The organism is Saccharopolyspora phatthalungensis, from assembly GCF_014203395.1.
GTDB classification, from domain to species: Bacteria; Actinomycetota; Actinomycetes; order Mycobacteriales; family Pseudonocardiaceae; genus Saccharopolyspora; species Saccharopolyspora phatthalungensis.
Genome location: NZ_JACHIW010000001.1, coordinates 173,015 through 287,465, shown reverse-complemented (window position 1 = coordinate 287,465; position 114,451 = coordinate 173,015). Strand labels below are relative to the sequence as shown.

107 protein-coding genes and 1 pseudogene (1 of these 108 only partly in view) are annotated in these 114,451 nt (G+C 69.2%); 72 read left to right on the top strand and 36 right to left on the bottom strand.

Annotation, left to right across the window (positions count from 1 at the left end; translation table 11 throughout):
• The 13 genes from uvrC to BJ970_RS01080 form a co-directional block, all read left to right on the top strand.
• On the top strand, positions 1-959 hold the 3' end of the coding sequence (gene uvrC / locus BJ970_RS01140) for an excinuclease ABC subunit UvrC (RefSeq protein ID WP_184722463.1). Its footprint begins 1,105 nt before the window's first position; the window shows 959 of its 2,064 coding nt (coding positions 1,106-2,064); the start codon falls outside the window, past its left edge; its stop codon occupies positions 957-959.
• A complete protein-coding gene (gene rapZ / locus BJ970_RS01135) occupies positions 952-1,830 on the top strand; it encodes an RNase adapter RapZ (protein WP_184722460.1) in 879 nt (292 codons plus the stop codon). The genes uvrC and rapZ overlap by 8 nt, the downstream gene beginning before the upstream one ends.
• 8 nt (positions 1,831-1,838) lie before the next feature.
• The gene (locus tag BJ970_RS01130) at positions 1,839-2,795 is read left to right on the top strand and encodes a gluconeogenesis factor YvcK family protein (RefSeq protein ID WP_184728803.1); all 957 of its coding nucleotides are present in this window, start codon (positions 1,839-1,841) and stop codon (positions 2,793-2,795) included.
• A complete protein-coding gene (gene whiA, locus BJ970_RS01125) occupies positions 2,786-3,772 on the top strand; it encodes a DNA-binding protein WhiA (protein WP_184722457.1) in 987 nt (328 codons plus the stop codon). Before BJ970_RS01130 ends, whiA begins: the two co-directional genes overlap by 10 nt.
• Positions 3,773-3,987: 215 nt before the next feature.
• Positions 3,988-4,998 carry a type I glyceraldehyde-3-phosphate dehydrogenase gene (gene gap, locus BJ970_RS01120; protein ID WP_184722455.1) on the top strand — a complete coding sequence of 337 codons (1,011 nt, stop codon included), beginning with the start codon at positions 3,988-3,990 and terminating at the stop codon, positions 4,996-4,998.
• A 350-nt stretch (positions 4,999-5,348) separates the two neighbouring features.
• Positions 5,349-6,551, top strand: coding sequence for a phosphoglycerate kinase (locus BJ970_RS01115; protein WP_184722452.1), 1,203 nt, complete (start codon positions 5,349-5,351; stop codon positions 6,549-6,551).
• Positions 6,552-7,337, top strand: a complete 786-nt coding sequence (tpiA, locus tag BJ970_RS01110) for a triose-phosphate isomerase (RefSeq protein WP_184722449.1) — start codon at positions 6,552-6,554, stop codon at positions 7,335-7,337.
• Positions 7,338-7,561: 224 nt separating this feature from the next.
• Entirely contained in the window at positions 7,562-7,795 is a 234-nt protein-coding gene (gene secG / locus BJ970_RS01105) for a preprotein translocase subunit SecG (protein ID WP_184722446.1), read from the top strand.
• A 55-nt stretch (positions 7,796-7,850) separates the two neighbouring features.
• Positions 7,851-8,195: an RNA polymerase-binding protein RbpA gene (locus tag BJ970_RS01100; RefSeq protein WP_184722443.1), complete on the top strand. Its 345-nt coding sequence runs from the start codon at positions 7,851-7,853 to the stop codon at positions 8,193-8,195.
• 204 nt (positions 8,196-8,399) lie between these two features.
• The gene (locus BJ970_RS01095) at positions 8,400-8,822 is read left to right on the top strand and encodes a YciI family protein (RefSeq protein ID WP_184722442.1); all 423 of its coding nucleotides are present in this window, start codon (positions 8,400-8,402) and stop codon (positions 8,820-8,822) included.
• A gap of 41 nt (positions 8,823-8,863) precedes the next feature.
• A complete protein-coding gene (locus BJ970_RS01090; protein ID WP_184722439.1) occupies positions 8,864-10,132 on the top strand; it encodes an RNA polymerase sigma factor in 1,269 nt (422 codons plus the stop codon).
• Positions 10,133-10,233: 101 nt separating this feature from the next.
• Complete coding sequence (rraA, locus tag BJ970_RS01085) at positions 10,234-10,707, top strand: ribonuclease E activity regulator RraA (protein WP_184722437.1); 474 nt, start codon at positions 10,234-10,236, stop codon at positions 10,705-10,707.
• Between the two features lie 89 nt (positions 10,708-10,796).
• On the top strand, positions 10,797-12,170 hold the full coding sequence (locus tag BJ970_RS01080; RefSeq protein WP_184722434.1) for an acyl-CoA dehydrogenase family protein: 1,374 nt from the start codon (positions 10,797-10,799) through the stop codon (positions 12,168-12,170).
• Between the two features lie 56 nt (positions 12,171-12,226).
• Here BJ970_RS01080 and BJ970_RS01075 read toward each other — a convergent pair whose 3' ends face one another.
• From BJ970_RS01075 to tkt, 7 genes are all read right to left on the bottom strand, one after another.
• Complete coding sequence (locus tag BJ970_RS01075; RefSeq protein ID WP_184722432.1) at positions 12,227-13,441, bottom strand: glycoside hydrolase family 10-like protein; 1,215 nt, start codon at positions 13,439-13,441, stop codon at positions 12,227-12,229.
• Positions 13,442-13,655: 214 nt separating this feature from the next.
• On the bottom strand, positions 13,656-14,420 hold the full coding sequence (gene pgl / locus BJ970_RS01070) for a 6-phosphogluconolactonase (protein WP_184722428.1): 765 nt from the start codon (positions 14,418-14,420) through the stop codon (positions 13,656-13,658).
• A complete protein-coding gene (gene opcA / locus BJ970_RS01065) occupies positions 14,417-15,373 on the bottom strand; it encodes a glucose-6-phosphate dehydrogenase assembly protein OpcA (protein ID WP_184722425.1) in 957 nt (318 codons plus the stop codon). The genes pgl and opcA overlap by 4 nt, the downstream gene beginning before the upstream one ends.
• Complete coding sequence (gene zwf, locus BJ970_RS01060; RefSeq protein ID WP_184722397.1) at positions 15,370-16,905, bottom strand: glucose-6-phosphate dehydrogenase; 1,536 nt, start codon at positions 16,903-16,905, stop codon at positions 15,370-15,372. The genes opcA and zwf overlap by 4 nt, the downstream gene beginning before the upstream one ends.
• Positions 16,902-18,536, bottom strand: a complete 1,635-nt coding sequence (locus BJ970_RS01055; RefSeq protein WP_184722393.1) for a phosphoglucose isomerase-related protein — start codon at positions 18,534-18,536, stop codon at positions 16,902-16,904. Before BJ970_RS01055 ends, zwf begins: the two co-directional genes overlap by 4 nt.
• 165 nt (positions 18,537-18,701) lie before the next feature.
• Positions 18,702-19,808: a transaldolase gene (tal, locus tag BJ970_RS01050; protein WP_184722390.1), complete on the bottom strand. Its 1,107-nt coding sequence runs from the start codon at positions 19,806-19,808 to the stop codon at positions 18,702-18,704.
• Positions 19,809-19,822: 14 nt separating this feature from the next.
• On the bottom strand, positions 19,823-21,919 hold the full coding sequence (gene tkt, locus BJ970_RS01045; protein WP_312864053.1) for a transketolase: 2,097 nt from the start codon (positions 21,917-21,919) through the stop codon (positions 19,823-19,825).
• Between the two features lie 514 nt (positions 21,920-22,433).
• Between tkt and BJ970_RS01040 the strand changes: the two genes are divergently transcribed.
• Positions 22,434-23,366, top strand: a complete 933-nt coding sequence (locus BJ970_RS01040) for a heme o synthase (protein WP_184722386.1) — start codon at positions 22,434-22,436, stop codon at positions 23,364-23,366.
• 269 nt (positions 23,367-23,635) lie between these two features.
• On the opposite strand, the gene BJ970_RS01035 is transcribed toward BJ970_RS01040, so the two are convergent.
• Complete coding sequence (locus BJ970_RS01035) at positions 23,636-24,604, bottom strand: quinone oxidoreductase family protein (protein WP_184722383.1); 969 nt, start codon at positions 24,602-24,604, stop codon at positions 23,636-23,638.
• Positions 24,605-24,791: 187 nt separating this feature from the next.
• On the opposite strand from BJ970_RS01035, the gene BJ970_RS01030 reads away from it, so the two are divergent.
• Positions 24,792-25,112: a hypothetical protein gene (locus tag BJ970_RS01030; RefSeq protein WP_184722380.1), complete on the top strand. Its 321-nt coding sequence runs from the start codon at positions 24,792-24,794 to the stop codon at positions 25,110-25,112.
• Positions 25,113-25,283: 171 nt separating this feature from the next.
• Complete coding sequence (locus BJ970_RS01025) at positions 25,284-25,778, top strand: GbsR/MarR family transcriptional regulator (protein WP_184722377.1); 495 nt, start codon at positions 25,284-25,286, stop codon at positions 25,776-25,778.
• Between the two features lie 43 nt (positions 25,779-25,821).
• Here BJ970_RS01025 and BJ970_RS01020 read toward each other — a convergent pair whose 3' ends face one another.
• From BJ970_RS01020 to mptB, 5 genes are all read right to left on the bottom strand, one after another.
• Positions 25,822-26,775, bottom strand: coding sequence for a COX15/CtaA family protein (locus tag BJ970_RS01020; RefSeq protein ID WP_184722374.1), 954 nt, complete (start codon positions 26,773-26,775; stop codon positions 25,822-25,824).
• A gap of 74 nt (positions 26,776-26,849) precedes the next feature.
• Positions 26,850-27,695 (bottom strand): SCO6745 family protein, encoded by an 846-nt coding sequence (locus BJ970_RS01015; RefSeq protein ID WP_184722371.1) that lies wholly within the window; start codon positions 27,693-27,695, stop codon positions 26,850-26,852.
• Between the two features lie 79 nt (positions 27,696-27,774).
• Positions 27,775-28,491, bottom strand: a complete 717-nt coding sequence (locus BJ970_RS01010) for an ABC transporter permease (RefSeq protein WP_221467356.1) — start codon at positions 28,489-28,491, stop codon at positions 27,775-27,777.
• Between the two features lie 89 nt (positions 28,492-28,580).
• Positions 28,581-29,516, bottom strand: a complete 936-nt coding sequence (locus tag BJ970_RS01005; protein WP_184722365.1) for an ABC transporter ATP-binding protein — start codon at positions 29,514-29,516, stop codon at positions 28,581-28,583.
• A gap of 11 nt (positions 29,517-29,527) precedes the next feature.
• Positions 29,528-31,096 (bottom strand): polyprenol phosphomannose-dependent alpha 1,6 mannosyltransferase MptB, encoded by a 1,569-nt coding sequence (gene mptB / locus BJ970_RS01000; protein WP_184722360.1) that lies wholly within the window; start codon positions 31,094-31,096, stop codon positions 29,528-29,530.
• Positions 31,097-31,181: 85 nt separating this feature from the next.
• Here mptB and BJ970_RS00995 point away from each other — a divergent pair, with 85 nt between their 5' ends.
• From BJ970_RS00995 to BJ970_RS00965, 7 genes are read left to right on the top strand one after another with little or no spacing between them, the layout of a single operon-like run.
• Positions 31,182-32,006, top strand: a complete 825-nt coding sequence (locus BJ970_RS00995) for a helix-turn-helix transcriptional regulator (protein ID WP_184722356.1) — start codon at positions 31,182-31,184, stop codon at positions 32,004-32,006.
• Complete coding sequence (sufB, locus tag BJ970_RS00990; RefSeq protein WP_184722353.1) at positions 32,003-33,466, top strand: Fe-S cluster assembly protein SufB; 1,464 nt, start codon at positions 32,003-32,005, stop codon at positions 33,464-33,466. The genes BJ970_RS00995 and sufB overlap by 4 nt, the downstream gene beginning before the upstream one ends.
• A gap of 1 nt (position 33,467) precedes the next feature.
• A complete protein-coding gene (sufD, locus tag BJ970_RS00985) occupies positions 33,468-34,652 on the top strand; it encodes a Fe-S cluster assembly protein SufD (RefSeq protein ID WP_221467000.1) in 1,185 nt (394 codons plus the stop codon).
• A gap of 39 nt (positions 34,653-34,691) precedes the next feature.
• A complete protein-coding gene (gene sufC, locus BJ970_RS00980) occupies positions 34,692-35,465 on the top strand; it encodes a Fe-S cluster assembly ATPase SufC (RefSeq protein WP_184722350.1) in 774 nt (257 codons plus the stop codon).
• Entirely contained in the window at positions 35,462-36,784 is a 1,323-nt protein-coding gene (locus tag BJ970_RS00975) for a cysteine desulfurase (RefSeq protein WP_184722346.1), read from the top strand. Before sufC ends, BJ970_RS00975 begins: the two co-directional genes overlap by 4 nt.
• A 24-nt stretch (positions 36,785-36,808) precedes the next feature.
• Entirely contained in the window at positions 36,809-37,270 is a 462-nt protein-coding gene (sufU, locus tag BJ970_RS00970) for a Fe-S cluster assembly sulfur transfer protein SufU (RefSeq protein WP_184722343.1), read from the top strand.
• Positions 37,267-37,674: a metal-sulfur cluster assembly factor gene (locus BJ970_RS00965; protein ID WP_184722340.1), complete on the top strand. Its 408-nt coding sequence runs from the start codon at positions 37,267-37,269 to the stop codon at positions 37,672-37,674. The genes sufU and BJ970_RS00965 overlap by 4 nt, the downstream gene beginning before the upstream one ends.
• A 57-nt stretch (positions 37,675-37,731) precedes the next feature.
• On the opposite strand, the gene BJ970_RS00960 is transcribed toward BJ970_RS00965, so the two are convergent.
• On the bottom strand, positions 37,732-39,498 hold the full coding sequence (locus tag BJ970_RS00960) for a GGDEF domain-containing protein (protein ID WP_184722337.1): 1,767 nt from the start codon (positions 39,496-39,498) through the stop codon (positions 37,732-37,734).
• A 285-nt stretch (positions 39,499-39,783) separates the two neighbouring features.
• Positions 39,784-40,983, bottom strand: a complete 1,200-nt coding sequence (locus tag BJ970_RS00955) for a lycopene cyclase family protein (RefSeq protein WP_184722333.1) — start codon at positions 40,981-40,983, stop codon at positions 39,784-39,786.
• A gap of 58 nt (positions 40,984-41,041) precedes the next feature.
• Between BJ970_RS00955 and BJ970_RS00950 the strand changes: the two genes are divergently transcribed.
• From BJ970_RS00950 to BJ970_RS00930, 5 genes are all read left to right on the top strand, one after another.
• On the top strand, positions 41,042-42,613 hold the full coding sequence (locus tag BJ970_RS00950; protein ID WP_184722330.1) for a deoxyguanosinetriphosphate triphosphohydrolase family protein: 1,572 nt from the start codon (positions 41,042-41,044) through the stop codon (positions 42,611-42,613).
• A complete protein-coding gene (locus BJ970_RS00945; RefSeq protein ID WP_184722328.1) occupies positions 42,610-43,326 on the top strand; it encodes an acVLRF1 family peptidyl-tRNA hydrolase in 717 nt (238 codons plus the stop codon). The genes BJ970_RS00950 and BJ970_RS00945 overlap by 4 nt, the downstream gene beginning before the upstream one ends.
• 223 nt (positions 43,327-43,549) lie before the next feature.
• Positions 43,550-45,178 carry an ABC-F family ATP-binding cassette domain-containing protein gene (locus BJ970_RS00940; protein ID WP_184722325.1) on the top strand — a complete coding sequence of 543 codons (1,629 nt, stop codon included), beginning with the start codon at positions 43,550-43,552 and terminating at the stop codon, positions 45,176-45,178.
• A 189-nt stretch (positions 45,179-45,367) separates the two neighbouring features.
• Positions 45,368-45,577 carry a helix-turn-helix domain-containing protein gene (locus BJ970_RS00935; protein ID WP_010310662.1) on the top strand — a complete coding sequence of 70 codons (210 nt, stop codon included), beginning with the start codon at positions 45,368-45,370 and terminating at the stop codon, positions 45,575-45,577.
• A gap of 64 nt (positions 45,578-45,641) precedes the next feature.
• Positions 45,642-46,463 carry an enoyl-CoA hydratase/isomerase family protein gene (locus tag BJ970_RS00930; protein WP_184722322.1) on the top strand — a complete coding sequence of 274 codons (822 nt, stop codon included), beginning with the start codon at positions 45,642-45,644 and terminating at the stop codon, positions 46,461-46,463.
• A gap of 205 nt (positions 46,464-46,668) precedes the next feature.
• On the opposite strand, the gene BJ970_RS00925 is transcribed toward BJ970_RS00930, so the two are convergent.
• Positions 46,669-47,403, bottom strand: a complete 735-nt coding sequence (locus BJ970_RS00925) for a sugar isomerase domain-containing protein (protein ID WP_184722319.1) — start codon at positions 47,401-47,403, stop codon at positions 46,669-46,671.
• A 153-nt stretch (positions 47,404-47,556) separates the two neighbouring features.
• On the opposite strand from BJ970_RS00925, the gene BJ970_RS00920 reads away from it, so the two are divergent.
• A complete protein-coding gene (locus tag BJ970_RS00920; protein ID WP_184722316.1) occupies positions 47,557-48,183 on the top strand; it encodes a TetR/AcrR family transcriptional regulator in 627 nt (208 codons plus the stop codon).
• A gap of 123 nt (positions 48,184-48,306) precedes the next feature.
• On the top strand, positions 48,307-49,020 hold the full coding sequence (locus tag BJ970_RS00915) for an Imm1 family immunity protein (RefSeq protein ID WP_184722313.1): 714 nt from the start codon (positions 48,307-48,309) through the stop codon (positions 49,018-49,020).
• On the opposite strand, the gene BJ970_RS00910 is transcribed toward BJ970_RS00915, so the two are convergent.
• Entirely contained in the window at positions 49,021-49,848 is an 828-nt protein-coding gene (locus BJ970_RS00910; RefSeq protein WP_184722310.1) for a M55 family metallopeptidase, read from the bottom strand. It abuts the gene before it with no gap.
• A gap of 168 nt (positions 49,849-50,016) precedes the next feature.
• Here BJ970_RS00910 and BJ970_RS00905 point away from each other — a divergent pair, with 168 nt between their 5' ends.
• Genes BJ970_RS00905 through BJ970_RS00890 form a run of 4 tightly spaced genes read left to right on the top strand, consistent with a single transcriptional unit; the run spans position 50,017 to position 55,325 of the window.
• The gene (locus BJ970_RS00905; RefSeq protein WP_184722307.1) at positions 50,017-51,810 is read left to right on the top strand and encodes an ABC transporter substrate-binding protein; all 1,794 of its coding nucleotides are present in this window, start codon (positions 50,017-50,019) and stop codon (positions 51,808-51,810) included.
• A gap of 4 nt (positions 51,811-51,814) precedes the next feature.
• The gene (locus BJ970_RS00900) at positions 51,815-52,852 is read left to right on the top strand and encodes an ABC transporter permease (protein ID WP_184722302.1); all 1,038 of its coding nucleotides are present in this window, start codon (positions 51,815-51,817) and stop codon (positions 52,850-52,852) included.
• A complete protein-coding gene (locus BJ970_RS00895) occupies positions 52,849-53,745 on the top strand; it encodes an ABC transporter permease (RefSeq protein ID WP_184722299.1) in 897 nt (298 codons plus the stop codon). The genes BJ970_RS00900 and BJ970_RS00895 overlap by 4 nt, the downstream gene beginning before the upstream one ends.
• Positions 53,742-55,325 carry an ABC transporter ATP-binding protein gene (locus BJ970_RS00890; RefSeq protein ID WP_184722297.1) on the top strand — a complete coding sequence of 528 codons (1,584 nt, stop codon included), beginning with the start codon at positions 53,742-53,744 and terminating at the stop codon, positions 55,323-55,325. Before BJ970_RS00895 ends, BJ970_RS00890 begins: the two co-directional genes overlap by 4 nt.
• A gap of 236 nt (positions 55,326-55,561) precedes the next feature.
• Here the strand turns inward: BJ970_RS00890 and BJ970_RS00885 are convergent, their stop codons facing one another.
• Together BJ970_RS00885 and BJ970_RS00880 are read right to left on the bottom strand one after the other, a co-directional pair.
• Positions 55,562-56,191 carry a nucleoside/nucleotide kinase family protein gene (locus tag BJ970_RS00885; RefSeq protein WP_184722294.1) on the bottom strand — a complete coding sequence of 210 codons (630 nt, stop codon included), beginning with the start codon at positions 56,189-56,191 and terminating at the stop codon, positions 55,562-55,564.
• A 284-nt stretch (positions 56,192-56,475) separates the two neighbouring features.
• On the bottom strand, positions 56,476-57,408 hold the full coding sequence (locus BJ970_RS00880) for a S66 peptidase family protein (protein ID WP_246470626.1): 933 nt from the start codon (positions 57,406-57,408) through the stop codon (positions 56,476-56,478).
• A 243-nt stretch (positions 57,409-57,651) separates the two neighbouring features.
• Between BJ970_RS00880 and BJ970_RS00875 the strand changes: the two genes are divergently transcribed.
• From BJ970_RS00875 to BJ970_RS00865, 3 genes are read left to right on the top strand one after another with little or no spacing between them, the layout of a single operon-like run.
• Positions 57,652-58,218 carry an Rv2134c family protein gene (locus BJ970_RS00875; protein WP_184722289.1) on the top strand — a complete coding sequence of 189 codons (567 nt, stop codon included), beginning with the start codon at positions 57,652-57,654 and terminating at the stop codon, positions 58,216-58,218.
• Positions 58,219-58,224: 6 nt separating this feature from the next.
• The gene (locus BJ970_RS00870; RefSeq protein WP_184722285.1) at positions 58,225-59,019 is read left to right on the top strand and encodes an Rv2133c family protein; all 795 of its coding nucleotides are present in this window, start codon (positions 58,225-58,227) and stop codon (positions 59,017-59,019) included.
• A 43-nt stretch (positions 59,020-59,062) separates the two neighbouring features.
• Positions 59,063-60,010 carry an MBL fold metallo-hydrolase gene (locus BJ970_RS00865; protein ID WP_312864051.1) on the top strand — a complete coding sequence of 316 codons (948 nt, stop codon included), beginning with the start codon at positions 59,063-59,065 and terminating at the stop codon, positions 60,008-60,010.
• A 213-nt stretch (positions 60,011-60,223) separates the two neighbouring features.
• Here BJ970_RS00865 and BJ970_RS00860 read toward each other — a convergent pair whose 3' ends face one another.
• Positions 60,224-61,462 (bottom strand): serine hydrolase domain-containing protein, encoded by a 1,239-nt coding sequence (locus BJ970_RS00860; protein ID WP_184722282.1) that lies wholly within the window; start codon positions 61,460-61,462, stop codon positions 60,224-60,226.
• A 119-nt stretch (positions 61,463-61,581) separates the two neighbouring features.
• On the opposite strand from BJ970_RS00860, the gene BJ970_RS00855 reads away from it, so the two are divergent.
• Together BJ970_RS00855 and BJ970_RS00850 are read left to right on the top strand one after the other, a co-directional pair.
• Positions 61,582-62,982 (top strand): ATP-binding protein, encoded by a 1,401-nt coding sequence (locus tag BJ970_RS00855; RefSeq protein WP_184722279.1) that lies wholly within the window; start codon positions 61,582-61,584, stop codon positions 62,980-62,982.
• On the top strand, positions 62,982-64,934 hold the full coding sequence (locus tag BJ970_RS00850; protein ID WP_184722276.1) for a vWA domain-containing protein: 1,953 nt from the start codon (positions 62,982-62,984) through the stop codon (positions 64,932-64,934). The genes BJ970_RS00855 and BJ970_RS00850 overlap by 1 nt, the downstream gene beginning before the upstream one ends.
• A 970-nt stretch (positions 64,935-65,904) precedes the next feature.
• On the opposite strand, the gene BJ970_RS00845 is transcribed toward BJ970_RS00850, so the two are convergent.
• The 3 genes from BJ970_RS00845 to BJ970_RS00835 all read right to left on the bottom strand — a co-directional run bounded on the left by BJ970_RS00845 (position 65,905) and on the right by BJ970_RS00835 (position 67,558).
• On the bottom strand, positions 65,905-66,585 hold the full coding sequence (locus tag BJ970_RS00845) for a hypothetical protein (RefSeq protein WP_184722273.1): 681 nt from the start codon (positions 66,583-66,585) through the stop codon (positions 65,905-65,907).
• Positions 66,586-66,612: 27 nt separating this feature from the next.
• A complete protein-coding gene (locus BJ970_RS37515) occupies positions 66,613-67,098 on the bottom strand; it encodes a glycine betaine ABC transporter substrate-binding protein (protein WP_246470624.1) in 486 nt (161 codons plus the stop codon).
• 178 nt (positions 67,099-67,276) lie between these two features.
• Positions 67,277-67,558, bottom strand: coding sequence for a hypothetical protein (locus tag BJ970_RS00835; RefSeq protein ID WP_184722270.1), 282 nt, complete (start codon positions 67,556-67,558; stop codon positions 67,277-67,279).
• Between the two features lie 148 nt (positions 67,559-67,706).
• On the opposite strand from BJ970_RS00835, the gene BJ970_RS00830 reads away from it, so the two are divergent.
• From BJ970_RS00830 to BJ970_RS00820, 4 genes and pseudogenes are all read left to right on the top strand, one after another.
• Positions 67,707-68,555 (top strand): helix-turn-helix domain-containing protein, encoded by an 849-nt coding sequence (locus tag BJ970_RS00830; protein ID WP_184722267.1) that lies wholly within the window; start codon positions 67,707-67,709, stop codon positions 68,553-68,555.
• Positions 68,556-68,568: 13 nt separating this feature from the next.
• Entirely contained in the window at positions 68,569-68,853 is a 285-nt protein-coding gene (locus BJ970_RS00825) for a DUF397 domain-containing protein (protein WP_312864050.1), read from the top strand.
• Positions 68,854-69,007: 154 nt separating this feature from the next.
• Positions 69,008-69,157, top strand: a pseudogene (locus BJ970_RS36905) (Scr1 family TA system antitoxin-like transcriptional regulator); the annotation flags it as partial.
• 13 nt (positions 69,158-69,170) lie between these two features.
• The gene (locus tag BJ970_RS00820) at positions 69,171-69,362 is read left to right on the top strand and encodes a DUF397 domain-containing protein (RefSeq protein ID WP_184722262.1); all 192 of its coding nucleotides are present in this window, start codon (positions 69,171-69,173) and stop codon (positions 69,360-69,362) included.
• 186 nt (positions 69,363-69,548) lie between these two features.
• On the opposite strand, the gene BJ970_RS00815 is transcribed toward BJ970_RS00820, so the two are convergent.
• The 3 genes from BJ970_RS00815 to BJ970_RS00805 are packed head-to-tail and all read right to left on the bottom strand — an operon-like array spanning position 69,549 to position 72,610.
• A complete protein-coding gene (locus tag BJ970_RS00815) occupies positions 69,549-70,448 on the bottom strand; it encodes a glycine betaine ABC transporter substrate-binding protein (protein WP_184722259.1) in 900 nt (299 codons plus the stop codon).
• 46 nt (positions 70,449-70,494) lie between these two features.
• Positions 70,495-71,388: an ABC transporter permease gene (locus tag BJ970_RS00810; RefSeq protein ID WP_184722255.1), complete on the bottom strand. Its 894-nt coding sequence runs from the start codon at positions 71,386-71,388 to the stop codon at positions 70,495-70,497.
• A complete protein-coding gene (locus BJ970_RS00805) occupies positions 71,381-72,610 on the bottom strand; it encodes a quaternary amine ABC transporter ATP-binding protein (RefSeq protein ID WP_376775092.1) in 1,230 nt (409 codons plus the stop codon). Before BJ970_RS00805 ends, BJ970_RS00810 begins: the two co-directional genes overlap by 8 nt.
• A gap of 553 nt (positions 72,611-73,163) precedes the next feature.
• On the opposite strand from BJ970_RS00805, the gene mshC reads away from it, so the two are divergent.
• Positions 73,164-74,399, top strand: coding sequence for a cysteine--1-D-myo-inosityl 2-amino-2-deoxy-alpha-D-glucopyranoside ligase (gene mshC, locus BJ970_RS00800; RefSeq protein WP_184722252.1), 1,236 nt, complete (start codon positions 73,164-73,166; stop codon positions 74,397-74,399).
• Positions 74,400-74,453: 54 nt separating this feature from the next.
• Here mshC and BJ970_RS00795 read toward each other — a convergent pair whose 3' ends face one another.
• The gene (locus tag BJ970_RS00795; RefSeq protein ID WP_184722249.1) at positions 74,454-75,359 is read right to left on the bottom strand and encodes a PAC2 family protein; all 906 of its coding nucleotides are present in this window, start codon (positions 75,357-75,359) and stop codon (positions 74,454-74,456) included.
• A 165-nt stretch (positions 75,360-75,524) separates the two neighbouring features.
• Between BJ970_RS00795 and BJ970_RS38730 the strand changes: the two genes are divergently transcribed.
• The 6 genes from BJ970_RS38730 (at position 75,525) to BJ970_RS00765 (ending at position 82,359) form a co-directional block, all read left to right on the top strand.
• Positions 75,525-77,894, top strand: a complete 2,370-nt coding sequence (locus tag BJ970_RS38730; protein WP_184722246.1) for a lysylphosphatidylglycerol synthase transmembrane domain-containing protein — start codon at positions 75,525-75,527, stop codon at positions 77,892-77,894.
• 466 nt (positions 77,895-78,360) lie between these two features.
• Positions 78,361-79,050, top strand: a complete 690-nt coding sequence (locus tag BJ970_RS00785; RefSeq protein WP_312864048.1) for an HAD family hydrolase — start codon at positions 78,361-78,363, stop codon at positions 79,048-79,050.
• Complete coding sequence (locus tag BJ970_RS00780) at positions 79,050-80,024, top strand: homoserine dehydrogenase (protein WP_184722243.1); 975 nt, start codon at positions 79,050-79,052, stop codon at positions 80,022-80,024. The genes BJ970_RS00785 and BJ970_RS00780 overlap by 1 nt, the downstream gene beginning before the upstream one ends.
• 90 nt (positions 80,025-80,114) lie before the next feature.
• A complete protein-coding gene (locus tag BJ970_RS00775) occupies positions 80,115-80,378 on the top strand; it encodes a phosphoribosyl-ATP diphosphatase (RefSeq protein WP_184722240.1) in 264 nt (87 codons plus the stop codon).
• A gap of 35 nt (positions 80,379-80,413) precedes the next feature.
• Positions 80,414-81,262 (top strand): ATP phosphoribosyltransferase, encoded by an 849-nt coding sequence (gene hisG / locus BJ970_RS00770; RefSeq protein WP_184722237.1) that lies wholly within the window; start codon positions 80,414-80,416, stop codon positions 81,260-81,262.
• A gap of 251 nt (positions 81,263-81,513) precedes the next feature.
• A complete protein-coding gene (locus BJ970_RS00765) occupies positions 81,514-82,359 on the top strand; it encodes a VOC family protein (protein WP_184722234.1) in 846 nt (281 codons plus the stop codon).
• A gap of 14 nt (positions 82,360-82,373) precedes the next feature.
• Here the strand turns inward: BJ970_RS00765 and BJ970_RS00760 are convergent, their stop codons facing one another.
• A complete protein-coding gene (locus BJ970_RS00760; RefSeq protein ID WP_184722231.1) occupies positions 82,374-83,264 on the bottom strand; it encodes a RecB family exonuclease in 891 nt (296 codons plus the stop codon).
• A gap of 88 nt (positions 83,265-83,352) precedes the next feature.
• On the opposite strand from BJ970_RS00760, the gene BJ970_RS00755 reads away from it, so the two are divergent.
• On the top strand, positions 83,353-84,492 hold the full coding sequence (locus tag BJ970_RS00755) for a site-2 protease family protein (RefSeq protein WP_184722228.1): 1,140 nt from the start codon (positions 83,353-83,355) through the stop codon (positions 84,490-84,492).
• 69 nt (positions 84,493-84,561) lie between these two features.
• Entirely contained in the window at positions 84,562-85,395 is an 834-nt protein-coding gene (locus BJ970_RS00750) for a tRNA (adenine-N1)-methyltransferase (protein ID WP_246470622.1), read from the top strand.
• A 56-nt stretch (positions 85,396-85,451) separates the two neighbouring features.
• Here BJ970_RS00750 and BJ970_RS00745 read toward each other — a convergent pair whose 3' ends face one another.
• Both BJ970_RS00745 and BJ970_RS00740 read right to left on the bottom strand, forming a co-directional pair.
• The gene (locus BJ970_RS00745) at positions 85,452-86,240 is read right to left on the bottom strand and encodes an Rv0361 family membrane protein (protein ID WP_184722221.1); all 789 of its coding nucleotides are present in this window, start codon (positions 86,238-86,240) and stop codon (positions 85,452-85,454) included.
• Positions 86,241-86,293: 53 nt separating this feature from the next.
• On the bottom strand, positions 86,294-86,962 hold the full coding sequence (locus tag BJ970_RS00740; RefSeq protein WP_184722218.1) for an Rv0361 family membrane protein: 669 nt from the start codon (positions 86,960-86,962) through the stop codon (positions 86,294-86,296).
• A gap of 532 nt (positions 86,963-87,494) precedes the next feature.
• Here BJ970_RS00740 and arc point away from each other — a divergent pair.
• Both arc and BJ970_RS00730 read left to right on the top strand, forming a co-directional pair.
• Positions 87,495-89,285, top strand: coding sequence for a proteasome ATPase (gene arc / locus BJ970_RS00735; RefSeq protein ID WP_184728798.1), 1,791 nt, complete (start codon positions 87,495-87,497; stop codon positions 89,283-89,285).
• 99 nt (positions 89,286-89,384) lie between these two features.
• Positions 89,385-90,335, top strand: a complete 951-nt coding sequence (locus tag BJ970_RS00730; protein WP_184722213.1) for an aldo/keto reductase — start codon at positions 89,385-89,387, stop codon at positions 90,333-90,335.
• Positions 90,336-90,394: 59 nt separating this feature from the next.
• On the opposite strand, the gene BJ970_RS00725 is transcribed toward BJ970_RS00730, so the two are convergent.
• A complete protein-coding gene (locus BJ970_RS00725) occupies positions 90,395-90,904 on the bottom strand; it encodes an NUDIX hydrolase (protein WP_184722210.1) in 510 nt (169 codons plus the stop codon).
• Between the two features lie 129 nt (positions 90,905-91,033).
• Between BJ970_RS00725 and dop the strand changes: the two genes are divergently transcribed.
• The 5 genes from dop (at position 91,034) to pafA (ending at position 96,447) form a co-directional block, all read left to right on the top strand.
• On the top strand, positions 91,034-92,533 hold the full coding sequence (gene dop, locus BJ970_RS00720; protein ID WP_184722208.1) for a depupylase/deamidase Dop: 1,500 nt from the start codon (positions 91,034-91,036) through the stop codon (positions 92,531-92,533).
• Positions 92,534-92,770: 237 nt separating this feature from the next.
• The gene (locus BJ970_RS00715) at positions 92,771-92,962 is read left to right on the top strand and encodes a ubiquitin-like protein Pup (protein WP_010310552.1); all 192 of its coding nucleotides are present in this window, start codon (positions 92,771-92,773) and stop codon (positions 92,960-92,962) included.
• A gap of 147 nt (positions 92,963-93,109) precedes the next feature.
• Positions 93,110-93,955, top strand: coding sequence for a proteasome subunit beta (prcB, locus tag BJ970_RS00710; protein WP_184728797.1), 846 nt, complete (start codon positions 93,110-93,112; stop codon positions 93,953-93,955).
• A gap of 72 nt (positions 93,956-94,027) precedes the next feature.
• The gene (gene prcA, locus BJ970_RS00705; protein ID WP_184722205.1) at positions 94,028-94,792 is read left to right on the top strand and encodes a proteasome subunit alpha; all 765 of its coding nucleotides are present in this window, start codon (positions 94,028-94,030) and stop codon (positions 94,790-94,792) included.
• A gap of 296 nt (positions 94,793-95,088) precedes the next feature.
• Positions 95,089-96,447, top strand: coding sequence for a Pup--protein ligase (pafA, locus tag BJ970_RS00700; protein ID WP_184722202.1), 1,359 nt, complete (start codon positions 95,089-95,091; stop codon positions 96,445-96,447).
• Between the two features lie 66 nt (positions 96,448-96,513).
• Here pafA and BJ970_RS00695 read toward each other — a convergent pair whose 3' ends face one another.
• A complete protein-coding gene (locus BJ970_RS00695; protein WP_184722199.1) occupies positions 96,514-97,215 on the bottom strand; it encodes an SDR family oxidoreductase in 702 nt (233 codons plus the stop codon).
• Positions 97,216-97,437: 222 nt separating this feature from the next.
• On the opposite strand from BJ970_RS00695, the gene BJ970_RS00690 reads away from it, so the two are divergent.
• The 8 genes from BJ970_RS00690 to BJ970_RS00655 all read left to right on the top strand — a co-directional run bounded on the left by BJ970_RS00690 (position 97,438) and on the right by BJ970_RS00655 (position 104,776).
• The gene (locus tag BJ970_RS00690; protein ID WP_184722196.1) at positions 97,438-98,439 is read left to right on the top strand and encodes a helix-turn-helix transcriptional regulator; all 1,002 of its coding nucleotides are present in this window, start codon (positions 97,438-97,440) and stop codon (positions 98,437-98,439) included.
• Positions 98,436-99,407 carry a helix-turn-helix transcriptional regulator gene (locus BJ970_RS00685; RefSeq protein ID WP_184722192.1) on the top strand — a complete coding sequence of 324 codons (972 nt, stop codon included), beginning with the start codon at positions 98,436-98,438 and terminating at the stop codon, positions 99,405-99,407. The genes BJ970_RS00690 and BJ970_RS00685 overlap by 4 nt, the downstream gene beginning before the upstream one ends.
• 27 nt (positions 99,408-99,434) lie before the next feature.
• Positions 99,435-99,626 carry a bacteriophage holin gene (locus BJ970_RS00680; RefSeq protein WP_221467340.1) on the top strand — a complete coding sequence of 64 codons (192 nt, stop codon included), beginning with the start codon at positions 99,435-99,437 and terminating at the stop codon, positions 99,624-99,626.
• A gap of 77 nt (positions 99,627-99,703) precedes the next feature.
• The gene (tatA, locus tag BJ970_RS00675) at positions 99,704-99,976 is read left to right on the top strand and encodes a Sec-independent protein translocase subunit TatA (RefSeq protein WP_184722186.1); all 273 of its coding nucleotides are present in this window, start codon (positions 99,704-99,706) and stop codon (positions 99,974-99,976) included.
• 28 nt (positions 99,977-100,004) lie between these two features.
• Positions 100,005-100,946, top strand: a complete 942-nt coding sequence (tatC, locus tag BJ970_RS00670) for a twin-arginine translocase subunit TatC (RefSeq protein ID WP_221467339.1) — start codon at positions 100,005-100,007, stop codon at positions 100,944-100,946.
• 194 nt (positions 100,947-101,140) lie between these two features.
• Positions 101,141-103,918, top strand: coding sequence for a DEAD/DEAH box helicase (locus BJ970_RS00665; protein ID WP_184722181.1), 2,778 nt, complete (start codon positions 101,141-101,143; stop codon positions 103,916-103,918).
• Positions 103,919-104,216: 298 nt separating this feature from the next.
• Positions 104,217-104,447 carry a hypothetical protein gene (locus BJ970_RS00660; protein ID WP_184722178.1) on the top strand — a complete coding sequence of 77 codons (231 nt, stop codon included), beginning with the start codon at positions 104,217-104,219 and terminating at the stop codon, positions 104,445-104,447.
• 35 nt (positions 104,448-104,482) lie between these two features.
• A complete protein-coding gene (locus BJ970_RS00655) occupies positions 104,483-104,776 on the top strand; it encodes a hypothetical protein (RefSeq protein ID WP_184722175.1) in 294 nt (97 codons plus the stop codon).
• Between the two features lie 64 nt (positions 104,777-104,840).
• On the opposite strand, the gene BJ970_RS00650 is transcribed toward BJ970_RS00655, so the two are convergent.
• Positions 104,841-105,041, bottom strand: a complete 201-nt coding sequence (locus BJ970_RS00650; RefSeq protein WP_184722172.1) for a DUF397 domain-containing protein — start codon at positions 105,039-105,041, stop codon at positions 104,841-104,843.
• An 11-nt stretch (positions 105,042-105,052) separates the two neighbouring features.
• Complete coding sequence (locus BJ970_RS00645; RefSeq protein WP_184722169.1) at positions 105,053-105,895, bottom strand: helix-turn-helix domain-containing protein; 843 nt, start codon at positions 105,893-105,895, stop codon at positions 105,053-105,055.
• 1,447 nt (positions 105,896-107,342) lie between these two features.
• Here BJ970_RS00645 and BJ970_RS00640 point away from each other — a divergent pair.
• Complete coding sequence (locus tag BJ970_RS00640) at positions 107,343-107,852, top strand: DUF4333 domain-containing protein (RefSeq protein WP_246470620.1); 510 nt, start codon at positions 107,343-107,345, stop codon at positions 107,850-107,852.
• A 160-nt stretch (positions 107,853-108,012) separates the two neighbouring features.
• Here the strand turns inward: BJ970_RS00640 and BJ970_RS00635 are convergent, their stop codons facing one another.
• Positions 108,013-108,930 carry a 5'-3' exonuclease gene (locus BJ970_RS00635; RefSeq protein ID WP_184728795.1) on the bottom strand — a complete coding sequence of 306 codons (918 nt, stop codon included), beginning with the start codon at positions 108,928-108,930 and terminating at the stop codon, positions 108,013-108,015.
• A 190-nt stretch (positions 108,931-109,120) separates the two neighbouring features.
• Here BJ970_RS00635 and BJ970_RS00630 point away from each other — a divergent pair, with 190 nt between their 5' ends.
• Both BJ970_RS00630 and BJ970_RS00625 read left to right on the top strand, forming a co-directional pair.
• A complete protein-coding gene (locus BJ970_RS00630; RefSeq protein WP_184722166.1) occupies positions 109,121-110,263 on the top strand; it encodes a M24 family metallopeptidase in 1,143 nt (380 codons plus the stop codon).
• The gene (locus BJ970_RS00625) at positions 110,260-110,730 is read left to right on the top strand and encodes an Lrp/AsnC family transcriptional regulator (protein WP_184722163.1); all 471 of its coding nucleotides are present in this window, start codon (positions 110,260-110,262) and stop codon (positions 110,728-110,730) included. The genes BJ970_RS00630 and BJ970_RS00625 overlap by 4 nt, the downstream gene beginning before the upstream one ends.
• A 76-nt stretch (positions 110,731-110,806) precedes the next feature.
• Here the strand turns inward: BJ970_RS00625 and BJ970_RS00620 are convergent, their stop codons facing one another.
• Positions 110,807-111,886: a GDSL-type esterase/lipase family protein gene (locus BJ970_RS00620; RefSeq protein WP_184722161.1), complete on the bottom strand. Its 1,080-nt coding sequence runs from the start codon at positions 111,884-111,886 to the stop codon at positions 110,807-110,809.
• A 121-nt stretch (positions 111,887-112,007) separates the two neighbouring features.
• Here BJ970_RS00620 and BJ970_RS00615 point away from each other — a divergent pair, with 121 nt between their 5' ends.
• Positions 112,008-112,562 (top strand): FxsA family protein, encoded by a 555-nt coding sequence (locus tag BJ970_RS00615; RefSeq protein WP_184722158.1) that lies wholly within the window; start codon positions 112,008-112,010, stop codon positions 112,560-112,562.
• Between the two features lie 170 nt (positions 112,563-112,732).
• Entirely contained in the window at positions 112,733-114,352 is a 1,620-nt protein-coding gene (locus BJ970_RS00610) for an amidohydrolase (RefSeq protein WP_184722155.1), read from the top strand.
• Positions 114,353-114,451: the final 99 nt, after the last annotated feature.

The window sequence follows — 114,451 nt, the reverse complement described above, 5'->3', positions numbered from 1 at the left end:
AGACCGTCGAGCGCAACGCTAAGGAATCCTTCCAGCAGTACAAGCTGCGGCGCGCCGGTGACCTGACCGCGCGTTCGGCGGCGCTGCAGGAGCTCCAGGAAGCGCTGTCGCTGGACACCGCGCCGCTGCGGATCGAGTGCATCGACGTCAGCCACGTGCAGGGCAGCGATGTGGTCGCGTCGCTGGTGGTGTTCGAGGACGGCGTGCCGCGCAAGTCCGAGTACCGCCGCTTCGAGGTCCGGGAGGGCGCCGCGGGCGGCGACGTCGGCTCCATCGACGAGGTGGTCCGCCGCCGTTTCCACCGCTACCTCAGCGAGACCGGCAAGGTCGGCGCCCAGCCGGCGCAGTCGGGCTCCGGGCCGGTCGACCCCCGGGTGGACCAGGCCGGTTCGGGTCCGGTCGGCGCGGCGATCGATCCGGAGACCGGCCGCCCGCGCAAGTTCGCCTACCCGCCCAACCTGCTGGTGATCGACGGTGGCGCGCCGCAGGCCAACGCCGCCGCCGACGCGCTGACCGAGCTCGGCATCACCGACGTCGCGGTGATCGGGCTGGCCAAGCGGCTGGAGGAGGTCTGGCTGCCCGCCGACCCCGACCCGGTGATCCTGGCGCGCACCAGCGAGGCGCTCTACCTGCTGCAACGGGTCCGCGACGAGGCGCACCGGTTCGCCATCAGCTACCACCGCGCGAAGCGCGCCAAGCGCATGACAAGCTCCACATTGGACGCGATTCCGGGACTGGGCGAAACTCGCCGTGCGGCGTTGCTCAAGCACTTCGGTTCGGTGCGCAAGGTGCGCCAGGCAGGGGTGGACGAGATCGCCGCGGTGCCCGGGATCGGCCGCCGCACCGCCGAGACCGTGCACTCGGCGCTGGCGGCCGACGGGGGAGCCGGGCCACGCCCGGTGCCGGACGACCGGGCCGAGCCCGGCGCCGACAACGCTGAAGGGGAGAGCAGTGACTGAGGAGCAGTCGGGCATCGAGGTCGCCGTGGTCAGCGGCCTGTCCGGGGCGGGGCGCAGCACCGCGGCCAAATGCCTGGAAGACCTGGGCTGGTTCGTGGTGGACAACCTGCCGCCGGAGCTGATCGCCACGATGGTGGAGCTGGGCGCGCGTTCCAGCGGCGCGGTCACCCGTGTCGCGGTGGTGATGGACGTGCGCAGCCGCGCGTTCACCGAGGACCTTGGCGCGGTCATCAAGGACCTCGACGCCCGCGGCTACAAGCCGAAGGTGCTGTTCCTGGAGGCCACCGACGAGGTGCTGATCCGCCGCTTCGAGCAGGTGCGGCGCGGGCACCCGTTGCAGGGCGAGGGGCGGCTGGCCGACGGGATCGCCGCGGAGCGGTCGCTGCTGTCCAGGCTGCGGTCCGAGGCCGACCTGGTCCTGGACACCACCAGCCTTTCGGTGCACCAGCTGCGCGCCAAGATCGAGGACACCTTCGGCACCGAGGCGAGCACCCGCACGCGGGTCGCCGTGCTGTCCTTCGGATACAAGTACGGTCTGCCGATGGACGCCGACCTGGTGATGGACTGCCGGTTCCTGCCGAACCCGTTCTGGATCCCGGAACTGCGCGAGTTCAACGGACTCGATGACGAGGTCCGCAACTACGTCCTCGGTCAGGAGGGTGCGGAGGAGTTCCTGCAGAGCTACCAGCAGCTGTTGCGGTTGGTCGGGGCGGGCTACCACCGCGAGGGCAAGCGCTACCTGACACTGGCGCTGGGGTGCACCGGCGGCAAGCACCGCAGTGTGGCATTGGCCGAGGAGCTGGCCCGCCGCCTGGCCGGGGACGACGGGATGATGGTCAAGACGGTGCACCGGGACCTGGGGCGCGAGTGAGTGCCCCGCTGCGCGCGGTCGCGCTCGGGGGCGGACACGGCCTACAGGCGACGCTGTCGGCGCTTCGCCGGATCACCTCCGAGGTGACGGCGGTGGTGACGGTGGCCGACGACGGCGGGTCGTCCGGCCGGCTGCGCCGCGAACTGGGCATGCTGCCGCCCGGCGACCTGCGCAAGGCGCTCGCCGCGCTCGCCGACACCGACACCGACGGTCAGCTGTGGTCGACGGTGTTCCAGCACCGCTTCGGCGGCAGCGGCGCCCTCGCCGGACATGCCGTGGGCAACCTCGTGCTGGCCGGGCTGCTCGAAGTGCTGGGCGATCCGGTCGAGGTGCTGGACCGGGCGTGCCGGCTGCTCGGCGTGCAGGGCCGGGTGCTGCCGATGTCGACGGTGCCGTTGGACATGGCCGCCGACGTCGTCGGGCTGGACTCCGATCCCGACGCGATCCGCACGATCCGGGGGCAGGTGGCCATCGCGAGTACGCCCGGACGTGTGAAACAGATCCGTTTGCACGCGAACGGTGGAGAGCGACCCACGGCCTGCCCGCAGGCCGTCCGGGCGGTGTCGGACGCCGATCTGGTGTTGCTCGGCCCCGGTTCGTGGTTCACCAGCGTGCTGCCGCACGTGCTGGTCCCGGAGCTGCACGAGGCGCTGGTGACCACCGCCGCACGCCGCGTCGTGGTGCTCAACCTCGTCCCGCAACCGGGGGAGACAGCGGGCTTCTCCCCCGAACAACATCTCGACGTACTCTCGCAACACGCACCCCGGCTGCGGGTCGACGCGGTATTGGCCGACGCCGACTCGGTGCCCACCCCGGACCGGCTTCGCGCTGCGGCCACCGCGCTGGGTGCGCAGACTCTGCTGGACAAGATCGCCGCGCCGGCCGTGCCGGGACGGCACGACCCGCGGGCGCTTGCGGCGAGCCTGCGGGCCGCACTGGAGAGGAGGACGGACCGGTGGCGATGACCGCGGCGGTCAAGGACGAGTTGAGTCGGTTGTCGGTGACGAAGACGTGCTGCCGACGGGCTGAGGTTTCCTCGTTGCTGCGCTTCGCCGGCGGGCTGCACATCGTCGCCGGCCGGGTGGTGATCGAGGCCGAGCTGGATAGCGGCTCAACGGCGCGGCGGCTCCGGAAGGAGATCCACGAGCTGTTCGGGCACCACTCCGATGTGCACGTGATCACCTCCGGCGGACTGCGCAAGGGCACCCGGTACGTGGTGCGGGTGGTCAAGGACGGCGAGGGCCTGGCGCGCCAGACCGGACTGCTCGACCCGCGCGGCCGGCCGGTTCGCGGCCTGCCCGCGCACGTCGTCTCCGGCGGCGCCTGCGATTCCGAAGCGGCCTGGCGTGGCGCTTTCCTGGCGCACGGCTCGCTCACCGAACCGGGCCGGTCCTCGTCGATGGAGGTCACCTGCCCGGGGCCGGAGGCGGCGTTGGCGCTGGTCGGTGCCGCGCGGCGGATCGGTGTGGCGGCGAAGTCGCGCGAGGTGCGCGGCGCGGACCGGGTGGTGGTCCGCGATGGCGACGCCATCGGCGCGCTGCTGACCCGGCTCGGCGCGCATTCCAGCGTGCTGGCGTGGGAGGAACGCCGGATGCGCCGCGAGGTGCGGGCTACCGCCAACCGGCTGGCGAACTTCGACGACGCCAACCTGCGCCGCTCGGCACGTGCCGCGGTCGCCGCGGCGGCGCGGGTGGAGCGGGCGCTGGAGCTGCTGGGCCCGACCGCTCCGGAGCATCTGACGGTGGCGGGCCGGCTGCGCCTGGCGCACCGGCAGGCGTCGCTGGAAGAGCTCGGCCAGCTCGCGGAACCGCCGATGACCAAGGACGCGGTGGCCGGTCGGATCCGGCGGCTGCTGGCGATGGCCGACAAGCGCGCGCGGGAACTCGGCGTCCCGGACACCGAATCCGCGGTGACGGCCGAGATGCTGGAAGCCGACGCCTGACCGGGCGTCGATTTCCATGGAAATCGACGCCCGAAACCCAGGACGCATCGGTTCCCCTGAAATCACCGGCCCCAGAACGACACCCCCGTATCGGGCAACGTGAGCTCCTGCGCCCGCCCGAATGCGATGGCTTCGACGGCAGATAGGGTGAGGCCGGACCCATCCACCTCACCCGCCCGCGTCGTCGGTCGGGTCAGTCACGAGGAGAGATCGGCGTGACCGTTCGCGTAGGTATCAACGGCTTCGGTCGGATTGGGCGGAACTTCTGGCGGGCCGCGACCGCCAGCGAGCACGACATCGAGATCGTGGCCGCCAACGACCTGGGCGATGTCGCGACCATGGCCCATCTGCTCAAGTACGACAGCATCCTCGGTCGCCTCGACCAGGAGGTGAAGGTCACCGGCGAGGGCATCGAGGTGGGCGGCAAGCTCATCAAGATCCTCGCCGAGCGCGACCCGGGCAAGCTGCCGTGGGGCGACCTTGACGTCGACGTCGTCGTGGAGTCCACCGGCTTCTTCACCAACGCCGCGGACGCCCGCAAGCACGTGGACGAGGGTGGCGCGAAGAAGGTCATCATCTCCGCCCCGGCCAAGGGCGAGGACCTGACCGTGGTGCTGGGCGTCAACGACGACAAGTACGACGGCTCGCAGACCATCATCTCGAACGCGTCCTGCACCACCAACTGCCTGGCCCCGATGGTCAAGGTGCTCAACGACACCTTCGGCATCGAGCAGGGCCTGATGACCACGGTGCACGCCTACACGGCGGACCAGAACCTGCAGGACGGCCCGCACAAGGACCTGCGCCGCGCCCGCGCCGCCGCAGTCAACGTGGTGCCGACCAGCACCGGTGCGGCCAAGGCCATCGGCCTGGTGCTGCCGGAGCTCAACGGCAAGCTCGACGGTTACGCGATGCGCGTGCCGGTGCCGACCGGCTCGGTCACCGACCTGACCGCGGCCGTGCAGAAGTCGACCTCGGTCGACGAGGTCAACGAGGCGTTCAAGACCGCCGCCGCCGACGGCAAGCTCAAGGGCATCCTCAAGTACAACGAGGACCCGATCGTCTCCAGCGACATCGTCACCGACCCGCACTCGACGATCTTCGATGCGCCGCTGACCAAGGTCATCGGCAACCAGGTCAAGATCGTCGGCTGGTACGACAACGAGTGGGGCTACTCCAACCGCCTCGCCGACCTGGTCGACCTCGTCGGTAAGAAGCTCTCTTGATCTGAAGACGGTTTTTCCAACCAAGACCCGAGTAGCGGTGCAAGTGGCGGAACCTCAGCGGCTTTCTCGACTCCGGGATCCCCGGCACACGTATGACCAATACGTCGTGGCGGGGCTGTCCTCGCGAGAAATCCGCTGAGACCCGCGGCGGTGCCGGTTGCGAGGGTGGGCCAAGCGGCAAGCCGCTTGCGGCAACTCGGACAGTTGGCGAGTCGGGCGTCGCGGTGGCGGTCTACCGCTGGAAGCGGCTTCGCCGCTTGAAAGCCAGTCTCCTTGAGACCCGCACGAGCTGAGCCGTTGAATCCGCCCCGGCTCGTGCGGGTTTTCCCGTAGCTATGCGAGGAGCAGACGTGAAGAACCTTGACGATCTGCTGTCCGAGGGCGTTCGGGGTCGGCGTGTCCTGGTGCGCGCCGACCTCAACGTGCCGCTGGACGGCGAGAAGATCACCGACGACGGCCGGGTGCGCGCGTCCCTGCCGACGATCCAGAAGTTGACCGAGGCCGGCGCCCAGGTGGTGCTGACCGCGCACCTGGGGCGGCCCAAGGGTGAGCCGGACCCGAAGTTCTCGCTGGCCCCGGTCGCCCGGCGGCTCGGCGAACTGCTCGGCGCCGATGTCGCGCTGGCCGCCGACCTGGTGGGCGACTCGGCGAAGTCGGTGGTCGCCGGGCTGACCGACGGCTCGGTCGCGCTGCTGGAGAACGTCCGCTTCGAAGCCCGCGAGACCAGCAAGGACGATGCCGAGCGCGGCGCGCTGGCCGACGAGCTGGCCGCGCTGGTCGGCCCGGACGCCGCCTTCGTCTCCGACGGTTTCGGCGTGGTGCACCGCAAGCAGGCGTCGGTCTACGACATCGCAAAGCGGCTGCCCGCCTACGCCGGCGGCCTGGTGCTCGCCGAGGTCGAGGTGCTGCGCACGCTCGCCGGCGACCCGAAGCATCCCTACGCGGTGGTGCTCGGCGGCTCGAAGGTCTCCGACAAACTCGGCGTCATCAAGGCGCTGCTGCCGAAGGTCGACAAGCTCCTCATCGGCGGCGGCATGGCGTACACGTTCCTGGCCGCGCAGGGCCACAACGTCGGCAACTCGCTGCTGCAGAAGGACCAGATCGAGTCCACCAAGCAGCTGCTGGCCGAGCACGGCGACAAGCTGGTGCTGCCGGTGGACGTGGTGGCCGCCGACCGCTTCGCCGCGGACGCCGACAAGCAAGTCGTGGCCGCCGACGCGATCCCGGCCGACTGGATGGGGCTGGATATCGGGCCGCGCACCGTCGAGCTGTTCGCCGGTATCCTCCGCGAGGCGCGCACGGTGTTCTGGAACGGCCCGACCGGGGTGTTCGAGTTCCCGGCGTTCGCCGCAGGCACCCGCGGCGTCGCGCAGGCCATCGTGGACTCCGACTCGTTCAGCGTGGTCGGCGGCGGCGACTCGGCCGCCGCGGTGCGGACCCTGGGTCTTGCCGAGGACGGCTTCTCGCATATCTCCACCGGCGGCGGCGCGTCGCTGGAATACCTGGAAGGCAAGGACCTGCCCGGAGTGGCCGTCCTGGAAGGTGAGCGCTGAATGGCCAGGCAGCCACTGATCGCCGGCAACTGGAAGATGAATCTGAACCACCTGGAGGCGATCGCCCTGGTGCAGAAGATCGCCTTCGCGTTGCCGGAGAAGTACTTCGCCAAGGTCGAGGTGGCGGTGCTCCCGCCGTTCACCGACATCCGCAGCGTGCAGACCCTGATCGACGGCGACAAGCTGCTGCTCAAGCATGGCGCGCAGGACATCTCCGAGCACGACTCCGGGGCTTACACCGGTGACGTGTCCGGGCCGATGCTGGCCAAGCTGGGGTGCACCTACGTCGTGGTCGGCCACTCGGAGCGCCGCGAATACCACGCCGAGACCGACGAGCTGGTCGGTAAGAAGGTGCGGGCCACCCTCAAGCACGGGATGTCGCCGATCCTGTGCGTCGGCGAGCAGCTCGGCGTGCGCGAGGCTGGCGGCCACGTCGAGCACTGCACGACCCAGCTGATCAACGCGCTCAAGGGCCTCAAGACCGAGCAGGTGCGCCAGGTCGTGGTGGCCTACGAGCCGGTGTGGGCGATCGGCACCGGCAAGGTCGCCACCGCCGCGGACGCGCAGGAGGTCTGCACCGCGCTGCGCGCGGCGTTGACCGAGAAGTACGGCAAGGAGATCGCCGACGACGTGCGGGTGCTCTACGGCGGCTCGGTTAAGTCGAGCAACATCGGCGATCTGATCGGTCAGCCGGACGTAGACGGCGCCCTGGTCGGCGGCGCGAGCCTCAACGGCGACGAGTTCGCCAAGCTCTCCGCCATGGCCGCGGGCGGCCCGCTGCCGTAGCGGTTTCGCCGCGACCGGACCGTTCGCTTCGGTGGCCGAGGCGAGCGGTCCGGTCGCTCGAACCCACCACCCGACCGGACCGGCACCCCTGCGTGACCTCGGTGGAGCGGTGTGAGAGCTTGTCAATGGCGCGGCGAAGCCGCGGCAAACGGGTGGACAGTGGTCAACTCGCTGTTTGCGGCCCGGTACGCTTGGTTGCGAACCGCTGTGCGAACGAGGACGTGATGACTCTTTTCCTGCAGATCATGCTGATCGTGACGAGTGTGCTGCTGGTGCTGCTGGTGCTGCTGCACCGGGCCAAGGGCGGCGGACTCTCCTCGCTGTTCGGCGGCGGTATGCAGTCCAACCTGGCCGGTTCCAGTGTGGCGGAGAAGAACCTCGACCGAATGACGTTGTTCGTCATCGCGCTGTGGGTCATCTCCATCATCGGCATCGGCCTGTTGATCAAGATCGGTTGATCGACCGGGCACCCAGCCGGTCGACGACCCCGGGCCGCTTTGTGGGTGAGGATGGATGACTGGTGGTAACGCCATTCGCGGCACTCGTGTGGGCTCGGGCCCCGCGGTAGGCGAATCGGAGCGGGGGGAAGCCGCGCCGCGCAAGCGGGTCGACTACTGGTGCGTCAACGGGCACCACAGCCGGCCGTCCTTCGCGATGGACGCCGAAGTGCCGGAGGAATGGGACTGCCCGCGCTGCGGACTGCCGGCGGGCCTGGACCAGGAGAATCCTCCCGAGGCGCGGCGGAATGAGCCGTACAAGAGTCACCTCGCGTATGTGAAGGAGCGGCGCAGCGACGCTGACGGGATGGCCATCCTGGAAGAGGCGCTGACCAAGCTCCGCGAACGCAAGGGCCGCTGAATCGGCGAACGGGGCCGGGCGGGCGAGCGATCGCCCACCCGGCCCCGTTCTTGTTCGCGGATCGTCGTTCCGGATCGTTGCGCGTGAGGGTCCGGCCAATTTGCGAAAGAAAATTCGGGAAAGGTGTCGATTTCTCGGTGGCTCGTTCGATGCGTTGGTGAGCGGCCGGAGAGACCGGGCGCGACGACGAGGGAGTGACCCACGATGCGATTCCTGATGGCGGTCATGGCCAATGCCGACAGCGAAGCCAACGTGATGCCCAGTCAAGAGGTCATCAAGGCGATGAGCGACTACAACGAGGAACTGGTCAAGGCGGGGGTGCTGCTGGCCGCCGAGGGCCTGCACCCGAGCTCCAAGGGGTTCCGGACCGAGATCACGACCGGCGGCGGGCGTGCCGTCGTGGACGGACCGTTCACCGAGACCAAGGAGCTGATCGCCGGGTTCTGGCTGCTCCAGGTCCGCTCTCGGGAGGAAATGCTCGAATGGGCCAAGCGGTGCCCGGCTCCGGTCACCGTGCGGGAGGTGTTCGACGCGGAGGATTTCGCGGCGGAGGTGCTGACTCCTGAAGAAGCCGAGCGCGAGCGGCGCATGCGCGAGGAATCGCGCAAGCAGGGCGGCGTCGGCTGATCCTGCTTGCCGCGACGGGCGTCGCGAGCTGAGATGGCGCGGTGACGGTTTCTGAAACACACCGCGCCATCGAGGCTGTCTGGCGGATCGAAGCTGCCCGGCTGATCGCGGGGCTGGCGCGGATCGTCGGCGACGTCGGCCTGGCCGAAGAGCTCGCGCAGGACGCGCTGGTCATCGCCCTGGAGAAGTGGCCGGAGGCCGGGGTGCCGCCGAATCCGGGAGCCTGGCTGATGTCGACCGCCAAGCACCGCGCGATCGACCGGCTGCGCCGCGACCAGCGGCTGGAACGCAAGCAGGACGAAATCGGCCGCGAACTCGGCCACCGGCAGCACGTCGAGATCGACGTGGAAACCGGCCCCGACTTCGGCGACGATCTGCTGCGCCTGGTCTTCACCGCGTGCCACCCCGTGCTGTCCACCGAGGCCCGGACCGCGCTGGCGCTGAGGGTGCTCTGCGGCCTGACGACCGCGGAGATCGCTCGCGCGTTCCTGGTGCCGGAGGCGACCATCGCCCAGCGCATCGTGCGGGCCAAAAAAACGTTGGCGCGTAAGAAAATCCCGTTCGAGGCGCCGAGCGGCGCCGAGCTCGCCGCCCGCCTGCCGTCGGTGCTGGAGGTCGTCTACCTCGTCTTCAACGAGGGGTACGCGGCGACCGCCGGGGACGACTGGATGCGGACCGGGCTGTGCGAGGACGCGCTGCGGCTCGGGCGCATCGTGGCCGGGCTGGTGCCCAACGAACCCGAGGTGCACGGTCTGGTGGCGCTACTGGAGATCCAGGCATCCCGCACCGCCGCGCGCACCGGTCCGTCGGGCGAGCCGGTGCTGCTGCTGGAGCAGGACCGCGCCCGGTGGGATCAGCTGCTGATCACGCGCGGGCTGGCGGCGTTGGCCCGAGCCGAGGGACTGCTCAACGCGCAGGAAGGAGGTGGCACGCCCGGTCCCTACACGCTGCAGGCCGCGATCGCCGCCTGTCACGCGCGGGCGAGAACGCCGGAGGAGACCGACTGGACGCGGATCGCGGCGCTTTACGAGGTGCTGGGCGAGCTGTCCCGGTCGCCGGTGGTGGAGTTGAACCGGGCGGTGGCGGTGTCGATGGCCTTCGGGCCGGAGCACGGCCTACACCTCGTCGACCAGCTTGTTGCCGAACCGGCGCTGAAGAACTACCACCTGCTCCCCAGCGTTCGCGGCGACCTGCTCGCCAAACTCGGCCGGCATGACGAGGCCCGCGAGGAGTTCGAGCGAGCGGCGTCCCTCACCGCCAACGCCCGTGAGCGCGCCGTTCTCCTGGAACGCGCCCGCGCGAGCGGTTGACGCGCAGCTTTGACGAAACCGGTGTGGTGTTGCTCGCGGTGCGGCGCGGGGCGCGGCAACCCGTGGGTACGCTCGCCGTCCACGCCAGACCGGGAGGAATCATGACTCAGGCGACGGCCGATCTCGCGGACCGGGAAGGCCCGGAGGTGCGCAGCTGCGACGTGCAGTTCCGCAACCTCGGCGGACGGGCGGCCTTCGAAGGCCGGATCCGCACGGTCACCTGCTTCCAGGACAACGCCCTGCTCAAGAAGGTCCTCTCGGAGCCGGGCGACGGCCAGGTGCTGGTCATCGACGGCGGCGGTTCCTTGCACACCGCGCTGATCGGTGACGTGATCGCCGAGATCGGCCGCTCGAACGGCTGGAGCGGCGTCATCGTCAACGGTGCGGTGCGCGACTCGGCGGTGCTCGCCGAGATGGACTTCGGCGTCAAGGCGCTCGGCACGAACCCGCGCAAGAGCACCAAGACCGGTGCGGGCGCGGTGGACGAGGTGGTCGAATTCGGCGGCGTCCGCTTCGTCCCCGGCGAGCACGTGGTGTCCGATCACGACGGCATCGTGGTGGTCACCGAGGGGTAGGCGATTTCAATCGCCGCACGGTGGCGTCGAAGAGGAGACTTGAGCCCGAGAAGTAAGTGCCTTTCGATCATGCGAGGGGATGCATCGTCATGGCCATCGACTTCACGCTCAGCTCCGAACAGCGGGCGCTCCAGGCGTCGGCGCGGGCGTTCGCCCAGGAGGTGCTCGCCCCGGTCGTTCGCGAAGCAGACGCCGAGACCGATCCGCTGGCGGCCTTCCAGCGCACCAAGGAAGCCTACGTGGCGGCCTACCGGGCGGGCATCGCGTTTTGCATGCTGCCCAAGAAGTACGGCGGGGGAGGCCTGAGCAACGTCGAACTGATCCTCGCCGCCGAGGAGATCTGCGCCGTGGACCCGGGATTCGCCTGCACGATCCTGGTGAACGGCTTAGGGCTGCTGCCCGTGTGGTACTGGGGCAGCGAGGAGCAGCAGGAGCGGTTCCTCCGGCCGGCCACCTCCGACCCCAGCGGCGAGTACCTGGTGGGGTATGCGGTCAGCGAGCCCGCCGGCAGCCCGGGCGGCACCGCGAACTTCGACACCCCGGAGCCCGCCCCGGTCGGCATCGGGGTCACCGCCACCCTCGACGGCGACAGCTACGTCCTCAACGGGCGCAAGTACTGGCCGTGCAACGTGGCCGGATGGGACGGCAAGGGCGCCAACGCCAGCATCGTCGTGGTGCGCACCGATCCGTCCAAGGGCGGTACCGAGGGCCTGTCAGCGATCATGATCGAGCGCGGCACGCCCGGGGTCAGCTACCGGCTGATCAGCAAGATGGGTCACCGGCTGACCCCCAACGCGGAGATCGTCTTCGACAACGCTAGGGTGCCGGCGAACAACCTCATCGAGGGCACCCGAGGCAACGGTGACCTGCTGATCAACCGGAACTTCGCGTGGTCCGGTCCGGTGGCCGGGATCGCCGCGGTCGGCGTCGCCCGGTCCGCCTATGAGGCGGCGCTGGACTGGGCGCGGACCTACACCGCCGGAGGCCCCAGCCCGATCATCAACCACCAGTACGTCGGGTATGTGCTCGGCGATGTCGCCGCCCAGATCGAGGCGTGCCGGTACCTGTGCTGGAAGACGGCGCACTTCCTCGACCGGCACGACTACCACGGCGAACTGATCGGCGCGATGTGCAAGATCCACTGCACGGAAGCGCTGTTCGCCTCGGTGTACAAGTGCCTGCAGGTGGTCGGCGTGAACAGCCTCGACACCCGGCACAACTTCGAGAAACTGCTGCGCGAGGCAGCGGTGTTCCCGCTCTACGACGCGGGCAATTTCGGGATGCAGCGCCGCCGCGTCCATGGCGTCATGGCGAGCCCGGACTTCAACCCCAGGGCGCTCATGGACGACGAATTCGTGCCGTTCACCAAACAAATGGAGGAAATCGACACGGTTCCGGGCTACGCGGAAACCCCGCTGCCGACGCAGCGGGCCAAGCCCGCCAGGGCCCCGACGAAGGTGTAGCTCTAGGCGAGACGCAGCGGTGCGAGCCGCGCGCGAGCTCGCACCGCCGGTCTCGCTCAACGGACCGAGTAGTGCTCCTTGACGAGCCGGGCCATCGCTTCGGCCGCGTTCGTGGCCAGCGACTTGGCACTGAAGTAGATGTCGCCCCTGACGCCGGGGTACTTGCTGTTGAGGCTCAGGTGGGCGGAAAGCTCGCCGGGATCGGTCCAGCCCTCCCTGCCGACGCGGTAGGCGGCCTGGCCGATGTAGAGGTCGACACCGGTGCCCGCGACAGTCTTGGACCACCACGGGACCAGGGCCGCGTAGTCGGCGGCCGGGTGGCCGATCTGCCAGTAGACCTGCGGGGCGATGTAGTCGACCCAGCCTTCCTGAACCCACTTGCGGCTGTCGGCGTAGATCGCCGAGTACGACTCCAGGCCGCGGGTCTGCGAGCCCGCCGGGTCGCTGGCCGCGTTGCGCCAGATGCCGAACGGGCTGACGCCGAACTTCGCGCCCGGCTTGGCCCGGTGCACCCGAGTGTCCAGTTCGGACACCAGCTGGTTCACGTTGTGCCGCCGCCAGTCCTCGATGTTGTCGAAACCCTTGCCGTGCTCGGCGAAGGTCCGCTCGTCCGGGATCTTCTGGTCCTTGACCGGGTACGGGTAGAAGTAGTCGTCGAGGTGCGCGCCGTCGACGTCGTAGTTGGCGACCGCGTGCATGATCGCGTCGATCACGAACTCGCGTGCCTGCGGCACGCCCGGGTTGTAGTACAGCTTGCCGCCGTAGGCGAACGTCCACTCCGGGTGCTTGCGCGCGGGATGCTCCGGGACCAGCGCGTTCGGATCGTCCTTCATGCTGATGCGATACGGGTTGAACCAGGCGTGGAACCGAAGGCCGCGTTTGTGTGCCTCGTCGATCAGGAACCGCAGCGGGTCGTAGCCGGGGCCGCGGCCCTGCTGGCCGGTCAACCAGTGCGACCACGGTTCGTACGGCGACGGCCAGAACGCGTCGGCGGTCGGCCGCACCTGGACGAACACCGCGTTCAGCTTGTTCGCGACGGCCTGGTCAAGCAGCTTGCGGTACTCGTCCTGCTGCTGGGCGGCGGGAAGCCCCGGTTTGCTCGGCCAGTCGATGTTGTCGACCGAAGCGATCCACATCCCGCGCAGCTCGGTGGTCGGCGCCTTCGCCGCGGCCCCGGTGGTCCCGAATAGCCCGAGCAGGATCGCCACCAGTCCCAGTGCCAGCCCCACCACGTCCGCCCGGATCCGACGCAACCCTTGAGTGCGGGTCATCCCAGCTCGCCTCCGCCGCTGATCGAAAAGTGCGGGCCACAGCGTACGGCCGACACCCGCCGCGCGCTTGCTCGACGAAAAATCGTTCCCTCGCCCGATAAGGGGGCCTTTCCGGCGAGTATGGTGCTCGCACCGCAGAGCACAGCGAGACGCAGTTCAGACCCCAGGGGCGCCCTTGAGCACTCGCTTCAAAGGCGCCCCTGGGGTCGGGAAATCAGGCCCCGGTGGCGATGGCCGATGCGGCGTCGAGATCGAGGAGCCAGAGGGTTCGGTCTTGGCCGTAAGCTCCCGCAACCGGGATGTCGACCGGTTTCGCCCCGCCCAGCGTCGCCGCCACGGGTTCGGCCTTGGCGGTGCCGGTGGTCACCAGCCAGACCTCCGAGGCCGTTTGGATCGCCGGCAGCGTCAGGGAGATCCGGGTCGGCGGTGGCTTCGGGCAGTCGTGCACGCCCACCACCGTTCGCTCGATTTCCTGCACATACGGCGTGTTCGGGAACAGCGACGCCGTGTGCCCCTCTTCGCCGACGCCGAGCAGCAGCACGTCGAAATAGGGCACCGCGATGTCGGTGGCCAGCGAGGCCGTGGTCGCCAGCACCTCGGCGTAGTGCGCCGCCGCGGCTTCGACGTCAGCGCCGAACTTGCCATCCGGTGGGGCCATCGGATGCACTCTTCCGGGATCGACCGGGACGTGGTCCAACAGGGCGCGGCGGGCCTGGGTTTCGTTGCGGTCCGGGTCGCCGTCCGGCAGGAACCGCTCATCGCCCCAGTACACGTCCACGTATTCCCACTCCACCGCGTCTCGCGCGGGGGAGCGGTTGATGTGTTCGAGCACGCCGATGCCCGCCCGGCCACCGGTGAGCACCAGCGACGCGACGCCCTGCTCGACCTGCGTGTCGATCAACTTGGTGATCAGCCGGGCCGCCGTCGCGGCGACGAGCAGCTCGGCGGTGGGGTGCACGATCACTTCCGGCCGACTCATGAGCCCACCTCGACGGATTCAGCCGGTTCTTCCTCAGCACGCACTATGTTGTCCAGTCCCTTTAAGGTGGCCTCGTAGATCTCGTCCGGGTCGAGGCGGCGCAACTCCTCGCTGAGGCAGTCGCGCACCTCGCGCCGCTGCAACGACACCCGCCGCACCGGCTGGCCCGGCTGGGTCAGCGATCCGACCTTGCCGTCCGGGCGGACGATCTCCACGTTGCCCGACGGGCGTTCCAGCACCGCCGAGACGATGCCCGGCCCGCGCGGGTGTTTCACCCGGCGCACCGGGATGTCCAGGTAGCTGGCCAGCCACGCGGCCAGCAGGTCGGTCGAGGGCGAGTCCGCGGCGCCGGTGACCGTGGCGGCCGTGACGGCGTCGTGCGGCGGCAGGTCCAGCGCCGCGGCCAGCATCGCGCGCCAGGAGGTCAGCCGCGTCCAGGCCAGATCCGTGTCACCATCCACATAGGACCGGACACGTTTCTGCAGCGCGGCGATCGGGTCGGCCTCGGCCGCCGCGTCGGTGATCCGCCGGTGCGAAAGCGCGCCGATCGGGTCCTTCGCGGGGCTTTCCGGGGCGTCCGTGGGCCACCACGCCACCACCGGCGCGTCCGGCAGCAGCAGCGGAACCACCGAGCCCGCACCTTCATCGGCCAGCGGCCCGTACAACCGCAGCACGACGACCTCCGAGGCCCCCGCATCGCCGCCGATGCGGATCTGGGCGTCCAGCCGGGGCGCGGCCTGCCGCGCCCCGCTGGCCACCACGATCACCCGGCACGGGTGCTCCCGGCTGGCGTCATTGGCGGCCTGGATGGCCTTCTCCACCTCGGTGCCGTCCCCGGTGACGATCACCAGGGTCAGCACCCGGCCCAGCGCGACCGCACCACCGGTTTCGCGCAGTTCGACCAGCTTCTTGTTGACCTGCGAAGTGGTTGTCGATGGCAGATCGATGATCACGGTCGCCTCCAGGTGCGTCCGGTTCGGGCCAGCATCGCCTCCGCCGAGGGCGGACCCCACGTTCCGGCCTTGTACGGCTCGGGCTTGGCCTTGGCGGCCCAGTGATCCAGCACCGGGTCGAGGATCTGCCAGGACAACTCGACTTCCTCGTTGACCGGGAACAGCGACGGCTCGCCGAGCAGCACGTCCAGGATCAGCCGCTCGTAGGCCTCCGGCGAAGACTCCGTGAACGCGTGCCCATAACCGAAGTCCATGGTCACGTCGCGGACCTCCATCGAGGTGCCCGGGACCTTCGCGCCGAAGCGCATCGTGATGCCCTCGTCCGGCTGTACCCGGATCACCAGGGCGTTCTGCCCGAGTTCCTCGGTCATGGTGCTGTCGAACGGCAGGTGCGGGGCGCGCTTGAACACCACCGCGATCTCGGTGACCCGGCGGCCCAGCCGCTTGCCGCTGCGCAAGTAGAACGGCACCCCGGCCCACCGTCGGCTCTCCACCTCAAGGGTGATCGCCGCATAGGTCTCGGTGATCGAGTCGGACGCGAAGCCGCCCTCCTCGTGCAGGCCCGGCACCAGCGAACCGCCCTGCCAGCCGCCGGTGTACTGGCCGCGGGCGGTGGTCTGGTCGAACGGGCCGACCGGCTTGGTCGCCGAGAGCACCTTGATCTTCTCCGCGCGCAGGTCCTGCGGGGAGAACGAGACCGGCTCCTCCATCGCGGTGAACGCCAGCAGTTGCAGCAGGTGGTTCTGGATCACGTCGCGCGCGGCGCCGATGCCGTCGTAGTAGCCGGCCCGCCCGCCCAGGCCGATGTCCTCGGCCATGGTGATCTGCACGTGGTCCACGTAGTGCGCGTTCCAGATCGGCTCGAACAGCTGGTTCGCGAAGCGCAGCGCCAGGATGTTCTGCACCGTCTCCTTGCCGAGGTAGTGGTCGATGCGGAACACCGACTCCTCGGGAAACACATCGTTGACGATCTGGTTGAGCTGCCGCGCGCTCTCCAGGTCGTGGCCGAACGGCTTCTCGATGACGACCCGCCGCCAGCTGTCCGGGGCCGGATCGGTCAGCCCGGACCGGGACAGTTGCTTGAGCACCGTCGGGAACGCCGACGGCGGCACCGACAGGTAAAACGCGTGGTTGCCGCCGGTACCTCGGTCGGCGTCGAGTTCCTTGACCGTGTCGGAGAGCCGGTCGAATGCGGCGTCGTCGTCGAACGAGCCCGGCACGAACCGGATGCCTTCCGCCAGCCGGTCCCACACGTTCTGGTGGAACGGGGTCCGCGCATGCTCCCGGACCGCGTCGTAGACGACCTGTCCGAAGTCCTGGTCGGCCCAGTCGCGGCGGGCGAAGCCGGTCAGCGCGAAGCCCGGCGGCAGCAGGCCCCGGTTGGCCAGGTCGTAGATCGCCGGCATCAGTTTCTTGCGGGACAGATCACCGGTCACGCCGAAGATCGTCAGCCCGCACGGGCCGGCGATCCGCGGCAGCCGCTTGTCCCGCGGGTCGCGCAGCGGATTGTGCCACTGGTCGCTTTGAGTCACGCCTGGTCCTCCAAGGGATGCAGGTCTTGCACGGCCTTGACCAGCTCGACGAGCCCGGCCGGCCGGTCGGTGAGGTGCAGCCGCAGCACCGGCCGGTTCCGGTCGGCGAGCACCTGGCCGTCGCCCAACGCCTGGGCGCGCTGCAGTCCGGCAAGAGTGTACGGGCGGTCCGGCACCTCCAGGTCTTCTTCGGGCGCACCCGTGATCTGCAGGAACACGCCGTTCTGGTGGCCGCCCTTGTGGTATTGACCGGTGGAGTGCAGGAACCGCGGCCCCCACCCGAAGGTCGTCTGCAATCCGGTGCGGCGCGCCAGCTCCGGACGCAGCACCGCGGTCGAGGCGTCGTCAAGCCGGTCCAGGTAGGCCTGGATCGCCAAGTAGCCGCCCCGGGGAGCGGCGGCGAGGAACGCGCGCAGCGCCTCGGTCACGTTGCCCACCCCGGCGGACAGCCAGTCGCCGGACGGGTGCACCTCGATCGCGCCCTCGACCAGCGCCGGGGTCGCGGCGGGCCCGCCGGCCGGGCCGTCCAGCAGCGCCCGCGCGGCCTTCTTCGCGGCCTCCACGTCCGGCTGGTCGAACGGGTCGATGCCCAGCAGCCGACCGGCCAACGCGGTAGCGAACTCCCACAGCAGGAACATCGTGCCCAGCGGTCCCGTGGTGCTGATCTGCGCGCCCCTGACGGCCGGGCCGATCGCCACGGTCGTCGCGTCCGCACCGGCGTTGGCGAAGCCCGGCGCGTCGGTGTTCTCCACGACCACCGGCAGCAGCCCGGTCCCGTTCTTGCCGGTGGACTCGGCGATCAGCTGCTCGACCCAGTCGCCGAAGCCCTTGACGCCCGAACCGGTATCGGCGAACACGACCTTCTCGGCGCCCTTGGCGTGCGCCGCGCCCAGCGCCGCCGCCAGTTGCAGGGCCGGGTTGTCCTGGCTGTCTGTCCGCAGCGCCTGGAACGCAGCCGCGGCGTCGTCCAGCAGGGCCGCGACATCGGCACCGGCCAGCCCGGCGGGCACCAGGCCGAAGGCGGTCAGCGCCGAGTAGCGCCCGCCCACGTGCGGATCGGCGGTGAACACCTTGCGGTATCCGGCTTCGCGCGCCGCCGATTCCATCGGCGAACCGGGGTCGGTGACCACGATGATGCGGGTCACAGGATCGATTCCGTTTTCCGAGAACGCCCGCTCGAAGATCCGGCGATGGCTGTCGGTCTCGACGGTGGTACCCGACTTCGAGGAGACCACCAGCACGGTCCGGTCGAGGTCACCCGACAGCGCGTCGGCGACCTGCCCGGGGTCGGTGGTGTCCAGCACGACCAGCGGCACTCCGGCGGTCGCGGTGATCACCTCCGGGGCCAGCGACGAGCCACCCATCCCGGCCAGCACAATGCGGTCCAGGCCCTCGGCGTGAAGTTCGGCGCGCAGCGCGTCGATTTCGGCGAGCAGCGGACGCGAGCTCTCGTGCAGCGTGGTCCAGGACAGCCGGATGGATGCCTCGCTCTCGGCGTCCGGACCCCACAGCGTGGCGTCCTGGGCGGCGAGCTTGCCGGCAACCGCATCGGCGGCCAGTCGCTCGACCAGCGGTCGGGCCTCGGCCGCTAGCGCCACATCGGGAATGTCGACGGAGGTTTCGGTTGCCATGTAATTCCTTCAGCGCTCGATTGAGTTGGGTCGAACCCTAGTTCGATACGCAACCGGGCCGGGTTCGATCTTGGAAGCCAACTTCGTGCGACCACAGTGTCGCCGATCCGGGCCGGTGCAGCAGGTGTGCACCGGCCCGGAATTCGCGGAGACTTCGGCGGTTTTTTACTTCGCCTGCGCCAACTGCTGGCCGACGGTTTCCAGCAGCTCGGTCCACGACTTCTCGAACTTCTCGACGCCCTCGCGCTCCAGCACGGCGAACACGTCGTCGAGGTCGATGCCGATCTCGGCAAGGTCGTCGAAGACCTGCTGCGAGGCGGCAGCCGTGCCGGTGACCGTGTCGCCGCGCACGTCGGCATGGTCGGCGACGGCCTTCAGGGTCGCCTCCGGCATGGTGTTCACCGTGTTCGGGGCGACCAGCTCATCCACGTAGCGCGTGTCGGAGTAGGACGGGTCCTTGACGCCGGTGGACGCCCACAGCGCGCGCTGCGCCTTGCCACCGGCGGCCTCCAGCGTCTTCCAGCGATCGGTCGAGAACACCTCTTGGTAGGCGGCGTAGGCCAGCCGGGCGTTGGCGATCGCGGCCTTGCCGCGCAGCTGCTCGCCGCCGGAGATCTTCTCCAGCCGCTTGTCGATCTCGGTGTCCACGCGGGAAACGAAGAACGACGCCACCGAAGAGATCCGGCTGATGTCGTGCCCGTTGGCCTTGGCCTGCTCCAGGCCGGCCTGGAAGGCATCCATCACGTCGCGGTAGCGCTGCACGGAGAAGATCAGCGTGACGTTGACGCTGACGCCCTCGGCCAGCACGCGGGTGATCGCGGGCAGGCCCTCCACGGTGGCCGGGATCTTGACCATCAGGTTCGGCCGGTCCACGGCCTTCCACAGGTCGACGGCCTCGGCCACGGTGCGCTCGGTGTCGTGCGCCAGCCGCGGGTCGACCTCCAGGGAGACCCGGCCGTCGACGCCACCGGTCGACTCGTAGACGTTGCGGAAGATGTCCGCCGCGTCGCGGACGTCCGCGGTGGTCAGCTCCCGCACCGTGTCGTCCACGCTCGCGCCGCGGGCCGCCAGCTCGCGCACCTTCTCGTTGTAGTCCGCCGCGTTGGACAGCGCGTTGGCGAAGATCGTCGGGTTGCTCGTCACGCCAACGACGGCTCGGCCGGTGATCAGCTCGGCGAGGTTGCCGGAGTTGATGCGCTGGCGGGACAGGTCGTCCAGCCAGATCGAGACCCCGGCTTCGCTGAGCGCCTTGAGGTTCGGGTTGGTGGTCAAAGGAATTCCTCCGCTCACGCCTGGTCGGTGTTGCTCAGGCTGCGCCGGGCCGCCGCGACGACGGCCTCGACGGTGATGCCGAACTCGTGGTAAAGGGTCTTGTAGTCCGCCGAGGCGCCGAAGTGCTCGATGGACACCGACTCGCCGGTGTCCTTGAGGAACCGGTACCAGGGCATCGCGATCCCGGCCTCGACCGAGACGCGGGCCTTGACCGTCTTCGGCAGCACCTTCTCGCGGTAGGCCTCGTCCTGCGCGTCGAACCACTCGACGCACGGCATCGACACCACACGAGTCGCAACGCCGTCGGCCTCCAAGATCTTCCTGGCCTCGACCGCCAGCTGGACCTCGGAACCGGTGCCGATCAGCACCAGCTCGGGCTTGCCGTTGCCGGCCTCGGCCAGCACGTAGCCGCCCTTGGCGACGCCCTCGGGGTCCACGCCTTCCAGCGTCGGCACGCCCTGGCGGGTCAGCGCCAACCCGGCGGGGCCGCTCGGGTCCTCCAGAATCGCCTTCCACGACGCCGCGGTCTCGTTGGCATCCGCCGGGCGGACCAGCGAGAAGCCCGGGATCGCGCGCAGGGCGGCCACGTGCTCGATCGGCTGGTGCGTCGGGCCGTCCTCGCCCAAGCCGATCGAGTCGTGCGTCCACACGAAGATGACCGGGGCCTTCATCAGCGCGGCCAGCCGCACCGCCGGACGCATGTAGTCGCTGAACACCAGGAAGGTGCCGCCGTAGGGGCGGGTGCCGCCGTGCAGCGCGATGCCGTTGAGGATCGCGCCCATCGCGTGCTCGCGGATGCCGAAGTGCAGCGTCCGGCCGTACGGGTTGGCGCTCCAGCTACCGGTGGAGATCGACTCCGGGCCGAACGAGTCGACGCCCTTCATCGTGGTGTTGTTGCTCTCCGCCAGGTCGGCCGAGCCGCCCCACAACTCGGGCAGCACGTCGGACAGCGCGTTGAGCACCTCACCGGAAGCCTTGCGGGTGGCGATGCCCTTGCCGTCGGCCTCCCAGCTCGGCAGCTTCTGCTGCCAGCCGGCGGGCAGCTCGCGGGTGCTCAGCCGGTCCAGCAGCGCTTTGCGCTCCGGGTTGGCCGCCGCCCACTTGTCGAAGGCGAGCTGCCACTGGGCGTGTGCGGCCTTGCCACGGGTGATGACCTCGCGGGCGTGCTCCAGCACGTCGGCGTCCACCTGGAAGGACTGCTCCGGGTCGAAGCCCAGCGCCTCCTTTACCCCGGCGACCTCGTCGGCGCCCAGCGCGGCACCGTGTGCCTTGCCGGTGTTCATCTTGGTCGGCGCCGGGTAGCCGATCACCGTGCGCAGCACGATCAGGGTCGGGCGGCCGGTCTCGGCCTTGGCGGACTCGATCGCCGCGAGCAGGCCCTTGACGTCCTCTCCGCCGTGCACCGTGACGACGTGCCAGCCGTAGGCCTCGTACCGCTTGGCGGTGTCCTCGGACAACGCGATGCGGGTGTCGTCCTCGATGGAGATCTCGTTCGCGTCGTAGATCACCGTGAGGTTGCCCAGCTGCTGGGTACCGGCCAGCGACGACGCCTCGGAGGTGATGCCCTCCTCGATGTCACCGTCGGAGGCGATCACGTAGATGTGGTGGTCGAACGGGCTCTCCCCCGGCGCGGCCTCCGGGTCGTACAGGCCGCGCTCGCGGCGGGCGGCCATCGCCATCCCGACCGCGGTGGCCAGGCCCTGGCCCAGCGGGCCGGTGGTGGTCTCGACCCCGTCGGTGTGCCCGTACTCCGGGTGGCCCGGCGTCTTCGAACCCCACTTGCGCAGCGACTTGAGGTCGTCCAGTTCCAGGCCGTAGCCGGCCAGGAACAGCTGCACGTACAGCGTCAGGCTCGAATGCCCCGCCGACAGCACGAACCGGTCGCGGCCGATCCAGTTCGGGTCGCTGGGGTCGTGCCGCATGACGCGCTGGAACAGCGCGTAAGCGGCGGGTGCCAGGCTCATCGCGGTACCGGGGTGGCCGCTGCCGCAGTTCTCTACCGCGTCGGCGGCCAGGACGCGGGCGGTGTCCACCGCGCGCTGGTCCAGCTCGGTCCAGTCTTCGGGCAGTTGCTTGGTGGTCAAGCGGGCAAGGTCGTCGGTGACGGACACGGACGCAGCTCCAAGTTTCCTTCGGCGGTTCTCGCTATGCAGCGGTGAATGCGGTCGCTGGACCGATTCGAACCGCGGTTATCCCTCGTCCGACGGGCAGCCTAGTCGTGTCCGATCAGTCACGTGCCGACCCGTCTGAATTGATGCCCTTCGCCCATCCGGGGTGGGGTCGTTCGGCGCCCGACACTGCGCCTGGGAGACCACGGTTACGCCGTCCGGGTGACGACGCCGACGACTCGGCTGGTGACTGCCCGTGCCCCGGGGCTTTGCGGCCCTGGGGTTTCGCGCTGAAGGGCGACCCGTTACCGGTCGCGGCAGGAACACGACGAGGATACCGGCCGAGGGGCGTGACCAGGACCACGGGCTTGGTGCGGAGGCCCCCGGAGTAGACCCGAGCGAGGCGGGTTTCAGTAGCGCGCCTACTATTCATGGTCGGTCCAATTCGGCGCGTCCGGGTTGTTCCAGGTCGCCCGAAATGCCTTAGGAGTGCCATGCCGTCGGTGAGCGCAGCGTCGTGACCACCGTCGACGCCCCCCGGACACGGCACGCTCGGCGACCCGCTGAGCTGCTGAAAGCCTATGCCGGGCTGATCAAGCCGCGGGTCATCGAGCTGCTGCTCGTGACCACGATCCCGGCGATGCTGCTGGCCGCGCGCGGCATCCCCTCGCCGTGGCTGGTGCTTGCCACGCTGATCGGCGGCACCATGGCGGCGGGCAGCGCGAACGCGCTGAACTGCGTCGCCGACGCCGATATTGATCAGGTGATGAAGCGCACTCGGGCCCGCCCGCTGGTGCGGCACACGGTGTCGAACCGGCACGCGCTGATCTTCGGCATCGCGCTTGGGGTGGCGTCCTTCGGCTGGCTGTGGGCGACGACCAACCTGCTGGCCGCCTCGCTGGCAGTCGGCACGATCTTGTTCTACGTCTTCGTCTACACGCTGGTGCTCAAGCGGCGCACCGCGCAGAACATCGTCTGGGGCGGCGCCGCCGGCTGCATGCCGGTGGTGATCGGCTGGGCCGGGGTGACCGGCCGGGTGGACTGGCCGGCGCTGGTGATGTTCGGGGTGATCTTCTTCTGGACGCCGCCGCACACCTGGTCGCTGGCGATGAAGTACAAGGACGACTACCAGCGTGCGGGTGTCCCGATGCTGCCGGTGGTGGCGAAGCCGACGTATGTGTCGCGGCAGATCGTGGTGTTCACCTGGCTGATGGTGGCCTGGACGTTGCTGCTTGCCCCGGCAACCGGCTGGCTCTACACGGCGTTCGCGGTCCTCTCGGGCGCGTGGTTCCTGTACCTGGCGCACCGGCTGCACGCCGCGACCAAGCGCGGCGCGAAGACCAAGCCGATGAAGCTGTTCCACATGTCCAACACGTATCTGATGATCGTGTGCGTGGCGCTGGCGGTGGATTCCGCGCTCAGCCTGCCCGTGCTCGGCTGGCCGTTCTAGCTAGCTAGAGATTGTTTCGAAAGTGGTTTGCGTAGCGGCGCGGGTGGCGGCCCCCTGCGGGAGTTACCGTCGCCGCCTGGGCTCCGGGATCCCCGACTTATGTATGCCCAATACACGGCGCTGGGGCTGTCCTCGCCAGGCGACGTCTGAGCCGTTTGGGATCCCTTGGGCAGGCGGTGCAAGCTGAGTCCCACACCGCAAGCGGCTTACGCCGCTTGTCGTCAGGTGCCGTGCGTGCTTCGGGAGGCCCCGAAGCACGCACGGGACGATCACGGGAGCAGCAGGAGTTTGCCGGTGGTGCGGCGGCCTTCCAGGTCTTCGTGCGCGCGGCCGGCGTCTGACAGCGGATAGCTGCCACCGATGCGGATCTTGAGGGTGCCGCTGACGAGCCAGCCGAACAGCTCCTCGGCCCGCCGGTCCAACTCCTCGCGGGTCAGGATGTGGTGGGCCAGGCTGGGGCGGGTCAGGAACACCGAGCCGGCCGCGTTCAGCCGCTGCGGGTCAACCGGCGGCACCGGGCCGCTGGACGCGCCGAACAGCGCGAGCATGCCGCGCGGACGCAGGCTGGCCAGGCTCGCTTCGAAGGTGGTCTTGCCGACGCCGTCGTAGACCACATCCACGCCGCGCCCGTCGGTGAGGTTCGCGACGTCCTGCGCCACGTCTTCCTCGGTGTAACGAATGATCTCGTCGGCGCCCGCCTCCCGCGCCAGCTTCTCCTTCTCGGGGGTGGAGACGGTGCCGATCACGTTCGCGCCGCGCGACTTGATCAGCTGGGTCAGCAGCAGGCCCATGCCTCCGGCAGCCGCGTGCACCAAGGCGGTCTCACCGGTTCGCACCGGGTAGGTCGAGGTGATCAGGTAATGCGCGGTCAGGCCCTGCAGCAGCGCGGCGGCTGCCGTCCGATCGTCCACTCCGTCCGGTACCCGCACCGCCTTGTCGGCCGGCACCACGGCCCGCTCGGCGTAGCTGCCCGGGATCATCACCCAGGCGACCCGGTCGCCGATTCCGAAGCCGGTCACGCCGGGGCCGACCGCGAGGACCGTGCCCGCGCCCTCCGAACCGGGTGTGAACGGCAGCTTCATCGAGTAGATCCCGCTGCGCTGGTAGGTGTCGATGAAGTTCACCCCTGCCGCGGCGACCTCGACCAGCAGCTCGCCGGCCTGCGGGTCGGGCACTTCGGCTTCGGTGTATTCCAGGACTTCCGGTCCGCCGTTGGCCGCCACCCGAATTGCGCGCATGCTTTCTCCTTCGCCTGTGGTGCCTCAAAGGGCTCAACGAGTGCAACTCATCAAGTCGCTCCGGTCTTCCCGGGAAAGCACCCGACATCCGAATCATGCTTCCCGCGGCGCATCGCCGGTTGTCCGCGCGGGTGTTCTGCGCAATGGTTCTTCCCGCTGTGTGGTGGGACGTGTTTAGGATTCGGCCATGACGGCAGCCGAGAAAGACACCGAGCACACCACCGAACCGTCGCCCAAGGCCATCGCCACCGCCAAAGCGTTTGTGGGCGGACATGGCGGGTCCGCGCGCGCGGTGGTGGAGAACCTGGGGCGGGCCGGTGCCCGGATCGTGCTGATCGGCGAGGACGGTCAATTCGGCGACGTGCTGGTGCCCGATGCGGCCACCGGCGAGGCCCTGGTCGAGGCGGTCGACGGCCTGACGCCGCACAAGTGGGACGGCGAGACGACCGCGGCACTGAAGATCGGTGCCGCGCATCGGCGAAGGATGGCCGGGGCACGAGCGCGATAATGCCGCCTGCCGGAACTCGCGGATCCGCCGCTGGGCTTCCGGCCGCGGTTCGCCTCCGCCTTTCGCCCGGCGTTGAAACGGCACAACACGCCAGCGGTCGCTGCTTGGCTCATGCCTTCGCTGTAGTTTATTTTTTTCAGCGGGGACTAAAGTCGATCACTTGGAGTCGTCGTGTCCGATTATGTGCAGCGCACCGACCGGCCCGCCATGTCGGAGTGGATCGAACAGATGGCGGCGCACTTCGAGGCCAGCGAGGGCATGCCGCTGATCGCCGGCCGGATCCTGGCCTTCCTACTGGTCTGTGACCCGCCGGAGCGCACCGCCGCGGAGCTCTCGCACGCGCTGGCCGCGAGCACCGGATCGATCAGCACCAACGTGCGGCTGCTGATGCGGCTCGGGGTGATCTCCAAGACGACCCGGCAGGGCCGCGAGGCGGCGTTGTACCGGGTGGAGGAGGCGCGTTGGCCGGAACTGGTCCGGCACCGAATGCAGCGGGTGACCGGGCTCGAAGAACTCACCGCGCAGGGGCTACGGATGTTCAGCGGCCAGGGCGAACGGGCCCGCCGCCTGCGCACGGTGCACGAGTTCTACCAGTGGTTGTCCGGCGAGATGCCGGAGCTCTGGCGCCGCTGGGAGCGCGAGGGCAAACCCCGGCTCCGCTTCTGACCGCGATTTCAGACGCGCCGGTTTCCCTTGAAATCGCCGAGGATCAGGCGGCGACGGAGTCCTTGGCGGTGGTCTCGGCCGTCGGCTCCAGGAGCGGACCGCGGTAACGGGACTCCCCCCACAGCAGGGCGGTGACGATGATCACCAGCGTCGCCGCCGCCACATGCAGCACGACCATAGCCTCGGGAACGCCGAGGTAATACTGGGCGGAACCGATGCCGGCCTGCACCAGCACCAGCACGCAGGCCATGCCGTAGGTCTTCAGCAGTGCCTTGGTCGGGCGGGCGCTGCGTAGCCACACGCCAAACACCGCGAGCAGCAGCACGTACGCCATCACCAGTAGGCCGTGGACCTGGACCGTCGTCGGAACCGGCAGTCCCAGTCGCGGGGTGTTCGGGTCGCCGGCGTGCGGCCCGGAGGCGGTGACCAGGGTGCCGACGATCAGTACCGCTGCGGTGACCGCCACCAGGACGACCAGCAGTGTGCGCATCGGCGGCGGCACCACGCCGACCGGCTTGCGGTCGCCCTCGGCGGTCGCCTTGACCAGGATCGTGGCCAGCCAGATGAGCACCGCCGAGGCCATGAAGTGCATCGACACGCTCCACCAGGCCAGGTTGACCCGCACCGTCATGCCACCGATGATCGCCTGCGCGATCACGCCCAGCGGCATCACCAGCGCCAGCCGTACCAGGCGCGGCCGGTAGGGCACGCACCGGCGCGCGGCCACGAGGCAGGCCAGCGCGATGAACCCGATCACGCCGGTCAGCAGCCGGTTGCCGAACTCGATCACCTGGTGCAGGGTCGCGACCTCGGGGTGTTGGACCGGCACCATGCTGCCCGGGAAGCACTCCGGCCAGGTCGGGCAACCGAGCCCGGAGCCAGTGACGCGCACGATCACGCCGGTCACCGAGATCAGCGCCTGCGTCACCAGTACGGCGAGGGCCAGGGTGCGCACGACGCGCGCTGACGGGCGGGAGATCCGGGAAGAAAGCGGCACGAAGTCGATGGTAAGCGGCGCCGGAAAACCACCCGCCCGCAGGGCTTGACAGCCCTCGCCGACCGGATCTCGGCCTACCGGCGCAGTCCCTCCGGCATCGCGCCCGCATCCGCCAGCGCCTTGCTGAGCCGGCCGCCGTTGCGGATCAGGACCTCCGTGCGGGCTTCGCCGAGTGCCGACCACGGCGCCATGGACATCGCGTCGGTAGCGGACTCGATCTCCTCCCGCAGCGCGAGACCGGCATCGGTGATCTCATCGCCGGCGTCGACCAGGCCGCGTTCGCGCAGTTGGCGGGAGGCTAGCGCCCACTGCTCGTCGGACCACCCGCGAAGCTTCTTCGCCGCCTCCGGCGTGAACCCACCGCTCGTGGTGCTGTGCAGCGCCAGCGCCTGGACGCCGCTGAGCTCGGCCTGCTGCAGCGCGGCGATGTGCGCGTCGCCGCGGAACTCGCGCAGCAGCGTGATCGCGTGCCACAGCTTCAGATGGGGTTCATCGGGCCAGTCCAGGTCCGCGTGTCCGGCGTAGAGCGGCTTGCCGTCCGGGGTGCAGGCCGTCGTGGCTTCGCGGGCCAGTTCGGCGGTTTCCGCGACGGTCTCCGAGGCGATCACGTCCTCGCCGAGCATCCGGCGTAACGCCTCGTCGGCGGCCTTCAGCCGGGCGGCGAGCACGGCGTCCGGGGTCGCGATCGACCAGGCGCGGGGGATCGACTTCGCGACGGATTCGGGGTTGAAGTTGTAGAAGGTCGCCGCCACCACCCCGGCTCCGACGGGACCCATTGGTGCGGCCCGCCCGGCGTAGTAGGACATCCGGCCGGGTGCCAGGCCGAGTCCGGCGAAGCCGTCGGCCGCTTCGGGGGCGAAGTAGATCATGGCGTGGATGAGTTCCAGGGACTGCTTCGCTCGGCGCGCGATCTTGGTCATGCCCGCATCCTAAAACGGCGTTTCGGGCCGGGGGCATGGCTCCGCTTTGAGCGGTACTCAGACGATCGGCGAAGGCAGGTCAGATCAGCCGGGTCGTGCGGATCGCCACCGCGCCGCACACCGCGCCCCACGCCGCGAGTACGGCGACTGGCTGCACGCCGGGCAGGGCGCCGTTGACCAGCACCGCTTCGAGCGCTTCCGCCAGCGCCCCGGACGGCAGGTAACCCGCGACCACTCCGACCGGGCCGGGCAGCTCGCTCGCGGGCAGTGCCAGGCCGCCGGCGAGCAGCAGCACGAACCAGATCGCATTGGCCAGCGCGAGCACGATCTCGGCCCGCAGGGCACCACCGACCAGCACCCCGGCCGCGCCGAAGGCGAGCGTGCCCAGCACCAGCAGCGCAACCGCGGGCAGCAATCCGGAAAGCGCCGGTGACCAGCCCAGCATCACCGCGGCGATGCTCAGCACGACCGCCTGCAACGCCACGACCAGCAAGGCCGCCAGGACACGGCCGGACACGAGGGTCCAGCGCGGCAGCGCCGTCGCGGAGAGCCGCTTGAGCACGCCGTAACGCCGGTCGAAGCCGAGCGCGATCGCCTGCCCGGTGAACGCCGTGGACATCACCGCCAGCGCCAGGATCCGCGGCATCACGGAGTTCACCCGCGGTTCCGGCAGATTGCCGATGTGCAGGGTGCTCAGGCCGATCAGCAGCGCCAGCGGGATGATCAGCGTCAGCAGCGCCTGCTCGCCGTGCCGGATGATCAGCAGTGCCTCGATCCTGGTCTGCGCGGCCAGCATCCGGCCCGCGCGGCCCCGGCCGGGCGCGGGGGCGAACGTGCCGGGCGGGAACTGGGCGCCGAGTTGGGCTGGAGCGTTGGTCTCGGCGTTCACGATCGCAGCTCCCGTCCGGTCAGTTCCAGGAAGACGTCCTCCAGGCTGCGGCGGCTGACCCGCAGTTCGTGTGCGAGCACGCCGTGCTGCGCGCACCACGCGGTCACCGTCGACACCACCTGCGGGTCGACCACGCCGCGCACTACGTAGTCGCCGGGACGCAGCTCGGTGGCCTGGCAGCCCTCCGGCAGCGCGGCCAGTAGCAGTTCCAGGTCCAACGCGGCCTGGGACCGGAACCTCAGTTCCTGCCTGCCGTCCTCGGGTGCGGTGAGCTCCTCGGCGGTGCCCTCGGCGACCGCGCGACCGTGGTCCACGATCACCACCCGGTCGGCCAGTGTCTCGGCCTCGTCCATCAGGTGCGTTGTCAGTAGCACGCTCACGCCGTCGCGGCGCAGCGCGCCGACCAGGTCCCAGACCAGCCGCCGCGCCTGCGGGTCCAGGCCCGCGGTGGGTTCGTCGAGGAACACCAGCTCGGGGCGGCCGACCAGGGCGCACGCCAGCGAGAGGCGTTGCTGCTGGCCGCCGGAAAGCCGTTTGTAGGGGGTGCGGCGGGCGCTGTCCAGCCCGAGCACGTCCAGCAGCCACGCCGGGTCCAGCGGATCGGCGGCGCAGGTGGCGACCAGGTGCAGCATTTCGTCGGCGCGCACGCCGGGATAGGCGCCGCCGCCCTGTGGCATGACGCCGATGCGCGGCCGCAACGCTTCGGATTGCGTTCGCGGGTCCAGGCCGAGCACGCGGATTTCGCCGTCGTCCGGGCGTTGGAAGCCTTCGCAGATTTCGACCGTGGTGGTCTTGCCCGCGCCGTTGGGGCCGAGCAGTGCCAGGACGGTGCCGCGCGGCAGGCACAGGTCGAGTCCGGCTACGGCGACGGTGTCGCCGAAGCTCTTCTTCAGCCCCCGCAACCGGACGGCCGGGCTGTCGGCATTGCTCACGACATCCAAGCCTATTGCGTGACCGGCCGAACACCGCCGCGGGTCGGTACCAGGCCCGGCACCTTGCCGCGCACCAGCCACAGCGTGATCGCGAAGGCGATCAGCGCGGCGATCACGGCAAGCGGGATCTGGTAGGCCCGCAGCACGAAACCCGCGCCGGTCGGCGGCACTAGCAGCGAGACCGCGGCGCAGATCACCGTCGCGGTGATCCGGAACCGGTTGTTGTTGGTGGACAGCGCCAGTGGGACCACCGACCACAACAGGTACCAGGGCCACAGCACCGGCACCGCCAGCGCGAGGGTCAGGAACGTGACGCCCATCGCGGCCAGCGGTTCGATTCGGCCGCGGAAGGCCAGCCACAGCATCCGCAGGCACACCACCGCGACGATCAGGTAGCCGATGATCTTGGTGATTACCAGCATCGCGTCGGTCTGGTTGCCCAGCCCGAGCAGGGTGCTCAGGCCGCCGCCGGTCATACCGAACGCGGTCAGCGGCGCCATGAAGGTCTTGACCCGGTTGGGCACGTCGAAGGTGTTGATCCAGCCGAGTCCCCAGCCGCTGGACACGGTGATCACCGTCATGGTGGCCAGAAAAACCGCGAGCAGCAGCGCCGCGACCCGCATCAGGTCGCGGAACCGGCCGCCGCGCCGCAGCACCAGGTAGATGCCGAAGAAGCCGAGCGCGATCCAGCCGGGCGGTTTGATCGCCCCCGCGATGGTCAGCAGCATGCCGGCGGCGATCGTGCCCGGCACGGTCTGGTATCGCAGTCCCAGCTCGATGGCGGCGAGCATGATGCCGACCATCAGCGCTTCGTTGTGCATGCCGCTGACCACGTGAAACAGCACGATGGGGTTGGCCGCGCCGAGCCACAGCGCGGCGCTCGGATGCACCCCGCAGCGGCGCGCGAGCCGGGGAATCGCCCAGATCGCCAGCGCCAGCCCGCACAGCATCACCGCGCGCCACACCAGCACCCCGAACACCACGTTGTCGCCCACGATCCGGGAGATCACCTGGCCGAACATCAGGAACAGCGGCCCGTATGGGGAGGGGGTGTCGCGCCAGATGTTGGGCACGTTGGCGGTGAAGGGGTGGTCGACGCCCAGCGCGGCGGCCGATCCCAGCACGTACGGGTTGAAGCCGCGCGCGGCCACCTCGCTCTGCGCCAGGTAGCTGTACATGTCGGTGCTGAACAGCGGCGGGGCCAGCGCCAGCGGCAGCGCCCACATCGCCAGCGTTCGGGCCAGCTGGGTGACCGACAGCATCCGGGCCCGGCCGGGCCAGCACAGCTTGCCCAGCCACAGCCAGGCGATGACGATCATCAGCATGCCCAGCCAGCAGCTGGCCATCGCGACGGTCGGGATCCGGGTGGGCAGGCCGATCAACCGCACCCCGGACAGCGGGTTGTCCACGGGGGCGGCGCCGGCGCCGATGGCGCCGACCGCGAGCACGAGCGATCCGGTGGTGCCGAACCGGCGGACGACGTCGAGCTGACGTCGTTCGGCGCCGTCCAGCGGCGTCGGCGCCGCGGGTTCCGACGCCGGTCCCGCTGGCCCTGTCTCGTTCGAATCGACTGCCGCCACGACGACGAAGGGTAATCGCGTGAGTCAGCTCACGTGCTCGCCCCGCTCTTTGGTGCCGCGGGGCGAAATAGGTAACATTCGTGTTGTGAAAAACGTCGGGATGCCGCCACGCGCCGGGGTGGCCAACGCCGAGCCGGGCCCCGCGGCCCAGCTTGGTGCGGCCGCGCACGGGGACGGGCGTACCCGGCACACGGTTGCGCGGTTGCTGCTGGAACGGGGGCCGATCACCGCTGCGGCGGTGGCCGACGAACTCGGGCTGAGCCCCACCGCGGTGCGCCGGCACCTCGACGTGCTGGTCGCCGAGGGCGAGGCTTACACCCGGGAATCATCCCCGCGAGGCCGTCGCGGTCGGGGCCGACCGGCGAAGCTGTTCCTGCTCACCGAGGTGGGCCGGGCGCGGTTCGGGCACGCCTACGACGACCTGGCGGTTGCGGCGCTTCGGTTCATCGCCGAGCACGAGGGCGAGCAGGCGGTCCGCGAGTTCGCCGACCGGAGGATGGCCGCGTTGGTGGCCAACCACCGGGAGGTGCTGGCGGCCGCGGCCGGCCCGGCCGAGCGCGCGGAGGTCTTGGCCGACGCGCTCACCAGGGAGGGCTACGCTGCATCGACGCGCAGCGTCGGGAGCGGCGAGCAGCTCTGCCAACACCACTGCCCGGTGGCGCACGTCGCTGCGGATTTCCCGCAGCTGTGCGAGGCCGAGACGGCGGCGTTCGCCGAAGTTCTCGGCACCCATGTGCAGCGGTTGGCCACCATCGCGAACGGTGATGCGGCCTGCACCACGCACGTACCGACCGCGCGGTTGGCGGGTCCGGGTGGCAACCCCCCGGACACCGTTGAGACCTCTGCCGGCCCCGTCCCGAAGGACCGGCAGAACACCGCCCCGATTCCTGATGGAGGGGAGTCCGTATGACTGCCGCTGCGGAGCAGCGCACACCCACCACGGCGCCCAACGCCTCTGGCCAGCTCAGCCAGGAAGAAACCATTGCGACGCTGGGTAGCTACGAGTACGGCTGGGCCGACTCGGACGCCGCGGGCGCCAGCGCCCGTCGTGGCCTCGACGAGGACGTCGTCCGCGATATCTCGGGCAAGAAGGACGAGCCCGAGTGGATGCTGGAGACCCGGTTGAAGGCGTTGCGGTTGTTCGACCGCAAGCCGATGCCGAACTGGGGTGCCGATCTCTCCGGGATCGATTTCGACAACATCAAGTACTTCGTCCGCTCCACCGAGCAGCAGGCCCAGACCTGGGACGATCTGCCCGAGGACATCAAGAACACCTACGACAAGCTGGGCATTCCGGAGGCGGAGAAGCAGCGCCTCGTCGCGGGTGTGGCCGCCCAGTACGAGTCGGAGGTCGTCTACCACAAGATCCGCGAGGACCTTGAGGAACAGGGCGTCATCTTCCTGGACACCGACACCGGTCTCCGGGAGCACCCGGAGATCTTCAAGGAGTACTTCGGTTCGGTCATCCCGGCCGGTGACAACAAGTTCTCCGCGCTGAACACTTCGGTGTGGTCGGGCGGCTCGTTCATCTACGTGCCGCCGGGCGTGCACGTGGACATCCCGTTGCAGGCCTACTTCCGGATCAACACCGAGAACATGGGCCAGTTCGAGCGGACCCTGATCATCGTCGACGAGGGTGCCTACGTGCACTACGTCGAGGGCTGCACGGCGCCGATCTACTCCAGCGACTCGCTGCACTCCGCGGTCGTGGAGATCATCGTCAAGAAGGGCGGCCGTTGCCGCTACACGACGATCCAGAACTGGTCGACCAACGTCTACAACCTGGTCACCAAGCGGGCCAAGGCCGAAGAGGGCGCCACCATGGAGTGGGTCGACGGCAACCTCGGCTCCAAGGTGACCATGAAGTACCCGTCGGTGTTCCTGATGGGCGAGCACGCCAAGGGCGAGGTGCTCTCGGTGGCCTTCGCCGGCGAGGGCCAGCACCAGGACGCGGGCGCGAAGATGGAGCACTTGGCGCCGCACACGTCCTCGACGATCGTTTCCAAGTCGATCGCCCGGGGCGGCGGACGCACCTCGTACCGGGGCCTGGTCAAGGTCGCGAAGCGGGCGCACCACTCGTCGTCCAACGTCAAGTGCGACGCGCTGCTGGTGGACACCATCAGCCGCTCCGACACCTACCCGTACGTGGACGTCCGGGTCGACGACGTGTCGATGGGTCACGAAGCGACCGTGTCCAAGGTCAGCGACGACCAGCTGTTCTACCTGATGCAGCGGGGCCTGACCGAGGACGAGGCGATGGCGATGATCGTGCGCGGTTTCGTCGAGCCGATCGCGCGCGAGCTGCCGATGGAATACGCGCTGGAACTGAACCGCCTGATCGAGCTGCAGATGGAAGGGGCCGTCGGCTGAGATGAGCACCACCAAGACCGACGCCCAGCATGGCCTCGCCGAGCACACGCACGGTGGCGGTACGGGCATCCCGCAGTCCTCCCGCGGATCCCGCTTCACGTCCTACGACGTGGCGGCCTTCGAGGTCCCCGGCGGCCGCGAGGAGGACTGGCGGTTCACGCCGATGAAGCGGCTGAAGGGCCTGCACGACGGCACCGCCACCGCCACCGGGAACATCAAGGTCGAGGTCACCGGCGACGGTGCGACCGTGGAGACCGTGGACCGCGACGACGCGCGCATCGGCAACGGCGGCATTCCGTCCGACCGCGTCGCCGCGCAGGCCTGGAGCTCCTTCACCGAGGCCACCGTCGTCACGGTCCCGAAGAACACCAAGCCCGAGGGTCCGATCACCATCACGGTGCACGGGCCCGGCGAGGGCGAGGTCGCCTTCGGCCACCTGCAGGTCCGCGCCGAGCAGTTCGCCGAGGCCGTCGTGGTGATCGACTACCGCGGCTCCGGCACGCTCGGCGACAACATCGAGTTCGTCGCCGGTGACGGCGCTCAGCTGCGCGTCGTGTCGGTCCACGACTGGGCCGACGACGCCACCCAGGTCAGCTCCGAGCACGCCAACCTAGGGCGTGACGCGGTGTTCCGGCATCTCGCCGTCACGCTCGGCGGCAACCTGGTGCGGGTCAACACCACCATCACCTACGGCGACAAGGGCGGCGACGCCGAGCTGCTCGGCCTGTACTTCGCCGACGCCGGCCAGCACCTGGAGCACCGGATGCTGGTGGATCACGCGGTGCCGAACTGCCGCAGCAACGTGCTCTACAAGGGCGCGCTGCAGGGCGATTCGGCGCACTCGGTGTGGATCGGGGACGTGCTGATCCGGGCCGCGGCCGAGGGCACCGACACCTACGAACTCAACCGCAACCTGGTGCTGACCGAGGGTGCGCGGGCCGACTCGGTGCCGAACCTGGAGATCGAGACCGGCGAGATCGTAGGCGCCGGGCACGCCAGCGCCACCGGACGCTTCGACGACGAGCAGCTGTTCTACCTGCAGGCCCGGGGCATCCCGCAGGACCAGGCCCGGCGCCTGGTGGTGCGCGGGTTCTTCGGCGAGCTGTTGCAGAAGATCACCGTGCCCGAGATCCGGCAGCGGCTGGAAGCCGCGATCGAGGACGAACTCGCCGTCGTCGGCGCCTGACCGAAGAGCTTTCGCACACACCAGGAGAACGAAGAAGAAATGGCCACCCTGGAGATCAAGGACCTGCACGGTTCGGTCCTCACCGAGGACGGCGCCAAGCCGATCCTCAACGGCGTCAACCTGACCGTCGGCTCGGGCGAGATCCACGCCATCATGGGCCCGAACGGCTCCGGCAAGTCGACCCTGGCCTACGCCATCGCCGGGCACCCGAAGTACCGGATCGACTCCGGTTCGGTGCTGCTGGACGGCGAGGACGTGCTGGAGATGAGCGTCGACGAGCGGGCTCGCGCCGGCCTGTTCCTCGCCATGCAGTACCCGGTCGAGGTGCCGGGCGTGTCGATGTCGAACTTCCTGCGCACCGCGGCGACCGCGATCCGCGGCGAGGCGCCGCAGATCCGCAAGTGGGTCAAGGAAGTCAAGCAGGCCATGTCGGACCTGGACATCGACCCGTCGTTCGCCGAGCGCAGCGTCAACGAGGGCTTCTCCGGTGGTGAGAAGAAGCGGCACGAGATCCTGCAGCTGGATCTGCTGGGCCCGAAGTTCGCGATTCTCGACGAGACCGACTCCGGCCTGGACGTCGACGCGCTGCGGGTCGTGTCCGAGGGCGTCAACCGCTACACCTCCAAGGGTGACAAGGGTGTCCTGCTGATCACCCACTACACCCGGATCCTCAAGCACATCACCCCCGACTACGTGCACGTCTTCGCCGACGGCAGGGTCGTGGAGTCCGGCGGCGCCGAACTCGCCGACGAGCTGGAGGACAAGGGGTACGTGCGCTTCACCGGCAAGAAGGAGGCAGCCGTCCAGCCATGACCGTTCAGCCTCCTCGCACTTCGGGTGCGAGCACCGCAGGCGCCAAGGACCGGGCTACGCCCCTGGACGTGGCGGCGATTCGCGCTGACTTCCCGATCCTGGGACGCACCATCCGCGACGGGCGACGCTTGGTGTATCTGGATTCCGGGGCGACCTCGCAGCGGCCGCGCCAGGTGCTCGATGCGGAGCGCTCCTTCCTGGAGAACTCCAACGCGGCCGTACACCGCGGCGCGCACCAGCTTGCCGAGGAGGCCACGGACGCCTACGAGGGCGCGCGGGACCGGATCGCCCGCTTCGTCGGGGTCGAGGCCGACGAGGTGGTGTTCACCAAGAACGCCACCGAGGGCGTCAACCTGGTCGCCTATGCCATGAGCAACGCCGCCACGTCCGGGGCGGAGGCCGAACGCTTCCGCCTCGGGCCGGGCGACGAAGTGGTGGTGACCGAAATGGAGCATCACGCGAATCTGGTGCCGTGGCAGCAGTTGTGCGAGCGCACCGGTGCCACGCTGCGCTGGTTCGGGGTGACCGACGATGGCCGCCTCGATCTGTCCGATGTGGACGGTGTGATCACCGATCGGGCGAAGGTGGTTGCCTTCGCCCACCAGTCCAACGTGCTGGGCACGGTGAACCCCGCCGAGCGGATCGTCTCGCGGGCGCACGAGGTCGGCGCGCTGGTGGTCCTGGACGCCTGCCAGTCGGTGCCGCACGCGCCGGTCGACTTCAAGGCGCTGGGCGTCGACTTCGCGGTGTTCTCTGGGCACAAGATGCTTGGGCCCTCCGGGGTCGGCGTGCTCTACGGGCGCCGCGAGCTGCTGGCCGCGATGCCTCCGTTCCTCACAGGCGGCTCGATGATCGAGCTGGTGCACATGGAACGCTCCTCGTTCGCCGCGCCGCCGCAGCGGTTCGAGGCGGGCGTGCCGATGACCTCCCAGGCCGTGGGCCTGGGTGCGGCGGTCGACTACCTGAGGGCGATCGGCATGGACCACGTCGCCGAGCACGAGCGGCAGCTCACCGAGCTCGCACTGCGGGAACTGTCGGTGATCGACGGGGTGCGCATCATCGGGCCGACCAGCACCGAGCACCGCGGCGGCGCGGTATCGTTCGTGATCGACGGGGTGCACCCGCACGACGCCGGTCAGGTGCTGGACGACCAGGGCGTCGAGGTCCGCGTCGGACACCACTGCGCATGGCCGCTGCACCGCCGGATGGGAATTCCGGCGACCGTGCGGGCGTCGTTCTACCTGTACAACGAACTGGACGAGGTCAAGGCGTTGGTGGATGCGGTGCGCGAGGCGCAGCGTTTCTTCGGGGTGGCTTGATCGGGGACTGCCGGGGAATTCTTGATGCAGCTTGAGCAGATGTACCAGGAGATCATCCTGGACCACTACCGCAAACCGCATCGCCACGGCCTGCGGGAGCCGTTCGACGCCGAGTCGTTCCAGGTGAACCCCACCTGCGGCGACGAGGTGACCCTGCGGGTGCGGTTGACCGGCACGGATGCCGACGCGATGATCGACGACGTCTCCTATGCGGTACAGGGCTGCTCGATCAGCCAGGCTTCCGTGTCGGTGCTCACCGACCTGGTGGTCGGCAAGCCGCTGCGCGAGGCGATGACCACCGAGGCGGCGTTCAGCGAGCTGATGCACGGCCGCGGCAAGATCGAGCCGGACGAGGACTTATTGGAGGACGGCATCGCGTTCGCGGGTGTGGCGAAGTACCCCATGCGCGTCAAGTGCGCGTTGTTGGGTTGGATGGCATTCAAAGACGCGGTGTCGCGCGTAGTTGTCGAGGAGGAGGCGTCATGAGCGACGAAGCCCCGGTGCGGGAAACCGACGTGGCCCGCAGCGCCGAGGCGCTGCCCGAGCAGTCCGCGCCGGCCGCCGAGGTGGCTGCGCTGGAAGACGTCGAGGAAGCCCTGCGCGACGTCGTCGACCCGGAGTTGGGAATCAACGTCGTCGACCTCGGCTTGGTCTACGACATTCGTGTCGAGCAGGACAACACCGCGACCGTCGACATGACGTTGACCTCGGCCGCCTGCCCGTTGACCGACGTCATCGAGGACCAGGCGCGCGCCGCGCTGACCACCGGCCCCGGCGGTGGCCTGGTCAACGACTTCCGCATCAACTGGGTGTGGATGCCGCCGTGGGGCCCGGAGAAGATCACCGAAGAGGGCCGCGAGCAGCTCCGGGCGCTGGGCTTCACGGTCTAAGATCATTCGGGCGATTTCACGGAATCGGCACCTCGATTTCCGTTGAAATCGCGGAAATCACCAGGAGTGGCCCGGCATTTCCGGGTCGTGTGTCGGGAAGCCCGGCGGGGTCGGCGGGGGAGCACCCGCTTGCCGACCGCGAAGCACCTCGACGCGGTCCGAACCCGGCCGCGACATGACCCAGCTCGAACCGATCAGCGACTTGGCGTGCTGCTTCAGCGGCGCCAGCTTGCTGGAGACCTCGTCGTAGCTGGTGACCGTGCTGTGCGTGCACACCAGGGTCGCCAGCGACAGGCTCACGTCGACCTCGCCCGCCGAGCGCGACGGGTCGAGCACCATTTCGGCCAGCGCCACCAGGTCGTCGAGGTCGGCCACCAGCAGGAAGTCGTCGCCGCCGACGTGGCCGACCTGCACCGAGCCCAGCGCCGTCGCCGCGTCGGTGAGGCTGCGGCCGATCGCGCGGATCAGGTCGTCGCCGGCCGAGAACCCGGCCGTGTCGTTGACCGCCTTGAAGCCGTCGATGTCCAGCCAGCTCACCGCGAAGATGTCGCCGGCGGCGATCCGGCGGGCGACGTCGCGAGCGATCGCGTCGCTGCCCGGCAGCCGGGTCAGCGGGTTCAGCGCTGCCGCCTCCTCCACCTTCAGCTCCGCCATGCCGCGGATCAAGTCCCCGGCCCGGACCGCGCCCAGGCAGTGACCGGACTCGTCGACCACGATCGCGTCGTCGTACATCCGGTACTGATCCGAGCGGGTCACCAGGCTCAGCGCTTCCAACGCCGTGGTCGCCGTGTTGACCATGCGCGGCTCGTCGGCCAGCCGCGACGCCGGGCGCCTGGCATGCAGCGCGTGCCCGTAGGGTCCGGTCACGGCCAGCAGGAACCGGTTGCGGTCGATGGTCCACCGGGGCCGGTTCTGGTCGTCGACCAGCACCACGCCGCTGATCTCCGGGTGGTCGGCCAGCACGCCGCGCACCTTGTCCGCGGTGGCGTCGATCGGCAGCAGCGTCGCCGGGGAGAGGAATTCCGTCACGCGGGGTCCGGTCGCCAGCGTGCTGATCGCCGGCCCGTGTGGGTCGGTCACCTCCGCCGCCACGCCCGGCACGGTGCTCGCCGTCGGGGGCCGCCGGGCCGCGGGGGCGAGCAGGTTGCCCTGCACCAGGCGGATTCCGTGGCGGCGCAGCGCGGTCAGCTGGCGTTCGTTTTCCACGCCTTCGGCGACCAATTGGCTTTCGGTCGACTCGCAGAGGTGGCGGACGGACTCCACCACCGCGAGCCGGGCGGAGCTGTCCGGCAGGCCCTCGACCACGGCTCGGTCCAGTTTGACGAGGGCGGGCCCGATGTCGGCGATCAAGGTCAGCGGCACGTCGCCTTCGCCCACGCCGTCGAGGGAGATCTGGAATCCGTGGGCGCGCAGCTTCTCCACTCCGGCGAGCAGCTGGTGGGGCTTCAGCCGGGCGAACGGGGGACCGATCTCCAGCGTCACTTCTTGCTCCCGGCGACCGATCTCGCGGAGCTTTTCGCGCACCAGGTCGAGCCGGGGGAGGTCGTGGATGATCGTGCCGCCGAAGATGTTCAGGTGCAGGGGCAGCAGGGATTCGTGCTCCGCCGCCGAGGTCAACGCGGCCGTGGCGAGTTCGACGTCCAGTTCGGTCAGCCGCCGCTGCCGGGCCGCCTCCCGGAAGAGGTCGTGGACGTGCGTGCCCGCCGGCCGGGCCAAAGCCTCGACCGCGACGATGGCACCGGTCTTAATGTTGATCAATGGCTGGAACGCGAAGCGCACTTCGTCAACCAGCGCAAGCACGGAGTCGATGTTGCCCGGGTTCATGCCGCTCCATCGACGGTGTTCACGACCTGTTCACCGACATCTCAGTTCCTCATCCTCAGCGGAGGACCGCCCTCTCCCCGCGACCCAACCTAGCGTGCCTGACCAGCGTGGAACACGGGCCGGGCAGCGATGCTGTGGCCATGGACACAGCGAAACGGAGTGGTTCCGTTGCGGTCTGTAGGGGTTTGTCGGCTCGAATCCGATTGCACTGTGCACAGTGGGTGAGCGCCGCCTGAATAGGGCAATTGCAATTACATCCGGGTAATTCAATGAACAAAGTTCACATCAGCTACCGCCGAGGCCGTGCCGGGCCGCCGGGTGTCCGATCGAAAGGCTGCCGAGCACCAATCGCCGGCGGATCCGCCACGGCGCGTTGCGAAACAGCGCAGACATCGCCGCGGCCGTTTCGGCCGCGCCGCCGTCAGAAGCCAGGAACGCCCGCCGGTGCGGCTCGTCCAGCCGGAAGAACGTTTCGAAGAACTCCGGCACGAGCTCCGGGGGCAGCGACAGCAGGGCTTGCAGTGCCCGGTGCCGCAGCACGTGCGCGGTCACCGCGCGCGTCGGCCACAGGATGGACCAGCCGGCCCGAGCCGCGACCGCCGGGCCGGCGGGAAGCGCGGCGCTGATCGTGGCCGCCAGCCACGGCGCGCTTCGCAGGGACGCCGCCACGCTGAAACCGGTCGCCGGGTGCACGAAGCCCGCCGCCGCGCCGAAGGGAATCACCCGCCCTGGCCTCGGGAGCGGATCGTCCACTGGGAACCGCACCCGCTCCTCGTCGATCCGTTCCCGCTCGCCCAGCCCGGCCGCGGCGAGCCGCCCGGCCAGCCGCCTGCGCAGCAACGCCAGCGGCAGTGCCGGGCGGCGCGCGAGCGAAGTCTCTTCCAGCAGAACCCGGTCCGGGCCGAGGTGGACCGCGTAGAGGAACGTCGGCCAACCGCCGCGCGTCTGCGGAGCCGGACGCCAGTCCATGAACACCCCGGTATCCGGGCCGCAGAACGGTTCCGCCGCCGCGGCGTTGACGACCCAGCCGACCGCCGACTGCTGCGCCGGAGCGTGCGCCGGGCGGCCGCCGCATAGTGCCCGCGCGGCGCCGGTCGCATCGACCACTACAGCCGCCGCGATCCGCCGACCGTCCTTCAGCACCACTGTTGATCCGGTCGGCCCGTGCTCAGCGGCCATCGCACGCCCGGTCACCTCGACGACGTCGGCGCGCCAAAGACGCTTCCACAGAGCGGTGTTGTCCAGCACCGCGTACGGCCGCTGCCATTCGTGCCCGCCGGTGCCGTGCACCGACATCCGCCGCTGGACCGCCGCCAGGGCCGTCGATGGCACCGAGGCGGGCAACTCGTCGTGCCAGGCGCCGTACGTGTGCGGCCAGCCGCGGCGTGGAGCCGGATCGACCAGTGTCACCCGCAGGCCCGTATCGCTGCAGGCAGCCGCCGCCGCACGACCGGCCGGCCCGCCGCCAACGACAACGACATCCACCGCAGCATCAGATCACGGCGGGCGCCGGGTCCGCTGCCAGGGCGGCTAACGTGAGGCCATGCAGGATGACCAGCCAACCCGGACCAGTCGCCGCAGCGGACGCTCCGGCCGCCACAAGGCCCCCGGTGACCTCGCCGCGAGCCCGTTCCGCGCGGACCGCGACCGGGTGGCCAGCTCCGCGTTCTTCGCCCGGCTCGGCGGCGTGACGCAGGTCGTCAGCCCCAGCGGTTCCGGGCTGCTGCTGCACAACCGGCTGACCCACAGCCTGAAGGTCGCGCAGGTCGCGCGGGCGATCGCCGAGCGGCTGATGGCCAACACCGACAACGTGTCGCGGCTGGACCGCCTCGGCGGTTGCGATCTGGATGTGGTGGAGGCCGCCGGGCTCGGCCACGACCTCGGCCACCCGCCGTTCGGTCACCTCGGCGAAAGCGTGCTGGACCGGCTGGCGCGGCACCGGTTCGCGCTGCCCGACGGGTTCGAGGGCAACGCGCAGACCTACCGCGTCGTCACCCGCATCGACGTGCGCGGGAACGAGGGTGACGGCCTGGACCTGACCGCGGCCGTGCGGGCTGCGCTGCTGAAGTACCCGTGGACCCGGTTGTCCCGCCCGCAACCGCACCCCCGGCACCTGCCCGCGCCGCCGCGCGGCGCGTCCGAACCGGACGACCAGCCGGGCACCGGATCGGCCAAGTTTTCCTGCTACAGCACCGAAATTGACGACATGATCGACGCCCGCGCGGCGTTTCGGGGGATGCTCGAAGACTGGCAGCAGACCGTCGAGGCGTCGATCATGGACACCGCCGACGACATCGCCTACGCGATCCACGATCTGGAGGACTTCCACCGCGTCGGGATCCTCCAGCACACCAGCGTCTCGCACGAGCTGGCCGAATGGCTCGGGCACGCCGTCGAGTTCGCTGGGTGCTCCGAGGCCGACCTCGCCGGCGACGGGCTGCGCCCCGGCTGCTCGCTGGAGCGGCTGCGCCGCCGGCTGCACGCCAAGGACGGCTGGATCGCCGATGACGAGGCATTCGTCAGCGCGGTCAAGAAGGTCGTCGCCAACCTGGTCAACAAGCTGCTCGAAGTGCCCTTCGACCGGTCCCAGCTCGCCGAGCAGGCGATCTCGGCGTTCTCCGGGGAGTGGACGCAGCGACTGGTGGAAGGCATCCAGGTCGAGGAACGCCCGAACACGCGATCCGGGCACGTCGCGCTGGCGATCGAGCAGTGGCACGAGGTGCAGGTGCTGAAGTTCGTGCACCGCCGGTTCGTGCTCCAGCGTCCCGACCTGGCGCTGCACCAGCGCGGCCAGGACCGGCTGCTGAGCAAACTCGTCGAGGCGCTGGACAACTGGCTGATCGACCGCAGTGAGGCCGCCAGACTGCCGCACCGGTTGCGGGACCTGTTCGACCGGGCCCGCGCCGAGTTCGCCCAGTTGCGTAGCGACGACCCGGAACTGCTGCTGGGACCGGACGCGTCGGAGCCGGCCGATGCCGAACGCCTGGAGTTGATGGCGCGCGGGCGGGCCGTGATCGACTTCGTCGCCTCGCTCACCGACGACCAGGCCGCCGCGCTGCTGGAGGCCCTGTCGGGCCGGACCACGCAGCTGTGGAACGACACCTTCGTGCTGTGAGCCGGGTTCGTCGGCTCGCGGGCGGCGGGCGCGCGGTCGAAGTGGCCCCGGAACGGGTGGCGGGCTGGTTCGACCGCTTCGCCGCGTCCCACGGCGGCGCGGTGCGCACCGTCCTGGGAGCCCAGCGGGTCGAGGTGCAGGCCGAAGACGGTTCGCTGGCAGCGGTCGACGTGCCGTTCGAACCGCTGCCGCCGCCGCACGGCGAGCAGCCGGGGCTGGCGGTGCGGGCGTTGGTCGAGCACGTGCGCCGACCGCGCAGGATCGGCTTGGTGCTGGTGCGGCTCGGCGCGCACAGCGTGGGCATCGCTTACGGGGGCAAGGTCGAGCAATCCGCCACCGATCGCCACTTGGTGCATGGCCGGAACAAAGCGGGCGGCTGGTCGCAGCAGCGCTTCGCCCGCCGCCGAGAAGGCCAGTCGCGGCGATCGCTGGAGGCCGCCGCCGACGCTGTCGCCCGCGTGCTGCTGCCCCTGCGCGATCAGCTGGATGCCGTGGTACTCGGCGGCGACAAGCACGCGTTGGATTCGCTGCGGGCGGACAACAGGCTGGCCGAGCTGCTGGCTGGTGCCCAACCGCGGGTGCTCGCCGTGCCCGAACCGCGTCGAGCGGTGCTCGACGACGCCGCCCGGCGAGCGGTCGCGGTCGAGATCGAGGTGCACGACCCTGACCCGCCAGTAGGGCCCGGGCCGGGGTGCTGGGCCGACCGGGTGTGACCGGGGGAATGAGGTCTGCGAACAAATCAGTGGACGTCGCCCGTTACACTGGCTCCGTGGTTAACAAGCGTTTCGTGGTTCGCGTGTCCCGAGCCACCCCACCGCTGATCCGCCCGCTCGTCGCTTAGCGACCGAGCCGTTCGGCAGCGCCCGACGCCCACCCCGTTCCCGGCCGGTGGGCGCGCTCATGGAACCGCTTGACCACTAGCTTTCGGAGTTTCCCTTGATTTCTGCCACCGGCCTGGAACTGCGCGCCGGCTCCCGCATCCTGCTCTCCGACGCGACACTGCGTGTCCAGCCCGGCGACCGCATCGGCCTGGTCGGCCGCAACGGCGCGGGCAAGACCACCACGCTGCGCGTGCTTGCTGGCGAAGGTCAGCCCTACGCCGGTGACGTCGCACGCCGCGGCGAGCTCGGCTACCTCCCGCAGGACCCGCGAGAAGGCGACCTCACCGTGTCGGCCAAGGACCGGGTGCTCTCCGCGCGCGGTCTGGACCAGCTGATCCGCGACATGGAGAAGGCCCAGACCGCGATGGCCGAGCTGGCCGACGACCGCGAGCGGGACAAGGCGATCGCCCGCTACGGCCGGCTGGAAGAACGCTTCGCGGCCCGCGGTGGGTACGCCGCCGAGAGCGAGGCCGGGCGCATCTGCAGCAACCTCGGACTGCCCGACCGCGTGCTCAACCAGCCATTGCGCACGCTCTCCGGTGGTCAGCGCCGCCGGGTCGAGCTGGCCCGGATCCTGTTCGCCGCCTCCGAGGCCGGGCCCGGCGGCGGGTCGGCCAGCACGCTGCTGCTCGACGAGCCGACCAACCACCTCGACGCCGACTCGATCAACTGGCTTCGCGACTTCCTGAAGAATCACGACGGCGGCCTGGTGGTCATCAGCCACGACGTCGAGCTGCTGGCCGCCGTGGTCAACAAGGTGTGGTTCCTGGACGCCATCCGCGGCGAAGCCGATGTGTACAACATGGACTGGGACCGCTATCAGGACGCCCGCGCCGCCGACGAGAAGCGCCGCCGCCGCGAGCGCGCCAACGCCGAGAAGAAGGCATCGGCCTTGATGGCGCAGGCCGACAAGATGCGGGCCAAGGCGACCAAGGCGGTCGCCGCGCAGAACATGGCCCGCCGGGCGGAGAAACTGCTGGCCGAGGCGGAAACCGAGCAGGCACAGGAGAGGGTCGCCAAGATCCGCTTCCCGGAACCGGCCGCGTGCGGCCGCACCCCGCTGACCGCCGACGGGCTGTCCAAATCCTACGGTTCACTGGAGATCTTCACCGGCGTGGACCTCGCCATCGACCGCGGCGCCAAGGTCGTCGTGCTCGGCCTCAACGGTGCGGGCAAGACGACCCTGCTGCGGCTGCTGGGCGGCATGGAGCGGCCCGACTCGGGCGAGGTCGTGCCTGGTCACGGGCTGCGCATCGGGTACTTCGCGCAGGAGCACGAAACCCTTGACCACGACGCGACGGTGTGGGCGAACATCCGCCGCGCCGCGCCGGACACCCCTGAGCAGCAGCTGCGCACGCTGCTCGGCGCGTTCCTGTTCCAGGGCGAGCAGCTTCAGCAGCCCGCCGGCACGCTCTCCGGCGGTGAAAAAACCCGGCTCGCGCTGGCCAGCCTGGTCTCCAGCGCGGCGAACGTGCTGCTGCTGGACGAGCCGACCAACAACCTCGACCCGGCCAGCCGGGAGCAGGTGCTCGACGCCCTGCGCAGCTTCGCGGGGGCGGTCGTGCTGGTCACACATGATCCGGGTGCGGTGCAGGCCCTCGAGCCCGAGCGGGTCATCCTGCTGCCCGACGGCACCGAGGACCACTGGTCGGACGACTACTTGGACCTCGTCCAGTTGGCCTAATAGTCGTTGCGCCCGCAAGCGTCAACTACTACGTATGGATTAGTGCATTCCGGTGATCGCCGCGCGGTCATCTCGACCGTTGGCCGATCTTTTTTCCATGATCGCCTGGCGTTCCTGCGTTTCCTGTTCGATCATTGCGCTGACAGGGGTCGCGAGGCCCGACCTGCTCAGAGGGAAGGCGGGGACACCGTGGCTGAGCTGAAGAAGGGTGCGCGCATTACAGGGAGCGCGCGTGACAAGCTTGCCAGTGACCTAAGAAAGAAGTACGAGAAGGGGGCGAGCATCCGCGCTCTGGCCGAGGCAACCGGCCGGTCCTACGGGTTCGTGCACCGCGTTTTGAGCGAATCAGGCGTGCAGTTGCGGGGCCGCGGGGGCGCGACGCGCTCGAAGAAGAAGTGATCACGGCGGCCACGGCCGCCCGAAATCGACATAACATGACTCCAGCGATCTGCTCAGATCTGCAATGGAGGTCCGCTTGGCGGAGTCGATAGTGGACGCCGACCTGTTGGATCGTGGCGGTGTGGGGCTCACGATCCACGGGCGGCGGGCCACGATCACCTTGGACCGCCCGGACAAGCTCAACGCGCAGACACCGCACACCTGGCAGGCACTGCGGGAAATCGGCAGCTGCCTCGGCGCGGAGGTCCAGGTCGTGGTGCTGCGCGGCGCGGGCCGGTCGTTTTCGGCCGGGCTGGATCGTCGGCTGTTCGGATTCGCCGACGTTGAGGGGGCGCCTGGGCTGGGGGCATTGGCCCGGCGCCCCACCGAACAGGCCGACGCCGAGATCGCCGGCTTCCAGCAGGGGTTCAGCTGGCTGCGGGAACCCGACCGGGTCACCATCGCGGCCGTGCAGGGGCACGCCATCGGCGCCGGTTTCCAGCTCGCGCTGGCGTGCGACCTGCGCGTGCTCGCCACCGATGCCCGGCTGCGCATGGCGGAGACCGGGCTAGGTCTCGTGCCGGATCTTGGCGGAACGTTGCCGCTGGTCAGGGCTGTCGGTTACGCCAAAGCGGTGGAGATCTGCCTGACCGGGCGGGAAATTCAGGCGGAGGAGGCGCTGCGGCTCGGCCTGGCGAACTCCGTCGTCGAACCCGGTCGGCTCGACGACGCGGTGGATCAGCTCGCCGACGCGGTCGTTCGAGCACCGGCCGGCGCGGTCCGCGAAACGCTGGCGCTGCTGGCGCAGGCCGACGAGGCGGTCGATCCGGAGCAACAGCTGGCTGCCGAGCGGGCCGCGCAGCTGCGCCGCATCACGGAGATGTCCAACCAGTTCGGCTCGGACTAGGGTCTGTCTTATAAGCGGCGTAAGCCGCTTGCGGTGTGGGACTCAGCTTGCACCGCCGCGGGTTCTCAGACGTCGCCTGGCGAGGACAGCCCCAGCGCCGTGTATTGGGCATACATAAGTCGGGGATCCCGGAGTCCAGGCGGCGTGTGAGGTTCCGCTACCGGCACCGCTATGCAAACCACTTGTGAAACGCTTTCTAGCTAAGTCAGCGGAGGCCGGGCACTCTTTCGCCGTAGTGCTTGATGTTGGCGGCGTTGGCCTCGTCGCCGCCGATCGTGTTCGCGCTGCGCCAGACCGGGAGCTCGATGCCCGCCGCCGTGGCGAGGTCGTGTAACTGGACCAGCAGCATGTTCCACAGGAACGCGTTGGCCAATGAAGACAGTGGCGCGGTCACCGGCGCTGCCGCCGGATAGCTCGCGTCGCCGCCGGGCACGAGGGTGTCCAGCACGATCTCGGCTTGCTCGGCTAGCGTCGAGCCCGCGCGTTTTGGGGCTTCGGCGCTTGCCGCCGGTGAGGTGATCGAGATGACCGTCGATCCCGCCGCGCGGGCTAGCGTGGCCAGCTCCACCGGATACGCGTTCACCCCGGAGTTGGAGAACACCACCAGCGCATCCGTGCCGCCCCGGAATCCGGCCGCGGTGAGAACCTCTTCGGCCAGGCCGCTGCGGCGCTCGGTCATGGTGCTGGCGACCGTGCCGTGCAGGGGCAGCAAGTCCGGGTGGTACAGCGGGCGGACCGCGGCCAGCCCGCCGGCCCGGTAAAAGGACTCCATCACCCCGGCCAGCGAGTGGCCCGCGCCGGCGGTGAACACCAGGCCGTCCGCCCGGACGGCCGCGAAGAGCCGGCCGGCGGCGGCCCGCAGGGATTCGGCGTTGTGCGCACCGATCTTCCGCAGGTGCGTCAGCGTTTGCTCGGCGTGGACCGGGCCGGTTTCCGGCATGTCGCACTCCCTGGCGAGATGGTCGGCGGACATGAGGCTTCTACCGATTTGGGGAATTTTGGTCAAGCCGCCCGGCGTGCCCCTGTCCACCACTGGTGTGGTGTGAGAGCTACGCTGTTGATCAGCCGCCGAGATCGAACCGCCAGGGGATGCATGCCGCAACGAAGCAACCGCCGGGAACTGCTCGCCGACGCCGCCATCGAGGTGCTCGCGCGCGAAGGAGGCCGCGGGCTCACGCACCGCGCCATCGACCGCGAGGCCGAGGTTCCGGAGGGCACCACGAAGAACTACTACCCGACGCGCAGCGCGCTGTTCTTGGCCATCGCGCACTATCTCGCCGCCCAGCACACCGCGGCGCTGGAGGGTCTGCGCAGCCAGATTCCCGCCGATGTCACCGGCGAGGACATCACCGCCTTGTACGCGGCGATGCTGCGGCGGATGTCCACCAGCGCGCGGTCCCAGTTCCTGGCGCTGTTCGAACTGCACCTTGAGGCGGTGCGCAATCCCGAGGTGCGGGCGGCGCTCGCGGACATCACGAAGGCCAATGTGGACACTGCGGTGCAACTGCATGCCGCGGTGGACCGCCGGATGAGTCGCCGCGGTGCGGGGCTGCTGGACGCGGGCATGCTCGGCGTGGCGCTGTCGATGCTCAGCCTGCCCGACGATCTGGTCGAGGAACTCGGATTCGACGACGCCGACGGCCTGGCGCGGGCGTTATTGACCCTCGGCTCGGTCCGGGACGGCTCGGCGATCGGCGTATTGCGGGATTTCGCCAGCTGATTCGCGCGATTCGTTCGGTCTTCGGTGGCGCTGCGGGACCGCCGGATGACGCGCGGTAGCCTCTGGGAGAACGGGATCCGGGCAGGGCGTCCTGGGGTCGCCCATGATCGATGCGGGGAAGGCATGTCGAATCCAGGGCAAGACGAGCCCGGCCCTCTCGAACCGCCGGCGGTGGTGTTCGCCCGCCTCACCGACGTCCCGGTGGATGCCCTGGACAAGCTGATCGAAGCGACTCAAGAGGTCTACGACGACCTCAACAAGGTGCTCGGCCACCCGTACTGGGGCGATCTGGTGTTCCACCAGGGCGCGGCGATCAAGGCGCTGAAGGAGGCGCGGATCTGCCTGGAAGGTCTGCGTTCCGAGGCGGTCGGGGCCCGCAACACCGAACTCGGGATCACCGTCGCGACCGCGGTGGCCGGCGGCGAACGGTACTACGCGCCGACCGACGACGACAAGGCCGCGCTCGTCGATAAGGTGCTGCGACCGCAGCGGCCCGGCGCCAGCCACCTCTACGTCTGGGACCGGCCGCACGAGGACCCCGACGCCGCCGGGCCCTACCAGCAGATCCGGATCGTCACCGACATGGAGGCCGAGGTCGGCGTCCTGAACTTCACCGAAGAGTCCGAAGACGGCGAACTGCAGTCCTGGCACACGCTCAACCCGGAGTCCTCGGCGGAGGCCCCCGCGCTGCCGTTCGACGCGGGCAGCACGCTGAAGTTCCCGCGCGACGCGGTCCTGCCGTTCCGGGACCTTCGGGCGGCGCTCGACGAATTCACCCGAACCGGTGAGCGGCCTGCGGCCGTGCACTGGCAGACCGCACGCTGGGGCGACCTGTGATCAGCCGTAGATGCCCTCGATCGCGCGCGCGGCGATGGTCGTCACGATCTTGAAGGCCTTCATCGCCTCGGTCATGCTCGGCGCGTCGAACCCGACCCGCCGCACGTCCAGCTGCTCGACGGTGGGGATCACCGCGGTGGCCGCGGCAAGCTGCGCGGCGTCGAACTCCACCTCGATACGGTGCGGCCGGACCGCGCCGCCGGTTCGCCCGGCCAGGCGCAGGCTTTCGGTGGCCGCGGCGCGGATGTCGGCCGTGGAGCGGGCCGGTGGGCGGCAGATCGCCGCGTAGCGGCTGACGCAGTCCTTGACCGCGACGGTCCGCGCGGCGGGCGCGTATTCGTTGGCTTCGGCGCAGGCCCGGTCGTCGCCGGTGACCAGCAGGACGGGCACCCCGTACTCGGCGGCCAGCGCGGCGTTGAGCCCGCCTTCGCCGGCGCGGAGCCCGTCCAGCCACACCCCGGTGATGGAGTTCTCCAAGTAGGTGTGGGAAAGGACGCCGTCCGCGCCCGCGCCCGCGTGGTAGCCGAGGAACACCACACCGTCAACATCGGAATCGATGCCCTGCATCATGGACAGCGGCTTGTGCCGCCCGGTCAGCAGCACCGCCCGCTGGTCCAGATCCTCCAGCAGCAGGTTGCGCTGCGCGGAGTGCGCCTCGTTGACCAGCACGTCGGTGGCCCCGCCCGCGCAGAGCCCTTCGACGCACGCGTTGACGTCCCCGGTGAACAGGCGCCGGAAGCGCTGCCACTGCTCGGTCCCCGGCACCACGTCGTCGGTCCACGTGACGCCGGTGACGCCTTCCATGTCCGCTGAGAGCAACACCCGCACGCCGTCCAATCTATGCCCTCCGACCAGGCGTTCGGGTATGGGGGCGCCGATCGGTAACCGTTCGGTGCCGATCCGTGAGGCGCGTCGGAGACGACTTTCGGTTAAGCATTGACGAACAGTGCTCGAAGGTGGTTCCTTTTTCTCAATTACCCCGAAGGAGGGCCACCCGTGGGCAGACGACTCGCCGCGCTCTGGGCTGTGCTGCTGGTCGGCTTATTGGCGCCGATGCCGGCATCGGCGCAGGACGACGGCGCGCGCCCGGAGGGGGCGACGTTGCGGATCGGGCTGCAGCAGCAGATCGACTCGTTGAACCCGTTCCTGGGTTACTCGTTGGCCGCCAGCGACATCCTCCGGGTCATCTACCCGACGCTGACCACCTACAGCCCCGAGGACTTCTCGGTGAAGCCGGAGCTGGCCGAGGGCTGGACGTCCTCCCCGGACAAACTCACCTGGACATTCCACATCCGGCCCGGCGTCAAGTGGTCCGACGGGCAGCCGGTGACCGCCCACGACGCCGCCTACACGTTCAACCGGATGATGACCGATCCGGCCGCGAGCACCGCCAACGGCAACTTCGTGAAGAACTTCGACACCGTGACCGCCCCGGACGACGCCACATTGGTGATCCGCACCAAGACCCCGCAGGCCACGATGCTGGCCATCGACGCGCCGATCGTGCCCGAGCACGTGTGGTCGAAGATCGCCGACGTCGCGAACTTCGCCAACGACCAGATGCCGGTGGTCGGCAGCGGGCCGTTCACACTCACCGGCTACCGCGCGGAGCGCGACGTCACGCTGACCGCCAACCCGAACTTCTGGCGGGGTCCGCCGAAGGTCGCCAAGTTGCAGTTCGTCCAGTATAAGAACAGCGATGCCGCGGTGCAGGCGTTGCGCAAGGGCGACGTCGACGTCGTCCAGAAGCTCACCCCGGCGCAGTTCAACGCGCTGGCCGGGAAGGCCGACATCAAGCAGGTCAGGGGCCACGGGCGGCGGTTCTTCGAACTGGTCCTCAACCCGGGCGCGACCAACAGCGAGAATCAGCCGATCGGCACCGGGAATCCGGCGCTGAAGGACGTGCGGGTGCGGCAGGCCATCGACCGGGCGATCGACAAGAACGTCCTGGTGGACCGGGTGCTCGGCGGCTACGGGCAGGCGGGCGGCGGGTACCTGCCGCCGATCTTCCACGACTTCCACTGGACGCCGCCAAAGCCGCGCACCTTCGACCCGGCCGCGGCCAACCGCATGCTCGACGAGGCCGGCTACGCCCGCGGCGCGGACGGCATCCGCCGGACCCCCCAGGGCGAGCCGCTGAACCTCAAATTCGTGCTGCACGGCGGCGAGTCCTACGACGCGCAGGTCGGGGAGTTCGTCAAGCGATGGCTGGCCGATCTCGCCATCAACGTCGAGTTGCAGCCGGTGTCGGACAACCAGCTCAACGACCGCACCACCGCCGGCGACTTCGACATGGTCATCAGCGGCTGGTCGGCCAACCCGGACCCGGACTACGTGCTGCGGCTGCAGACCTGCGGGGCCCGGCCGGACCCCAACGGCGGCGGCAACGTCGACTCCTACCTGTGCGACCAGCAGTACGACGACCTCTACCACCGGCAGCTCGCCGAGTTCGACCCGGCCAAGCGGGTCGAGCTGGTCAAGCAGGCGCAGGCCCGGTTCTACGACCAGGCGACCGGGTTGATCTTGTTCTACCAGAACTCGCTGGAGGCCTACCGGGCCGACCGCTTCAGCGGGTTCACCCGGCAGCCGAAGACCGACGGCGTGGTCGTGGCGCAACAGGGCTACTGGGGTTACTACGGCGCCCAGCCCACCGAGGCGGCGATGAGCGGCTCGTCGGGCACTGACTACACCAGTGTCGCGTTGGTGCTCGGCGGGGTCGTGGTGTTCGTCGGTGCCGCGGTGACGCTGGTGGTGGCCCGCCGCCGGGCGACCGCCGATTTCAGGGAGTGAAACCGTGTCCGAACTACTCGCGACCGTTGCAGAACCGGCCCCGCCGTCCGGCGGTGGCCGCCGGACGGCTCGCTACCTGGGCAGCAAGCTCGGCGACGGCCTGGTGAGCCTGTTCCTGGTGGCGGTGCTGGGGTTCTTCCTGTTCCGGGTGATGCCCGGCGACCCGGTGCGCACCATGACGCGCGGCGCGCCGGTCAGCGAGCAGCAGATCGCCGCGCTGCGCGAGCGGTTCGGCCTGGACCAACCGGTGTGGAAGCAGTTCCTGGACTTCCTGGGCAACCTGCTGCGCGGTGATCTGGGCACGTCCTACACCTACAGCCGACCGGTGGGCGAGCTGATCCTCGAACGCATCGGCCCGACCGTGCTGCTGGTGGGCACTGCGACCGGGATCGCCGTGCTGCTGGGGCTGTGGATGGGGGCTCGCGCGGCGTGGCGGCACGGCGGCGCCTTCGACAAGACCTCGACCTCGATCGCGCTGACGCTGTGGTCGGTGCCGACGTTCTGGCTCGGGCTGATCGTGCTGATGGTCTTCGGCGTCGGGGTCGGGGTGATCCCGGGCCTGTTCCCGGTCGGCGGGATCTCCTCGCCGGACCTCCCGGCGGGGCTGCTGCCGCAGATCCTCGACGTCGCACACCACCTGGTGCTGCCCGTGCTGACCATGGTCGCGGTGATTTACGCCGAGTACCTGATGGTGATGCGCTCGTCGCTGCTGGAGGAGATGGGCGAGGACTACCTGACCACCGCCCGAGCCAAGGGCCTGCGCGAGGACCTGGTGCGCCGCAGGCACGCGGTGCCCAACGCCCTGCTGCCCACCGTCACGCTGATCTTCCTGCGGCTGGGTCTGGTGGTGGCCGGCGCGATCACGGTGGAGACGGTGTTCTCCTGGCCCGGCCTGGGCCTGCTGACCTACGAGGCGCTGCGGGTGCCGGACCTGCCGCTGCTACAAGGCATTTTCATCGTGCTTGCGGGGAGCGTGGTGGTGATGAACGTACTGGCCGATGTGCTCCACCGGGTGCTCGATCCGAGGGTGCGGGAATCATGACGGCCGCCGCCGGACAGATCATCTGGGCCCGCCGCAAAGCCCGCGCGGACGAGGCGTGGCGCGTCTTCCGCGCGGACCGGGCCGGGTTGGCGGGCCTGGTGCTGCTGGTCGCGGCAGCCGCGCTGGCGCTGCTCGCGCCGCTGCTCAGCGACTCCAGCGGCCTGGACGTCACGCGCGCGACCGGCGAGCCGTTGCGGGCGCCCAGCGGGGACTTCTGGCTCGGCACCGATGAATCCGGTCGTTCGGTGCTGCTGCTGACCTGGTGGGGCGCGCGGGTGTCGCTCGTCGTGGGCCTGTCCGCGGCTCTGTTGTCGGTGCTGATCGGCACCGTGGTCGGGGTGCTCGCGGCGCACTTCGGCGGCTGGACGTCGCGCGTGCTCCTGCGCTTCACCGACTTCTTCCTGGTGCTGCCGTCACTGGTGCTGGCCATCGCACTGTCCACTGTGCTCGATCGCGGGCTGTGGACGATCGTGCTGGCCATCGGGGTGACTTCCTGGCCGGCGACGGCCCGGATGGTGCGCGCCCAGACGCTGACCATCGAGACCCGCCCGTACATCGAGCGGGCGCGCGCGCTGGGGGCCGGACATCGCCACGTCATCGGCCGCCACGTGCTGCCGGCCGTGCTGCCGTTGGTGTTCGCCAACACCACGCTGTCGGTGGCCAGCGCGATCATCGCCGAGTCGACGCTGTCGTTCCTGGGACTGGGCGATCCGAGCCGGGTGTCGTGGGGCTCGATGCTGAAGTCCGCGATGGACACCGGCGCGGTCACCGGTGGCGCGTGGTGGTACCTGCTGCCGCCGGGTGTCGGGATCGTGGTGGTGGTGCTCAGCTTCACGCTGTGCGGGCGTGCTCTGGAGACCGTGTTCAATCCGAGGCTGCGGGGGCGACGGTGAGTCCGATTCTGCAACTGCGCGATGTGTCGGTGGCCTATCGGGGTGCCGAGGACGCCTCGGTCCGGGGCGTGAGCCTGAGCCTCGGCGAGGGCGAAACCCTCGGCCTGGCAGGGGAATCCGGCTGCGGCAAGACGACGCTGGCGATGTCGGTGCTGCGGCTGCTGCCGAAGTCGGCGCGCATCGGCGGCGAGATACTGCTGGACGGCAAGGACGTTCGCGAGATGTCGTTCGGGCAGCTGCGCGCGGCGCGGTGGGCGAGCGCCTCGGTGGTGTTCCAGGGCGCGATGCACGCGCTGAACCCGGTGCGCACCATCGGCGACCAGATCGCCGAGCCGATCAAGCTGCACGGCCAGGCCAACGGCGATCTGCGCGAGCGGGTCGCGGAGCTGCTCGCGCAGGTGGAGCTGCCCGCGGACCGGGCCGACGCCTACCCGCACGAGCTCTCCGGCGGGCAGAAGCAGCGGGTGATGATCGCGATGGCGCTGGCCTGCGAGCCACGGCTGGTCATCGCCGACGAGCCGACCACGGCGCTGGACGTGGTGGTGCAAGCCCAGATCTTGGAGCTGATGGGGCGGCTGGTCGCCGAGCGCGGCATCGCGCTGATGATGATCAGCCACGACCTGTCGGTGCTGTCGGCCAGCTGTGCCCGGCTGGCGGTGATGTACCAGGGCCAGGTCGTCGAGCACGGTCCGTCGCAGCAGGTGATGACGCACCCGCGGCACGCACACAGCCAGGCGCTGGCCAGCGCCTTCCCGACGGTCGGTGATCCGCGCTTCCGGCTCACCGCCGGGGCGTCGAGCGGTTCGGCGCTGCTGAGCGCGCAAGACGTTTCGGTCGATTTCACCAGCCGTTCCGGGCAGGCCGTGCGCGCGGTGCGCGGGGTGGACCTGGAGGTCGGCGAGAACGAGATCGTCGCCTTGGTCGGCCAGTCCGGCTCCGGCAAGACGACCTTGGCCCGGACGTTGCTGGGACTCCAGCGGCCGACCGGTGGGGCGGTGCGCTTCGATGGCGTGCCACTGCCCACCGGCAGCGCCGGGTTGCGCGAGTACCGCAAGCAGGTGCAGCTGGTGCTGCAGGACCCGACCGGAGCGCTCAACCCCCGGCATACGGTTTACGAAGCGGTGGCGGAAGGATTGCGCATTCACGGCATCACCGACGACGAGCAGGGGCGAGTCGCGGCGGCGCTGGAGGCGGCGGAGCTGCGGCCGGCGGAGAAGTTCTTCGGCCGCCTGCCGCAGGAGCTCTCGGGCGGTCAGCGCCAGCGCGTGGTGATCGCCGGTGCGCTGGTGCTGGAGCCGCGGGTGCTGGTCGCCGACGAGCCGGTGGCGTCGCTGGATGCGACCGTGCGCGGCGAGATCCTGGCGCTGCTGCTGCGGCTACGCGTCGAACGGGGGCTGTCGACCCTGGTGATCACCCACGACCTCGGCCTGGCCTGGAACATCGCCGACCGGGTGGCGGTGATGTACCGGGGCGAACTCGTCGAAGTCGGTGCCGTGGAACAGGTTCTGCTCGCACCCCAGCACGACTACACACAGAACCTGCTGGCAGCGGTCCCCGCGGTGGAGCGCCGCGTGGCGTGAGAGATCCCAAGTTTAGGCAAAATCGGGTAAACCGAACCCGGCGAAGCGGCCTCAGATGAGGCCGAATCGCAGGAGCAGCGCCCGGTCGAGGTCGGCGAGTTCACCGGCGTCGAGCGAGCCCTTGAAATCGCCGAGCCGGTCCGGCGAAACCGAGAAGACCTGGTCGGTGAGAATGCGGCTCTTGGTCCCGTTCAGTTCGATCTCGGGCCGGTAGACCTTTCCTTGCGCATGCAGGTTCAGTCCAGGCTGTCTATGACGGCCGGGTGGCCTGGCCGATCTGCTCGGACCACGTAGTCCGCGAGGCGTTCCGGGGTCGCTTCTTCGGCGTAGCGGTGGTAGGCGGGCAGGGTCCAGTGGTCGGGTTCCGGGGTTCGCCTCCGCAGGGCGGCTTCCGGTAGCCACAGGTGGACCGTGAAGTCGAAGGCCAGGCCCGCGCCGAGCAGCAGCGGACCGTCCACAATGGCCACTCCTCGGTTCGGGAGGGTGGTGCGGGGCAGGCGGGGAGAGCGATCCGCCTCGGCGTCCCAGAAGGCCGGTAGGACCTGGCCGTTGCCCTTGGGGGACAACGGAAACAGCACCTCCCGGGTCAGGGCCTTGAAGTCGAACCAGCTCTCGTAGAACGAATCCGGGTCGTGGTGGCCGTGCTCCAGCCGCAGCGAAGCCGGGCGGAGGTAGTCCGCCATGCGCACCCGGACCACTTCGCGCCCCAGTATCCGCAGTGGCTCGACCAAGGCGTCGGCGAAGTCGCCGGTTTCGGCGGCGGGTGCGCCGTCCACCGCCACCCGGGCCCAGCGGCCCGGCAGCGCGTCGATGCGTGCCACCAGCTCCGCCGCCAGCAGGTCCGGGGAGATGGGGCGGACGTGCATGGGGCACCGTTCTCGTCGCGGTCAGGTCGCTTGCGAACGTATCAACCACGCCCCGGGCGCCGGGAATTCCGGCGCGGGCGATTTTATAACGGCGTAAGCCGCTTGCGGTGTGGGACTCAGCTTGCATCGCGGCGGGTTCTCAGGCATCGCCTGGCGAGGACAGCCCCAGCGCCGTGTATTGGGCATACATCAGTCGGGGATCGGCGGAGTTCAGGCGGCGACGGTAACTCCCGCAGGGGGCCGCTACCCGCACCCTACTCAAACCACTTTGAAACACTCTCTAGCTAGAGCAGAGCCGGTTGCAGGATCGATAGGCGCTGGGCGTCGGTGTCCAGCTCGGCGGCCACCCCGAGCGGGATGGTGCGCTGGGCCGGGCAGTGGCCGAAACCGAGTTCCCACATGATCGGCACTCCCAGACCACCTAGCAGGTCCGACATCACCGCGCGCACGTCCGCCAGCGGGCCGCACTCGGTCCACGAGCCGAGCGCGATCCCGGCGGCGTGGTCGAACCAGCCCGCGCGCAGCAGCTGCGTGACGAACCGGTCCAGCCGGTACGGGTCCTCCGTGACGTCTTCGAGCATGGCGATGCCGCGCTCCGGCGGGGTCGGCGCGTCCGGTGCGCCAAGGGAACCCGCGACGATGCTCAGGTTGCCGCCATAAGTGATGCCTCGCGCGCGCCCGCGCACGAGCGCGCCCGCGCTCGAACGCGTCAGGATGGTGACCGACTCGGGCTGGAACAGGGTGCGGCGCAGGTGTTCCCGCGCCGCCTCGTCCTCGACGAATGCCTTCGTGGCAAGCATCGGCCCGAACACCGTGACCAGGCCGAGCTGGGTGGCGAACGCGTCGTGCAGGGCGGTGATGTCGCTGGAGCCGGCGAGAACCTTCGGCCCGGCCGCGGCCATCTCCGTCCAGTCCAGGTGGTCGAGGATCCGCATGCTGCCGTAGCCGCCGCGCACGCAGAACACCGCAGTGACCTCCGGATCGCACCACGCCTCCTGCAGGTCTGCGGCGCGGTCGGCGTCGTTGCCCGCCAGATAGTCCAGGCGTGGATGGCGGTCCCGGACGTGCTTGCCGACCCGCGCGTGCAGGCCCCAGGAGCGCAGCTGCGCCAGCCCGGCGTCGAGCAGGTCCTCGGGCACCGGCCCGGCAGGGGCGACCAGTGCCACGGTGTCCCCGCTGTGCAGCCTGTGCGGGCGACGTAGTTCGCGCATGCTCATGGCGTGCTCCATCCCGCGATCTTGACCACGTCGGTGAGCGTATCCGCACCCGTCGCGGTGCGCCGGAGTTCGCCGTGGGCGAACACGGCCGATCGCAGGGCCGGAACCAGTGGTCGACAGGCCCGTTCAGCGAGTAAACCGGCGTGTGAACCGGTGGAAATCGGGCCGGTTCGAAACGGTGATGAACAAAACGGGGGCCAGCCGCGCACGGCCAACGCTCGGTGGCCTAATGTCGGAGGTGTCATGGCTCGTGTCATCCACGTCTTCCGTCAACCCGACCGATTCGTCGCCGGAACGGTCGGGGAACCAGGTGAGCGCACCTTCTACCTCCAGGCGTCGGAAGACGTCCGCACGGTGAGCGTGCAGCTCGAGAAACAGCAGGTTTCGGTGCTGGCCGAACGCATCGGCGCGCTGCTGGATGAGGTGCAGCGCCGGTTCAACACCGACCTGCCCGCCGAACCCCCGGACGACCTCCTGGACACCGACCCGCTGGCGGTGCCGGTCGACGAGGAGTTCCGGGTCGGCACCATGGGGCTCGGCTGGGACGCCGAGACCGAAGCGGTGGTCGTCGAACTGCTCGCGGTCACCGAGGAGGAGATCGACGAATCGGTGGTGCTCGACGACACCGAGGAAGGGCCCGACGCGTTGCGAGTGTTCCTCAGCCCCGCGCACGCGCGGGCGTTCGCCGAGCGCGCCGAGCGCGTCATCAACGCGGGCCGCAAACCGTGCCCGCTGTGCGCGGAACCGCTGGATCCCGCCGGGCACATCTGCCCGCGTCAGAACGGCTATCGCCGTTCGGAAGAGGTCTGACCGGCGGTGCGCGCCGGTGATCCCGCGGTTCGCGAGCTGCTCGAGCACGGCCGGTTGGACGTGCGGGGGCGGCTGGTGGAGGCGTCCAACGCGACCCTGTTCTGCGGGATCGAGGCCGACGGAATGTCCGCCGAGTGCGTCTACAAGCCGGTGCGCGGCGAGCGCCCGCTGTGGGATTTCCCGGACGGCACGCTGGCCGGCCGGGAGGTCGCGTCCTACCTGCTTTCCGAGGCCACCGGCTGGCGGCTGATCCCGCCGACGCTGCTGCGCGACGGCCCGTTCGGGCCGGGCATGGTGCAGCTCTGGGTGGACACCGACGAGGAATCCCAGTTGGTCGACATCGTCGCCCCGGACGAGGTTCCGGACGGCTGGCTGTCGGTACTTCGCGCCCAGGACCACCGCGGCGACCCGGTCGTGCTGGCGCACGCCGACCACGAGCAGCTACGGCGGCTGGCGGTGCTGGACGTCGTGATCAACAACGCCGACCGCAAGGGTGGGCACATCCTGCACTCCCCGGACGGCCGGGTGCTGGGCGTCGATCACGGCGTGAGCCTGAACACCGACGACAAGCTGCGCACCGTGCTGTGGGGCTGGATCGGGCAGCTGTTACCGGCCGAGACCATCGACCGGCTCAGCGAGCTGCGGGCCCTGATGGAGGGCGCGCTGTCCGCTGAGCTGGCCGAACACATCACGCCGAAGGAAGTGCAGGCCGTCAACGCGCGCATCGAGCGGCTCCTGGAGGCCGGGGCCTTCCCCGCGCCGTCCGGGGAATGGCCGGCCATCCCCTGGCCCGCGTTCTGACCTGCGGGTGCGGACCGCGGGTGGGGGCAGGCAGTCTATTCGAGTGCGAATCCAGTTCCAGCAGCCGACGATCCAGCACTCGTACGCGGACCGCTTGCACGCGCCGCTGCCGACGTTCCGCGATGTGATGCGGCTGATGTGGACCGGCGGTTTCCGCGGCCGGGTGGAGGATTCGGACCGGATCCCGGTGCTGCGCACGGGATTGCCGCCGGTGACGGCCCAGGACACCGCGCTCACCTGGGTCGGCCACTCGACCTACGTGCTGCGGATGGCGGGCGCCACGGTGCTCGCCGATCCGGTGTGGTCCTCCCGGATACCCGGCGTGCCGCGGCGGCTGACCCCGCCCGGCGTGGCCTTCAGCGAGTTGCCGCCGGTGGACGCGGTGTTGATCAGCCACAACCACTACGACCACCTGGACGCGCCCACGGTCCTGCGGCTGCCGCGCTCGACCCCGGTGCTGGTGCCCGCCGGGCTGGGCCGCTGGTTCCGCCGCCGCCGCTTCACCGAGGTCGTCGAGCTGGACTGGTGGCAGTCGGTGTCGGTGGCCGGGCTGACCTTCGACTTCGCGCCCGCGCAGCACTGGAGCCGCCGCGGGCCGCGCGATACCTGCCGCAGCCTGTGGGGCAGCTGGGTGATCAGCGGCCCGGAGCACCGGGTCTACCACGCCGGGGACACCGGCTACGGCCCGCACTTCACCGAGATCGCGCAGCGCTACCCGGGCATCGACGTCGCGATGGTGCCGATCGGTGCCTACGATCCGCGCTGGTTCATGCAGCCGGTGCACATGGCCCCGGAGGAGGCCGTGCAGGCGGTCGAGGACCTGGGGGCGACGTACGCGGCGACCATGCACTGGGGGACGTTCGTGCTGACCCGGGAACCGGTCACCGAGCCGTTGAGCCGCATCCGCAAGGCCTGGCGCGAGGCCGGTCGCGACGCGAAGCAGCTCTGGGACCTCGCGGTCGGCGAATCCCGCGTGCTGGGGCGAAAGTGATTTTGGGTCCGTAGGGCGATTTTTGATGTTGTTCTCTGTCTTTGAAGCGACGTAGCCGCTTAGCCCACCCTCGCGCCGCCGCGGGTTCTCAGGCGTCGTCTGGCGAGGACAGCCCCGATGCCGCGTATTGGAACATACGTAAGTCGGGGATCCCGGAGTCCAGCCGGCGTCTGAGGTTCCGCTTCCGGCACTGCTACGCAAACGAGTTGGGACCTAGTCGACCAGTGACTGGTAGACGAGCTGGTGCAGCTGGGGGCGGATCGGGTGCGTGCTGGAGGGCATCAGCTGGGTCAGGAACAGCACGGTCAGGTCCTCGGCCGGGTCCACCCAGAACGCGGTGCTGGCCAGGCCGCCCCAGGCGAACTCGCCCGGCGAGCTGAGCACCTTCGCCGCCGCCGGGTCGTCCACCACCGAGAAGCCCAGCCCGAAGCCCTTGCCCGCGTTGGCCGCCTCCGAGAACGCCCCGAGCGCCAGGGTTTCCAGGTCCGCGCCGCCGGGCAGGTGGTTGCGCGTCATATACCGCACCGTGCGGCTGCCGAGCAGACGCGTCCCGTCGAGCTCGCCCTTGCGCAGCAGCAGCTGCGTGAACCGGTGGTAGTCGTGCGCCGAGGAGAACAGCCCCCCGCCGCCGGAGAGGGCCTTGGGCTGATCGAACGCCATCGCGCGAAGCTCCGCCTGCTTCGGGTGCGGGTGGGCCCTGCCCAGCGCGTCGGCGACGTAGAGCGTCGCGAGCCGGTCGGCGTTGGCGCGGTCCACCGCGAAACCGGTGTCGATCATGCCCAGCGGCTCGAAGATGCGGGTGCGGAAGAACTCGTCCAGCGTCTGCCCGGACACGATCTCCACGATCCGGCCCAGCACGTCGGTGGCCACCGAGTAGTTCCAGGCCGTGCCGGGGTCGAACAGCAGCGGCATGCCCGCCCACTCGTCGCAGCAGCCCGCCAGGTCCAGGTCGTCGGCCATGCCGAATTCGAAACCGGCGCGGCGGTAGAGCTCGTCCACCGGATGCAGGTACTGAAACGCGTAGGTCAGGCCGGCGGTGTGCGTCAGCAGGTGCCAGATCCGCATCTGCTCGGTGGCGGGGCGGGTCTGGTGCGCTCGGGCGCTGCCGCCGGTGTATACCCGCAGGTCGGCGAAGGACGGGATGAAGTCGCTGACCGGGTCGGTGAGCTCGAACGCGCCCTGCTCGTACAGCATCATGATCGCCACCGAGGTGACCGGCTTGGTCATCGAAAAGACCCGGAACAGGGTGTCGGTCCGCACCGGCGCGTCGTCGGCGATGTCCCGCATGCCGTGCGTCGAGAGGTGCGCGATCTTGCCCTGCCGGGCCACGAGCACCAGCCAACCGGGCAGCTTGCCGGACTCCACATACCGGGCGAAGTGCTGGTCGATTCGGTTCAGCCGGGCGGCGTCGAACCCGACCTCGCCGGGGTCCACCTCGATTTCCAGGCTCACTTGGTCCTCCTGCGCGTGCCGTCGCCAGTCAACGTAGTGTTTCTACTCTCGCGCCCCGACATGCGAAATCCTTTCTGCTATGGCAGCGTTTGTCGGTTCCTGACGGTAGCGTCGTGGGGGTGACGACCCCGACTCAACCCGAAGGGCTGCCCCGCACGGCGGGGGAGCTGCGGTCCAGCGGCCACACCCCGCGCGGCGTGAAGACCGAGCTGCGCGCCAATCTGCTGACCGCGCTGCGCTCCGGTCGGGCCCTGTGGCCCGGCATCGTCGGCTTCGACCAGACCGTACTGCCGCAGCTGGAACGCGCCCTGATCGCCGGGCACGACGTCGTGCTGCTCGGGGAACGCGGGCAGGGCAAGACGCGGCTGCTGCGCAGCCTCACCGAACTGCTGGACGAGTGGACGCCGGTGATCGAGGGTTCCGAGCTCGGCGAGCACCCGCTGCGGCCGATCACCCCGGCGTCCCGCCGTCGCGCCGCCGAGCTCGGCGACGACCTGCCCGTCGCCTGGCGGCATCGCAGCGAGCGGTACGTGGAGAAGCTGGCCACGCCGGACACCTCGGTCGGCGACCTGGTCGGCGACGTGGACCCGGTGAAGGTCGCCGAGGGCCGCTCGCTCGGCGACCCGGAGACGATCCACTTCGGACTCGTGCCGCGCGCGCACCGCGGCATCGTCACCATGAACGAGCTGCCCGACCTGGCCGAGCGGATCCAGGTGGCGCTGCTGAACGTGATGGAAGAGCGGGACATTCAGATCCGCGGCTACAGCCTGCGGCTGCCGCTGGACGTGCTGCTGGTCGCCACGGCCAACCCCGAGGACTACACCAACCGCGGCCGGATCATCACGCCGCTGAAGGACCGCTTCGGCGCGGAAATCCGCACCCACTACCCGCTGGACGTGGACGACGAGGTGTCGCTGGTGCGCCAGGAGGCGGACCTGCCGGCCGAGGTCGGCGACCACCTGCTGGAGGTGCTCGCCCGCTTCGTCGGCCACCTGCGTGAATCCACCGCGGTCGACCAGCGTTCCGGGGTGTCGGCGCGGTTCGCCATCGCGGCCGCCGAAACCGTTTCGGCCGCCGCGATGCACCGCTCCGCGCTGACCGGCGAGCACCCGGCGGTGGCCCGGCCGGTCGACCTTGCCGCGGTGCCCGCCGTGCTGCGCGGCAAGATCGAATTCGAGGCGGGCGAGGAGGGCCGCGAGGACGAACTGCTCGGCTATTTGCTGCGCCGCTCGGTGGCCGACACCGCGCGCGGCCTGTTCGCCGGGCTGGACCTGCAGTCGCTGGCCCGAGCGGTCGTCGAGGGCCACCCGGTGGCCACCGGCGAGCGCGTGTCCGGACAGGATGTGCTCACCGCGCTGCCCGAGTTGCCGGTGCTGCACCAGGTCGCGGAGCGCCTCGGGGTGCGGGCCGGGGACCCGCCGGGGCGAATCGCCAGCGCGGTCGAGTTAGCGCTGGAGTCGCTGTACCTGGCGAAGCGGCTCGGCAAGGACGCCGAAGACGACCGGTCGGTGTACAGCTGATGAGCCGCCGGTTCCGGTACAACGCGTGGCACGGCGGGGCGGACCCCCTGGCGCCACCGGTGGATCTGCGCGCGGCACTGGATCAGATCGGCCGCGACGTCATGGAGGGCGCGTCGCCCCGGTCCGCGTTGGAGGAGCTGCTGCGCACCGGCACCCGCGAGGTCTCCGGCCTCGACGAGCTCACGCGGCGGCTGTGGCAGCGGCGCAGCGAAATGCAGCGGCGGCACCGCCTGGACGGCACGATCTCCGAGGTCCGCCGGCTGCTGGACCGCGCGCTCGAACAGGAGCGGCTGGCGCTAGCGGCCGACACCAGCGAGGACGCGCGGTTCCGCGAGTTGCAGCTGGAAGCGCTGCCGCCGGACGTCGCGGGGCAGGTTTCGGAGCTGGCGAACTACGACTGGCGTTCCTCGGATGCGCGGGAAACCTTCGAGGAAATCCGGCAGATGCTGGGCACCGAATTCCTCGAACAACGCTTCCAGGGCATGAAGCAGGCGATGCAGCAGGTCACGCCCGAGGACGTCGCGCGGGTGCAGCAAATGCTCGACGACCTGTCGGCGCTGCTGGCCGCGCAGGCCCGCGGGGATGCCGACACCCAGCAGAAGTTCGAGCAGTTCATGGCCCAGCACGGGGCGTTTTTCCCGGAGAACCCGCGCAACATCGACGAGTTGATCGACGCGCTGGCGGCCCGCTCCGCGGCCGCGCAGCGGTTGCTGAACTCCATGAGCGAGCAGCAGCGCGCCGAACTGATGTCGCTGTCGCAGCAGGCATTCGGCGACCCGGGTATCGCGCAAGCGTTGCAGCGGCTCGACCGGCAGTTGCAGGGGCTGCGGCCCGGGGAGGACTGGACGGGCCGGGCGCGGTTCCGGGGTGACCAGCCGATGGGGCTGGCGGAGGCGACGGAGGCGATGGCCGAGCTTGGCCAGCTGGACCGGCTGGCGGAGCAGCTCGGTCAGGCGTACCCGGGGGCGAGCCTGGAGGACATCGACCTAGAGGCGCTGGAGCGCCAGCTCGGCCCGCAGGCCGTGGTCGATGCGCAGCGGTTGTCGGAGATCGAGCAGCAATTGCGGCAGCAGGGCCTGTTGCAGCGGGCGCCGGACGGCAGCCTGCGGCTCTCACCGCGCGCGATGCGTCGACTCGGGGAGAACGCGCTGCGCTCGGTGATCTCGCAGCTCCGGTCGCGGCGCGGCGAGCGCGACACCGACCGCGCGGGCGCGGCGGGGGAGCTGACCGGCACCACGCGGCCGTGGACCTACGGCGATGCGGAGCCTTGGGACGCGGTCCGCACGGTGCGCAACGCGGTGCTGCGCCGCGCGGCGGAGGGGCCGGATTCGGCGCAGCTGGACATCTCGGACCTTGAGGTGGCCGAGACCGAGCAGCGCTCGCGCGCGGCGGTGGTGCTGTGCGTGGACACGTCGTGGTCGATGGTCCAGGACGGCCGTTGGGTGCCGATGAAGCGCACCGCGCTGGCGCTGCACCACCTGGTCGCGACCCGATTCCGGTCCGATGCGCTGCAACTGGTGACCTTCGGCCGCTATGCGTCCACTGTGGACGTCGGCGAACTCGCGGCGCTGGAAGGGGTCTGGGAGCAGGGCACGAACCTGCACCACGCCTTGCTGCTCGCGGGCCGGCACCTGCGCCGCCACCCCGACGCCCAACCGGTCGTGCTGGTGGTGACCGACGGGGAACCGACCGCGCACCTGGAACCCGATGGCGAAGCGGTGTTCCAGTACCCGCCGAGTCCGCACACGCTCGGCGTCACGCTGTCCGAAGTGGACTCCTTGCGGCGGTTGGGCACCACCTTGAGCGTCTTCATGCTCGGCGAAGACCCGAGCCTGAAGGCATTCGTGGACATCGTCGCCCGCCGCGGCGGCGGCCGGGTCCTGGCCCCCACGCCAGACGGGCTCGGCGCGGCGGTCGTCGGCGACTACCTCCGCACCAAGCGCCGCCGCTGACCACCCGATCCGGCGATGGATGCCGGGCACTTCTGGCCGGTAAATCGGACAGCGGGTGTTTCGCGACTAATGAAACAATTATCACCCATTTGTACCTTATGTTTCTTTGGGTGATATGCGAAGATTGACCGCAGTGATTGAGCTTGCGGTGCAAGGCTCTGGGCTGGGGGATGAGCGAAGAACTATTCGGCGTGGCCGCGCTGGGGCATCTCCGGCGGCCAACGCCGATGTCCAGGTTCGGTGGATTCAGTTACTGATTCGGGAAACCGGGCACCTAATTCCCGTGATGCTGCAAATCGATCACGCTATACAGAAAAACCGAATAAGGGATGGTTGTGCAATTGCGATCGATGCTGCGTAACGCCACTGCCTTATTGGCGGCGATTCTGATCTTAAGTCTTGCTACGAGCAATGCATACGCGGTTCCGCCTCCGCCTATTGTGGAGCCGATGCGTTGCATCGCGGAGTGGAACGAGAACGACAACTATGTAGGGGAGGGGTGGGTTGCTGCGCGAGTCGGGGATGTTAACGGCGTCTTTCTCGGCTGCGGGGACGAGCGGTCCGGCTTAATTCACATCGCCCACCCGGAGTCGACTGGGACTGTGCATCCTGTCTGGCCCCACGCTCAGTTTGAATTCCTTCGGTGCTTTGAACTGATTGCGAAGATGGGCGTTCAGAAGCCTGACAACAATTTTCCGGGGCGCTCGAACCAGGTATGAGTACACGTACTATGTGGACTCGCCCGTCGGGCAGATTCCAAAACTTGCGACTCTGATCAAAGACAACGCTGTTCGCTTCGTCTGGACCATGTTCACCACAACGGGCTCGAACTTTCCTGACGGCAATGACTGGGGTGGTTGCGCTCGGCAGGTCGGCCGAAGCGCCCAAGATCATTAAATACGTAGCGGCTTATTCGGTCGGCCTGGCGAGAACTCTCGAGGTCGGCAGAATAATCGCTAAGCGACTACGGTTATGAGCGCAGATCGAGCAAGTGATCGCAGAAGGCCTCGGCGGGTTGGCGAATGCGACTGGCCCAGGAGGTTGGAATTCCGCTTTCGATCTTGTTCATCAGCGTGGTGAGCTCGGCTGAATCGGTGGGGATGTCGATGTCGACGCCGATCACATCTGTCGCGACTGGGATGGTGAAGTAAAACCGGGCCCAGGCGGGCTCGCTCTGCTCGCTCCAGGAAAAGCCAGCTAGCCGGGTCTTGCTCTCCGGCGGTAGCGGCGCTGGTTCTCCGGCTGCGGCGAGCAACGTGGCGCGGAGCGCGTCACTCGGTGTGGCCAAGGCAGGATCGTCGAGAAAGTCGCTGGTGTCGAGTACGGGTACGCCGTGCAGGTCACCCACGCTGTTCAGGGACTCGAAACGCGCTCGGTCGTGCCGACGGATACTTTCCGAGCGCCGGAGAGTCCACACCACGTCGTGGTAGCCGAGAGGCCGGCCAGCCTGGTCGAAAATAGGAAGCTGCAACGCGTACCGCCATGCGAGCTGGTTGTGTGGGGTCAAACCGATCCACAACCGATCGGGGGCGACCCGTACAACTGCGCAGATCGTCGCGCCGGCACCTTGCACGAGGTTCATGGTCGCCGCACCGAGATCACGCACCAGTTCCAGGTAAGCCGTGTCCCGGTGCAGAGCCGCTCTCGTCATACAAGTCCAATCTTCATCAGTCGCCGCTCACCGTAAGAACGCTATCTCGGCCTGCGATCTTACTGAGCGCAAGAGTCGCTGTGCGACCGACGCGGAAGATGGCGTCGCTGCGACTGCTTGAGCCGAACTACAGGAGAAGCGCGTCGCGTTATCCGGTGGCGCCGTCGGGGTCCCGATTTTGCCTGAACTTGCGGGCTTCCCATCGGCCCGGGCCGATGGGAAGAGCCTTGGCCAACGTCCTGCCGGGAGACTGCAGTAGTGCAGAAGACCGGCCGGTCTCGTCGCGTTGTCAGTGTATTCGCCGCCGAGCCCGTAGGCCGGGATCGCGTTGTCCTTGGTGATGCGGGTCAGTCCGGCGCCCGGGTCGATCCCGGTGATCACGCCGTTGAACTCCGGGCCCTTGCCCTTGAGGTCGGCGATCGAATTCACGTCCGTCATGTACTTGGGCACCGCGATGTTCAGCGTTGCCTGGTCATACCAGACGTTGAGGTCTTCGAGCTTGAGCGTCTTCATGCTCGGCGAAGACCCGAGCCTGAAGGCATTCGTGGACATCGTCGCCCGCCGAGGCGGCGGCCGGGTCTGGCCCCCACGTCCGACGGGCTCGGCGCGGCGGTCGTCGGCGACTACCTCCGCACCAAACGCCGCCGGGGTACTTGACGGCGATTTCGATCGAAGTCGCCATACCGCGAAGCTACGGGTAGACGAGGCGGACTTCTGAGGTGCGGGCGTAGAGCTCCGCGGCTCGGGCGGGCGAGCAGAAAGAACCATGGCCGCGACCATCGGTGCTGATGACTTCGGCACGGTTGTCGAAGGCGAGCCCCCAGGCGCACACCCTGCCGCCGGTGAGTTCCCACTCGTCGTCGTCCCGGTCGAGTTCGCACGATGCGAATAGCCTGGGAGCACGAAGGATTTCCTCCCGCACGAGCTCGTATTCCTCGGGCTCCGGCGACCAGATGTCGGTTTCAGTTGGCATGAGGGCCTCCTCGGGGTCGTGAAGTCGATCACTTACAACAGTAGCTAGAAATCTAGCCATGTCGATGACCGAACCGGGTGGTGTCGATGTTGGTGTTAGCGGCGCAGGGCAGACTGTGCGGTGGCTGCGAGATGTGTGGAGGTAACGAGTGGCTGAACGAGGTGATCCGTCGGCTCTGCGTTGGTTGATCGGAGTCGAGCTCGCGAGACACCGGAAGGACGCCGGGCAGACGCTCGCCGAAGCGGCGAAGGCGATCGGTTGCTCGACGAGTTTGGTCGGTCACTTCGAGAAAGGTATGTACTTCCCGCAGCCAGAACAGATCGCCAGATTGCTGGAGTTCTACGGTGCTCCCGCTTGGGACGTTGACCGATTGACTTCGCTGTGTGGCCGTGCGGACCAACGCTCCTGGCTCGCGCCGTGGATCGACGTCATCCCGGACTGGCTGCGGACGTTCGTCGGGCTGGAAGGCTTGGCAGAGTCGGAATTTGCGTACCAGCCAATGGTTCTTCCGGGGTTGGTGCAGACTGAGGATTACGCTCAGGCGCTCACTTCCGCGTCTGGTTTCGTAGGTCAGAACCACAACGAGCGCTTCGTTTCTTTCCGCATTGCGCGCGCTCGACGTCTGATCGAGTCGGAACCGCTGAAGCTCCATGTCGTCGTAGGAGACTCGGCTCTGCGCTTGGCCGTTGGAACGCCGGAGATCCGCTTGGCTCAGTACGAGCGTTTGATCGAATTGGCGCAGCGACCGAATATCACCTTCCAGGTAGTCCGACCTGAGTGTGGTCCGCACGATGCAGGTGGCACAGGTCAGTTCTTGGTGCTCACGTTCGCTGAAGCACGACCGATCGCATACCTGGAACACCTGGATGGAGCAATCTACGTCCAGGATCCTGACGACGTGCGGACCTATACACTGGTTTCCGAAAACCTGCAACGCGTCGCGCTTGAACCAGCCGAATCGGTGGAGTACGTGCAGGCGCTGATGTCCGAGATGTAGCCGGAGGCATACAGTGACCGCGCAACGTCGTGAAGTGTCTGCCTGGAAGAAGTCCTCTTACAGTGCGAACAACGGTGACTGCGTTGAAGTGGCCTTCGTGACCTTCAACGGCGTACCAGGTTGGCGGAAGTCCAGCTACAGCGCCAACAACGGCGAATGTGTCGAGGTCGCTCTGACTGACGAGGTTGTCGGGGCTCGGGACTCTAAGAACCCTGGGGGCCCGGAGCTTTGGTTCCGGGGGGCTCGTTGGGGCAGGTTCGTCGCTGCTGTCAAGGCCGGGCGGTTCGACCTCGTGTGACTGATGATCCGCTCCCCATCTTGGGGCATCCGGAAACCCAAGGTGCAAGATGAGAAAGGCCGGTGGGCGTGCCCACCTGCCTTTCTCGTTGCGTTGTCAGGTTACGGGGTGAAGAAGTTGGCGACCACGGCCTGGTGCGGAAGCGCGACCCGTCGCGTACATCGAACTGCTCGACGGTGCTGTGTACGTGCAGGACCCAGATGACGTGCGGACCTATACACTGGCTGCGGAAAACCTGCAAAGCATCGCGCTTGACCCAACCGAATCGGTGGAATTCGTAAAAGCGCTGATGTCGGAGACGTAGCCGGAGGGACGCCGTGTCCGCCTCACCCTGGAGAAAGTCGAGCTACAGCGCCAACAACGGAGTGTGCCTTGAGGTTGCCATCGCCGAAGACGCCGTCGGGGCTCGGGACTCGAAGGATCCTGGTGGACCTGAGCTTTGGTTCGGTAGTGCTCACTGGAGCGGTTTCGTCGCCGCGGTGAAGGACGGGCGATTCGCCTCCGCATGACAACCTGCACTCGGGTGGCCATTGCCGATGAGTGCGAGGGCCGTCGGGATCCCGATTCTGCCTAGAAATTGGGGCTTTTGATCTCCTCCGGGCCGATGGGAAGTGCCTTGCCCAACGTCCTGCCGGGAGACGGCAGAAGACCGGCCGGTGGGCGCGCCACCGGCCGGTCTCGTTTGCGTTGTCAGGTTACGGGGTGAAGAAGTTGGCGACCACGGCCTGGTTCTGGCTCGCCCACTGCCGGGCGGCGTCGTCCTCCTTACCCTTCTCTGCGCTGTTGATCGCGTTCTCCAACGACGCTAGCTGCGCGTCGTCCAGCTTGAACTTCTTGACCATGTCGGTGACTTCGGGGAAGTCCTGGCTGAAGTTCTTGCGGCCGATCGCGTGGATCTGCTCCGCCTTGCCCATCGCGCCCTTCGGGTCCTGCAGGTCCTTGATCGGGTACCGCGCATAGGCCCAGTGCGGGTGCCACAAGGTGACCACGATCGGCTTCTGCTCCTTGGTCGCCTTCTCCAAGGCGGTCAGCATCGCCGTGGTCGACGAGGTCTGCAGGGTGAATTCGCCGCCGAGCCCGTAGGCCGGGATCGCGCTGTCCTTGGTGATGCGGGTCAGTCCGGCGCCCGGGTCGATACCGGTGATCACGCCGTTGAACTCCGGGCCCCTGCCCTTGAGGTCGGCGATCGAATTCACGTCCGTCATGTACTTGGGCACCGCGATGTTCAGCGTCGCCTGGTCGTACCAAACGGTGAGGTCTTCGAGTTGCGGGCCGTACTGCTTCCAGTAGTCGGCGTGCGTCTGCGGCAGCCAGCCGTCCATGAACAGATCGATGTTGCCCTGCGCGAGCCCGGCGTACATCGGCCCGGCCTCCAGCTCCTGGGCATTGACCTTGTAGCCCTTCTGCTCCAGCAACACCTTGTACAGGTGGGTGACCGCGATGTCCTCGTCCCAGGCGATGTAGCCGATGTTGATCGACTTCTGCTGCTGCCCGGTCTGCGCTTCACGGCCACCACACCCCGCGGCCACCAGCACCAGAGCGGCCAGCGCGGCAAGGAGCGCGAAGAGCCTTCGTGATCTTTTTCCGGTCAACATTCCTGCCTGCCTTTCTGCGACAACTGTGCCGGCGGACGCGCTCGCCTCACCCGGTCCTGGCCGCCTTGCGCTCCGCCCGCGCGACGGGCGAGCGGTCCGACAACACGGCGGTGATCCGGTCCAGGTAGACCGCGAGGATCACCACCGACAGGCCGGCCTCGAAGCCCAGGCTCAGCTGGACCCGGGTGACCGCCTGGTAGATGTCGGTGCCCAGCCCCTGGGCGCCGACCATGCCCGCGATGACCACCATCGACAGCGACAGCATGATCACCTGGTTGATGCCCGCCATGATCGACGGTGTCGCGAGCGGCAGCTGGATGCCGGTGAGGATCTTGCGGTTCGGCGCGCCGAACGCCTCCCCGGCCTCGACGACCTCCTTGTCCACGTGCCGGATCCCCAGCTCGGTGAGCCGAACTCCCGGCGGGAGCGCGAAGATCACGGTCGCCACGACGCCCGGCACCTCACCGATGTTGAAGAAGAAGATGACCGGGATCAGGTAAACGAAGGCCGGCATCGTCTGCATCAGGTCCAGCACCGGTCGCACGACCATGCTGACCCGCTGGTTGCGGGCCGCCAGGATCCCCACCGGGATGGCGATCAGCACCGCGATGATGCTGGCCACCAGCACCAGCGACAGGGTCTGCATCGCGCGGTCGAATTCCCGCATGCTGGCGATCAGCCCGAAACCGATCAGGCTGAACAGCGCGAATCGCCAGCTGCGCAGCCACAGCGCCAGCGCGCTGAACACCAGCACCATGATCAGCTGGGGCAGGAAGGTCAACGCGTAGGTCAGGCCCGACACCGCCGAACTCAGCACCAGGTTGATGAGGTCGAACAACGGACCGATGTTGTTGTTCAGCCAGTTGACCAACGCCTCGAACCAGTCGCCCACCGGAACCCGCGGTAACTCGAACTGGGAGAGGAGAACACCATTAGACATCGGAAGCACTCGCCTCCTTGATCGCGGCCGCGTCGGCCCCGTCTCCGCCCTCGGCGGCCGGTACCTCCTGGCATAACGCCTGGAACACCGCCACCGGCGTGATCACGCCGAGCAGCCGTTGCTGTTCGTCGACGACCGGCGTCGGCACCGCTTCGGTGCTCATTCGGGAGAGCAGCGCCTTCATCGGCGTCGTCCCGGCGACCGGATCCGTGACCGGAGCCAGCACCGACCGCACGTCGCTCCGGCCGTCCTGGTGGGCCTGCTCGGCCGCCGCGGCGCTGAGCTCGCCCAGCAGCCGCTGGCCGCCGTCGGCAACGAAGAGGCGGTCGGTGTGCTGCTGGCGCATCAGTGCCAACGCCTCATCCGGGCTGGCGCTGGCTGACAGCAGCGTCTCCGGCGGCTCGGCGATGGACGCCGCGCTGAGCACCCGGCTGCGGTCGACGTCCTGGACGAACGAGGCGACGTAATCGTCGGCGGGTTCGTTGAGGATCTGTTCGGCGGTGCCGATCTGGACGATCTCGCCCGCGCGCATCATGGCGATGCGGTCGCCGAGCCGCATCGCCTCGTTAAGGTCGTGCGTGATGAAGATGATTGTCTTGCCGAGCTTGGCGTTGAGGTTCAGCAGTTGGTCCTGCATCTCGCGCTTGATCAGCGGGTCTAACGCGCTGAACGCCTCGTCCATCAGCAGCACGTCGGTGTGCGCTGCCAGGGCTCGGGCGAGCCCGACACGTTGCCGCATGCCGCCGGAGAGCTGCTGGGGGTAGCGCTCCTCCCAGCCCTCCAGGCCGACCAAGCTCAGCGCCTCGCGCGCCTTCTCGGTGATCTCCGACTTGCCCGCGCCCTTGATCTGCAGCCCATAACCGGCGTTGTCCAGCACCGTGCGGTGCGGGAACAGGGCGAAGTGCTGGAACACCATGCTCATCTTCTGCTGGCGCATCGTGCGCAGCGCCCCGGCGGACATCTTGGTGATGTCCTCGTCATCGACGAACACCCGGCCGGCGGTGGGTGTGAGCAGCCCGTTGAGCATGCGGATCAGTGTCGACTTGCCCGAACCGGACAACCCCATGACAACGAAGGTCTCGCCTTCCTGGACGTCGAACGATGCGTCCACCACTGCGGCGGTGGAGCTTGCGGCCTTTATCTCTTCCTGGTCGGCTCCGGCCTCCAGTCGGCGAACCAGCTCCGTCGGCTGTGGCCCGAAGATCTTGTAGAGCCGCTCCACGCGTACCGATGTCACCGATCGCCTCCACCTGCTTCGCCGGCCCGGGTTTTTTCGCCCGGTTTCCGGGTGCACGAATTGTCGGATCCTGCTGATCGACTTGTCGTGCCGCGTTTTCGTGTCCACGTCCTTTCATGCGGGCACTGATCATACGTAGCGTGGTAGCCGTGTCCAGCCATTCGGGTGAAGATCTTATTGCAATACGGATGTCCGATTTGACTGTTCACGGTGGCCGGTCGAGTTTGCCGCAGGGTCCTGACGTGCGATTATTCCATTTTCTAACATGAATGATTGCACTTTGTGGCAGGTGTTGCGAAGTGACAATTCGAATTGATCACGATTGGTCACTCTGGGTGATTTAGACTTGGGTTTCCGGCTGTGAATCGATCTTGTTGGCCGCCCTCATTCGGTTAGTTAATGACCAAAATTCCATTAATTCAGACAAGATCTTTTACGCTCGCGTTGCTCGCGGACGGCGTCGATCTTCCCACGATGTGATACGCGTGATGGTCCAGGTGCGGGCGGTCACCCATCTCGGGCGTTTAAGGTCGGATGCATGCAACCCTGGTCATCGGTTCCCGTGCCTCAGGTGCCGGGCACGCCATGCCCCCTGCACCTCTTCGACACCGCCGCCGGTGAGATCAGGCCCACTGAACCTGGGCCCGTCGCGCGGATGTACGTCTGCGGCATCACCCCGTACGACGCGACGCATCTCGGCCATGCCGCGACCTACCTGGCATTCGACCTGGTCCACCGGGTCTGGCTGGACAACGGTCACCAGGTGCACTACGTGCAGAACGTCACCGACATCGACGATCCGCTGCTGGAGCGCGCCGAACGCGACCGCGAAGACTGGATCGTGCTCGCGATGCGCGAGACCGCGCTGTTCCGCGAGGACATGGAGGCGCTGCGGGTGGTACCGCCGGCCGACTTCATCGGCGCGGTCGAGTCGATCCCGGAGATCGTCGAGGCGGTCGGCAAACTGCTGTCCTCCGGCGCGGCCTACCGGGTCAACGACCAGTACCCGGACATCTACTTCCGGCACCAGTTCACCGGCCGCTTCGGCTACGAGTCCAACTACGACGAGACGACCATGCGCGCCTTTTTCGCCGAGCGCGGCGGCGACCCGGACCGGCCCGGCAAGGAGCACCCGCTGGACGCGCTGGTGTGGCGGGCGGCCCGCGACGGCGAGCCGTCCTGGGACTCCGAGCTCGGCGCCGGCCGACCGGGCTGGCACCTGGAATGTTCGGTGATCGCGCTGAACTGGCTCGGGCTCGGCTTCGACGTCCAGGGCGGCGGGTCGGACCTGATCTTCCCGCACCACGAGTTCAGCGCCGCGCACGCCGAGTCGCTCACCGGCGAGTTCCCGTTCGCCAAGCACTACGTGCACGCCGGGATGATCGGGCTGGACGGCGAGAAGATGTCCAAGTCCAAGGGCAACCTGGTGTTCGTGTCCCGGCTGCGCGGCGACCGGGTGGACCCGATGGCGATCCGGCTGGCCCTGCTGGACGGCCACTACCGCACCGACCGGTCGTGGACGGCGGACGCACTGACCGGCGGCACCGCGCGCCTGGCGCGGTGGCGGGAGGCCGTGGCGCTGGAGGCGGCTCCGGCGGCGGAACCGACGGTCGCGCGGCTGCGCGAGCGGCTGGCCGACGACCTGGACACCCAGCAGGCGTTACGCGCGGTCGACGCCTGGGCCGACGAAGCGCTTGCCGGCGGTGGCTCCGACCGGAACGCGCCGCGGCTGATCCGCACCGCCGTCGACGCGCTCCTCGGCGTCGAGCTCTAGAAGCAGGGCGATTTCAATGGAAACCGGCGCGCCGGTTTCCATTGAAATCACCGGTCAGCCGGGGCCGGGGCCCAGCGGGCCCTTGCCACCGGGGCCGCGGCGCCGCAAGTAGCGCTCGAACTCCGCCGCGATGGCGTCGCCGCTGGCCTCGGTCAGCTTCACCTCCGCGTCCCCGCGCTCCTCCAGGGCGCGAACGTAGTTGCGGACGTCCTCGTCCTCTTCCGCCATCTCGCTGACGGTCTGCTCCCACTCCTCGGCCTGCTCGGGCAGGTTGCCCAGCGGTACCTCGACGTCGAGCGCGTCCTCGACCCGGTGCAGCAGCGCCAGCGTCGCCTTCGGCGACGGCGGCTGCGACACGTAGTGCGGCACCGCCGCCCAGAACGAGATCGCCGGAATCCCGGCCTGCACACAGGCGTCCTGGAACACCCCGACGATGCCGGTCGGGCCCTCGTAGCGGGAGCGCTCCAGGCCGTACCGGGCGGCGGAGTCGGTGTCGTAAGCCGCGCCGCTGACCGGCACCGGCCGGGTATGCGGCGCGTCCGCGAGCAGCGCACCGAGCGTGACCACGGTACGGGCCCCGAGCCGCTCGATCTGCTCGACGAGTTCGGTGCAGAACGCCCGCCAGCGCATGTTCGGCTCGATTCCATGCACCAGCACCACATCATGATCGCAGCCGGGCGGGCGGCAGACCGTCAACCGAGTGGTCGGCCAGGTGACCTTGCGGGTGATGCCGTCCACCAGCTTGACCGTGGGGCGGGTGACCTGGAAGTCGTAGTACGGGTCCGGGTCGACCTCGCCCAACGGCGTCGCATCCCAGATGAGCTGCAGGTGCTCGATCGCGGAGCTGGCGGCGTCCCCGGCGTCATTCCAGCCCTCGAATGCGCTGACCACGATCGGATCGGTCAGTTCGGGCAGTTCCTCGCGAGGTTGTTCAGTGGTGTGTGCGTCGCGATCGGTCACTGGGTCAGCCTACGACGCCGCGCCGACGCGAGCTTCCGACATCCCGCAGTGTGCATGATCAGCCACGGGCGAACGCGGCCGCCGGTTTGACGTGACGTTTCCCGGGCAAGACCCTTTACCCAAGTCACCGTGGGTGTCAGCGGACGAGGGAACCCGATCCGGCAAGTGGACAGCACTGAACCGTCACCGAGCGAGGGGACCGGGATATCCCCGAGGTCCCGGCTGCGGTTGTCGATCGGGCGGCGGCCCGCGGACCTCCTCCAGCTGGCCTTGGCCGGTGGGCTGCTCACGCTGAGCGTGTTGCTGGCGCTGGTGTCGCCCAACCCCGTCGAGCTGGCGATCTACCAGCAGCTGGGGCGGATCCCGGCGATCTCCGACCCGCTGTGGGTGGTGCTGACCTGGCTCGGGACCTGGGCCGGGATCGCCGGAGTGGCCGTGGTGGCGCTGTACTTCGGCTGGATCCGGGTGGCGCTGCTGTGCACGGCGTCGGGCGCGTTGTCCTGGGGCTTGGCGCAGGTCATGCATCACGTGCTGGGGCTTCGTCCGGTGGTCGAGCCCTACATCGGACCGGCGGGCGGGTTTCCGTTCCCCGCCGATGAAGTGGCCGTCGTGGCGGCGTTGACCGTGGTCGCCTCGCCCTACTTGGGCGGCCTGGCGCGCTATGTCGGGTGGTGGTTGACCGCGCTGGTCGGCATCGCCGCGGTCCACCTGGGCGGGCACCTGCCGTTGGGCGTCCTCGCTGGCGCGCTGCTGGGATGGGGCGTCGGAATGCTCTGCCACGTCGTCTGGGGCGCACCCGGGCGCAAGGTGTCCGACCAGGTGATCTACGAGGAGCTGGAGCTGGCCGGGCTGAAGCCGGCCTCGATCGTCGCGTTGCGGCACCGGTCGCTGGCGCCGCGCGAGTTCGGGGTGGACACCGAGGACGGGCGGACGCTGCGGGTCAAGGTGGTGCGCCGGATGAGCCGGCGGGCGGGGTCCTGGTACAAGATCAAGCGGCTGCTCACGCTGCTCGACGTGCAGGACGAGCCGCAGCTGTCGACCCCGCACCACGAGGTGGAGCACGAGGCATACGTGACCCTGCTCGCCGAACGCGCCGGGGTGCGCACCCCGCAGGTAGTGCTGGCCTGCGACGTCAAGCACGCGCCTGCGCTCCTGGTGGTGTACGAAGTGTCCGGGCGCCGGCTGTCGGAGCTGCGGGGCGCCGAGATCGACGACGAGTTGCTGGCCGCGATCTGGGCGCAGCTGGCGGCGCTGGCCGCGGCCCGCATCGCCCACCACGACCTGCGCGCGAAGAACATCCTGGTGGATAACGAGAACCGCCCCTGGCTGCTGAGCTTCACGTTCAGCCACGCGGGCGCCGACGAGGCGCGTTGCGCCCAGGACCTGGCCGAGGCGCTGATTTCGCTGGCGTCGGTCGTCGGCACCGAGCGGACAGTGTCCACCGCCATCCGCGCGTTGCCGCGCGAGCAACTCGCGGCCGCGCTGCGCAACCTGATCCCGCTGGCCCTGCCGCGCCGCATCCGGAATCAGGCCGAGCGCAGGCGCTACCTGCTGGCCGAGCTGCGCGAGACGCTGGCCGACGGTCTCGGCCTGCCGATTCCGGGTTTCCGCTCGCCGGTCCGCCCGATCACCGTGATCGGCCTGCTGCTCATCGGTGCTGCGGTGTACCTGCTGCTCCCGGAGCTGTCCAGCATGGGCGAGGTGCTGACGGCGGTGCAGCACGCCAACTGGGTTTGGCTGGCGGTCGTCGTGTTTACCGGCTTCTTGGCCATCCTGCTGTCGTCGATCTCCGTGCAGGGCTCCAGCCGGATCCCGTTGCCATTCTGGCGCACGTTCCTCGTGCAGCTGGCCGCCGCGTTCACCGGTCGCACCACGCCCGGCGGAGCCGGGTTCTTCGGCATCAACGTGGTGTACATGGAGCGCCTTGGGCTGCGTCGGCCGCTGGCGGTCGGGGTGACGCTGCTGAACCAGGCGGGCACCGGGGCGGTGGCGTTCGTCGTGGCCGTGATCGGCGCATTCGGCGCGGGCATGTCGGGAACGTTCACCACCCTGTCGATCCCGACCGGCTGGCCGGTCGTGGTGGGCGCTATCGCGGTGGTCGTCGTGGGTGCGGTGGTGGTCGGCTCGCCGTGGGGCCGGCGCCGGATCGTCCGGCCGGCGGGCGAGGTCGGCCGCGAACTGCTCGACACGCTGCGTCACCCGGTCCGCGCCGTCCAGCTGTTCGGCGGCGCGTTCGGCTATCTCGTCGTGTCGGGCCTCGGCCTGGCCGCCTCGCTGGCCGCGTTCCACACGGAGTTCTCCTGGACGGCCGTGACGGTCGTGTTCATCGTCGGAAGCACCTTGGGCCATCTCGTGCCGTCGCCCGGCGGACTCGGCGCCGTGGAGGCCGCGCTGCTGGCGGGCCTCGGCGCCATGGGCGTGCCGGCGACCGCGGCCGTGACGGCAGTGCTGGTCTCCCGCCTGCTGACCTACTGGCTCCCGGTCCTGCCCGGCATCGCGGTGTTCCGCTACCTACAGCACCGAGGCGTGATCTAGGGACGGGCCAGAACCCGGTTGCGTGTTGTCGTTGAGCTGGCATCGCGACCAGTCACCGCCGCACGCACCAGGAAAATCCGCGCCACGCTGGGAATTTCGAATGTCTCCTTCGGACTGAACGCGGCGGCGCGCGCTAATGATCCTATGTGGACAAGGTGTCGGCGAGCTTTGTCGCCCAGTGGCGCCGAAAAGTCGTCCACAGTGGAGGATTTCGTCCGGCTCGGCCGCCGGAGGCCCACTGCTTCCTGGGCGGATAGTTGGGCGAGCCGCACCCGCGAAAAAGTAGGTGAACGGCGCGTTTCACGCGGAAAAAACAGGTGCCGTGCCGCACCGCGGTTGCTCCGATCGTGGGCATTTACCGGGGCTCCGGACGAGGGATTGAACACTTTCGCTGGGAGCGATCGGTCCCCGGGTGCTGTACTGGGGGTTGCCCTGGCCCACACCTGTCCGGAACGGAGACTCCTGCGTGACCTGCGACGCTGGTCAGAACTCGCCCGCCGCAGTGCTGTTCGACATGGACGGCACGCTCGTCGACTCCGAGAAGCTGTGGTCCGTCGCGCTGGACGACTACGCGAAGCATCGCGGGGGCGCGCTCACCGAAGCCACCAGGGAAGCGATGGTCGGCTCCAACATGACCCGCAGCATGCGGATGTTGTTGGCGGACGTCGGAATTCCGGACAGCGACGCCGAGGTGGACGCGGCCTCGCAGTGGGTCGCGGCGCGGATGGTGGAGCTGTTCGAGCTGGGCCTGCCGTGGCGGCCGGGCGGGCCGGAAGCGCTGCGCGGGGCCCGCTCGCTGGGCATCCCCACCGCGCTGGTGACCTCCACGATCCGCTCGCTGACCGAGAAAGCGCTGGAGACCCTCGGCCGGGACTCGTTCGACGTGACGGTCTGCGGCGACGAGGTGGGCGGCAACAACAAACCCCACCCCGAGCCGTACCTGAAGGCCGCGCGGCTGCTCGGCGTGGACCCCGCGGAATGCGTCGCGATCGAGGATTCGCCGACCGGCGTGGCCTCCGCCGAGGCAGCCGGCTGCTTGGTGATCGCCATCCCGTGCGAGGTGCCGTTGCAGCCCGGCCCGCATCGAGTGCTGCGCGATTCGTTGGAGGACGTGGACTTCGCCGCGCTCGGCGAGCTGTTCACCCGGGCGGCCTGATGATCGACGTGCCGATCGTGCTGGTCGGCTACGGCCCGGTCGGGCAGCAGTACGTCGAACTCGTGCGGCAGCACCACGCGCAGTGGCGCGACCAGTACGGCGCCGACCTGCGTGTTGTCGCGGTCCGTGGCCGGAGCACCCAGGCCGAGATCGATGGTGTCGTGCCGCCCCGCGAGCAGTGGACACCCGCCGAAGAGCTCGCCGAACTGCTGGCCCGCGCCGGAGCCCGCGTGCTGGCGCAGGCCGTCCCGTCCGACGGCGGCGACCAACCCGCGCTGGACGCGCTGCAAGCCCTCCAGCAGGGTGCGCACGTCGTGACCGCGACCAAGTCGCACCTGCTCACCCACTGGCGGCAGCTCGACGCGACCGCTCGACAGGCCCGGCGGTCGGTGCGGATCTCCGGCGCGACCGGTGCCGCGATGCCCGCCGGTGACCTGGCCCGATCGGTGCTGCGCGGCTTCGACGTCCGCGCGGTGCAGGGCTGCCTGAACGGCACCGCCACCTTCGTCCTCGACCAGCTCGCCGCCGGGCACGACCTCGCCGCGGCGGTCACCGAAGCGCGGCGCCGCGGGATCGCCGAGGCCGACCCCGCCGCCGACCTCTCCGGCAAGGACGCCGCCACCAAACTGCGGCTGCTCGCCGGCCTGCTGTGGGGCTGGGACGTGGCGGACACCACGGTCGAGGCCGAGCCGATCCGCGAGCCGTTGCCGCCCGTCGCGGACGGGCATCGGCTCCGGCAGGTCGCCGGCGCGACGCTCGACGAGCCCGGCCTGGTGCGCGTGGAGCTGCGCGCCGAGCCGGTGGCGAGTCCGCTCGGGGCGCTGGTCGGGCCGGAGAAGGCGGTGCGCTACGACTGCGGCGAAGCCGGTGTGGTCGCCGTTTCCGGCGGCCGGTCGAGCCCGCGGGGCGCCGCGCTGGCGATGATCAAGGACACGCTGGGCGCGGTACTGGAGGCGACCACCGGGTTTCGGTGAGGTGGCTTGCCGGTGATGCGTCGTGACGCACCCCGCAATGAACGGGTCCGCCGTCGAGTTCGGCGACCCGAGATGCAAGGATCGTGCACTGTGAAGACCTTCGACGAGTTGTTCGCCGAACTGCAGGAACGAGCCCGTACCCGCCCGGAGGGCTCGTCGACCGTGGCCGCGCTCGATGCCGGGGTGCACGCCCAGGGCAAGAAGGTCCTCGAAGAAGCCGGCGAAGTGTGGATCGCCGCCGAGCACGAGTCGGACGAACAGCTCGCCGAAGAGATCTCGCAGCTGCTGTACCGGCTGCAGGTCATCATGCTGGGGCGCGGACTGTCCCTTGAGGACGTCTACCGCTACCTGTGAACCCAACCCAGGAATAACCGAGGAGATCGAGTCCCATGTTGCGTGTGGCTGTGCCCAACAAGGGCACGCTGGCCGGTCCCGCATCCGAGATGCTCGCGGAAGCCGGGTACCGGCAGCGCCATGAGCAGCGGGACCTGACCGTCCTGGACACCGCCAACGAGGTCGAGTTCTTCTTCCTGCGCCCGAAGGACATCGCGATCTACGTCGGCTCCGGCGAGCTCGACCTCGGGCTCACCGGTCGCGACCTGGCCCGCGACTCCGGCGCACCGGTGCAGGAGCGGCTCGCCCTCGGCTTCGGCGGCTCCACGTTCCGCTACGCCGCGCCGGCCGGCCCGCATGACTGGACCGTGGCCGACCTGCAGGACAAACGGATCGCCACGTCCTACCCGAAACTGGTCGCCGACGACCTCGCGCGGCACGGCGTGACGGCCGATGTCATCCGGCTCGATGGCGCGGTGGAGATCTCCATCCAGCTCGGCGTCGCCGACGCCATCGCCGACGTGGTCGGCTCCGGCCGCACGCTGCGCCAGCACGGGCTGGTCGCCTTCGGCGACTCGATCTGCAGCTCCGAGGCGGTGGTGATCGAGCGGCGCGGTTCGGACGAAGAGCAGGCCAAGAACCAGCTCGTCGCCCGGCTGCAGGGCGTGGTGTTCGCCCAGCAGTACGTGATGCTGGACTACAACTGCCCGCGCGACCTGCTCGACGCCGCCACCAAGATGACCCCGGGCCTGGAGTCGCCGACCATGTCGCCGCTGGCCGACGACCGCTGGGTGGCGGTGCGCGCGATGGTCTCCCGTAAGGAGGCCCCGGCGATCATGGACCGGCTTGCCGCGGTCGGTGCCAAGGCGATCCTGTCGTCCGACATCCGTGCCTGCCGCCTCTGACCCGGGGCATGTACTCACCGTTCGCGCTGGTCTGATCGGGTGAACATCATGTTCACCCGATCTGCGGCGCGCGAGGCTGGATGGACGCGGCGTTCTCGCCCGATGTTCGGGCGAACGCCGCATCCCTTTCCAAGGTTGTCCGAAAAGTCGGGATGCTCCATCGAATTGTGACCCGATTGGCGCACTGGCTTCACCCGTTGCGCATAATGGTCGGCGGGGACGATCTTGAGCGAGCCGGTGGGGGTGAGGACATGGCCGTCGTGGTACCGGGAACCACCCCGCCGCGGTGGGAGCTGTACGCGGGGATGCCCTGCTGGATAGAGCTGATCACCACGGATCTGGACCGGGCCTGCGAGTTCTACGCGGGGCTGTTCGACTGGGAGTACGAGCCCCATCGCGACCCGGTCTCCGGCGAGCACGTGATCGCGCTGCGCGAGGGATTCCCGGTGGCGAGCCTGCGCGCCGCCTCCGGTGACCAGTCGGGCTGGCGGCTCTACCTGGCCACAGCGGACTGCGCGGCCTCCGTCGGGCAGGCCGAGGCGCTTGGCGCAGCGGTGACCGTGCCGAGCAACCACGTGCCCCGGGTGGGCACCAAGGTGGTGCTCATGGGACCGGCCGACGCCGAGTTCGGGCTGCTGGAGCCCGAGGAGTCCTGGCAGTTCGACGTCGGGCTGCCGGGCACCCTGATGTGGGCCGAGCTGGTCATCATCAAGGCGCAGGCCGCGGACAACTTCTTCCAGGAACTGTTCGGCTACAGCGCCGAGCAGTTCGGCACCGAACACCGCTCGGACTATTCGGTCTGGTATCTCGGCGACGAGTCGGTGCTGGCGCGGGTCAGCATGATCCGCGACTTCATCACCGAGACCACGCTGCCGCACTGGCTGCTGTATCTCGGCGTGGACGCCGAGGTCGGCACCGACGAACTCGTGCGCCGGGCGATCACCCTGGGCGGCCGCGTCCGCGTGGACCCCTACGACTCGAGCATCGGCCGGGTCGCGGTCTTGCGGGACCCCACCGGGGGCCGTTTCGCGGTCGTCGACCCCACCCAGGCCGGCGACTTCGGCACGGCGGCCAACTACGACCCCTACGAGGACTGAGGCCGCAATCGCGGTCAGTCGGTGCGGTCGAGGACCGATTCGGGCCCGGGGTCCGGTTCCGGCCAACCCGGGTAGGGCGGCGGTGTGCCGCCGAAGGCGGGGCAGAGCTCCTTGTGGTCGCAGTAGTCGCACAGGCGGCTGGGGTTCGGGCGGAAGTCCCCGGTCTTGCCGGCTTTCAGGATCGCCTGCCAGATCGCCTCCAGGGTGCGCTCGAAGCGGCGCAGCTCGGTCTCGTCCGGCGTGTAGGCCAGTGATTGCTTGCTGGCCAGGTACATCAGCAGCAGCTGGCGGGGGATCTCACCCCGGGTGCGCCACAGCACCAGGGCGTAGAACTTCATCTGGAACATCGCCTTGGCCTCGCCGATCTCCCGCGGCGCGGCACCGGTCTTGTAGTCGACCAGCCGGATCTCGCCGGTCGGGGCCACGTCGACCCGGTCGATGAACCCGCGCAACAGCACCCCGGACTCCAGCTCGGTCTCCACCCGGAGTTCGCAGGCATCCGGTTCCAGCCGTCGCGGATCCTCCAGCTCGAAGTAGGCGTCCAGCAGCGTGTTCGCCGATTCCAGCCAGCCCGTCAGCTCGGGGTCCTTGGGCCCGTCGAACAGCTCGCCCAGCTCGGGCTGCCGGGCGAGCAGATCCTCCCAGGCCGGGGCGAGCAGCGCCCGGGCCCGCGCCGGATCACGCTCGGCCATCGGCAGCCCGAACAGCCGTTCCAGCACCGAGTGCACCACCGTGCCGCGCACCTGCGCCTTGCTCGGCGTCTCCGGCAGCCGGTCCACCGCGCGGAACCGGTAGAGCAGGGGGCACTGCTTGAAGTCGCTCGCGCGGGAGGGGGACAGCGCGGGACGCCTGATCCCGTCGTCCCGAAGTGCCCCGCCTGTTACTGCCTGCGCCGGTTCCGCCATGGCCCGAAACCCTAATCGAGCCGCCCGACACGCGATCACCCATATGCGGATCACATCCGCCTCACAGGCCGGGCACTACCCTGCGTGCATGCCGCCGCCCGAGTCTCCGCCTACCCGGCCCAAGCTCAACGAAGGCGGCCTGCTGCTGTGCCGGGTCGCCGGAGTTCCGGTGCTGCTTTCGTCGTCGTGGTGGCTCGGCGCCGCGTTGATCGTGCTGCTCTACACGCCGCTGGTGGGCCGGATCCTGCCGGGCGCCGGCATCTGGGAAAGCGCGGTCCTGGCGGCGGTGTTCACCGTGCTGCTGGCGGTTTCGGTGCTGTTGCACGAACTCGGGCATTGCATTGTCGCGCTGCGGCTGGGGCTGCCCGTGCGGCGTGTGCGCCTGTTCCTGCTCGGCGGGCTCTCGGAGATCGGCCGGACCCCGCCGAGACCCACCCAGGAGGGCCTGATCGCGGCGGCCGGCCCGGCCGTGTCGATGGTGCTCGCGCTGGTCACCGGCATCGGATGGTTGGTGCTGGTGCCGGACGGCGCGGTCTGGTTGCTGGTCGCGCAGACCTGCGTGGCGAACCTGGCCGTGGCGGTGTTCAACCTGCTGCCGGGGCTGCCGCTGGATGGCGGCCGGATGCTGCGGGCGCTGATCTGGTGGATCACCGGCAAACGCGGGACCGGCACCACGGCGGGCGTGATCGGCGCGGGAGCCGTCGCCGCCGGCCTGATCGCCTGGGCGCTGATCGGGCTGCTCAACAATGCTCAGGACCAGTGGCTGCGGCTGGGCGTGTGCGTGCTGATGGCGTGGTTCGTGGTGGCCGGTGCGAGCGCGGAACACGCCGCCGAGCAGCGCAAGCGCTGGCCGGCCGGACTGGCGCTGCACGACCTGGTGCGCCCGGTGCTGCAACTTCCCGCGGAAAGCCCGGTGGGCGATGCGCTGCTGGCCGCGGCGGGCCGAGGTGTAGTGCTGGTGCGCGCCGACGGCATCGCGGTGGGGCTGTTGGACCAGACCGCCGCGGAGCGGCTGGCGACCCGTGCGCCGAACGAACCGGCCGAGCGGGCCGCGGAACCGGTCGACCCGGACACCATCCTGCTCGACAGCGAGACCCCGGACGCGATCCTGGAACGGGTGCAGTCGGTGCTGGCTTGGCAGTTCCTGGTGATCGACGGCGAGGGCCGACCGAGTGGCGTGCTGCGCCGGGAGGACCTGCGCGGCGCGCTGCGCTCGCGCCGTGGGTGAGTGGCCGGACCCGGCGTCCCTTCTGCGACGATGGTGCGCTGTATCGAGCGTGGAGAAGGTAGGCAGCAGTTGAGCAGCACCGTCAGCGGTGAGTTCCGGCCCGGCGACCGGGTCCAGTTGACCGACCCCAAGGGGCGCAAGTACACGGTCGTCCTGGAGCGCGGCGGGGAGTACCACACGCACCGCGGTGCGCTGGCGCACGACGACCTGATCGGCAGGCCGGAGGGGTCGGTGGTGACCTCGGCCGGTGGCACGTCGTTCCTCGCGCTGCGCCCGCTGCTGGCCGACTACGTGCTGTCCATGCCGCGCGGCGCCCAGGTCATCTACCCCAAGGACGCGGCGCAGATCCTGATGTGGGGCGACATCCGGCCCGGCGCGCGGGTGCTGGAGGCGGGGGCCGGATCGGGCGCGCTCAGCTGCTCCCTGCTGCGCGCGGTCGGCCCCGAGGGCAGCGTCACGTCATTCGAGGTGCGCGAGGACCATGCGGAGCACGCCGAGCGCAACGTGCAGCGCTTCTTCGGCGAGAAACCGGACAACTGGACGCTGCGCCTGGGGGATGTTCAGGAGTACGACGGCGAGCCGGTCGACCGGGTGGTGCTCGACATGCTCGCCCCGTGGGACGTGCTCGACAAGGTCCACGGCAAGCTGCTCCCGGGCGGCGTCCTGGTGGTCTACGTGGCGACGACGACCCAGCTGTCCCGGATCACCGAAGCGATCCGCGAACAGCACAACTGGACCGAGCCCCAAGCCTGGGAGACCCTGCTGCGCCCGTGGCACGTCGTGGGCATGGCGGTCCGCCCGGAACACCGGATGGTCGCCCACACCGCGTTCCTGCTGACCACCCGCCGACTAGCGGACGGCGTGACCCCACCCCGAGTCCAACGCCGCCCCAGCAAGGGCTGACGCGAAAAGGCCCGCCCCGAGCCGGGGCGGGCCTTTTCGCTTAGGCGGATGGAGTGTCAGAGACCGCCATCGCTGCAAAGTCGCCATTCGCCGTCCTCGACGATCAGCTTCTGTTTCTGGTCCATCGGGATGGTCGCCGACTTGCCTCGGGCACTCAACGTCATTTCGCCCTTGATCTGTGCGGTCGCCTTGTCTTCGCCCTGCTGTTCCACCGGGCCGAGCGTCACCTTGATCCGCATGGAGTCGACGGCATCTTTCGCATCCTGCGCCGATGCCCCCCGCTGTTCGAAGCCGGCGGCCGGGTCGGCGATCGCCTTCGCCATCTCCTTGTTCTTCTCGCAGAACAGCGGTTCGAGGCCGGCGAAGTCCTTGGCATTGAGCTTGTCGACGTATTCCTGGGCGACCGATTGCGGGGAGCTGCCGCCGGTGAAGATCAGGACCAGGGTGATGACCAGGCCGATCGCGACGACACCACCGACGCCGCCGAGGATCCACGGCAGCGGGGACTTCTTCGGCGGCTCGGCACCGAAGCCCGGCTGGCCGTAGGGGTCGCCTTGCGGCGGGTACGGCGGCTGCTGGCCGTAGCCCTGCTGCGGCTGCGGCCCGCTCTGCGGGTAGGCACCGCCGGGCTGGCCGCCGAAGCCTTGCTGCGGCTGGCCGCCGAAGCCCTGACCGCCATAGCCCTGCGGCTGGCCGCCGTAGCCCTGCTGGGGCTGGCCGCCGCTGGGTGGGTAGGCGCCGCCGGGCTGCGGGCCGCTGGGCGGATACTGCCCGCTGGGCGGATACTGCCCGCCCGGCTGCTGGCCCCAACCACCTTGGCCGGGCGGCTGCGGTGGGTACGTCACGGGTCCTCCCCCTCGATGGTTTTCTTCCGCGCGGGCTTACCGCTCGGGTTCGCTCACTGGTTGAGCCGGCAGACCTTCCAGGAGCCGTTCTCGACCACCAGGCCCATGGTCTGGTCGATGGGCGTGGATGATCCGTTGGCCTCGTAGGTTCCGGTCAACTTCGCGGTGGCCTGGTCGCCACGCTCGGTGACGGCGCCGAGCCGGACGTTGAACTTCCAGTGCTTGAGCTGATCGAGCGCCTTGTCCAGCTTCGCCTTGTTGGACTGGCAGAACAGGCCGCTCACGCCGTCGAAGTCGCCGTCGTTGACCTTCGTGACGACCTCCTCGGCCACCGGTCGCGCCGCGCCGGGGCCGCTGTTGAGCCAGAAGAACAGCCCGGCACCGAGTCCGGCGAGGACGACCAGCGCCCCGACCAGGCCGAGGATCAGCGGCAGCTTGGACTTCTTCTGCTGCGCGGGCTCGATGTCGGCGAAGCCGTCGGGTTCCTGGATCCAGGAACCGGGGCCGAACTCGCTGCCCCACTGCGGGGCCATCGGCGCCTGCTGCGGCTGTTCCTGCCCCGGCTGACCCCAGCCCGTGTGCTGGTTGCCGTACCAGGCGGGCTGCTGCTGCGGGGTTCCCGACGGGCCCTGCTGCTGGAATCCGCTGCCCGTGCTGTTCATGGGTTGCTGGGGGTGCTGGCCCCACCCGCCCGGTCCAGGTTGCTGTGGCGGATAGGTCATGAACTCCTCCCCGAAAGTGATGTGCGGCTTACCGCCGCCTTGTGCGCGGCGGCCGTAAGTAGATCAGAGCCCGCGTCGCGAGGTGCACGGAGTGGACTTTTCGGCACCGAAACGTCACGGGCCGTTCGCCGTTCGTGAGTGGTTTTCGCGTGCCGTTGTTCCAAATGATGGGAGAAGTGCCGGGGGTGCCCGCGGGCCGGGCGCGGCAACGCCACCCGGTTGCCGGAACGGTTAACCCGGATGTCCGCCGAGCCGCCGCTATCGGTGGGGCACAACGGAAAACCGGTGCTCGCCGGGCCGCCCCGGCACCGCGCGGTCCGGGGCACAACGTATCGAACGGACCATGATCGTCAACGCAACGTAGTCCGCTCGGAAGGGCAGGAAACCGACCCGCTGGTACCAACCTTGACGACTTCGTGGGTATTCGCGGAATTTTGTGGCACGCTGGGCGATCCGGCGGGCATTCACGACGCCGCCGTCGTCGGTGATCGCCGGTACCGTGGTGGTACGAGCACGGGAGGAGGGTGCCGACATGCAGCACGACCGTCCCGGCAGCCAGCCTGAGGAGGGCGGCGAGCAGTACAGCGGTGGCTCCGCAGAACTCCGCAGCCAGCTTCGTCTCCTGGAAGATGAGGTGGCACTGCTTCGTCGCAGGCTTAACGAGTCTCCCCAACAGGTTCGGTTGCTGGAAAAGCGGCTGGCCGAGGCATCCGAGAGAGTGAGTCAGCTCACCGAACGGAACGCCAAACTCACCGAGACCCTGAAGGAAGCGCGGAGCCAGCTGATGGCGCTGCGCGAAGAAGTCGACCGACTCGCCCAGCCGCCCAGCGGCTACGGGGTGTTCCTGCAGCGCTTCGAGGACAGCACGGTCGACGTGTTCACGTCTGGTCGCAAGATGCGGGTGGCGGTATCGCCCAACGTCGAGACGGAGGAACTGAGACTGGGCCAGTCAGTGCGCCTCAACGAGGCCCTGACGGTGGTGGAGGCTGGTGCGTTCGAGCAAACCGGTGAGGTCTGCACCTTCCGGGAGCTCCTGTCCAGCCGTGCCGGGGAGAGCCCGCGTGCGCTGGTGCTGGGCCACACCGACGAGGAACGCGTGGTGTGGGTGACCGAACCACTGGCCGACTCCGGGCTGAAGGCCGGCGACTCGGTGCTGGTCGACAGCAAGGCGGGCTATGCCTACGACGTCGTGCCGAAGGCCGAGGTCGAAGACCTCGTGCTGGAGGAGGTGCCCGATGTCGGGTACCAGGACATCGGCGGGCTGGCCGGCCAGATCGAGCAGATCCGGGACGCGGTGGAGCTGCCGTTCCTGCACTCCGACCTGTATGTCGAGTACCAGCTGCGGCCGCCGAAGGGCGTGTTGCTGTACGGCCCGCCGGGCTGCGGCAAGACGCTGATCGCGAAGGCCGTCGCCAACTCGCTGGCCAAGCAGGTCGCCGCCGCCCGCGGGGACGACGATGGTCAGGCCAAGTCCTACTTCCTGAACATCAAGGGCCCCGAACTGCTCAACAAGTTCGTCGGCGAGACCGAGCGGCACATCCGGCTGATCTTCCAGCGGGCGCGGGAGAAGGCCTCCGAGGGCACCCCGGTGATCGTGTTCTTCGACGAGATGGACTCGATCTTCCGGACCCGCGGCAGCGGCGTGTCCTCCGACGTGGAAACCACCATCGTGCCGCAGCTGCTCAGCGAGATCGACGGTGTCGAAGGGCTGGAGAACGTCATCGTCATCGGCGCCTCCAACCGTGAGGACATGATCGACCCGGCGATCCTGCGGCCCGGCCGGCTGGACGTGAAGATCAAGATCGAGCGTCCGGACGCGGAATCGGCCAGGGACATCTTCTCCAAGTACCTGACCAAGGAACTGCCGATCCACGAGGAGGACCTCAAGGAGTTCGGCGGGGACAAGCGGGCCTGCGTGGAGGCGATGATCCAGACCACGGTCGAGCGGATGTACGCCGAGACCGAGGAGAACCGGTTCCTGGAGGTCACCTACGCCAACGGCGACAAGGAGGTCCTGTACTTCAAGGACTTCAACTCGGGCGCGATGATCCAGAACATCGTGGACCGGGCGAAGAAGGCGGCGATCAAGTCCGTGCTGGAGACCCGCCAGCCGGGCCTGCGGGTGCAGCACCTGCAGGACGCCATCATCGACGAGTTCGCCGAGAACGAGGACCTGCCCAACACCACCAACCCGGACGACTGGGCCCGCATCTCCGGCAAGAAGGGGGAGCGGATCGTCTACATCCGCACCCTGGTCAGCGGGAAGAACCAGGAATCCGGCCGGGCGATCGACACGGCCACCAACACCGGCCAATACCTGTAAACCGACGAGAATCGTTATCGGGCAAGCTCGGGACCGCCATCCCCGCCGGGTGGCGGTCCCGAGCTGTGCCGCGGCCCGACAGCGGTTAGGTTTCCAGGCATGATCCCAGCGCAACAACCGGTTCAGCGCATAGGACTCGGGCTCGCCGCGCTCGGCAGACCGGCCTACATCAACGTCGGTCGCACCGACGTGCTGCCCGTGCAGCGCACCGCGCAGGCGATGCGGGAACGCACCCGGACGGTGCTCGACGCCGCGTACGCCAACGGGATCCGCTGGGTGGACACGGCGCGTTCCTACGGCAGCGCCGAGCAGTTCCTCGCGGATTGGCTGCGCGAACGCGGCCACCAGGACGTCGCGGTGTCCAGCAAGTGGGGTTACGCCTACGTCGCGCAGTGGCGCATCGAGACCGAGGTGCACGAGGTCAAGGAACACTCGGTGGAACGCCTGCGTACCCAGTGGGCGGAAACCCGAACGCTGCTCGGCGACCGGATCGACCTCTACCAGGTGCATTCGCTGACCACCGGCAGCCCGCTGTTCGAGGATCTGGCGTTGCAGTACGAGCTGGCCCGGATCCGGGACGCCGGCGTGCAGCTGGGCTTTTCCACCAGCGGCGCCGCCCAGGGCGAAACCATCGAGCGCGCCTGGGAGATCGAGGTGGGCGGGCGGCAGCTGTTCGGTGCCGTGCAGTCCACTTGGAACACGCTGGAGCCGTCCGTGGGCCGGACCCTGGCCGAGGTGCACACCGGCGGCTGGCGGGTGCTGGTGAAGGAAACCCTGGCCAACGGGCGGCTCGCGGTGGATGCGCCGCCGGGGCTCGGCAAGGTCGCCGAACGGCACGGCGTGGGATCCGATGCCATCGCCCTCGCGCACGTCCTGCGCCAGCCCTGGGCCGACGTGGTGCTGGTCGGTGCCGCCAGCGTGGCGCAGCTGGAGTCGAACCTGGCGGCCTGCCGGGTGGAACTGACCGACCAGGACATCAACGCGCTCAAGCCCCTGGCTCGCGACGCCGCGACCTACTGGGGCGAGCGGGCCGAACTGCCCTGGCGCTGAAGGTTCCCATTCACTCTGCCTGGGCCACGCGCCCGCCCGGGCCCCGCCTCGGGTGACCGTCATCCGTGGGCGAACCACTCCTTGATGAACTGACGCCCGTCCGGGACGAACGGCCACTGCGGGTCCCTCAGCCGCGCGCGGAGCTCCGCCAGGGGCATCCACCAGCCCTCGGCGATTTCTTCGGCCTGGTGGACGATCGGGCCGTCCCACTGCGTCTCGTAGAGGAACCCGTGGAACCGCACGCTGCCCGACTGGTGGACGGTTTGGAACAGGAAGCGGACCGGCGCCCCGCGCACCCCGAGTTCCTCGGCCAGTTCGCGCCGCGCGGTGACTTCCGGGTCCTCCCCGGCGGCAATCACCCCACCGGCCCAGCAGTCGTGCATGCCGGGATAGATGTCCTTGCTGTCGGTGCGGCGGTGCACGTAGACCTCCTTGCGGTCCGGGGAGAGCACGAGCACCTCGCCGACCGCGTGCCAAAGCCCCTCCGCGCGCATCCGCCGCCGCGTCGCACTGCCCACGACACGCCCGGCCGCGTCGTATATGGCCACCGATTCGTCGCCCGCACTCATGCCCCGATCGTCGCACCTGCCCGTCGAGGCACATGCGTCGCGCTGATCCGGGTCACAGTTGCGAACGCACCGGATGTGTGTGGCCCGCGGCATTCTGCTTGGTCGGCGATACCCCGTACGCTGCGAGGTATGCGGCGGATCATGGGAACCGAGGTGGAGTACGGCATCGTCGTGCCGGGCGACTCCAGCGCCAACCCGGTGCTGACCTCCACGCACATCGTGCTGGCCTACGCGGCGGCGGCCGACATCCCGCGGGCGCGGCGCGCGCGCTGGGATTACGAGGTCGAGTCGCCGCTTCGCGACGCCCGCGGCTTCGACCTCAGCACCGCGGCGCAGCAGACCAACGGCTCGGACGGTGACGACCTCGGGGCGGCCAACGTCATCCTCACCAACGGCGCGCGGTTGTACGTCGACCACGCGCACCCGGAGTACTCGGCACCCGAGGTGACCAACCCGCGCGACGCGGTCATCTGGGACAAGGCCGGGGAGCGCGTGATGGAGGAGGCGGCGATCCGGGCGGCCAGCGTGCCCGGCACCGCGCCGATCCAGCTGTACAAGAACAACGTCGACGGCAAGGGCGCCAGCTACGGCACCCACGAGAACTACCTGATGGCCCGCAGCACGCCGTTCACCTCGGTGATCGGCGGTCTGACCCCGTTCTTCGCGTCCCGCCAGGTGATCTGCGGCTCGGGCCGGGTCGGCATCGGGCAGGCGGGGGAGAAGCCCGGCTTCCAGCTGTCCCAGCGCTCCGACTACATCGAGGTCGAGGTCGGCCTGGAGACCACCCTCAAGCGCGGCATCATCAACACCCGCGACGAGCCGCACGCCGACGCCGACAAGTACCGGCGGCTGCACGTCATCATCGGCGACGCCAACCTCGCGGAGACCTCCACCTACCTCAAGCTCGGCACCGCCGCGCTGGTACTGGACATGATCGAGGCCGGGCAGCGCTTCGACGACCTGAAGCTGACCGACCCGGTGCAGGCCGTGCACCTGATCAGCCACGATCCGACCCTCAAACAGACCGTCGAGCTGACCGACGGGCGCCGGTTCACCGGCCTGGACCTGCAGCGCGCCTACCACGAGCGCGCCGCCCGGCACCTCGATGAGCACGGCGCCGAGCGCGCCTCCCGCGAGGTGCTGGAAGCCTGGGGCGAGGTGCTGGAGCTGCTTGGCGGTGACCCGATGGACTGCGCCGACCGGCTCGACTGGCCCGCCAAGCTGCGGCTGCTGGAAAGCTACCGGACCCGCGACAGTCTGGGCTGGGCGTCGCCGCGGCTGCACATGATCGACCTGCAGTACTCCGACGTGCGGCTGGACAAGGGCCTGTACAACCGGCTGGTCGCCCGCGGCTCGATGAAACGCCTGGTCAGCGAGGACGAGGTGCGGGAGGCGGTCACCACACCGCCGGAGGACACCCGCGCCTACTTCCGGGGCCGGTGCCTGGAGCGCTACCCGGCCGAGGTGGCCGCGGCGTCCTGGGACTCGGTGATCTTCGACCTGGGCCGGGAATCCCTGGTGCGCATCCCGACGTTGGAACCCCTGCGCGGCACGCGAGCGCACGTGGGCGAGCTGCTGGAGGCGGCGGCCAGTGCGGAAGAGCTGGTCGACTCGCTGACGAAGGGATGACGAAGCGCGCGGCGCAAGGTGGCTGACCCTGGTTGCCTGGGCGCCGTGGTTGCCGTTTCGCGGCGATATCCCGATGCGGGACCGCCCGGGAAACAGTTTCGTGCACGTCAGCCGGGTGCAAAGATCGAAATCTTGCCCGGCTGGCTGTGGGCGAACGGGTCTCCGATGGGTAGTGTTCACAGCAGGGCTTCCCCACTGCGAGGGAAACACCCGAGAAGGCGACCACCGGGAGGCAAGATGTCCCAGGAAAAGGTTCAGCGACACGGCGGCGGCGAGGGAGACGAAGAGCAGGGCCCAGAGGCCGCCGGTCAGGAACGTCGCGAAAAGCTCGGCGAGGACGTCGACGCCATCCTGGACGAGATCGACGACGTCCTGGAGGAGAACGCCGAGGACTTCGTCCGCGCCTACGTGCAGAAGGGCGGCCAGTAGCCCGCAGGCCCGGAATCTGACGCTGGCCGCGCGGACGTCGTCAGCATCGGGCCGGAGACCTCCGGCCCGGTGCTGTTCGCTGCGCGCCGGATCATGACTAAAGTGCACCTTGTCGCAAAGCCCTTCGATCGGGAGACGATGTCGCTGATGGAACCGAGCTCGGCCCAGTTCCCGGGTCAGGCCCTGCCGGCCGCTTACCTCACGCCGGGGTCTTCCTCGTTCACCGACTTCCTCCGCGCCACCGCGCCCGAGCTGCTGCCGGGCGGCCGGAAAGCGCCGGAGGGCACCGTGCAGGCCCCGCATGGCACCACGATCGTCGCGGTGACCTTCCGCGGTGGCGTGCTGCTGGCCGGTGACCGCCGCGCCACCATGGGCAACCTGATCGCCCAGCGGGACATGGAGAAGCTGTTCGTCACCGATGCCTACTCGGCCGTCGGCATCGCCGGCACCGCCGGGGTCGCGCAGGAACTCGTCCGGCTGTACGCGGTGGAGCTGGAGCACTACGAGAAGCTCGAAGGCGTCCCGCTCTCGTTGGACGGCAAGGCGAACAAGCTGGCGACCATGCTGCGCGGCAACCTTCAGGCCGCGATGCAGGGCCTTGCGGTGGTGCCGCTGTTCGCCGGGTACGACACCGACGCCGACGACCCGGAGCGCGCCGGCCGGATCGTCTCCTACGACGTCGCCGGCGGCCGGTACTACGAGTCCGGCGGCTACCACGCGGTCGGTTCGGGTTCGCTGTTCGCGAAATCGTCGCTGAAGAAGCGCTTCGACCCCGACGCCGATGTCGACACCGCCGTGCGCGCAGCGGTCGAGGCCCTCTACGACGCCGCGGACGACGACACCGCCACCGGCGGTCCCGACGTGTCCCGGCGCATCTACCCGTCGGTCATCACGATCACCGGTGTGGACGGTGCCGTGCGGATGCCCGAGGACCAGACGGCCGAGGTCGCCACCACGGTGGTCAACGGCCGGTTGGAGAACCCCGGCGGCTGATCCGAGGCCCGGTCCGGCCGGGCCCGAACACGCCTGCCCGAGCGAGCAGATTCGAACCAGGAGTGCACAGCCGTGACGATGCCGTTCTACACCTCTCCCGAGCAGTTGATGCGGGAGCGTTCCGAGCTGGCCCGCAAGGGCATCGCGCGGGGCCGCAGCGTGGTGGTGCTGAAGTACGCCGGTGGCGTGCTCTTCGTCGCCGAGAACCCGTCGCCGACGCTGCACAAGGTCTCCGAGATCTACGACCGCATCGGATTCGCGGCCGTGGGCCGCTACAGCGAGTTCGAGGCGCTGCGGGTGGCCGGCGTGCGCATCGCCGACGTCCGCGGGTATTCCTACGACCGACGGGACGTCACCGGCCGGTCGCTGGCCAACACCTACGCCCAGCACCTCGGGGCGATCTTCACCGAGCAGATCAAGCCGTTCGAGGTGGAGATCTGCGTGGCCGAGGTCGGTTTCACCGCCGACACCGACCAGCTGTACCGGTTGACCTACGACGGCTCCATCGTGGATGAGCCGCAGTTCGTGGTGATGGGCGGCCAGGCCGACGCGATCGCGAGCACGCTCAAGGAGTCTTTCAGCGACGGGCTGGAGCTGGCCGACGCGGCGAAGCTGGCCGTGGAGGCGCTGTCCTCCGGCGGGGACAGCACCCGGGAGCTGGGCATCGGCCAGCTTGAGGTCGCGGTCCTCGATCGCGCCCGCCCGCACCGCACCTTCCGCCGCTTCCAGGGCGCGGCGCTGAAGGCGCTGCTCCCCGCCCCGGAAGCCGAGGACGGGGACGCCAAGGGCGATTCCGGTGGTGGCGAAGCCAAGGACGAGGCAAAAAAGGGCAAATAGCCTAATTGGCGGCAAATCGGGAGCGCCCTTGGCCAAGATGGTCAAGGGCGCCTCTTTTTTCCGGACGAGGATCGCCGCGGCGGGCCAGCCACAACATGCTGTGGTTGGCGGCGCTGCTGAGTACCTTTAGTGCGATGTCAGCCCGCGTTCGCGGCAACGAGCGCTGCGTCGTGCCAGCTCACACGGCCTTGCCGACCCCGCTGATGACGCGGCGCAACGGTCCAGCCCATGAAACATGCCACCGCTGCCCGAACGGCGGACCGCCGAGGAACGCGATTTGCGCCTAGTGTGGAACCATGCAGCGGCGGATCTTCGGCATCGAAACCGAGTTCGGGGTCACCTGCACGTTCCACGGGCAGCGGCGACTGTCCCCGGACGAGGTGGCCAGGTACCTGTTCCGGCGGGTCGTGTCGTGGGGAAGGTCGTCGAACGTCTTCCTGCGCAACGGGGCCCGGCTCTACCTCGACGTGGGCTCGCATCCCGAGTACGCCACGGCCGAATGCGACGACCTCGTCCAGCTCGTCACCCACGACAAAGCCGGCGAGCGGATCCTTGAGGACCTGCTCATCGACGCCGAACGCCGACTGTCCGACGAGGGCATCGGCGGGGACATCTTCCTGTTCAAGAACAACACCGACTCGGCGGGCAACTCCTACGGCTGCCACGAGAACTACCTGGTCGGCAGGTCCGGGGAGTTCTCCAGGATCGCCGACGTGCTGCTGCCGTTCCTGGTGACCCGCCAGCTCATCTGCGGGGCCGGGAAGGTGCTGCAGACGCCGCGCGGCGCGGTGTACTGCCTGTCGCAGCGCGCCGAGCACATCTGGGAGGGCGTGTCCAGCGCGACGACCCGGTCGCGGCCGATCATCAACACGCGCGACGAGCCGCACGCCGACGCCGAGCGGTACCGCCGGCTGCACGTCATCGTCGGCGACTCCAACATGTCCGAGGTGACCACCCTGCTCAAGGTCGGCTCGGCGAATCTGGTGCTGGAGATGGTCGAGCAGGGCGTGCAGTTCCGGGACTTCAGCCTGGACAACCCGATCCGCGCGATCCGCGAGATCAGCCACGACCTCACCGGGCGGCGCACGGTCCGGCTGGCCGGCGGCCGGGAGGCCTCCGCGCTGGACATCCAGCGGGAGTACTACGGCCGGGCGGTCGACCACGTCGCGCGGCGCGGTTCGGACCCGATGACCGAACGCATCCTGGAGTTGTGGGGCCGGGCGCTGGACGCGATCGAGCAGCAGTCCTTCTCCCTGATCGACCGGGAGATTGACTGGGCGATCAAGCACCGGCTGCTGGAGCGCTACCGGAACAAGCACGGGCTGGAACTGTCCAGTCCGCGCATCGCCCAGCTCGACCTGGCCTACCACGACATCCGCCGGGGCCGCGGGCTGTTCGACATGCTGCAGCGCAAGGACCTGGTGGACCGCGCCACCGAGGACGGCGAGATCGAGGCCGCCAAGGACACCCCGCCGCAGAGCACGCGGGCCAAGCTGCGCGGTGACTTTATCGCCGCCGCGCAGGCCGCGGGTCGGGATTTCACGGTGGACTGGGTGCACCTCAAGCTCAACGACCAGGCCCAGCGCACGGTCCTGTGCAAGGACCCGTTCCGCGCGGTCGACGAACGGGTGGAACGACTGATCAGCTCGCTGTGACCGGGATCCACACCTTCGAGGCGTGGCGGGCGCCTTCCACCCGAAGGCGCCCGCGCCTCGGCTGTCTCACCGCTCCGGGTGCTGGCCGGTGGGGCGGATGGTCAGTTCGTTGACGTCGACCCCGGGCGGCTGCCCGAGGGCGTAGCGGACGGCGTTGGCGATGTCCTCCGGGCGCAGCTTGGGGACGTCCCGGGTGGCTGCGGTCATATCGGTTTCGACCATGCCCGGTTGGATGAGGGTGACCCGGACGCCGGTGCCGACGCATTCCGCGCGGATGTTCTGGGCCAGGGCGGTCACCGCCCACTTGGTGGCCGAGTAGAGGTTGCCGGGGCGGATGCCGCGTCCGGCGTTCGAACCGGTCAGCAGCAGGTGGCCTTGGGTGCGGACCAGCGCCGGAAGCGCCGCGCGGGCCGTGATGGCGGCGCCGTAGACGTTGGTCAGGATCATCTCGCGCCATTGCTCGGGGCCGGCGCCGCCGTTGCCCAGGAACGAGGTCGGCACGCTCATCCCGGCGTTGGCGAAGGCCGCGTCCAGGCGCCCGAAGCGGTCTTCGACGCGCTGCACGGCGGCGCTCAGGTCGGGCCAGCTGGTGATGTCGCACGGCAGCGCGAGCGCGGTATCCGCGCCCAGCTCGTCAACCAGAGGCGACAAGGATTCGGCGGAGCGAGCGAGCAGGGCGAGTCGATAACCATCCGCCGCGGCGGCGCGGGCGGTGGCCGCGCCGATGCCGCGCGAGGCGCCGGTGATGAGCATGACGGGGTCGGACATGTCGCCAGCCTAGGAACGCGCGGCCCGGCACAAAATTTTTGATTTCCGGCGTGTCGGGATGCGAGACGGCGAGAAAAGTTCGATCGCGGCGGAAAATGGAACCTCGGTCCGCGGGGAAATCGCCCGAAACCGGCGTGCCGCAGTGGTCTCATCCCGCATCACTAGGCATGATGTGCATCGACCCAAACACGTGATCGAATACTGCGGAGCTAGAGTTTCGACGTGGCCACTGTGCGTGCTGAGCGCTTGGTGAACCTGGTGTTGTGTCTGCTGTCGACCCGCCAGTACCTCACCGCGGAGCGGATCCGGGCGATCGTGCCGGGTTATTCCGGTGCGCCCACCGACGAGGCATTCTTCCGGACCTTCGAACGCGACAAGGCCGAGCTGCGCGACCTGGGGATCCCGCTGGAGACCGGGCGCAACTCCGCGTTCGACTCCGCCGACGGCTACCGCATCGCCCGCCGCGACTACGAGCTGGGCGACCTCGACCTGGAACCCGATGAGGCGGCAGCGGTCGGCCTCGCGGTGCGGCTGTGGGACTCCCCGGAGTTCACCTCGGCGGCCCGCGGCGCGCTGCTGAAGCTGCGTGCCGCCGGGGTCGACGTCGACGAGAACTCCTCGGCGGCAGTCGAGCCGAAGGTGCGCACCAGCGAGCCCGCGTTCGCGCCGCTTTTGGGCGCGGTGCAGAGCGGGCGCGTGGTGGAGTTCGACTACCGGCGCCCGAGCAGCCCGGAGGCGCACCGCCGCACCGTAGAACCGTGGGGCGTGGTGTCCTGGCGGGGCCGCTGGTACCTGGTCGGGCACGACCGCGACCGGCAGGCGCCCCGCTGCTTCCGGCTGTCCCGGATCCTGGGGCAGACCAAAGTGGTGGGACCGGCCGGGCAGGTGCAGCGCCCGCCGGACACCGACCTGCTTCGGTTGGTGGCCGGCGACCAGCGCGAGCCCCCGTCCAGCACGCTGGCCCGGGTGTGGGTCGCGGCCGGTCGAGCGCAGGGGCTGCGGCGCCGGGCTACCGTCGTGGACCCGCAGGTGGAACTAGGCGGTGATCCGGGGGACGTGCTGGAGCTCGACCTGCGGTACCCGGAGTCGGCGGCTAGCTGGCTCGCCGGGCACGGGCCGGACGTCGTGGTGCTGGAGCCGGACACGTTGCGCAAGACGGTGCACGAGATCCACCTGGACGTCGTCGACCGGGACAGCGCCGTTGACCGGGGGGAGGGGCGATGACGGGCGCGACCGAGCGGCTGCCCAGGCTGCTGGCGCTGGTGCCGTACCTGCTGAGCCGGCCCGGCATTCCGATCGCCGACGCCGCGGCCGACTTCGGGGTCAGCGCGCACCAGCTGCGCAAGGACCTGGAACTGCTGTGGATGTGCGGGCTGCCGGGCTACGGGCCCGGCGACCTGATCGACCTGTCCTTCGAAAGCGACTCGATCACCGTCACCTACGACGCGGGCATGCGGCGACCCCTGCGGCTGACCGCGTCCGAGGCCACCGCGTTGCTGGTGGCGCTGCGTGCGCTGGCCGACACCCCGGGCATCACCGACACCGACGCGGTGCAGCGCACCTTGGCGAAAGTGGAGAATGCCGTCGGGCAGGCGCGCCCAGCAGGCGTGGTCGTCGGCCTGGAGGGGCGGGAAGCCGCGCTGCGGCCGGGCGTGCGGTCGGCCGTGCAGGACGCGACGACGCGCCGTCGGGCGTTGCGGATGCGCTACTACACCGCCTCCCGCGACGAGATCAGTGAGCGGACCGTGGATCCGATGCGGCTGCTGCTCATCGACGGGCGCAGCTACCTGGAGGCCTGGTGCCGCAACGCGTCCGGGGTGCGGATGTTCCGGCTGGACCGCATCGACGATGTGGACGTGCTGGCGGAGTCCGCGCAGCCGCCGTCGGAGGCCGAGCCAACAGACGTCTCGGAGGGCCTGTTCCGGCCGGCGCCGGACCAGTCCGTCGCCGAGCTGGAGCTGGCGCCCGATGCGCGCTGGGTGGCCGAGTACTACCCGGTCGATGAGCTGGTCGAGCTGCCGCAGGGCCGGGCCCGGGTGCGGATGCGGTACTCGGACCGGTCGTGGATGACGCGGCTGCTGCTGGGGCTAGGCGGCCAAGTGCGGGTGCTCAGCCCTTCGGAATTGGCGTGTGACGTGCGTCAACGCGCGGAAGGCGCGTTGGCACGGGCGCGTCATCTTCCGTCCACCTGAGGGGGCTACGGTGATCTCGTGCCGTATATGTGGAGTCTTGCCCTGCTGGCCGTGGGCCTGATCCTGCTCGCGCTGCTGCTGTTGCGGCTGTTCCGGGAGTTGCGCAGGTTCAAATCCGTGCAGCGGCAGGTCGCCCACGACCTCGGTGACCGCAGCGGCTTGGTGAAGGCGCGCGTGGCCGGTTTGAAGGTGGCGCTCGCGCAACGTCGCGACCGGTGACGTGCGACGGCCCTACTTGTCGACCCCTGCCCCGCGTACCATTGCGCCTGCAGGGACCTGATGAAAGGTTTACACGGATGGGTTTGCCAGGTGGCTGGGAGCTGATTCTCATCGTCTTGGTCTTGGTGCTGCTCTTTGGCGCCACCAAGCTCCCACAAATGGCGCGCTCCCTCGGCCAGTCCGCGCGAGTATTCAAGGCGGAAGCCCGTGGCATGAAGTCGGACGAGGAAGCGGCCAAGAAGGAGAAGGCCGAGCGGGAGTCGAAACCGGAGCTGACCTCCGGCGAGGCCAGCCCACCGTCGGTTTCGCCTCCGGTCGACGAGAAGCAGCGCAACGATCCCAAGAACTGACTGAGGACGGGGCAACACGGTGGGTGCACTGCACCGCCTGAATCCGTTCCGCAAGGACCGCCGTCGGTGGGGGCGCAGGCACAATCCCGACGGCACCATGACGCTCGTCGATCACCTCTACGAGCTGCGGTACCGGTTGGGCGTAGCCATGGCGGCGGTGGTCGTCGGTGGCATCTTTGGTTTCTGGTGGTTTTCGCATTCGGTTTTCGGGCTGCCGACGCTCAGCGACGTGCTGCTCGGGCCGTACTGCGCGTTGCCCGTCGAGCAGCGGTTGAGCCCCAATGGGACGTGCCAGCTGTTGCAGACCGAGCCGTTCGAGATCCTCATGCTGACGTTGAAGGTCGGGATTTCGGTCGGCGCGGTGCTGTTCAGCCCGGTGTGGCTGTACCAGCTGTGGGCGTTCATCACGCCGGGCCTCTACGCCAAGGAGCGCAAGTTCGCCCGGACGTTCGTGTTCTTCGCGACCATCCTGTTCGCGGCCGGTGCGGTGCTGGCGTACTTCGTGCTCCCACAGGCGCTGATCTTCATGTCCGGGTTCGGTGGGCATGCGTTCTTCACCGCGCTCACCGGCGGCAAGTACATCAGCTTCATGCTGCTCCTGCTGCTGATCTTCGGCGTGAGCTTCGAGCTCCCGCTGATCCTGGTGATGCTCAACCGGGCCGGGATCGTCAGCTACGCGAAGCTGAAGAGCTGGTGGCGAGGCGTGGTGTTCGCGCTGTTCGTGTTCGCCGCGGTCGCCACGCCGGGACAGGACCCGTTCTCGATGCTCGCGCTGGCGGGGGCGCTGGTGGTGCTGTTCGGCATCGCGATGCTCCTCTGCCGGGCCAACGACCGGCGCAAGGCCAAGAAGCTCGCGGCCGACGGCCTGGCGGGTGTGGGCCTGGACGAGGCGTCGGAGATCGACTTCCGGCCATCCGACCTGGACACCACGCCGTCGCCGAGCACGAAGCAGCACGACGACATCACCTGATCGCATGCGGTGCGTGCCCGGGGCGCTCGCGGTGGTCGGTTCGGTTGAGGTCTGTCGAACCCGGCTTGCGCGGCCCGGGTCCGCGCGGCCCGGGTCCGCGCGGGCCGGGCCTGAGCGGCACTGTGACGAGGCGAGCACCGCTCGTCGAGCGAGGACCTGCGACGGCGGTCGGCATCATGTGAAAGCCTTGGGACGTGGCTGCCAGCCGTTCCAACCCCACCAAGCTGTCCCCGGCCGACGCGTTCGCGGCGCACAGTCGCCGCACTGCGCACCCCAAGTTGGCCGAGTTCGCGGGAGAGCTGTCTTTCGAACTGGACCCCTTTCAGCGCACCGCCTGCCAAGCCCTGGAGGCCGGGCGCGGGGTGCTGGTGTGCGCGCCGACCGGCGCCGGCAAGACCGTCGTCGGCGAGTTCGCCGTGCACCTCGCGCTCTCGGAGGGCCGGAAATGCTTCTACACCACGCCGATCAAGGCGCTGTCCAACCAGAAATACGCCGACCTGTGCGCGCGGCACGGTAGTGCCGCGGTCGGCCTGCTGACCGGCGACACCTCGATCAACGGCGAGGCGCAGGTGGTCGTGATGACCACCGAGGTGCTGCGCAACATGCTCTACGCGGGCTCCCGCAGCCTCGACCAGCTCGGCTACGTGGTGATGGACGAGGTGCACTACCTCGCCGACCGCTTCCGGGGTGCCGTGTGGGAGGAAGTGATCCTGCACCTGCCGGAGTACGTGCAGGTGGCGAGCCTGTCGGCGACCGTGAGTAACGCCGAGGAGTTCGGCGAGTGGCTGCAGGAGGTGCGCGGCGACACCACGGTCGTGGTCGACGAGCACCGGCCGGTGCCGCTGTGGCAGCACATGCTCGTCGGGCCCCGGATGTTCGACCTCTTCGGCGGCGAAACCGTGGACCGGGAACTGCGGATCAACCCGAACCTGCTTCGCCATACCCAGCAGCTGGCCCGCGTGCACCTGCCCTACGGAGGTCGGCGCGGTGGGCCGAACACCAAGCGCAAGGGCCCGCGCCCGCCCCGGTTCTACCCGCCGTCGCGGTTGGAGATGCTGAGCGGGCTGGACGCGGCCGGGCTGCTGCCGGCGATCGTGTTCATCTTCAGCCGCAACGGCTGCGACCAGGCCGTCGCCCAGTGCATGCGGGCGGGCCTGCGGCTGACCACCGAGGCGGAAGTGGACGAGATCCGCGAGGTGGTCGACGAGCACACCGCCAACCTGCCGGAGAGCGATCTGGCGGTGCTGGGCTTCTGGGAGTGGCGGGAAGCGTTGGAGCGCGGGCTGGCCGCGCACCACGCGGGGATGCTGCCGGCGTTCAAGGAAACCGTCGAGGAGCTGTTCGTCCGCGGGCTGGTCAAGGCCGTGTTCGCCACCGAGACACTGGCGCTGGGCATCAACATGCCCGCTCGCACGGTGGTGCTGGAGCGGTTGGTGAAGTTCAACGGCGAATCGCACGTCGACCTCAGCCCCGGCGAGTACACCCAGCTCACCGGGCGGGCGGGGCGGCGCGGCATCGACATCGAGGGCCACGCGGTGGTCGTCTGGCAGCCGGGCATCGACCCCAAGCAGGTCGCCGGGCTGGCCTCCACCCGCACCTACCCGCTGCGGTCGTCGTTCCGGCCGGGCTACAACATGGCCGTCAACCTCGTGCAGCGCGTCGGCCAGGACGCCGCGCGGGAACTGCTGGAGCAGTCGTTCGCGCAGTTCCAGGCCGACCGCTCGGTGGTGGGGCTGTCCCGGCGGGTGGATCGCAACAACGAGGCGCTGACCGGCTACGGCGAAGCGATGCACTGCCACCTCGGCGACTTCGACGAGTACTTCGAGCTGCGTCGCCGCATCTCCGAGCGGGAGAAGGTGCTGGCCCGGCAGAACCGCCAGTCGCGCCGCGCGGAGGCGGCCAAGTCGCTGGAGAAGCTGCGCAAGGGCGACGTGATCGCGGTGCCCGCCGGGCGGCGCTCCGGGCTGGCGGTGGTCATCGATCCGGGCTTGGAGCCGATGGGCGAGCCGCGGCCGCTGGTGGTCACCGAGGATCGCTGGTCGGGGCGGCTCTCGGTCGCCGACTTCACCTCGCCGGTCGAGCCGCTGGGCAAGATCAAGCTGCCCAAGCACGTCGACACCCGCTCCCCGAAGTCCCGCCGGGACCTGGCCTCGACGCTGCGCAACACCGGCCTGGCGGCCTCCGGCGGGCGCTCGCGGCGACGCTCGGACGCGGCCGACGACGCCGAGTTGGCTACGCTGCGGCGCGCGCTGAAGGCGCACCCGTGCCACGGCTGCGACGAGCGGGAGAACCACGCCCGGTGGGCCGAGCGTCACGAGCGTCTGCGCGGCGAGAACGAGAACCTGCGGCGCAAGGTCGCGGCGACCACGCACTCGCTGGCTCGCTCATTCGACCGGATCGTGGCGCTGCTCACCGAGCGGGACTACCTCCCGGCGGCGGGTTCGGCGGAGGGCCAGGTCACCCAGCACGGGCGGCGGCTGTCCCGGCTCTACAGCGAGTCCGATCTGCTGGCGGCCGAGTGCCTGCGGGTCGAGGCGTGGCGCGGGCTGGGACCGGCCGAACTGGCGGCCGTGGTGTCCTCGCTGGTGTATGAGTCGCGGCGGGAAGGGCTGGCCCCGCAGGTGCCGGCCGGTTCGGTCAGCGACGCGCTGGCCGCCACCTGGCGGCTGTGGGCGGAACTGGAGGACGACGAGCGGCGGCACAAGCTGGACCGCACCCGCGAGCCCGACGCCGGTTTCGCCTGGCCGGTGTTCCGCTGGGCGCGCGGCGAGTCGCTGGAGAAGGTCCTCACCGCCGCGGAGTCCAGCGGGCACGAGCTGTCGGCCGGAGACTTCGTCCGCTGGTGCCGCCAGGTCATCGACCTGCTCGACCAGATCCGCGAGGTCGTCGGGGTCACCGATCCGGTGGGTTCGGCGGCGGCCAAGGCGGTCACCGCCATCCGGCGCGGCGTGGTCGCCGCCGGGGCGCTGTGACGGCCGCCCGGCCGATTCGGGCGGCCGGTGTGTTGTGGTTGGATCACCTGGCGTCGGGTTCGTCCCGGCGGCCGAGTGACCATCGTCCGGAGGTGTAGATGTCGTCCCCCTACGGCCCGCCGAAGAACTCCGTCAGGCCGCAGCGTCGCTGCGGGAGCTGGCGGGTAAGGCGACACCTGGACCTTGGACGACCGAACTCCCATCCGGTAGCTACCCGCGAGAGGGTGTGTTCGCTGGCCCAAACGCGGTGAAGTGGGTCGCCGGTTCTGATCCCGGAGACGCCCGCTGGATCGCCACCATGTCCCCCGCTGTTGCGAAACCTCTAGCCGCGTGGCTGGATCTAGCCGCGTCGGACTACGAGAAGAGGGAGGGGATGCGGCGCTACGACGATCCTCCCGGTGACTGGTTCGGCCTCGGACCGATCGACGTCCTTGGTCTGCTCGGGGACTCTTGGCAGATCCGGGCGCTGGAGTTCGCCCGTCAGATCAACGCCGCGAACAAACCAGATGTAACACCACCACCGAGCTAGCGATACGTCAGTGTCCACGCCCACAGGGGGAACACATGCCCGAACAACGCTGGTGGCACGACCAGCCGGCGAAGCACGAAACGCCGCCCGCACCTGCGGAGGAGCCGTTCAAAACCGCCGGCTACGGCACCTTCGGCCTCATCCTCGCCATCGTTGGCCCGTTCATCCCCGCTCCGCTGTCGGTCTTCGTCCTCATCGCCGCGCTCATCCTCGGCGGGCTCGGTCTGGATCGGGCGCGGCAGGGGAGAGCCGGTGCCGGCCTGCCGCGGGCAACGATCATCGTTGCCGCCGTTGGGTTGGTGCTGACCTTTATCTTTGCCTCGATGTAGTGCTGAGTACAGCAAAAAGCCCTCACCCGGGAAGATCCGGGTGGGGGCATTTTGTGTTTCTGGGTCAGCCGTCGAGACGGCCGTCCTTGATGAGTCGAGTGAACGCGGCGAACTGGGACGGGGCCAGGGCCAGGACCGGGCTGTCATCACCGAGCTTGGAGTCTCGGATCAGGGCCACGCCCGGTAGATTCTGGGCGACCTCCACACAGTTGCCGCCGCTGTTAGACCGCGACGACTTGCGCCACGCCGCGTGTGATGTATCCACGCCCCAACCTCCTACTTTCCGTCCAGGGTGTCTCTGATGGTACGCAGCCGATCGAGTGTTGCGGGAGCCGGTAGCGCCAAGGATCGCAACTCGTCGAAGACGTATCGGAGCGCTACTACGTCCTCCGCCTTGTCAACCGTGTGCCCACCGAGCGGCGAGTCCATGAAACCGAGCGGCTCCTCGTCTGGCCGCGAGTACGACAACACGATAAACGCCCCGGATGGGCTGGCGTGCATGCCCGCTTCGAACGGTAGTACCTGAAGGATCACGTTCGGGAGCTGACACCGTTCGATCACAGCGTCGATCTGCGCACGCATAACCTCGGGGCCACCGACGAGACGGTGGAACGCCGACTCGGCGACCACGGCTCGGAACTGGAGTGGCGGAGTCTCTTCGAGCCGGCGTTGCCGAGCCATTCGAGCCTCGACGCGGCGAGTGATGTCCGGTGGATTGGTGGTGTATCGGCCGGTGCGGTGCACTTCGTAGGCGTAGCGCTCGGTCTGCAACAGTCCAGGGATCAGGTCGAGCTCGAAGTTGTAAGCCTCGCTCGCGAAGCTCTCGAACTCAACGAACGGCGCGAACCACTCCGGCACCTGGTAGGACTCCCACCAACCACGTTTCTCGGACTCGGCCCGCGTCGCTTCCAACTGAGCGCGGACGTTGTCCGGCGTCCCGTACAGGTCCAATAGCTTGGTCAGCTCGCTCTTCTTGGCCTTGGATCGGCCCGCTTCCATGTGGCGAATCTTGCTCACCGAGCAGCCCAGTACTTCCGCAGCCTGCTCGACGTCGTGGCCTGACTGCTTGCGCAGTTTCTCCAGCCACGAACCGAGTTGTCGCTGTCGCGCCGTTGACATGTCGAGCACCTTAGCGCCGCCCGCGGGGCCAACGTTCACCCATCTAGCGGACTTGATCGTCTGATGTTGTCAACGGTAGCGTCTGATTTTGTCAGAAGAGAATCCTGGTGTGAGGGTGATCTTATGTGGCGTTGTATCAGGGTCAGTGCCGGGTCGGCGTGGAGCTCCTATCAGCACCACCGCGTGAAAGCCCGCGAACGCGGGGACCGAGAGAGGCAACGAGTGCGAGTGCAGCCATGAGCGCGCCAAGGCCCAAGATCGTTAAGCATGAGTCAGCGAGCGATGAGGTTGCGTACTGGATCTGCCCGCCCCGCTCGAACTATCGGCACGCGACCATGCAGCGCCCCGGTGCCTTGATCCACGGCAGCAGCTTCGAGGCGCTGTGCGGGGAAACGGTCAAGGCACCGTGGCCCACTCCGAACGACCGTCAGCCGCAGAGCAAACTCGTTACGGACCGGTGCGACGGCTGCTCTGAAGCCGTCAAAGAACGCGGTGCCAGAAGCCGAACCTGGGACTTCTAAGACCGCCCGGACTGGTGGTACCGAGACCGCAACGGGGCGGATCACGGACCGCGCCCACCGGACCGGGCAGCCGTCCCCGCGCCTTCTCTACTCCATCTTCGGCGCGGGGACGGCCAATCTTCGCTCGACACACGGGCGCAAGCCAGATTGCCTCACAGGGAGAGGTACACATGCTGGGAGACTGCACCTGGACTGATCAGGCACACAAAATCCACGCGACCGGCGGCCAGCCATGAGCTCCCCCGTGAGTGCATGGTTCACCGTGTCCGGGCAACTGTATGACGGCCCGTGGTACCCCGGTTTTTTCCAGCCGCTCAGGCACCGGCTCGGTCCCGAACCCTACAAAATCACGCTAGACGGCCGGGTTTTCTTCTTCTCGCTGTGCGGGTCGCCCGTGTTGAAAGGGCCGGCTAGCCAGCGGATAGACAAGTGCCCTAAGTGCTGCCTGCACCCTTGAGACTCGGCTCATCGCCGGAGATCCCCCAGTAATCCGGGCGATGAGTCGCGGCAGCCGGAGGAAAGGTCCGGGGGTGACGTCATTCCTCCGGCTGCCATCCATATCGAGCTCCGGTGGAGCTGCGCGGCCATGCTGCCTCAGCCAGCGCGCCCGCCGATATGTGCCCTGCTGTTGGTCCCCAGACACAGCAGGGCACGGGATGGCCGGACCGGCTCAGCCCCTCGGGGGTCCGGTCATCCCCCAGCTTCGGCGTGGTAGAGCGCCGAGTCTCACAGCCAGAGGGAAGGTAGGGGTGCCGATATCACGTGAAGCCCCCTCCCCTTGCCGGGGGAGGGGGTTCGTGTATGTCCGATCGCGTTGGCTGTGATCTGATCTCCACATGATGGTCGAGAGAAAGTTATGTACATACCAGAACTACGGCCCGCTCGGGGGCTACCCCCAGTGGGGTCAGCAACCGCAGGGTCCTGGGATGCAACCGGCGGCGCCGGGCTATCCGCAGCCGGGTGGCTTCGCGCCGCAGCGGCCAGCGCAGCCACCGCAGCAGCCCTACGGCCACGGCCAGCAGTACCCGCCGGGCGGCGGCCAGCAGCACCCGCCGGGCGGCGGCCAGTTCGCACCGTCGGGCGGCTACGGCCAGTACGCGCCGCCGCCGAAGAAGAAGCGGTCGGCGCTGCCGTGGGTGCTCGGCGGCTTCGGCGCACTGGTCGTGATCGGGGCGGTGCTGGTGCTGGGATTCGTCGCGCCGGGCTGGTTCGTGCGGCCGGTGTTCGATTCGGCAAGCGTTGCCAAGGGCGTCTCGCAGACCCTGAAGAGCTCCTACGGGATCAAGGGGGTCGGCGAGGTCAGCTGCCCGGATGGGCAGCCGGTGGAGGTCGCGCACCGCTTCGACTGCAAGGTCACCATTGATTCGCAGGCCAAGGCCGTCACGGTCACGGTCAAGAACAGCAAGGGTGTCTACGAGGTCGGCCACCCGAAGTGAACATCGGCCGACGCGTGCGGCGGGGGCGGGAAGGGTTCGGGTTCCGCCGGGTTTCTGATCGTTCTGAGCACGGGATTCCGTGCCGGTCAAGGTATTCCACAATGGACAATCACGGTGACCCCCTCGGTTAAGCGGATGAAGTGCCTCGCCCGTTTCGCGATCAGGGAGTGAGGGCCGCGATCAGGCGGTCGATGCTGGCTCCGAGGCCCCAGGTGCTTTGCAGGGCGCGCAGGCGATCGGTATCCACAGTGGACTGCGGGATCGGATCCGGGCGGTGCAGGACCACCGGGGCGTCGCGGACGACCCGGACCACCGACGGCGCCGCGGCCAGATAGTCCGCGGCCTCGGCGAGTTTGCCGCGCACCCGCGGCGTCAGGCCGGAATCCCCGCCTTCCGCCGCCGCGAGCAGTGCGTCGAGGGAGCCGTACTGGGTGATCAGCTTCGCCGCCGTTTTCTCCCCGATACCCGCCACACCGGGCAGTCCGTCGGAAGGATCTCCGCGCAGGACGGCCATTTCCGCGTAATCGTCGCCGGCGCGGTCGACCGACAGGGCGTACTTCGCGGCGAGTTCGGCGGGGCCGAAGTTCTGTGCCTTCGCCAGGCCCGCACCGATGTAGATCACCCGGACCGCGGTCGGCTCCGCGCGCACCAGCTGGAACAGGTCGCGGTCCCCGGTGACGACCTCCACCGCGTCCCGGTCTTCGCGATCGGCCAGCACGCCGATGACGTCGTCGGCCTCGTAGCCCGCCGCTTCCGCGGTGGCGATCCCCGCCGCGTCGAGCACTTCGAGGATCACCGGGACCTGCGGGGACAGCGTGTCCGGGACCTCTTCGGCGGCGGGGTCGTCCGCGGCCACGCGGTGCGCCTTGTAGGACGGCAGCGCGTCGACCCGGAACTGCGGGCGCCAGTCGTTGTCCAGGCAGGCCACCAGCCGGGACGGGCGTCGGTCGGTGATCAGCTTGGCGAGCATGTCGCAGAATCCGCGCACCGAGTTCACCGGTGTGCCGTCCGGGGCGGTCAGCGAGTCCGGCAGGGCGTAGTACGAGCGGAACCACAACCCGGCGGAATCGACGAGCATCAGGGGGCCAGTCACGGCCTCAGCTTGTCATGTCGACTCTCGGTGGGCGATGGGCGATGGGCGGTGGGCGATGGGCGGTGGGCGGTGGAAGGCGGCGATTTCACTGGATATCGGCAGGCGGATTTCCGTCGAAATCCCCCACCGACCGGGCGGACATCGGGGCCTCGAACCGGGATTAGGCTGGGGGGCTATGGCCACCGACTCGATTAAGCAGGATCCATCCGTGCTCGCCGCCCGCCTGACCCGGGCCGCCGAAGTCGCCGCCGTGGCGAGACTCGACGCACTGCTGATCTCGCCGGGCTCCGATCTGCGTTACCTCCTCGGCGCGGGCGGGGAGTCGCATGAGCGGCTGACCTGCCTGGTGTTGCCGTCCGACGGCCGGCCCGCGCTGGTGGTGCCGAAGGTGGAGGAGCCCGGCTTCGCCGGCATCCCGCTGGCCGGGCTCGGCATCGAGGTCGTGACCTGGGTCGACGGCCAGGACCCGCACGCGATCGTGGCCGACCTGGCCCGCCGGGGCGGCGCACCGGCCCGGTTGGCCGTCGCCGACGTGATGCCCGCGCTGCACACCATCCCGCTGCGCGCCGCCCTGCCCGAGGCCGAGCAGGTGCTGGCCGGAGCCGTGCTGCGGGAATTGCGGATGCGCAAGGACGCCGCCGAGATCGAGGCGCTGCGCAAGGCCGGGGCCGCCATCGACCGGGTGCACGCCCGGATGGCCGAATTCCTCAAACCGGGCCGGACCGAGGCCGAAGTCGGTGCCGGCATCTCCGCCGCGATCCTCGAAGAGGGGCACACCGAGGCGGCCTTCGTCATCGTCGGGTCCGGGCCGAACGGCGCCAGCCCGCACCACGCCCTGTCCGACCGGGTGATCGAACGCGGCGACGTGGTCGTCATCGACATCGGCGGCCCGATCGCGGAGGGCTACAACTCCGACTGCACCCGCACCTACGCGGTCGGCGAGCCCGCCCAGCCGGACGTCCGCGACACCTATGCCGTGCTGCAGGCCGCCCAGCGCGCCGCGGTCGAGGCGGTGCGGCCGGGCACCACCGCCGAGTCGATCGACGCCGCCGCCCGCGAGCCGATCGCCGCCGCCGGGTTCGGTGAATTCTTCGTGCACCGTACCGGGCACGGCATCGGGCTCGACGTGCACGAGGAGCCCTACGTCGTCGAGGGAAACGCGCTGGCGCTGGAACCCGGGATGGCCTTCAGCGTCGAGCCGGGCATCTACCAGCCGGGGCGCTGGGGTGCCCGGATCGAGGACATCGTCATCGTCACCGAGGACGGCGTCGAGAGCGTCAACAACCAACCGCACGAGTTGGTGGTGCTGCCGGCGTGAGCGACAGATCCGCAAATTCGGGCGCGCTGGAAGCCACCGACCGCGCCATTCTGCGCGAGCTGGCGCGGGATGGCCGGTGCAGCTTCACCGACTTGGCCGAGCGTGTCGGGCTGAGCGTCTCCGCGGTGCACCAGCGGGTTCGACGGCTGGAACAGCGCGGTGCCCTCCAGGGCTATACGGCCAAAGTGGACGGTGACCAGATCGGGTTGCCGCTGACCGCGTTCATCTCGCTGACCCCGATCGATCCGGCCGCGCCGGACGACTACCCGCAGCGGCTCGAACACCTGCCGCAGATCGAGTCGTGCTACTCGGTGGCCGGCGAGGAGTCCTACATCCTGCAGGTGCGGGTCGCTTCCCCGCTGGGCCTGGAGGAATTGCTCCGGCAGATCCGCGAGGCGGCGAAGGTCTCCACTCGCACGACCGTGGTGCTCTCCACCCCCTTCGAGGGCCGCCCACCGGCGATCTGAGCATTTCCGCCGATCAGGTGTGTGAGTACTTCGGGGTGCTAGAGCACTCCGAAGTACTCACAGGGGGCGCGGTGGATCAGGGATGTGCCCGCAGCGCCGCGATGTGTTCCGGTACCGCGCGCAGGTTGCCGCGCTCGTCCGGCAGGCACACCGCCTGCGCATCCTGGGTGGCCATGAACTCGCCGAGACAGCGGCCGAGTTGCGCGTGTCCGGTGGCGTTGGCGTGGAAGGACTCCTGCATCGCGTGCGGGGCACGCCGCTCGTCCTTGAGGCTCGCCCAGTCGACGGTCAGCCGGGTGAACCACTCACCCTCGGCGGTCCGCGGGTTCCCGGTGCACGCCTCGTGCCCTTCGCCCGCCCGGGACAGATCCAGGAACCGCGCGTTCGCCTGCCGCGCGACGTCTCGTAGCGCGTCCGATAACTCCGGCACACCGGTGTTCCGGATCCATTCCAGGTCGCCGGTCACGAATGGGCAGCCGGACAGGTCCTGCAACTCGGGTTTGACCCCGGGGCCGACCGGTGAGGCGTAAGACTGCACGATCAACGAATAACTGCTCGGGGTGTAGCCCGCGCCGTCCATCGCCGCCCGGATGTCGTGCAGCGCGTCGAGCACCTTCGGCTTCATCCGCTCCAGCCGCTGCGGCCACACGGTGCGCAGCTGCGCCGCGCATCCGTCCATGCTCTGCCGCACCCACGCCTCCACGCACTGGTTGACGACATCGGTGAAGCCCGGATCGTCGTTCGCGCCGACCTCCACGATGACGTCGGTGATGCGGTAGCGCTGCGCCAGCTCGGCCAGCCGCTGCGCCTGGGAGCCCTCGGCGTGGTCGGGTTCCGGATCGGCGCCGACCAGCTCGGCCGTCGCGCCGGAGCAGGCCAGGTTGATGCGGGTTACCGTGGCCGGCAGCTGAAGCTGGTTGACCGGCGCGGCGGGGGAGCGGTGGCACCAGTTGTCTCGCTCGCCGTTGGTCCCGGCCTCGTAGTTGCCGCCGCCTTCGCCCGACAACGTGCTGTCACCGACCGTCACCACCGCGGCCGGGAGCTGCTTGGGCTGCAACGGCAACCCCGGCAGGTACTGGTCGCTGATCAGCATCCCGAGCGCCAGCACGCTGCCGACCAGCAGGAGGATGAGTGATTTCGACTTGTGCGCCCGCATCGCGGGAAAGTCTATGGTGCCCGCCGCCGACGGCGTTCATCACCTCGGCGGCCCCCGGGAGCATTTCCCGGGTCTGATTCGTTGAATCGGGTGACTGCCACCAACAGGAGGTTTGCGCGCCGTGCCGATCCTCGTTCTGCTCCTCGTCGCCGGTGTGGCCGAAATCGCCGTGCTGGTCGCCCTCGGCCAGGCGATCGGCGTGCTGCCCACCCTCGGCCTGTTGCTGGCCGGCGCGGTGCTGGGATCCTGGCTGGTGCGCCGGGCAGGCCGCCGGACCCTGCAGGAGTTCCGCGAAGCGGCCCGCCGGCGGACACCTCCGGAGAAGGAGCTCTCCGACGGGGTGCTCATCGCCGCCGCCGGCATCCTGATCATCCTGCCGGGTTTCATCAGCGACGTCCTCGGGCTGCTCTGTCTGTTCCCGCCGACCCGCGCGCTGCTGCGCAACCGGATGATCCGCGCCGCGGAACGGCGTTCGAAGGCGATGCAGGACCAGATGTGGCTGCACGTGCAGCGGGCCCAGCGCCAGCGGGGCGCGACGGCGCCGGGCAGCGACGTCATCGATGGCGAGGTGGTTTCGGTCACCGACGACGAGCCCACCGCGGACGGTGGCCCGGAATTGCTTCCCCCGAAGCGATCTGCGCAGGCAGAACGGCCGGACGAGCAGTCGCGCAGGTGATCCGGTCGGCGTCGCGTCGAGGCCCGACAAGCGACGGGTAAGCTCGCCAGAACGATCGCGGCCGGGTTCGATCGGGGGGGCTGAGTTCGATCTTGGAGGTCGTGCGTCGGCCCCTCCGGCAGACGTCGGCCTGCGCACTTGGAAACCCGGAACAGGGAAGCACGAAGGACATGTCCGATACCACGTTGTTGCTCGGCGGGCGAATCCACTCACCCGCCGACGCCGGCGCCACCGCGATGGCCGTGACCGATGGCACCATCGCGTGGGTCGGCGGCGACGAGGTCGGCCGTGCGCTGCATCCCGACGCCGAGGTCGTCGACCTCGAAGGCGCGTTCGTGGCGCCTGCCTTCGTCGATGCGCACGTGCACGCGACCTCGACCGGCCTGCTGCTCAACGGCCTCGACCTGACCGGTTGCGCGTCGCTGACGGAATTCCTGCACGCGCTGCGGGATCACGTCGCGGAGTACCCGGGGGCGCTGGTGTGGGGCCACGGGTGGGACGAGACGTGGTGGCCGGAACGGCGGCCCCCGACCCGTGACGAGATCGACCGCGCCGCGGCCGGTGCGCCGGTGTACCTGTCCCGGATCGACGTGCATTCCGCCCTGGTGTCCACCGCCCTGGTGGATCGGGTACCGCTGAGCCGCGACGCCGAAGGGTGGAGCGCGGACGGCCCGTTGACGCGCGTAGCGCACCATCACGTGCGCCGTGCCGCGCGAGAATCCCTCGGTGCCGGGCAGCGAAAGGAAGCGCAGCTCGCCTTCCTGCGGCACGCCGCCTCGCGGGGCGTGGCGTGCGTGCACGAGTGCGGCGGGCCGGACATCTCCGGCGCGGACGACCTGGCCGACCTGTTGGCTCTCTCGGCGCAGGGCGGGGTGCCCGATGTCGTCGGCTACTGGGGTGAGCTCGGCGCCGTGGAGCGGGCCCGCGAACTCGGCGTTCGCGGCCTGGCCGGGGACCTGTTCGTCGACGGTGCGGTCGGCTCGCGCACCGCGGCGCTGCGCGAGCCCTATGCGGACGACCGGACGACCGCGGGGGTGCTCTACCTCGACGCGCACGCGGTGGCCGAGCACCTGGTGGAGTGCACGCGCACCGGGCTGCAGGCCGGATTCCACGTGATCGGCGACGCCGGGGTGGCGGAGGTCTGCGATGGTTTCCGCAAGGCGGCCGAGATCGTGGGGGCACCGGCGTTGGCGAGCATGCGCCACCGGCTGGAGCACCTGGAAATGATCGACGAGCAGCAAGCCGCCGAACTCGGCAGGTTCGGCGTCGTCGCGTCCGTCCAGCCGTCTTTCGACGCCGCCTGGGGCGGGGCCGACAACATGTACGCGGTGCGCCTCGGCGTCGAGCGCGGCACCCGGATGAACCCGTTCTCGAAGCTCGCCGCGCACGGTGTGTTGCTGGCATTCGGTTCGGATGCTCCGGTCACGCCGCTCGAACCGTGGCGTGCGGTGCAAGCCGCGGTCCACCACCACACCGATGGCTTCGGCATCTCGCCGCGCGCCGCGTTCACGGCGCACACGCGGGGCGGCTGGCGAGCCGCCGGAGTCGACGACGGTGTCACGGGCACCCTCGTCCCCGGCGCTCCCGCGACCTACGCGGTGTGGGATACGGGCGAACTCGTTGTGGCAGCACCGGATTCGCGTGTGCAGCGGTGGTCCACCGACCCGCGAGCGGGGGTGCCGGGCCTGCCGGACCTCTCCCCGGACGCACCGCAACCGCGCTGCCTGCGCACGGTCCTGCGCGGACGGACCCTCTACACCCGGGCCGCTGAGGATGACGACATCGTGTGACCGGCCGAGTTGGTCGGTTTTTCAGCTGTCGTTGCCGCGGAGTTAGTGGACAATGTTCGTCCTATCGGGACAAGTTGCCGGTTCCGTGATCGAGGCGAC

Excerpts from the sequence above, each read along its gene's own strand:
- tpiA (WP_184722449.1), top strand. The coding sequence starts at position 6,552 with ATGGCCAGGCAGCCACTGATCGCCGGCAACTGGAAGATGAATCTGAAC.
- mshC (WP_184722252.1), top strand. The coding sequence starts at position 73,164 with ATGCAACCCTGGTCATCGGTTCCCGTGCCTCAGGTGCCGGGCACGCCA.
- BJ970_RS00655 (WP_184722175.1), top strand. The coding sequence starts at position 104,483 with ATGCCCGAACAACGCTGGTGGCACGACCAGCCGGCGAAGCACGAAACG.
- BJ970_RS00835 (WP_184722270.1), bottom strand. The coding sequence starts at position 67,558 with ATGCCAACTGAAACCGACATCTGGTCGCCGGAGCCCGAGGAATACGAG.
- BJ970_RS00815 (WP_184722259.1), bottom strand. The coding sequence starts at position 70,448 with ATGTTGACCGGAAAAAGATCACGAAGGCTCTTCGCGCTCCTTGCCGCG.
- BJ970_RS01075 (WP_184722432.1), bottom strand. The coding sequence starts at position 13,441 with ATGACCCGCACTCAAGGGTTGCGTCGGATCCGGGCGGACGTGGTGGGG.
- BJ970_RS01100 (WP_184722443.1), top strand. The coding sequence starts at position 7,851 with ATGACTGGTGGTAACGCCATTCGCGGCACTCGTGTGGGCTCGGGCCCC.
- BJ970_RS00680 (WP_221467340.1), top strand. The coding sequence starts at position 99,435 with ATGTGGAGTCTTGCCCTGCTGGCCGTGGGCCTGATCCTGCTCGCGCTG.
- arc (WP_184728798.1), top strand. The coding sequence starts at position 87,495 with ATGCAGCACGACCGTCCCGGCAGCCAGCCTGAGGAGGGCGGCGAGCAG.
- BJ970_RS00630 (WP_184722166.1), top strand. The coding sequence starts at position 109,121 with ATGGCCACCGACTCGATTAAGCAGGATCCATCCGTGCTCGCCGCCCGC.
- tatA (WP_184722186.1), top strand. The coding sequence starts at position 99,704 with ATGGGTTTGCCAGGTGGCTGGGAGCTGATTCTCATCGTCTTGGTCTTG.
- BJ970_RS00640 (WP_246470620.1), top strand. The coding sequence starts at position 107,343 with ATGCAACCGGCGGCGCCGGGCTATCCGCAGCCGGGTGGCTTCGCGCCG.
- BJ970_RS01015 (WP_184722371.1), bottom strand. The coding sequence starts at position 27,695 with ATGACCAAGATCGCGCGCCGAGCGAAGCAGTCCCTGGAACTCATCCAC.
- BJ970_RS00895 (WP_184722299.1), top strand. The coding sequence starts at position 52,849 with ATGACGGCCGCCGCCGGACAGATCATCTGGGCCCGCCGCAAAGCCCGC.
- BJ970_RS00925 (WP_184722319.1), bottom strand. The coding sequence starts at position 47,403 with ATGCCGGAAACCGGCCCGGTCCACGCCGAGCAAACGCTGACGCACCTG.
- BJ970_RS00965 (WP_184722340.1), top strand. The coding sequence starts at position 37,267 with ATGAGCGACGAAGCCCCGGTGCGGGAAACCGACGTGGCCCGCAGCGCC.
- BJ970_RS00780 (WP_184722243.1), top strand. The coding sequence starts at position 79,050 with ATGATCGACGTGCCGATCGTGCTGGTCGGCTACGGCCCGGTCGGGCAG.
- BJ970_RS00930 (WP_184722322.1), top strand. The coding sequence starts at position 45,642 with ATGGAGGTCCGCTTGGCGGAGTCGATAGTGGACGCCGACCTGTTGGAT.
- prcB (WP_184728797.1), top strand. The coding sequence starts at position 93,110 with ATGGAACCGAGCTCGGCCCAGTTCCCGGGTCAGGCCCTGCCGGCCGCT.
- sufC (WP_184722350.1), top strand. The coding sequence starts at position 34,692 with ATGGCCACCCTGGAGATCAAGGACCTGCACGGTTCGGTCCTCACCGAG.
- BJ970_RS00880 (WP_246470626.1), bottom strand. The coding sequence starts at position 57,408 with ATGAGCATGCGCGAACTACGTCGCCCGCACAGGCTGCACAGCGGGGAC.
- BJ970_RS00610 (WP_184722155.1), top strand. The coding sequence starts at position 112,733 with ATGTCCGATACCACGTTGTTGCTCGGCGGGCGAATCCACTCACCCGCC.
- dop (WP_184722208.1), top strand. The coding sequence starts at position 91,034 with ATGCGGCGGATCATGGGAACCGAGGTGGAGTACGGCATCGTCGTGCCG.
- BJ970_RS00915 (WP_184722313.1), top strand. The coding sequence starts at position 48,307 with ATGTCGAATCCAGGGCAAGACGAGCCCGGCCCTCTCGAACCGCCGGCG.
- BJ970_RS01080 (WP_184722434.1), top strand. The coding sequence starts at position 10,797 with ATGGCCATCGACTTCACGCTCAGCTCCGAACAGCGGGCGCTCCAGGCG.
- BJ970_RS00635 (WP_184728795.1), bottom strand. The coding sequence starts at position 108,930 with ATGCTCGTCGATTCCGCCGGGTTGTGGTTCCGCTCGTACTACGCCCTG.
- BJ970_RS01035 (WP_184722383.1), bottom strand. The coding sequence starts at position 24,604 with ATGCGCGCAATTCGGGTGGCGGCCAACGGCGGACCGGAAGTCCTGGAA.
- BJ970_RS00620 (WP_184722161.1), bottom strand. The coding sequence starts at position 111,886 with ATGCGGGCGCACAAGTCGAAATCACTCATCCTCCTGCTGGTCGGCAGC.
- BJ970_RS01030 (WP_184722380.1), top strand. The coding sequence starts at position 24,792 with ATGACGGCAGCCGAGAAAGACACCGAGCACACCACCGAACCGTCGCCC.
- pgl (WP_184722428.1), bottom strand. The coding sequence starts at position 14,420 with ATGAGTCGGCCGGAAGTGATCGTGCACCCCACCGCCGAGCTGCTCGTC.
- sufD (WP_221467000.1), top strand. The coding sequence starts at position 33,468 with ATGAGCACCACCAAGACCGACGCCCAGCATGGCCTCGCCGAGCACACG.
- BJ970_RS00875 (WP_184722289.1), top strand. The coding sequence starts at position 57,652 with ATGGCTCGTGTCATCCACGTCTTCCGTCAACCCGACCGATTCGTCGCC.
- BJ970_RS00715 (WP_010310552.1), top strand. The coding sequence starts at position 92,771 with ATGTCCCAGGAAAAGGTTCAGCGACACGGCGGCGGCGAGGGAGACGAA.
- BJ970_RS00850 (WP_184722276.1), top strand. The coding sequence starts at position 62,982 with ATGAGCCGCCGGTTCCGGTACAACGCGTGGCACGGCGGGGCGGACCCC.
- BJ970_RS00685 (WP_184722192.1), top strand. The coding sequence starts at position 98,436 with ATGACGGGCGCGACCGAGCGGCTGCCCAGGCTGCTGGCGCTGGTGCCG.
- BJ970_RS00740 (WP_184722218.1), bottom strand. The coding sequence starts at position 86,962 with ATGACCTATCCGCCACAGCAACCTGGACCGGGCGGGTGGGGCCAGCAC.
- BJ970_RS00975 (WP_184722346.1), top strand. The coding sequence starts at position 35,462 with ATGACCGTTCAGCCTCCTCGCACTTCGGGTGCGAGCACCGCAGGCGCC.
- BJ970_RS37515 (WP_246470624.1), bottom strand. The coding sequence starts at position 67,098 with ATGAAGACGCTCAAGCTCGAAGACCTCAACGTCTGGTATGACCAGGCA.
- BJ970_RS00755 (WP_184722228.1), top strand. The coding sequence starts at position 83,353 with ATGCCGCCGCCCGAGTCTCCGCCTACCCGGCCCAAGCTCAACGAAGGC.
- BJ970_RS01010 (WP_221467356.1), bottom strand. The coding sequence starts at position 28,491 with ATGCTGGCCGCGCAGACCAGGATCGAGGCACTGCTGATCATCCGGCAC.
- BJ970_RS00645 (WP_184722169.1), bottom strand. The coding sequence starts at position 105,895 with ATGTCAACGGCGCGACAGCGACAACTCGGTTCGTGGCTGGAGAAACTG.
- hisG (WP_184722237.1), top strand. The coding sequence starts at position 80,414 with ATGTTGCGTGTGGCTGTGCCCAACAAGGGCACGCTGGCCGGTCCCGCA.
- BJ970_RS00725 (WP_184722210.1), bottom strand. The coding sequence starts at position 90,904 with ATGAGTGCGGGCGACGAATCGGTGGCCATATACGACGCGGCCGGGCGT.
- rraA (WP_184722437.1), top strand. The coding sequence starts at position 10,234 with ATGACTCAGGCGACGGCCGATCTCGCGGACCGGGAAGGCCCGGAGGTG.
- pafA (WP_184722202.1), top strand. The coding sequence starts at position 95,089 with ATGCAGCGGCGGATCTTCGGCATCGAAACCGAGTTCGGGGTCACCTGC.
- BJ970_RS00920 (WP_184722316.1), top strand. The coding sequence starts at position 47,557 with ATGCCGCAACGAAGCAACCGCCGGGAACTGCTCGCCGACGCCGCCATC.
- sufU (WP_184722343.1), top strand. The coding sequence starts at position 36,809 with ATGCAGCTTGAGCAGATGTACCAGGAGATCATCCTGGACCACTACCGC.
- BJ970_RS00810 (WP_184722255.1), bottom strand. The coding sequence starts at position 71,388 with ATGTCTAATGGTGTTCTCCTCTCCCAGTTCGAGTTACCGCGGGTTCCG.
- BJ970_RS00695 (WP_184722199.1), bottom strand. The coding sequence starts at position 97,215 with ATGTCCGACCCCGTCATGCTCATCACCGGCGCCTCGCGCGGCATCGGC.
- BJ970_RS01055 (WP_184722393.1), bottom strand. The coding sequence starts at position 18,536 with ATGGCAACCGAAACCTCCGTCGACATTCCCGATGTGGCGCTAGCGGCC.
- sufB (WP_184722353.1), top strand. The coding sequence starts at position 32,003 with ATGACTGCCGCTGCGGAGCAGCGCACACCCACCACGGCGCCCAACGCC.
- BJ970_RS00950 (WP_184722330.1), top strand. The coding sequence starts at position 41,042 with ATGCAGGATGACCAGCCAACCCGGACCAGTCGCCGCAGCGGACGCTCC.
- secG (WP_184722446.1), top strand. The coding sequence starts at position 7,562 with ATGACTCTTTTCCTGCAGATCATGCTGATCGTGACGAGTGTGCTGCTG.
- BJ970_RS00845 (WP_184722273.1), bottom strand. The coding sequence starts at position 66,585 with ATGACGAGAGCGGCTCTGCACCGGGACACGGCTTACCTGGAACTGGTG.
- BJ970_RS00660 (WP_184722178.1), top strand. The coding sequence starts at position 104,217 with ATGTCCCCCGCTGTTGCGAAACCTCTAGCCGCGTGGCTGGATCTAGCC.
- BJ970_RS00885 (WP_184722294.1), bottom strand. The coding sequence starts at position 56,191 with ATGCACGTCCGCCCCATCTCCCCGGACCTGCTGGCGGCGGAGCTGGTG.
- BJ970_RS00960 (WP_184722337.1), bottom strand. The coding sequence starts at position 39,498 with ATGAACCCGGGCAACATCGACTCCGTGCTTGCGCTGGTTGACGAAGTG.
- BJ970_RS01095 (WP_184722442.1), top strand. The coding sequence starts at position 8,400 with ATGCGATTCCTGATGGCGGTCATGGCCAATGCCGACAGCGAAGCCAAC.
- BJ970_RS00760 (WP_184722231.1), bottom strand. The coding sequence starts at position 83,264 with ATGGCGGAACCGGCGCAGGCAGTAACAGGCGGGGCACTTCGGGACGAC.
- BJ970_RS00730 (WP_184722213.1), top strand. The coding sequence starts at position 89,385 with ATGATCCCAGCGCAACAACCGGTTCAGCGCATAGGACTCGGGCTCGCC.
- BJ970_RS00765 (WP_184722234.1), top strand. The coding sequence starts at position 81,514 with ATGGCCGTCGTGGTACCGGGAACCACCCCGCCGCGGTGGGAGCTGTAC.